The sequence below is a fragment of the Treponema sp. JC4 genome, from assembly GCF_000260795.1.
Taxonomy (GTDB): Bacteria; Spirochaetota; Spirochaetia; order Treponematales; family Treponemataceae; genus Treponema_D.
This window is the reverse complement of the sequence record NZ_AJGU01000007.1, coordinates 1-91461: the sequence shown is the minus strand read 5'-3', so window position 1 is coordinate 91461 and position 91461 is coordinate 1. Positions and strand designations below refer to the sequence as shown.

The 91461-nt window shown below is 41.3% G+C and carries 68 protein-coding genes and 7 tRNA genes; 46 read left to right on the top strand and 29 right to left on the bottom strand.

Translation table 11 applies throughout. The features are described 5' to 3' along the window. The 12 genes from MSI_RS05285 to miaA form a co-directional block, all read left to right on the top strand. Window positions 1-220, top strand: a 220-nt coding sequence (locus tag MSI_RS05285) for an FtsW/RodA/SpoVE family cell cycle protein (protein ID WP_192807737.1), incomplete at its 5' end; no start/stop codon positions are given. Between the two features lie 44 nt (window positions 221-264). Next, a complete protein-coding gene (locus tag MSI_RS15130; RefSeq protein WP_009104442.1) occupies window positions 265-387 on the top strand; it encodes a hypothetical protein in 123 nt (40 codons plus the stop codon). Next, entirely contained in the window at window positions 350-1126 is a 777-nt protein-coding gene (locus tag MSI_RS05280; protein ID WP_009104441.1) for a cell division protein FtsQ/DivIB, read from the top strand. Before MSI_RS15130 ends, MSI_RS05280 begins: the two co-directional genes overlap by 38 nt. Before the next feature lie 9 nt (window positions 1127-1135). Beyond that, window positions 1136-2407 (top strand): cell division protein FtsA, encoded by a 1272-nt coding sequence (ftsA, locus tag MSI_RS05275; RefSeq protein ID WP_009104440.1) that lies wholly within the window; start codon window positions 1136-1138, stop codon window positions 2405-2407. A gap of 56 nt (window positions 2408-2463) precedes the next feature. Then, window positions 2464-3888: a cell division protein FtsZ gene (gene ftsZ, locus MSI_RS05270; RefSeq protein WP_009104438.1), complete on the top strand. Its 1425-nt coding sequence runs from the start codon at window positions 2464-2466 to the stop codon at window positions 3886-3888. A gap of 6 nt (window positions 3889-3894) precedes the next feature. Further along, window positions 3895-4776: a tyrosine recombinase gene (locus MSI_RS05265; RefSeq protein WP_009104436.1), complete on the top strand. Its 882-nt coding sequence runs from the start codon at window positions 3895-3897 to the stop codon at window positions 4774-4776. A 27-nt stretch (window positions 4777-4803) separates the two neighbouring features. Continuing rightward, the gene (locus MSI_RS05260; RefSeq protein ID WP_009104434.1) at window positions 4804-5526 is read left to right on the top strand and encodes a tetratricopeptide repeat protein; all 723 of its coding nucleotides are present in this window, start codon (window positions 4804-4806) and stop codon (window positions 5524-5526) included. A gap of 133 nt (window positions 5527-5659) precedes the next feature. Continuing rightward, window positions 5660-6550 (top strand): DNA-processing protein DprA, encoded by an 891-nt coding sequence (locus MSI_RS05255; protein ID WP_192807736.1) that lies wholly within the window; start codon window positions 5660-5662, stop codon window positions 6548-6550. A gap of 21 nt (window positions 6551-6571) precedes the next feature. Further along, entirely contained in the window at window positions 6572-8707 is a 2136-nt protein-coding gene (gene topA, locus MSI_RS05250; RefSeq protein ID WP_009104432.1) for a type I DNA topoisomerase, read from the top strand. 21 nt (window positions 8708-8728) lie between these two features. Then, the gene (locus tag MSI_RS05245; RefSeq protein ID WP_009104431.1) at window positions 8729-9313 is read left to right on the top strand and encodes an HAD family phosphatase; all 585 of its coding nucleotides are present in this window, start codon (window positions 8729-8731) and stop codon (window positions 9311-9313) included. A gap of 36 nt (window positions 9314-9349) precedes the next feature. Beyond that, window positions 9350-10603, top strand: coding sequence for a class I SAM-dependent rRNA methyltransferase (locus MSI_RS05240; protein ID WP_009104430.1), 1254 nt, complete (start codon window positions 9350-9352; stop codon window positions 10601-10603). 20 nt (window positions 10604-10623) lie between these two features. Next, window positions 10624-11565 carry a tRNA (adenosine(37)-N6)-dimethylallyltransferase MiaA gene (miaA, locus tag MSI_RS05235; protein WP_009104429.1) on the top strand — a complete coding sequence of 314 codons (942 nt, stop codon included), beginning with the start codon at window positions 10624-10626 and terminating at the stop codon, window positions 11563-11565. Between the two features lie 74 nt (window positions 11566-11639). Here the strand turns inward: miaA and MSI_RS05230 are convergent, their stop codons facing one another. Beyond that, window positions 11640-11852, bottom strand: coding sequence for a hypothetical protein (locus tag MSI_RS05230; protein WP_009104428.1), 213 nt, complete (start codon window positions 11850-11852; stop codon window positions 11640-11642). Window positions 11853-11985: 133 nt separating this feature from the next. Here MSI_RS05230 and MSI_RS05225 point away from each other — a divergent pair, with 133 nt between their 5' ends. Continuing rightward, the gene (locus MSI_RS05225) at window positions 11986-12804 is read left to right on the top strand and encodes a TatD family hydrolase (protein WP_009104426.1); all 819 of its coding nucleotides are present in this window, start codon (window positions 11986-11988) and stop codon (window positions 12802-12804) included. On the opposite strand, the gene MSI_RS05220 is transcribed toward MSI_RS05225, so the two are convergent. The 3 genes from MSI_RS05220 to ptsP all read right to left on the bottom strand — a co-directional run bounded on the left by MSI_RS05220 (window position 12801) and on the right by ptsP (window position 16735). Further along, complete coding sequence (locus MSI_RS05220; RefSeq protein WP_155815486.1) at window positions 12801-14567, bottom strand: hypothetical protein; 1767 nt, start codon at window positions 14565-14567, stop codon at window positions 12801-12803. The genes MSI_RS05225 and MSI_RS05220 overlap by 4 nt on opposite strands. 256 nt (window positions 14568-14823) lie before the next feature. Beyond that, on the bottom strand, window positions 14824-15081 hold the full coding sequence (locus MSI_RS05215) for an HPr family phosphocarrier protein (protein WP_009104421.1): 258 nt from the start codon (window positions 15079-15081) through the stop codon (window positions 14824-14826). 40 nt (window positions 15082-15121) lie between these two features. Then, complete coding sequence (gene ptsP, locus MSI_RS05210) at window positions 15122-16735, bottom strand: phosphoenolpyruvate--protein phosphotransferase (RefSeq protein WP_009104418.1); 1614 nt, start codon at window positions 16733-16735, stop codon at window positions 15122-15124. A gap of 341 nt (window positions 16736-17076) precedes the next feature. On the opposite strand from ptsP, the gene MSI_RS05205 reads away from it, so the two are divergent. From MSI_RS05205 to secA, 6 genes are all read left to right on the top strand, one after another. Further along, on the top strand, window positions 17077-18993 hold the full coding sequence (locus MSI_RS05205) for a glucose PTS transporter subunit IIA (protein ID WP_009104416.1): 1917 nt from the start codon (window positions 17077-17079) through the stop codon (window positions 18991-18993). A 36-nt stretch (window positions 18994-19029) separates the two neighbouring features. Continuing rightward, entirely contained in the window at window positions 19030-20466 is a 1437-nt protein-coding gene (locus tag MSI_RS05200; RefSeq protein WP_009104414.1) for a 6-phospho-beta-glucosidase, read from the top strand. Between the two features lie 170 nt (window positions 20467-20636). Further along, complete coding sequence (locus MSI_RS05195) at window positions 20637-21443, top strand: Cof-type HAD-IIB family hydrolase (RefSeq protein WP_009104412.1); 807 nt, start codon at window positions 20637-20639, stop codon at window positions 21441-21443. A 21-nt stretch (window positions 21444-21464) separates the two neighbouring features. Then, complete coding sequence (licT, locus tag MSI_RS05190; RefSeq protein WP_009104410.1) at window positions 21465-22307, top strand: BglG family transcription antiterminator LicT; 843 nt, start codon at window positions 21465-21467, stop codon at window positions 22305-22307. Then, entirely contained in the window at window positions 22304-22570 is a 267-nt protein-coding gene (locus MSI_RS05185; protein WP_009104408.1) for a PTS transporter subunit EIIB, read from the top strand. Before licT ends, MSI_RS05185 begins: the two co-directional genes overlap by 4 nt. A gap of 64 nt (window positions 22571-22634) precedes the next feature. Then, complete coding sequence (secA, locus tag MSI_RS05180; RefSeq protein ID WP_009104406.1) at window positions 22635-25457, top strand: preprotein translocase subunit SecA; 2823 nt, start codon at window positions 22635-22637, stop codon at window positions 25455-25457. A gap of 172 nt (window positions 25458-25629) precedes the next feature. On the opposite strand, the gene lepB is transcribed toward secA, so the two are convergent. Further along, window positions 25630-27360, bottom strand: coding sequence for a signal peptidase I (gene lepB / locus MSI_RS05175; RefSeq protein ID WP_009104403.1), 1731 nt, complete (start codon window positions 27358-27360; stop codon window positions 25630-25632). 63 nt (window positions 27361-27423) lie between these two features. Between lepB and MSI_RS05170 the strand changes: the two genes are divergently transcribed. The 10 genes from MSI_RS05170 (at window position 27424) to MSI_RS05125 (ending at window position 40089) form a co-directional block, all read left to right on the top strand. Next, window positions 27424-28644, top strand: a complete 1221-nt coding sequence (locus tag MSI_RS05170) for a hypothetical protein (RefSeq protein WP_009104401.1) — start codon at window positions 27424-27426, stop codon at window positions 28642-28644. Between the two features lie 12 nt (window positions 28645-28656). Further along, on the top strand, window positions 28657-29211 hold the full coding sequence (locus tag MSI_RS05165) for a hypothetical protein (protein WP_009104399.1): 555 nt from the start codon (window positions 28657-28659) through the stop codon (window positions 29209-29211). A 2-nt stretch (window positions 29212-29213) separates the two neighbouring features. Beyond that, complete coding sequence (locus MSI_RS05160) at window positions 29214-29612, top strand: (deoxy)nucleoside triphosphate pyrophosphohydrolase (RefSeq protein ID WP_009104396.1); 399 nt, start codon at window positions 29214-29216, stop codon at window positions 29610-29612. 386 nt (window positions 29613-29998) lie between these two features. Next, window positions 29999-31117, top strand: a complete 1119-nt coding sequence (locus MSI_RS05155; RefSeq protein ID WP_009104395.1) for an N-acetylneuraminate synthase family protein — start codon at window positions 29999-30001, stop codon at window positions 31115-31117. A gap of 27 nt (window positions 31118-31144) precedes the next feature. Further along, the gene (locus MSI_RS05150) at window positions 31145-32368 is read left to right on the top strand and encodes a HisS family protein (RefSeq protein WP_009104394.1); all 1224 of its coding nucleotides are present in this window, start codon (window positions 31145-31147) and stop codon (window positions 32366-32368) included. Window positions 32369-32642: 274 nt separating this feature from the next. Then, on the top strand, window positions 32643-33884 hold the full coding sequence (locus tag MSI_RS13870; RefSeq protein WP_009104393.1) for a TetR/AcrR family transcriptional regulator: 1242 nt from the start codon (window positions 32643-32645) through the stop codon (window positions 33882-33884). After that, window positions 33884-35341 carry a TolC family protein gene (locus MSI_RS05140; protein WP_009104392.1) on the top strand — a complete coding sequence of 486 codons (1458 nt, stop codon included), beginning with the start codon at window positions 33884-33886 and terminating at the stop codon, window positions 35339-35341. The genes MSI_RS13870 and MSI_RS05140 overlap by 1 nt, the downstream gene beginning before the upstream one ends. A gap of 38 nt (window positions 35342-35379) precedes the next feature. Further along, window positions 35380-36276, top strand: coding sequence for an efflux RND transporter periplasmic adaptor subunit (locus MSI_RS05135; RefSeq protein ID WP_237706486.1), 897 nt, complete (start codon window positions 35380-35382; stop codon window positions 36274-36276). 10 nt (window positions 36277-36286) lie between these two features. Continuing rightward, a complete protein-coding gene (locus MSI_RS05130) occupies window positions 36287-39778 on the top strand; it encodes an efflux RND transporter permease subunit (protein ID WP_009104387.1) in 3492 nt (1163 codons plus the stop codon). A 14-nt stretch (window positions 39779-39792) separates the two neighbouring features. Next, window positions 39793-40089, top strand: a complete 297-nt coding sequence (locus tag MSI_RS05125; RefSeq protein ID WP_009104385.1) for a PG0541 family transporter-associated protein — start codon at window positions 39793-39795, stop codon at window positions 40087-40089. Here the strand turns inward: MSI_RS05125 and MSI_RS05120 are convergent. After that, window positions 40086-42242, bottom strand: coding sequence for an EAL domain-containing protein (locus tag MSI_RS05120; RefSeq protein WP_009104383.1), 2157 nt, complete (start codon window positions 42240-42242; stop codon window positions 40086-40088). The genes MSI_RS05125 and MSI_RS05120 overlap by 4 nt on opposite strands. Window positions 42243-42450: 208 nt before the next feature. Here MSI_RS05120 and MSI_RS05115 point away from each other — a divergent pair, with 208 nt between their 5' ends. Beyond that, window positions 42451-44091 carry a DEAD/DEAH box helicase gene (locus MSI_RS05115; RefSeq protein ID WP_009104381.1) on the top strand — a complete coding sequence of 547 codons (1641 nt, stop codon included), beginning with the start codon at window positions 42451-42453 and terminating at the stop codon, window positions 44089-44091. Here MSI_RS05115 and MSI_RS05110 read toward each other — a convergent pair. Genes MSI_RS05110 through MSI_RS05100 form a run of 3 tightly spaced genes read right to left on the bottom strand, consistent with a single transcriptional unit; the run spans window position 44088 to window position 47434 of the window. Next, window positions 44088-44654 carry an ANTAR domain-containing response regulator gene (locus tag MSI_RS05110; RefSeq protein ID WP_009104379.1) on the bottom strand — a complete coding sequence of 189 codons (567 nt, stop codon included), beginning with the start codon at window positions 44652-44654 and terminating at the stop codon, window positions 44088-44090. The two genes, MSI_RS05115 and MSI_RS05110, sit on opposite strands and share 4 nt — an antisense overlap. A gap of 2 nt (window positions 44655-44656) precedes the next feature. After that, a complete protein-coding gene (locus tag MSI_RS05105) occupies window positions 44657-45823 on the bottom strand; it encodes a glutamine synthetase family protein (protein ID WP_009104378.1) in 1167 nt (388 codons plus the stop codon). Window positions 45824-45841: 18 nt separating this feature from the next. Further along, complete coding sequence (locus tag MSI_RS05100) at window positions 45842-47434, bottom strand: CTP synthase (RefSeq protein ID WP_039924324.1); 1593 nt, start codon at window positions 47432-47434, stop codon at window positions 45842-45844. A gap of 362 nt (window positions 47435-47796) precedes the next feature. On the opposite strand from MSI_RS05100, the gene MSI_RS05095 reads away from it, so the two are divergent. From MSI_RS05095 to asnB, 4 genes are all read left to right on the top strand, one after another. After that, entirely contained in the window at window positions 47797-49902 is a 2106-nt protein-coding gene (locus MSI_RS05095; protein WP_009104376.1) for a glutamine synthetase III, read from the top strand. A 134-nt stretch (window positions 49903-50036) separates the two neighbouring features. Beyond that, a complete protein-coding gene (locus MSI_RS05090; RefSeq protein ID WP_009104375.1) occupies window positions 50037-51734 on the top strand; it encodes an ammonium transporter in 1698 nt (565 codons plus the stop codon). Window positions 51735-52001: 267 nt separating this feature from the next. Continuing rightward, on the top strand, window positions 52002-53399 hold the full coding sequence (locus MSI_RS05085) for a sodium-dependent transporter (RefSeq protein WP_009104374.1): 1398 nt from the start codon (window positions 52002-52004) through the stop codon (window positions 53397-53399). Between the two features lie 291 nt (window positions 53400-53690). Beyond that, window positions 53691-55445, top strand: a complete 1755-nt coding sequence (asnB, locus tag MSI_RS05080; RefSeq protein WP_009104373.1) for an asparagine synthase B — start codon at window positions 53691-53693, stop codon at window positions 55443-55445. An 83-nt stretch (window positions 55446-55528) separates the two neighbouring features. Here asnB and MSI_RS05075 read toward each other — a convergent pair whose 3' ends face one another. Then, window positions 55529-56812, bottom strand: coding sequence for an O-acetylhomoserine aminocarboxypropyltransferase/cysteine synthase family protein (locus MSI_RS05075; protein WP_009104372.1), 1284 nt, complete (start codon window positions 56810-56812; stop codon window positions 55529-55531). Between the two features lie 276 nt (window positions 56813-57088). Here MSI_RS05075 and gltB point away from each other — a divergent pair, with 276 nt between their 5' ends. The 8 genes from gltB to truB all read left to right on the top strand — a co-directional run bounded on the left by gltB (window position 57089) and on the right by truB (window position 71475). Beyond that, window positions 57089-61627, top strand: coding sequence for a glutamate synthase large subunit (gltB, locus tag MSI_RS05070; RefSeq protein WP_009104371.1), 4539 nt, complete (start codon window positions 57089-57091; stop codon window positions 61625-61627). Between the two features lie 112 nt (window positions 61628-61739). Beyond that, window positions 61740-63335: a glutamate synthase subunit beta gene (locus tag MSI_RS05065; protein ID WP_009104369.1), complete on the top strand. Its 1596-nt coding sequence runs from the start codon at window positions 61740-61742 to the stop codon at window positions 63333-63335. Window positions 63336-63564: 229 nt separating this feature from the next. After that, window positions 63565-65217, top strand: a complete 1653-nt coding sequence (locus tag MSI_RS05060) for an ABC-F family ATP-binding cassette domain-containing protein (RefSeq protein WP_009104367.1) — start codon at window positions 63565-63567, stop codon at window positions 65215-65217. 141 nt (window positions 65218-65358) lie between these two features. Further along, window positions 65359-65847: a ribosome assembly cofactor RimP gene (locus tag MSI_RS05055; RefSeq protein WP_009104365.1), complete on the top strand. Its 489-nt coding sequence runs from the start codon at window positions 65359-65361 to the stop codon at window positions 65845-65847. Window position 65848: 1 nt separating this feature from the next. Further along, a complete protein-coding gene (gene nusA / locus MSI_RS05050; protein WP_009104362.1) occupies window positions 65849-67333 on the top strand; it encodes a transcription termination factor NusA in 1485 nt (494 codons plus the stop codon). A gap of 17 nt (window positions 67334-67350) precedes the next feature. Further along, entirely contained in the window at window positions 67351-70047 is a 2697-nt protein-coding gene (infB, locus tag MSI_RS05045) for a translation initiation factor IF-2 (protein WP_009104360.1), read from the top strand. Beyond that, window positions 70047-70439: a 30S ribosome-binding factor RbfA gene (gene rbfA, locus MSI_RS05040; RefSeq protein WP_009104359.1), complete on the top strand. Its 393-nt coding sequence runs from the start codon at window positions 70047-70049 to the stop codon at window positions 70437-70439. Before infB ends, rbfA begins: the two co-directional genes overlap by 1 nt. After that, a complete protein-coding gene (truB, locus tag MSI_RS13865) occupies window positions 70426-71475 on the top strand; it encodes a tRNA pseudouridine(55) synthase TruB (RefSeq protein ID WP_009104357.1) in 1050 nt (349 codons plus the stop codon). Before rbfA ends, truB begins: the two co-directional genes overlap by 14 nt. Here the strand turns inward: truB and MSI_RS05030 are convergent. Both MSI_RS05030 and MSI_RS05025 read right to left on the bottom strand, forming a co-directional pair. Continuing rightward, window positions 71472-73082: a GGDEF domain-containing protein gene (locus MSI_RS05030; RefSeq protein WP_155815484.1), complete on the bottom strand. Its 1611-nt coding sequence runs from the start codon at window positions 73080-73082 to the stop codon at window positions 71472-71474. The two genes, truB and MSI_RS05030, sit on opposite strands and share 4 nt — an antisense overlap. Window positions 73083-73268: 186 nt before the next feature. Then, window positions 73269-73342: transfer RNA gene (locus MSI_RS05025), tRNA-Val, on the bottom strand. Between the two features lie 165 nt (window positions 73343-73507). On the opposite strand from MSI_RS05025, the gene MSI_RS05020 reads away from it, so the two are divergent. Continuing rightward, on the top strand, window positions 73508-74215 hold the full coding sequence (locus tag MSI_RS05020; RefSeq protein WP_009104353.1) for a hypothetical protein: 708 nt from the start codon (window positions 73508-73510) through the stop codon (window positions 74213-74215). Further along, window positions 74208-75146, top strand: coding sequence for a hypothetical protein (locus MSI_RS05015; protein ID WP_009104352.1), 939 nt, complete (start codon window positions 74208-74210; stop codon window positions 75144-75146). The genes MSI_RS05020 and MSI_RS05015 overlap by 8 nt, the downstream gene beginning before the upstream one ends. Window positions 75147-75155: 9 nt before the next feature. On the opposite strand, the gene MSI_RS05010 is transcribed toward MSI_RS05015, so the two are convergent. The 7 genes from MSI_RS05010 to MSI_RS04980 form a co-directional block, all read right to left on the bottom strand. Then, on the bottom strand, window positions 75156-76229 hold the full coding sequence (locus tag MSI_RS05010; protein WP_009104350.1) for an AI-2E family transporter: 1074 nt from the start codon (window positions 76227-76229) through the stop codon (window positions 75156-75158). Window positions 76230-76271: 42 nt separating this feature from the next. Continuing rightward, window positions 76272-77552 carry a serine--tRNA ligase gene (gene serS / locus MSI_RS05005; protein ID WP_009104348.1) on the bottom strand — a complete coding sequence of 427 codons (1281 nt, stop codon included), beginning with the start codon at window positions 77550-77552 and terminating at the stop codon, window positions 76272-76274. Between the two features lie 32 nt (window positions 77553-77584). Next, window positions 77585-78277 (bottom strand): SIMPL domain-containing protein, encoded by a 693-nt coding sequence (locus MSI_RS05000; RefSeq protein WP_009104346.1) that lies wholly within the window; start codon window positions 78275-78277, stop codon window positions 77585-77587. Between the two features lie 11 nt (window positions 78278-78288). Continuing rightward, entirely contained in the window at window positions 78289-79800 is a 1512-nt protein-coding gene (gene bamD / locus MSI_RS04995) for an outer membrane protein assembly factor BamD (RefSeq protein WP_009104344.1), read from the bottom strand. Beyond that, the gene (locus MSI_RS04990; protein WP_009104342.1) at window positions 79797-80216 is read right to left on the bottom strand and encodes a hypothetical protein; all 420 of its coding nucleotides are present in this window, start codon (window positions 80214-80216) and stop codon (window positions 79797-79799) included. The genes bamD and MSI_RS04990 overlap by 4 nt, the downstream gene beginning before the upstream one ends. Before the next feature lie 5 nt (window positions 80217-80221). Next, window positions 80222-83128, bottom strand: a complete 2907-nt coding sequence (locus tag MSI_RS04985) for a chromosome segregation SMC family protein (RefSeq protein WP_009104340.1) — start codon at window positions 83126-83128, stop codon at window positions 80222-80224. A 211-nt stretch (window positions 83129-83339) separates the two neighbouring features. Continuing rightward, entirely contained in the window at window positions 83340-84461 is a 1122-nt protein-coding gene (locus tag MSI_RS04980) for a glycosyltransferase family 1 protein (protein WP_009104339.1), read from the bottom strand. Window positions 84462-84508: 47 nt separating this feature from the next. Here MSI_RS04980 and MSI_RS04975 point away from each other — a divergent pair, with 47 nt between their 5' ends. Next, window positions 84509-85636, top strand: coding sequence for a DEAD/DEAH box helicase (locus MSI_RS04975; RefSeq protein ID WP_155815483.1), 1128 nt, complete (start codon window positions 84509-84511; stop codon window positions 85634-85636). A 127-nt stretch (window positions 85637-85763) separates the two neighbouring features. Here MSI_RS04975 and clpX read toward each other — a convergent pair whose 3' ends face one another. The 10 genes from clpX to MSI_RS04925 all read right to left on the bottom strand — a co-directional run bounded on the left by clpX (window position 85764) and on the right by MSI_RS04925 (window position 90822). Continuing rightward, window positions 85764-87038 (bottom strand): ATP-dependent Clp protease ATP-binding subunit ClpX, encoded by a 1275-nt coding sequence (clpX, locus tag MSI_RS04970; protein ID WP_009104334.1) that lies wholly within the window; start codon window positions 87036-87038, stop codon window positions 85764-85766. A 23-nt stretch (window positions 87039-87061) separates the two neighbouring features. Further along, the gene (gene clpP, locus MSI_RS04965; RefSeq protein WP_009104331.1) at window positions 87062-87661 is read right to left on the bottom strand and encodes an ATP-dependent Clp endopeptidase proteolytic subunit ClpP; all 600 of its coding nucleotides are present in this window, start codon (window positions 87659-87661) and stop codon (window positions 87062-87064) included. Between the two features lie 159 nt (window positions 87662-87820). Beyond that, window positions 87821-89170, bottom strand: a complete 1350-nt coding sequence (tig, locus tag MSI_RS04960; protein WP_009104328.1) for a trigger factor — start codon at window positions 89168-89170, stop codon at window positions 87821-87823. 107 nt (window positions 89171-89277) lie between these two features. Next, window positions 89278-89349, bottom strand: a tRNA-Gly gene (locus MSI_RS04955). 35 nt (window positions 89350-89384) lie between these two features. Further along, window positions 89385-89456: transfer RNA gene (locus tag MSI_RS04950), tRNA-Gly, on the bottom strand. A 38-nt stretch (window positions 89457-89494) separates the two neighbouring features. Beyond that, window positions 89495-89574, bottom strand: a tRNA-Leu gene (locus MSI_RS04945). Window positions 89575-89602: 28 nt separating this feature from the next. Beyond that, a tRNA-Lys gene (locus MSI_RS04940) sits at window positions 89603-89675 on the bottom strand. A gap of 235 nt (window positions 89676-89910) precedes the next feature. Continuing rightward, a tRNA-Arg gene (locus MSI_RS04935) sits at window positions 89911-89985 on the bottom strand. Between the two features lie 53 nt (window positions 89986-90038). Further along, window positions 90039-90110, bottom strand: a tRNA-His gene (locus MSI_RS04930). A 118-nt stretch (window positions 90111-90228) separates the two neighbouring features. Continuing rightward, complete coding sequence (locus MSI_RS04925) at window positions 90229-90822, bottom strand: hypothetical protein (RefSeq protein ID WP_009104326.1); 594 nt, start codon at window positions 90820-90822, stop codon at window positions 90229-90231. Between the two features lie 198 nt (window positions 90823-91020). On the opposite strand from MSI_RS04925, the gene MSI_RS04920 reads away from it, so the two are divergent. Beyond that, on the top strand, window positions 91021-91449 hold the full coding sequence (locus MSI_RS04920) for a hypothetical protein (protein ID WP_009104324.1): 429 nt from the start codon (window positions 91021-91023) through the stop codon (window positions 91447-91449). Window positions 91450-91461: the final 12 nt, after the last annotated feature.

The following is a 91461-nucleotide window of genomic DNA, read 5'->3' as shown; positions in this document are numbered from 1 at the left end:
AATTATCTTTATTCAGTCGATAATTAACTGCATGGTTGTGTGCGGACTTTTACCTTCAACAGGTATTCCGCTGCCATTTTTCAGTCTTGGTGGTTCATCAATAATTGTAACGCTTGCTATGTGCGGCTTTATTTTGAATGCTTCCAGGGCGGATGAAGGAATTGTAAAGGAAAAAAAATATGAAGAAGTAAGCTTAAATACTTTTTCGGTTTTAAAATAGGGAGTTAGGGGGAGTAAGGCAGATTTCTGCTAGAAAAAAAAGTTATGAGTGATTTAAGTTTGATGCTTGACGATTATCTTGATGATGACAAGGCTGATTTGAATGAGTATTTTTCTGAGGAAAAGACAGATGAGGCTCAGGAGGATTCTGCTGATAAAAAAAATTAAGGCAATAAAAATCATTTTTGCAATTCTTTGCTTTCTTCTTGTCGGGGAACTTATTGTTTATAAATATATCCTTCCAAGCTTTTCAAGTCCTAAGATTTCTGTTACAGGCTTGTCTTCTTATACTCCTGAGGATTTTGCAGAAAAACTGGCACCTTTTTCTAATGCTAACTGGTTTGATTTTGATGTTGATCAGGCTGCCGCAGTAATTTCTAATGATGCAGGAATTGACTCTGTTGTTGTTGAAAAACACTTCCCTGATAAAATTTTAATCAAGGTTGAAGAAAGAAAGCCTGTTGCAATGATTTTCTTAATGGATAACGGAATCTCTTCTGCCCTTGAAATTGATAAAAACGGCGTAATTTTCCCACAACGTGCAGCAGAAGTAAATGACAATTCATATATGCCTATTATTTCAGGACTTCCTGTTGAATACATGGCACAGGGAATGCGTATTCCTTTGAAATACCGCCCTCTTATTGATCAGATTGCAAGAATTAAGTCACTCCCTCAGCAGTATTTTGCATCTGTTTCAGAAATCTGTGTACTTCCAAAAGACACAGGAAATTACGAGCTGGCACTTATTCCTGCTCAGGCAAAAGTTAAAGTTCTTACCGACCGCTCATTGAATGAAGAGGCGTTAAAGTATATGATGATAGTACTTGACGTTGTGAATCAGCTTGGTTCAAATGTTACTGAAGTTGATTTGCGATACGGTTCGGTTTCTTATAAAACAAGGTAGGATTTTTTAATGGCTGAAAATAGAATTGCAGTTGGATTGGACATAGGAACCAGTGAAATCAGGGTAGCAATCGGTGAGTATGACGAGAACGGAAAGATTCAGATTGCCGGAACTGCCTCTAAAAAATCTGCAGGTCTTAGAAACGGTGTAATTGTTAATATTGAAGATGCTAAATCAGTTATTGAAGAAGCTATAAGTGCTGCAGAAATGAATGCCGGAATTGATGTTGATTCAGTTATTACGGCTATTGGCGGCTCTCAGATTGAAAGTGCCACCCACAAAGGCGGCGTTGCCGTAAATCCTAACGGCAGAAATAATAAAGAAATTACAAATGATGATGTAGAACGTGTAATTGCAAATGCAACTGCTGTTCCGGTTCCTGAAGACCGGGAAAAACTTCACGTAATTCCACGCGATTATATTGTAGACGGAATTCACGGAATTTCAGATCCAATTCACAGAATTGGTACCCGTCTGGAAGTTGAAGTTCACATTGTAACTGCAGCCCGTACAATCATTCAGAATATGCGGTCTACAATTTCCCGTGCAGGTTATATTCTTGACGGCGTAATGCTGAAAACTCTAGCCCAGACTTTTTCTGTATGTCATGAAGATGAAATGGAGCTTGGTTCAATTTTAATTGACCTGGGTGCGGGTACAACAGACGTAATTGTACTTGTAGGTGGCGCTCCTGTAAGTACGGCAAGTGTTCCAGTAGGTGGAAATCTTGTAACAAACGATATTTCAATTGTAACTGGTATTTCATCAGCTACTGCAGAAGAAAAGAAAATTGAAGCCGGTTGCTGCTGGCTTCCTTTGATAAATGAACAGAATGACCGCGAGGTAGTTTTGCCAGGTGTTGGTGGACGTGCTCCGGAAGTTATTATGAAAAGTCAGCTTTGCCAGATTATTCAGGCCCGCATGGAGCAGATTTTTACAATGGTAAAGGCTACAATCATAAAAAATACAGACGAGTCAATTAAAAAGCTTTCGGGAAATATCATCCTTACCGGTGGCGGTGCCCAAATGGAAGGTGTTATTGAGCTTGCTCAGAACGTTTTCAGAACTTCATCTGTTCGTCTTGGCTGTCCGGAAAATCTTGGCGGTATAGAAGAAGATTACAGAAATCCGGCTTTTGCTACTGTAATCGGACTTGTGCTTGCAAGTAAAAATATGCCTGCCGGTAAAGAGTCTCGCAAAAAACACAGAGGTTTATCTGACAGAAAAGAAAAAAAAGATGGCGAAGGTGTGCTTAAAAAGATTTTCAAATCGCTGTTTTAGTATATAATGGTTATTGGGGAAATGTGTTAGGGGAAAAACACAGGGAGGAATAAAAAGTGGGAAATTTAAACATTTCAATATTGGATGAAGAGTCTAATTTTAACGAAGCTTATGCAGAATCAAGCCCGACTGTAATCAAGGTTGTGGGCTGTGGTGGCGGCGGTTCAAATGCAGTAAACCGTATGATCAGTCACCAACTTAGTAACGTTGATTTTATTGTTTTAAATACTGACTTACAGGCTTTGGGCCGTTCAAATGCGCCTACAAAGCTTCCAATCGGACAGAAAGTAACTAAAGGTCTAGGGGCTGGTGGCCGCCCTGAAGTTGGTGAACAGGCTGCCGAAGAAGATAAGGAACTGATTACAAACGTACTTCGCGGTGCAGATATGGTATTCATTACTGCCGGAATGGGTGGTGGAACAGGTACTGGTTCTGCTCCTGTTGTTGCCCGCATTGCCAAGGAACTTGGCTGTCTTACAGTAGCCGTTGTTACAACTCCTTTTGTTTTTGAAGGTAATGTCCGCATGAGACAGGCCCGCGAAGGTCTTAAAAAGCTTCATTCTATGGTTGACTCAATGATTGTCATTCCAAACGAGCAGCTTTTCAACACAATCGATAAAAATACAACTGTAAAAGAATCTTTCCGCCGTGCAGATGAGATTCTCTGTCAGGGTGTAGAAGGTATTTCTAATATCATTACAAACCCTGGTGATGTAAATACTGACTTTGCTGACGTTCGTAATGCTATGAGCGGTCAGGGAAATGCTATTTTTGGTATTGGTATTGCAGAAGGTGAAAACCGAGCCGCAGATGCTGCTTATGCTGCTATCAACAATCCTATGCTTGAAGATTCTCATATTGATGGGGCTAAGAATATTCTTGTTAATATCTGTGCTTCTGAAGAAATTTCTCTGGCTGAAGTTGGTGAAATCTGTAAGATTGTAACTGCTTCTGCTGATAAAGATTACAATATGTTCTGGGGACAGGTTACACAGCCTGATCTTGGTGGAAAAATCAGCGTAACTGTAATTGCAACTGGTTTTGAACAGCCTGAAAATGAAATTGAAGAGCCTGAAGTAGAAGAAAAGGCAGTTGAAAAAGCTCCTGTTCAGTATTCTGAAAATGTTATGCGCTCTTCTGAATTGAACGGAATTCTTCATCCTACAAATAAACTTGGCGGCGATTTTGTTTCAAGAAAAGAATTTGCTGCTATGTCATCTGCTAAACCTGCTGCTCAGGCTGCTCAGAGACCTATGGGAGCTGCCGGTGCTGTAAGTACAGAAACTGCTAAAAAAGCTGAAGAAAAACAGAACGGAAGCCTTGGACGCTCACTTTTTGAAGATACAGAGCCTTCAATTGCAAGCCGTGCTGTTATGAATCGTTTTTCTCCTCCAGAAGGATATAAGGGGGGAAACGACATTAATCAGCCTGCAATCTGGTCAAGCTTGAACTTTGGTCGTGGAATTAACCTGTCTGACTAAATAATTATGACAATTGAAGGGCTTTTGAATCAGTTTTATTCAGATTTGATTCTTGTAAAGCGTGACGCGCAAAAAACTGCCGAAACCTATAAAATTTCGGCAGAAGCCTTTTTAAATTGGCTTGTAGAAGAAAGAATCAAGCTTGCTGATGTAACGCCTCAGAATATTACATATTTTCTGGTCAAGCGAAAAACTCAAGGCTGTAACGAATTAACAATTGCAAAATATATTTCCGGTATCAGGGCTCTTGGTGATTTTCTTGAGCGCAAGGATTACTGGAAAGAAAATAAAGCCCTGCTCCTGGAACGTCCTAAAACTGTGCATGCCCTTCCAAAAGTTTTGACAGAAGAGCAGGTTGACGCCCTTTTGGAAAGCATAGATACTTCGGATAATGTCGGGAAGCGGGATGATGCCCTTTTTGAACTGATTTATTCCTGCGGCCTTCGTATCAGTGAAGCCTGCGATTTAAAAGTTGCAAATGTTCATATGGACGAGCAGATTATTCTTGTTCATGGAAAAGGGGATAAGGAACGCATTGTTCCCTTTGGAAAGCGAGCCTATGATAAGCTGAAATATTATCTGGAAGAAGTACGCCCTCTTCTTACAAAAGGAAAAAATGTTCCTGAAGTTTTTGTTAATTATAAGGGAGAAGGTATTTCCAGAAAAGGCGTATGGAAGCGTTTTAAGGAACTTGAAACTCTTTCCGGGGTGCAGGCAAAGGTTCATACCCTGCGTCATTCCTTTGCAACGCATTTATTAAAGGGCGGTGCAGATTTAAGGGCTGTACAGGAGCTTTTAGGTCACAGTGATCTGGCAACCACTCAGATTTATACACATGTAACTAACGAGCAGTTAGAAGACGCTCATAAAAAATATTTTACACGTTAATAACAGAAGCAAAAAGCGGAGGATAATATGAAAAAGATTTTATTTGGATTAGTTTTTTCAATCTCAGTACTGGCACTTTTTACAGGATGTCCAAAATCAAATAAAACAATTATCCGCTATCAGAAAATGGAAGAAAAAGTAGATCATCCTACTTCGATAGAAGAGCTGAAAGAAGCAATTGCAAAATATGAAAACCGCGTTGCAGATATTCAGCTTGCAAACCAGCAGATTGCAATCTGGTATAAAATGCTGGGAACCCGCTACGTTGATGCAAAAATGTATGGAGAAGCCTTGAAGTGCTTTCAGAAAGCTCTGGAGTTCTATCCTAACAATCAGAATCTTTATTACTGGGTTGGCGTTTGTGCCGGCTATATGTCTCATGCTGCAATGGATTTCAGCGGAACAGGTTCAACACAGCTTCGTATGAACTATTTAAAGCTTGCAGAAGATGCTTATTCCCGAGCAATTCAGATTGATGACCGTTTTGTCCGCGCACTTTACGGGCTTTCTGTAATTTATGTTTTTGAGCTGGGAGAAAGTCAGAAGGCAATTCCTTTACTCGAAAAGGTTATGGAAATTGAAACAAAAGATTTTAATGCCATGTTTGTACTTGCCCGCGCTTATTATGAAAATTATGAATTTGACAAAGCCGTTAAAATATATGATAAAATAATGTCATTAACAAAAGCGGCTGATATTGTAAATGCTGCTCAAGACCTCAAGAAACAGGTTTTAGATGCTTCATACTGATGACGAATTAATATTTCATATTTCTCTTGCCCGAATAACATTTTTAAAGTTCTCTGAGAAAGTTTTTTTATCAAAAAACATTGACAATTCTAATACTCTATCATTACTATCTATAGAAGAGATTGAAGCATTTTTGGAGCGTAAGCTTCAGAAAAAGGTAATCTGGAATGGAAAGAAAAACCTTGAATTTGCAAGAAAGGCTTTTCAATTCTGCAAGGCTTACGGCATAAAATGTCTTTTGCATGAAGACAGGGATTACCCTGAGCTTTTGAGGCAGATTTCTGATCCTCCCTATATGCTTTTTTGCAGGGGTGATGAAAGGCTGCTTACAGGGCCTTCTGTTTCTGTAGTTGGAACAAGAAGACTTAGTCCTGAAGGAAAAAAAGCTGCAAGGGAATTTTCCTATGCGGCAGTGACGGACGGCTGTAATGTGGTGTCCGGTCTTGCAAACGGGGCTGACGGCTATGCTCATCAGGGAGCGGTAGACGCCTTCTTTGATTATCAAGAGAAGGGGCTTGATACTGCAGGGCTTGGAAAAACTGTTGCGGTACTTCCAAGTTCAATTGATGAAGTAATTCCTTATTCTCACAAAAGACTTGCAGCTCAGATTTTGCAGTCAGGCGGGCTTTTGGTGAGTGAGTACGAGCCGGGAAGGGATATGGAAAAGTGGCATTATGTAGCCAGAAACCGCATAATTGCAGGCTTGTCTCCGGCAACGGTAGTGGTTGAAGCACCTGCCGGAAGCGGTTCCCTTATTACTGCGGATTTTGCCCTTGAAAACGGGCGCGACGTGATGTTTCATAAGGCAACCTTTGGTGAGCTTGCAAAAAAGATAGCTGATGCTTCTAATGCTGAGCTTGAAAGACAGCATGCAGACGGAAAGGTCAGCAGATATAAAATAGAAAATCGTCCTGAAAAATTTCTGGAGGCTGGGGCCCCGGTTATCAGTGACTATAAGGATTATTTAAAATGCCTTGCCGAAGCACCGGGAGCAAGACTTCCTCTGCAAGGTCAATTATTCTGAAAAATAAGGATAGGAAAGATTATGGCAACAAAGAAGACAAAAGAAAAAACTCCACAGACCCTGGTGATTGTAGAGTCTCCTGCAAAGGCTCATACAATTGAAAAATATCTGGGGCCTGGCTATGTGGTTAAGGCTTCTATGGGACATTTGATTGACCTGCCTAAATCGCGCATGGCAATTGATATTGAAAATAACTTTCAGCCGGAATATATCACAGTCCGCGGACGCGCAAAACTTCTTAAGGAACTTCAGAAAGATGCAAAAAAATCAGATTTTGTACTTCTTGCATCCGATAACGACCGCGAAGGAGAGGCAATTGCCTGGCATTTGAACAATGCTCTTAAAGACAAAACTGACGCAAAAATCAGCCGAATTGTATTCAATGAAATTACTCCGGTTGCAATTACAGAGGCCGTAAAACATCCCGGCGAAATTGTTGAAGCAAAGGTTAATGCCCAGAAGGCCCGCCGTGTTCTTGACCGCCTTGTAGGTTATAACCTTAGTCCTCTTTTGTGGGCAAAGGTAAAGAACGGACTTTCTGCCGGACGCGTTCAGTCGGTTGCTTTGCGCCTTATTTGTGAGCGCGAAAAGGAAGTAGAAGATTTTATTCCGGAAGAATACTGGAGCCTTGATGCAGATTTTTCTAAGGGAAAATCAAATTTTACAGCCCAGCTTGTAAAATATAAGGGGGAAAATCCTGAGCTTAAAAGCGAGGATATGGTTAATAAAATCATCGAGGAAATTAAAAACTCTCCTTGCACAGTAAGCTCTGTAAAGAAAACTGATAAAACTGTTCGTCCAAAGCCTCCTTTTACAACTTCAAAATTGCAGCAGGCAGCGGCAAACCGCTTTAATTTTACTTCACGTAAAACTATGCAGATTGCCCAGATGCTTTACGAAGGTATTCAGATTGGCGAAAACCGTGTGGGTCTTATTACTTACATGCGAACAGACTCTGTCCGCATTTCTGATACAGCTTTGGCTGATGTACGCGGCTGGCTTTCTAAAAACTATCCTGATACACTTCCTGCTGAACCAATTCATTATTCTGTTGGTAAGGCAGCTCAGGACGCCCATGAAGGTATTCGTCCTACCTATACAACTTACACTCCTGAAAGTGTAAAAGAATATCTTACAAACGATCAGTTTAAGCTTTATTCAATCATCTGGGAGCGCTTTGTTTCTTCTCAGATGAATAATGCAAAAATGACTACAACCTCTGTTGAAATTACAAGCGGAGATGCAGTTTTCAGAACTGCCGCAAGTAAAATCAGCGAAAAAGGTTTTTACAGTGTAATCAAGCTGCTTTCAAGTAAGGAAGAAAAATCATCTTCTTTACCAAGCCTGAAGGAAGGGGAAACTCTGGAAACCGGAAAATTCCATCCTGAACAGCACTTTACACAGGGACCTGCCCGCTATACCGATGCTTCAATCGTTCGTATGCTGGAAGAAAAGGGAATCGGACGTCCTTCAACTTATGCACCGATTATCTCTGTATTGCTTGACCGCTACTATGTAACAAGAAGCAATAAACAACTGGTTCCGACTCAGCTTGGAAAAGTAATTTCAAAAATTCTTGTAGAAAGCTTCCCTGATGTAATCAACGAGCAGTTTACAGCCGAAGTCGAAAATACTCTTGATAAGGTTGAAGCTGACGAGCTTGTCTGGAATGATATGATAAGCGACTTCTACGGACCTTTTAAAAAGCGCGTAGAAGAAGTTACCTCAACAACTGAAAGCATTAAGGGCTTCCTGGATGAAGAAACAGACAAAGTCTGCGACCTTTGCGGAAAGCCTATGATAAAAAAGCTTGGAAAATTCGGCTTCTTCCTTGCATGTTCAGGCTTCCCAGAGTGCCACAATACAAAATCAATTCCTCTGGCTAAGTGTCCGGTTCCGGGCTGTAACGGAGAAATTGTTGAGCGCAAGCAGAAGGGAAGGGGCAAATCCTTCTTTGGTTGTACAAATTATCCTAAGTGTACCTTTATCAGCCACTTTAAGCCGATTGATTCTTACTGTCCTAAGTGCGGCTGGTTCCTGGTTGAAAAGTTTGACAAAAAGAACGGAAGCTATAAATCTTGTATCAATCCTGACTGTGATTATCTGCATTCAGCTGATGACGAGCCTATGGTTATGCCGGAAGCCGGCGAAGAGTAGGTTGTCACCACAGGGGATATTATGCTTTTTATTTTTGATATGGGGGGCGTTGTTACAACGACCTTCCCGCTGGACGTTTTAACAGAAAAACTGGGGCTCTATAAAAATGAGTTTTTGAAAATTTGTAAGGAAAATGGAGATATCTGGAACCGTCTGGAAAAAGGTTTTATTGATACAAGGGATTTCTGGGATGCCTTCAATAAGGTTTCAGTTTCTCAGAAGCTTCCTTTTGTAAAGAATGATCTTTTCCGCCTTTATTTTCATCCGACCCTTCAGACCCGAACCGCAGAGCTGATTACAGCCCTTCGGAAAAAGCACCGCGTTGTCTGCGGAACAAACACAATTCAGAGCCACTGGGAAAATCACATGGAAAGGGGTGATTACGCCTTTTTTGACCAGACCTATGCCAGTAATAAAATCGGAGAGGCAAAGCCGGATCCTCACTTTTTTGAAGTGATTTTAGAGGCTGAAGGCTATAAGGCAGAAGAAGCTTTTTTTACTGATGATAAAATTGAAAACTGCCAGGCTGCAGAAAGTCTTGGAATAAAGACTGTGCATTTTGAAAGCCCGGAAAAACTCTGGGAAGAGTGGGGAAAGTATATCTAAACTGCCGGAAGGCAGATTTTATTTTTAGGATGTTTTATGTTTGCAAAAGTATTTTTGAACGCAAAAGAAGAGAGAGAAATTTTACAGGGTTTTCCCTGGGTATTTGATAACGAGATTTCGCATTTTAAGCACCGCGCTGATGAAAAATCGGAATGGAAGAATGAGACCTTAGCTGAATGTACAGTGCCTGACGGTTCCGCCGTTGAAGTATGCACAAAAGCAGGCGGATTTTTAGGAAGCGGAATCCTAAATAAAAAATCAAAGATTGCGGTTCGCCTGATTTCTACAGAACATGTCGACAAGGTTTTTGAAGATATTTCTGATTTCTGGGAAAAACGCATTCTTGCGGCTTACAATCACAGAAAGCTTTATTATTCTGACACAGATTCTTACCGCCTTGTTTTTGGTGAGGCAGATTTGATTCCGGGCTTTATCTGCGAGCGTTTCTGCAGTGAAGATGGGAAAGTTTTCCTTGTTGTTCAGTTCCTGGCAATGGCCTGCGAAGTATTCCGAGAAGAAATCTTAAAGGCTCTTAAAAAGGTCTGCAAGCCGGACGGTATTTTTGAAAAGGATGATGAAGCTGTCCGTGAAAAGGAAGGACTTCCCCTTACAAGCGGCTGGCTTGACGGTAAAAACTTTGACACAAAAATTACGATTATTGAAAACGAGGTTCGTCTTTGCGTTGACGTTGAGGGCGGACAGAAAACAGGCTACTTCCTTGACCAGAAGTTCAACCGCGAGCAGATTAAACGCTTCTGCCACGGAAAAAAGGTTCTTGATACCTTTACCCACACTGGCGCATTCGGACTCAATGCCTTTAAGGCAGGGGCCCGCGAAGTAACTTCTGTTGATATTTCTGAAGAAGCCGTAGAAATGGTAAACAATAACATTAAGCTCAATAAGGCAGAAAAGGTTATGAAGGCTGTCTGCGCTGATGTTTTTGACCTTCTTAAGAAATATGAAGCTGATGGAGAAAAGTTTGATGTAATCATTCTTGACCCACCTGCCTTTACAAAATCTGCAAAGAATATTCAGAAGGCTTACGGTGGATATAAAGAAATCAACCTTCGTGCCATGAGGCTTTTGAACGAAGGCGGAATACTTATTACCTGTTCATGTTCACACTTCTTTGATTCAACAACCTTCTACGACATGATTATGCACGCTGCAATGGATAGCCATAAAAAAGTTCAGATTCTGGATAAACGAGGTGCGGGCCCTGATCATCCGCTGCTGGCCGGTTATCCTAAGTCTGAATATTTGAAGTGCGCAATCTGTGTAGTTCGCTAGGAAGCTTTTTGGCGGGATTTATGGCAGGAAATAAAAGTTACAATTGTATAATCGTTTTAGGCCCGACGGCGGTTGGAAAAACTTCTATTGGAGTTGCCCTTGCCGGTACTTTTAATGGAGAAATTATTTCTGCAGATTCCCGCCAGACTTACCGTCATCTTGATATTGGTTCCGGTAAAGACCTGGACGAATATATCTGGGAAGGTCAGCCAGTTCCTTATCATCTGATCGATATTGCCCAGCTGCCAGACGAATACAATGTTTACAATTATCAGAAAGATTTTTATGCCGCCTTTAAGGGTATTTCTTCCCGTGGAAAATTACCTGTAGTGGTTGGCGGAACAGGAATGTACCTGGATGCAGTTGTACGCGACTATGAAATGGTAATTCTGCCGGAAAATCCCCAGCTTCACGCAGAGCTGGAAGCAAAATCACTTGAAGAACTGGGAGAAATGCTTCTTCACGAGCAGCCTGACTTACACGTAAAGGCTGACCTTAAGGAAAAAGAGCGCGTAATCAAGGCTCTGGAAATTATTGAAGCAAAAAAACAGGGAATTGAATCGACTTCGGTTGAGCGCCCTGATATAAGGCCTTTTATAATCGGAACGACTTTGCCCCGTCCTGAACTATGGAAAAATATTTCTATCCGACTTCGGGAACGCCTGGACGGCGGCATGATTGAAGAAGTTGAAAATATCCATAAAAGCGGAATTACCTTTGAACGCCTTGAAAAGCTGGGACTTGAATACCGCTTCTGTTCTGAGTTTTTGCAGGGCAAATACAAAAGCCGCGATGAAATGGAAGAAAAGCTTTTTATCGCTATCCGCCAGTTTGCAAAAAGGCAGGAAACCTGGTTCCGTATGATGGAAAGAAAAGGTGTTGAAATCCACTGGTTGGGTCAGGGCAGTAAGGCTAGTAGAATTGAAGAAGCAATTTCCCTTGTAAAAGAAAAACTTGGTTAAAAACAAAAAACGCTCCGACGGAGCGTTTTTTTTACAAGGCTAATTTGAATAATATTTGGAACTTCAAGTCCACTTTATGCTGTTACGGCAACCTTCTCTTTGATTTCTGTAAGATAGCCGGTACGGATGCAGCTGTCGAAGAGTTCGCGGCTGATGTAGTCAGTTTTTACGTCTTCGTAACCGTCGAGGTCGCGAACGATTTTTACAACAAATCCATCTTCCATTTCACGAAGAATTGTCATGTAGTCTGAAGTTTTTCCTATGCTTTTTAATGTGTAACTTTTCATTATTGCCTCCCGCAATCTGAATTGTTTTTAAGCACATCTATGAAGTAAGATTTTTAGTCAAAATTATCGCGAAACTCAAGTTTCGCATGGAAAACACGTTCCCATACTTTTATATTCGGTTATAATAAAAAAAATGTTAGAAAAAATTGAAAAAAACTTGGAATTTTCTCTAAAAAAAAGTGACTTTTGCGATGCTCATTTTCATTATGCGGTCTGTAAAGAACATGAATCGGAGCTTAATGTTAGCTGGACTGCCTGTTCCTGTGCCCATAGTTTTGATGAGTGGGAGCTTCAAAAAACTGCCCCATCCAATGTAATAAAAGCTTTTGGTCTGCATCCGCAGTTGTGTAGTGACCCGGCTTTTAATTTGGACACATATACTGACTTTTTGGAAGGGCTACTTGATGAGCGGAATACGGCATTAGAAAAAAGAGAAGACCCCTTATTAAAGGCTATCGGAGAAGCAGGCTTTGATTATTTTACGCCTGCATTAAAAGAAAAACGGGTCTTACAGGAAGAAATGTGGAATATACAGCTGGAACTGGCAGAAGAGTATAAAATGCCCCTTGTGGTTCACTGCCGAAAGGCTAACGAAAAGCTTTTTGAATATGCTCCGCGACTTAAAAAACTTCCGGCGGTGCTTTTTCATTCTTTTATGGGAAGCGTAGTTGAAGCTAACTCTTTGATTGAACGGGGAATAAACTGCTGCTTCAGTTTTGGAAAGCAGATGCTGAACGGAAATAAAAAAGTAATTGAGTGTGTGAAGGAATTACCACTTGAAAACCTGCTGCTTGAGACGGATGCTCCTTTTCAGACTTTGAAGGGGGAAGCTTTTACAAGGGCTTGTGAAATTGAACGGGTTTATGAGGCGGCGGAAAAAATAAGGGGCATAAGCCTTGACCAGCTTATACCCCTTATGAAAAGAAATTTTAATTCTTTATTTGGGAATTAGAAGGTTAATTCAAAGGAATCTACCTTATCTCCTGTTTGTGCATTTTGGATTATAAATTTGACATTTCCTTCAAATCCACGAGCTTTAAGAACATTCTGGTTCGTCCTGATTGTCTTTTCTACACTGGAGAAGTGATATTTCGCAAGTTCATTATGTCTTTTAAAGTCCCATGTATCTTTGTTTTTGTTATATGTATCGCAGAATCCATAGTATCTTACATTACTTCCCCATTCTGGAAAATAATCCTTTACGATTCTATGGTAAAGATCTTTTCTTTCTGGTGATATATTAGTTGTGTCACAGAACATTATGTAGTCGCAGTATGAATTACATGGTTTTCTTACATAGTCTGTAAAGGAAGATGTTCTGGTATTACCGAATTCCTGCCAGTGTAAGTTGAGTCCTGCATTTGTAAGCCAGCCAGTAAGCATATAGATAGTAACTTTACCAGTAGACTTAAGAGGAACTTTTTCTTGATTCCAATAATAATTGCTAGGCATTGTATAAAGAGCATAAGTATCAAATATAGCTGCATTTGTCTGAATGCCTTTTGCTCCGTCGCATTTAGTTGTAAACCAGTCCCAGTAAGGTATTATATCCGGTGTTGAAAAACGCCAGTTTACTGATTTTTCGTCTGTTGCTGGATTTACTTTAATTGAAATATCTGGAATAGACTGTGTTCTTGATTCGCTTATAGAAAAACCTGTAGAAATACCACCTGTTGGGCCATTTGTATTAAAGCCCGCATTTCCGCCAAAATTGAAACTTGTACCACTTGTAAAACTTTGACTTCCTTGGGTTGTTTTCGGTGAACATTCAGATGATTTTAATATTGCATGTCCATCACCCAAAGCAGATGTGATTTCACAGGAACCCATATATGGACTGATGTATTTATCTGGAGACCAGTCATTGCTGTATTTTAGCTGCTGGTTATTACATACTGCAGAAGTTCTTACAAGATAGTAATCTGTATTGGTATCTATGCTGCATGCTGTCCATACATCAACATAAAGCTGTACGTTTTCACTTCTGCCGTTATATCTTCCATCATAATGTTCATGACTGCGATTAAATGTAACTGTAAAGTTATGTACGAAAGACTGTGCTTTTTTTGCATCATCAATTGCAGATCTTGCTGTCCTCTGGCTTTTTGATTCTTCTGATGCTGCTTCATTTATCCAGTCAGCAAAGGCCTGAATTGAAGAATTTTTCAAGGCTCCCCAGTCTATTTCTACACCATTTTCAGGATCTGCCAGGACAGTATAATTTTTTTCATTTCCATCTTCTTTAGATTCTGTTTCTGGACATTTTGCAGAACCTTCTGTTTCCATACTAATGTCTAATTCATCTGCATCAACTGTCTCATTAATATCATGAACAAAATAAACCTGATCTTTTCTCATTGCAATTGCTTCAAAGGCCTTTGTTTCCCATGTATCTACTCCTGTATTGGTCAAGTCGTCATAAAACTGGTCTAGAAGGTTTGCTATGGAATAAGGACTAACCTCTGTCATGTCATTGAAATATTCATTCTCAGTTTTGTCTAGAACAGCTATTAGTTTCTCGCAAAAGTTGACTACTTGATCATAGGTTGGTGTATCTATAATAAAAGTCTGACCTTCAAGACATGTTTTTACTGCAAGAAGAATCTGTTCTTCAGAAAGATCTGATAATCTGCTTCCGTGAACAATGTAAACTTCTGGAACGGTTTTGGTACTTGATGTGATTTTACCATCAGTTTCTTTGAGTGTGCTTTGCATGTATGGCGAGAGATGAGAAAAGGCTACATAAGTATTTTTACTAACTGGCTCTGAACCTGAATCACTTGATCCATTTGAACAGGAGAGCGCAAATAAAGCTGTTGCAGCAATCAACGCATACAGAAATGATTTTCTTCTTTTCATAAAAAATCCCCCTTAATTATAAATTGTCGTTATAACAACTTTAAGTCAGGGGGAGTTAATCGTCAAGAAAAATATATAGTCTTTCTTAAGATTTCTTTAGCAGACTTTAATTTTACAAATTTGCTTTGAAGAAAGTTTCCATAGCTGCTGAGGCTGCTTCTTCGTCGTCGCCTTCTACGCTAACGTTTACTGCGTGGCCTTGTTTTGCGCCAAGGCTCATAACTGCAATAAGGCGTTTTGCGTCGGCTGTTTTTCCGTTGCAGGCAAGGGTGATTTTTGAAGTAAAAGGTTTTGCAACTTTTACAAGTTCTCCGCCCGGACGAGCGTGAATTCCAAGTGAATCTGTGATTGTGTAATCGAATGTTTTCATAGTGACTCCTGTGTAAGGCGGCAGTTTAAGCCGCCGGTCTTTATTTAATATTTCTAATTCTGTCGCGCAATGCAAGTATATGTGACGGCGAAACTGAAAGTTCGTCAATTCCCATGTTTATAAAGGTTTCTGTGAGTTCAAGGTCTGCGCCAAGTTCTCCGCAGATGCCCACCCAGCAGCCGTGTTTGTGACCGTTTTCTATTGTCATCTGGATTTCGCGCAAAACTGCCGGATGGTGAGCGTCGTAAAAGTTTTCAAGACGTGAGTTCTGGCGGTCGATGGCAAGGGTATACTGGGTAAGGTCATTTGTTCCGATAGAAAAGAAATCAACTTCCTGGGCAAGTTCTTCGCTCATCATAACTGCGGCCGGGGTTTCTATCATAATTCCCTGTTCAACGTTTCCGTAGGGGATGTTTTCTTTGTTGAGGGAATAGCAGACATCCGAAGCAATTTTTTTAATGCGGTGAACTTCGTCCACGCTGATAATCATAGGGTACATGATCGCAAGGTTTCCAAAGGCGCTGGCACGGTAAATGGCACGAAGTTGAGTTTTAAAAAGTTCCGGGCGGTCAAGGCAGATGCGAATAGCGCGGAAGCCCATAGCAGGATTTTCTTCCTGGTCCAGCTTAAAATAATCAGCCTGCTTGTCAGCCCCGATATCCAGAGTTCTGATAATCACCTTTTTGCCGTTCATCTTTTTGGCTACATTTTTGTAGGCTACAAACTGTTCGTCTTCAGTCGGGTAGGAGTGGCGACCCAGGTAAAGAAATTCACTTCTGAAAAGACCGATTCCTTCGGCATCATTTTCCAGGGCTAAATCTGCATCTGCAACCGAGCCTATATTTGCATAAAGGTTGATTTTCTTTCCGCCCAGAGTGATGCTTTCTTTTCCTTTAAGATTCTGTAAAAGTTCCCGTTTGGAAAGGGCTTCCTTCTGAAGTTTTGTTTTTTCTGCAAGAGTTTCTTCATCCGGCTCTAAAATTACTTCCCCTGCAAAGCTGTCTACAACGCATTCTTTTCCGTTCCATTCTGAATCAATTACAACGCCTGTAATGGCTGGAATATTCATTGTGCGGGCAAGAATTGCTGTGTGCGACTGAGAAGAACCGAACTTTGTTACAAAAGCAAGGATTTTTGATTTATCAAGGGCTACGGTTTCTGCCGGTGTAAGGTCATCTGCATACAAAATGGCAGGGGCGTCGGAATCAACATTTTCATCTTCGCCTCCGCAAAGAACTGTAACTACCCGGCGGGCAATATCCTTAATATCTGCCGAGCGGGCCTTCATATATTCATCTTCCATTTCGGCAAAAATCTGACTGATAGTTTCGCCGCTCTGGAAAACTGCGTATTCTGCATTGGCTTTTTCGTCGCGGATTAACGAATAAACTGAATCTGTAAAATCATCATCGCCAATCAACATGGACTGCACGTCAAAAATGGCAGCGGCTTCTTCGCCGACTTCTGTTTTTGCTTTTTCGTAAATTGCCTGAAGCTGGGCTACTGCTGTGTCGCGGGCCTTATTATAGCGTTCAATTTCTGCTTCCGGATTTTCAATCGGGTGAAGTGATGTGTCGTAAACGACTTTCTTTAAGATTTTTACCGGGCCGATTGCAATGCCCTTGTAAATGGATTTTCCATTATACCTTTTCATACCGTCTGTGCTCCTGAATAAGAGGTGTATTTTTCCAGTTCTGCCCGGGGATTGATTTTCAACCGAGGTCACAGTCCGGTAATTTATGCGTCCTTACGCTTTTTTGTTATTTTAGCACGGGAAGATTTTGACTGCAAGATATTTTTTAAAATATTTGACGGACTTTGAATGATTTTGAAAGATTTTTGATAAAACAAAAAATTATTTGACAGATTTTGAAATGTGGGCAGATAATGAAAATATCAAAAGATTGTTACGGACAAAGCCGGCAAAACTTTTTACCAATTTTTTAATCGAAAAGGGTAATGGGTTTTGCCTTTTTCATTTCAGGAGGTTCTTAAATGAACAAATATGATGGACTTGCCCGTATCATCATTCAGAATGTTGGTGGAAAAGCTAATATTTCCAGTGTAACTCATTGTGTAACTCGTCTTCGCTTTAAGCTTAAGGATGAAAGCAAGGCGCAGACAGAAATCCTTAAGGATACTGACGGTATTGTTAATATCCTTAAAGCCGGCGGACAGTATCAGGTTGTAATCGGTCAGCATGTAGCTGATGTTTATGATGCTGTAATTTCTGTAGGTCATCTTGAAAATCTTGCAGAGATCCAGAGTGAAGGTCCTGCAGAAAAACAGAATGCCTTCAATGCTTTTGTTGGAATTGTAACCGGCGTATTTACACCCTTCCTTGGCGTTCTTTCTGCCTGTGGTATTATTAAGGGTATTCTTGCCTTGTGTTCTGCAACCGGCTGGCTCAATCCTGCAGGGGGAACCTATAATTTCCTTATGGCAATCGGCGATTCTGCCTTCCTCTTTATGCCCGTTGTTCTTGGTTTTACAGCTGCAAAGAAGTTTAAGCTTCCTGAACTTGAAGGAATTGCCCTTGGTTTAATTCTTACTTATCCTGAATTAAAGTTCCTGGCTCCTGCTGGTGCACTGGCTAAAGATGCCCTCAGTCTTTTTAACATTCCTGTTTTGTGGCCTGCTGCAGGATATACAAGCTCTGTAATTCCAATCATTTGTGCCGTTGCCTTCGCTGCCTGGTTTGAAAGACTTTTCAAAGACCACGTGCCTAATGCCTGCAAGATTTTCGCAGTGCCTCTTATCACTTTGATTGTAACAAGCTGTCTTACTTTCTGGGTAATAGGCCCGGTTTCATCACTTCTTTCTACAATTCTTTCAAAGTTCTTTACAACAATTTCTGCAATCAGCCCTGTTTTGACAGGACTTTTGATTGGTTTCTTCTGGCAGATTTTAGTAATGTTCGGACTTCACTGGTCACTTGTTCCTCTTGCAATTCTGAACTTTACAATGCTCAATGCCGGACAGGGACCTGGAGATACAATCGTTGTTGCTATGTTCGGAACAACTTTTGCTCAGACTGGTGCTGTAATCGGTATCATGCTTAAGACAAAAGATCAGAAACTTAAATCACTTTGTCCTCCAGCAATCATTTCTGGTATTGCCGGTGTAACTGAACCTGCAATTTACGGTGTTACTTTGCCTAAAAAAGCTCCATTCTTCCGCACCTGTGGTATTGCCGCTGTTGCCGGTGCTGTTTTGTGTGCTCTTGGCGTTGTTGGAACTGGTATGGCCGGAATGGGCGTATTCGGATATCCTGCTTACATCGGAACTGCCGCTTCTGCAAAATATGGTCTTGCAGAAGGAAGTATTTCAAAAATGGTTATTGCAATCATTGTTTCTTTGATTTGTGTTGTTGTCGGAATGATTTCTGAATTGATTTTCTATAAAGACGGTGCTCCTGCAAAAAAACAGGCTGTAAAGGCTGATACTTCAAGTGTAAACGTAGATTCACCTTTGAGCGGAAAAGTTGTAGAACTTACTTCTGTAAAGGATGAAGCTTTTTCAAGCCAGACTTTAGGAAAGGGCTGCGCTATTGTACCGACTGTGGGCGTAGTAAAAGCTCCTTGTGATGGAACTGTTTCTGTACTTCCTGACACAAAGCACGCAATCGGCCTTACAACTGCCGGCGGCGTTGATATTCTGATTCACGTTGGAATGAACACTGTTGAACTTGGTGGCAAGAACTTTACTGCAAAAGTAAGCGAAGGCCAGAAGGTAAGCAAGGGTGATGAACTTTTAGTATTTGACCTTGAAGCAATTAAAGCCGCCGGCTACGATATCACAACCCCGGTAATCATCAGCAACGCCGACGACTATGCTAACGTAGATGTCCTGGCTGAGGTTGGTTCAACTGTAGGCATTGGAGATGCTTTAATAGCAGCGTCTAACATGTAGCAATTTTTATGTTGTACAATTTTAGGAGATTCGTATATGAAAGGATATAAAATGCCGGAAGGCTTTTTGTGGGGCGGCGCTACTGCCGCTAACCAGTGCGAAGGTGCCTGGCAGGAAGACGGACGGGGTCTTGCAAACGTAGACCTTATCCCTTATGGAAAAGACCGTTTCCCTGTAATGGCAGGAAAAATGCGCATGCTCGAATGTGATAATGAACATCTCTATCCGAGTCACGAAGCAATTGATATGTACCACCATTATAAAGAAGATATTAAACTTTTTGCCGAAATGGGCTTTAAGTGCTATCGACTTTCAATTGCCTGGACCCGTATTTTCCCAAACGGTGATGAAAAAGAGCCTAATGAAGCAGGCTTAAAATTCTATGATGACCTTTTTGATGAGTGCCATAAATACGGAATTGAGCCTCTTGTAACTTTAGTTCACTTTGACGCTCCTGTGGGACTTATCAAAAAGTTTGGAAGCTGGAAAAACCGCGAAATGGTAAACTGTTTTGAGCGTTATGCCAGAACCGTTCTTACCCGCTATAAGGATAAGGTAAAATACTGGCTTACCTTTAATGAAATCAATATGCTGCTTCATCTTCCATTTATGGGAGCGGGAATCCTTTTTGAAGAAGGTGAGAACGAAGAGCAGGTAAAATACACAGCTGCTCATCACGAGCTTTTGGCAAGTGCCCTTGCGGTAAAAATTGCCCATGAAGTAAATCCAAAAATGAAGGTTGGCTGTATGCTGGCTGCCGGTCAGTTCTATCCATATTCCTGCCGTCCGGAAGACGTGTGGGCTGGAATATGCGATGACCGCAAAAACTACTTTTTTATTGATGTTCAGAGCCGGGGCGAATACCCATGCTATGCAAAAAAAGAGCTTGAGCGAAAGGGAATTAAGCTTCCTCTTCTTGAAGGCGATGAAAAAATCCTCAAGGAAGGAACTGTTGATTTTATCAGCTTCAGCTATTACGCAAGCCGTGTAAGTGCCCATCCGGATACTCCTGCAGACCGCACGACTGGAAATGCAATCATCATTGGAATTAAAAATCCTCATCTTAAGGCAAGTGACTGGGGCTGGTTGATTGACCCTCAGGGCTTAAGAATCACAATGAACGTGCTTTACGACCGCTATCAGAAGCCGCTTTTCATCGTAGAAAACGGACTTGGAACAAATGATAAGGTAGAAGCTGATGGTTCTGTAAAGGATGATGACCGCGTTGCCTATATGGCAGCCCACATTCTGGAAATGGAAAAAGCTGTCGTAGAAGATGGCATTCCTCTTATGGGCTATACAATGTGGGGTCCAATCGACATTGTAAGTGCAAGTACCGGCGAAATGAAAAAACGCTACGGCTTTATCCGCGTAAACAAAGACGACCAGGGCAACGGCGATTTGTCACGCTCTAAGAAGAAGTCCTTTGACTGGTATAAGAAAGTAATTGAAACAAATGGTGAAATATTATAATAGTAAGGAGCCGTAAAAATGGCGTGAACGGAGCGGGACTGAAAAGTCATTTGTAAGCTGGAAGGGCGAAGCCCTTATAATAATTTCCTATCAGCTTACACCCATGACTTTTCAGGAACGCGCAGTGGAAGCCATTTTTACGGAACTTACACTTATAGGACTTTATTTTTATGAAACTAATTTTCTTAGATATAGACGGCACCCTTATTCCTTTCGGCGGTTACATGCCTCCTGATTCTGCAATCAGGGCAATTGAGCTTGCCCGTAAAAAGGGAAATAAAGTTTTTATTAATACGGGACGCTGCCGCTGCGAAGTGCATAAGGAACTTTTGCAGATTGGCTTTGACGGTGTAATCTGTTCAAATTCCCTCTATATCGAAGAAAATAATCAGTGTTTGCTGCAAAAAGACATTCCGGAAGAAGGTGTAAAAAAACTTTCGGAATGGCTTCTGGCAGAAGAAGTGGGCTTTTTCTTTGAAGGTCAGCAGTCTGTAAAAGCGGTAAAGCTTTATTTTGAACAGATGGCTAAGAAATTCGGAGAAAAAGCCTTGAGCGACCTTAAAAAAGGTTTTCCTTCAATTAAAGAATCTGACCTTACCTATGACGGGGTTGCAAAAATCAATTTTGTTACAAAACCCGGAATCTATGAAAAAATAAAAAATCACTTTGGAAATGAATATCAGATAAACGAATGGTCATTTTTAGGTGATGATAAGGGAATGGGAGAAATTACCCTCAAAGAAGCAAGAAAGGCTGACGGCGTTCGTTTTATGACTGAACGGCTTGGTGTAAATATAGAAGATACCTATTCCTTTGGAGATACCCGCGGTGATATTTCTATGATTAAATATTGCGGAACAGGCGTTGCAATGGGTAATGCCGAAAAGGAATTAAAGGAAGTTGCAGATTTTGTCGCAGATACTATAGAAAACGACGGTTTATATAAAGCTTTTGAAAAATTCGGCTTGATAGATTAAAATAAATTTGCAGGGTGTAAAATGAAAATTTTAAAAGTATTAAACAATAATGCAGTTGTCTGTGCCGGAGAAGATGGAAAAGAAACTATCGCAATGGGGCGGGGAATAGCTTTTCAGCAGAAAGCGGGCAGCGAACTTGACCAGGCAAAAATAGAAAAGACTTTCGTTCTTCAGACTGAAGAAAAAAGCAGCCGTTTTCAGAAATTTATCAAAGATATTCCCATGGAAGATGTTTTCCTTGCAGAAAAAATCATCTCTCATGCTCAAGTTTCTGCCACAAAAGAATTTGATGACAGCATTTATATCACCCTTACAGATCATTTAAGCAGTGCCCTTGAAAGAATGCGCTGTAATATTTCTGTTACAAATCCCCTTACAGCGTCAATTAAAACTTTTTATCCTAATGAATTTCAGATGGGAAGTGACGCTGTAAAAATTATTAAGGAAGAAACAGGCATTCAGCTTCCTCCTGATGAAGCGGCCTTTTTTACCATGCACTTTGTCACCGCAGAACTTGGCAATTCCGAAATGGAATTCAGCGGGGTTCTTAATTTTGTTCAGGAAATCAGTAATATTGCAAAAGAGTCTCTTTTAAATCCTGTAGGAGAGGCTTCTGTTTCATGGCAGAGATTTTTAACTCATCTGTCTTTTTTTGCCCAGCGTCTTCTGACTGGTAAGGAAAGCGAGGATAAGGATTCTCCGCTTTATGATTCGGTTTCTAATGCCTATCCAAAAGCCCGTTCCTGTGTCGAAAAAATCTGCCGCTGGGTTTTAGATAAATATAACCACAATGTAAACCGCGAAGAAAGGACTTATCTTATGATTCACGTAAACCGCCTTCACGAAGAATGCGGGGCTAAATGATGTGGTCTTCCGCTGTCTGCCTTACCACGGGAATGCTTGTGGGTGGCACAAAAAACATTGTCCGCATAATTAACTGCTTTACCAGAGTTCACATTCAGGTTATCAATCTTGAAAAAATTACAGAAGAAGCACAGGCGCGATTAAAGAAACTGCCGGGGGTCAAGGGACTTTTGATTCGCGGGGATGAAATTCAGCTGATAATCGGGGTAGAAGCAGTAGAGATTTCTAAAGATTTAAATAAACATCTGGGATTTTTACAATGACAAAAATCTGTTTATATAGTAAAATGTTATACCTATATATTGAAAACAGAATAAGGATCAAAAAATGTTATTGGATAAAATTCTTACTGCAATCTTCGGCTCTCAGAATGACCGTGATGTAAAAGCCCTGCGCCCTATACTGGCGGCTGTAAACGCAAAAGAGGAATGGGCTAAAAGTCTTAAGCCGGAGGAATTCCCAGAACAGACTAAGAAATTTAAAGAGCGTCTTGCTAAGGGCGAGACCCTTGATGATATTCTTCCAGAGGCCTTTGCCCTTGTTCGCGAAGCTGCCTTCCGTATCCGCGGAGAACGAGCTTTTGACGTTCAGGTAATGGGTTCTATCAATCTTCATCAGGGTAAAATTACAGAAATGAAGACTGGTGAAGGTAAAACTCTTGTTGCCGTTGCCCCAGCTTATTTGAACTCCCTTGAAGGAAAAGGCGTTCACGTTGTAACAGTAAACGATTACCTTGCAGAACGTGATGCTAACACAATGCGTCCTGTATTCAGCTATCTTGGTCAGACAGTCGGCGCCATCCTTTCTAATATGGATACAGAAGCCCGCAAGGCTGCTTATGCCTGTGATATCACTTACGGTACAAACAACGAGTTTGGTTTTGACTACCTTCGTGATAACATGAAAATTGACCTTAAGGATAAGGTTCAGCGTGGCTTCAACTACTGTATCGTCGACGAAATCGACTCTATCTTGATTGATGAAGCCAGAACTCCTCTTATTATTTCCGGGGCAGGCGAAGACGATACTTACAAATTCCACGAAGTTGATAAATATGTAGGCGAACTTAAGGAAGTAGAAAAAGACCCTAAAACCGGTGAATATCCTGATGAAACTCAGATGGAACCGGAAGAGCGTGCAAAAATCGAAGGTGACTATACTCTTGATGAAAAATCTAAGCGCGTATCATTTACAGACAAGGGTATGCTTCATATCAACGAAATCCTTCACAAGCACAATCTGATTACAGGTGCTCTTGAGGATGAAGAAAACTTTGAGTACACACATTACTTTACTCAGGCATTGCGTGCCCATCTTTTGTTCCACAATAACGTTGATTACATTGTAAAAGACGGACAGGTGCAGATTGTAGATGAATTTACTGGTCGTGTTCTTGAAGGCCGCCGCTATTCAGACGGATTGCATCAGGCTATCGAAGCAAAAGAACATATCAGAATTGCCCAGCGTAACCGCACAATGGCTACAATCACTTTCCAGAACTTCTTCCGTATGTATACAAAACTTTCCGGAATGACTGGTACAGCCGCAACTGAAGCAGTTGAATTTAATAACATCTATCATCTTGATGTAGTTGCAATTCCAACAAACAAGCCTGTTGCCCGCGTTGATGAAAACGACCTTGTTTACCTGAACGAAGAAGATAAATGGGAAGCAATTGCTAAAGAAATTTCTGAAGCTCACGCAAAAGGTCAGCCAATTCTTGTTGGTACAGTTTCTGTAGAAAAATCTGAACACCTTTCTGCTTTGCTTACCCGCAAAGGTGTACGTCACGAAGTTTTGAATGCTAAAAACCATGCCCGCGAAGCTATGATTATTGCAGAAGCCGGTGCAAAAGGCGCAGTAACAATCGCTACTAACATGGCCGGTCGTGGTACTGATATTAAACTTGGTGGTAGCCCGGAGTTCCGTGCAAGAAAGCGTGTTGGAACAAATGCTACAGAAGAGCAGTACAAAGAGGCTCTTGCAATTGAAAGAGAAAACTGGAAAAAAGATTATGAAGAAGTAAAGGCTCTTGGTGGTCTTTATGTAATCGGTTCTGAACGCCATGAATCACGCCGTATTGATAACCAGTTGCGCGGTCGTTCTGGTCGTCAGGGTGACCCTGGACGTTCTCGCTTCTTCATTTCTATGGATGACGATTTGATGCGTCTCTTTGGCGGTGAACGCATGAAGGTTATGATGCAGAGAATCGGTATGGAACCAGGAGAACCAATCGATCATCCATGGCTCAACAAAGGTATTGAAAAGGCACAGTCTAAAGTAGAAGACCGCAACTTTGAAATCCGTAAACACCTTCTTGATTATGATGATGTTTTGAACGAGCAGAGAAGTGTAATCTACCTGCAGCGTGATGACATCCTTGCAGACGACAATCTTTCTGAGCGCGTAATGAACAACGCAAAAGATGTTGTTGAAGATTTGTTCGATGAATTTGAAGATGCAAAGAAACATGATAAGCATTCAAATGCACCTCTTAATGCTTTGAACGAAAAGCTTCGCAATTACTTTGGCTTCCAGCTTCCAAATGAACGTGTAACAAAAGATGCTGTAATTGCAGCTTTGCAGAACGATATTACAGAAAAAGAAACTCTTGCTGGTAAAGAAAACTTAAATATGTTTATCCGTTACCAGTATGTTCAGATTATTGATAAAAAATGGCTTGACCAGCTTGAAACTCTGGAAGGTCTCCGCGAGGCTGTATCGCTTCGTGCATACGGTTCTAAGAACCCTCTTACAGAATATAAGAACGACGGATTTGATATTTTCTACGAAATGCTGGATTCTATCCGCAATATGGTAATGAGCCGCGTATTCAAAGTACGCATTCAGCTTTCACCGGAAGCTGCAGAACAGCGTCGTCGTATGGCAGAAGCACAGGCAAGAGCCGCTAATGCCCAGCACAATGAAGCCCAGAGCATGGGAAGTCAGGCTGCTCAGGCACAGGCTGCAAGTTCAGCCCGTCAGAACTTCAGTGGAGCTCAGGCACGCGCACAGGCAGCTGGAAGTGCAACTAATGCCCGCTCACAGGGTGACAACGTAACAGTTCGCCGCACAATGCCAAAGGTAGGACGTAACGATCCTTGTCCTTGCGGAAGCGGTAAAAAGTTTAAGAACTGCCACGGACGCTAGAATAGTTTAAAAAATGCTTACACAAAGAACCGTATTTTGCTCCGCCGAGAACGCGGAAAGGTATTGATTATACATGCAAGCCTGCTTACAGCAGTCTTGCGCTTCCCGCGTTCAATGCTCCGCAAAACACGAACCTTTGTTCCGCATTTTTATACAATTCTGTCTCCAGTGGTTAAACTTTTCCACGTCTGGTTGCCGGCCAGAATCTATACACCGGTTTTCCTATAATATAGCGTTTGTTAACATACTGAGGTGCCATCATCGAATAATAGGTGATGGCATTTTTGTCATCTGGTGTAAGAGGCTTTTCAGTCTGCTCGTATGAGTGTCGCAAATCAAGGGAATTAAAGCGGTTATCACCCATCATAAAGTAGCAGTTGTTAGGAATGTACTGAGGATTTCCATTTTCATCATTTGCAGGAAAGACCGGCATATTTCGTTCATCAAGAAGGCTCTGAATATACCAGTTAAGCTTCTGTGCAAGTTCATAATTTTCTGAAAGTACGCTGTCTTTTGACCAGCTTTCTTTTCCGGCCTTGCTGAGCTGCAGTTCTGCAGTGCGTAAAACAATGTTTCCAAAGGCAATTTTTGCCATTACGTTCAGTCTGTAATTTGATTCTGCGTAAAGGTCTCGCTCCTTATTTTTTGAAGCTGTCCAGGAAGTCATAAAATCACTGAACCATTTAAGGCCGTCTTTTTTTGTGATGATATTATAGGCGGTCTCACTTGCAGTTGAAAAAAGTGTGTATTCAAAAAGCGAAGGAGCCTTAAAGCTTTCTGAAGATTTAATTTTAGCTGCTGTTTCTCCACTGGTAATAAGCTGCAGGTTTCTTACAATTTCTTTTGCACGGAATTCAGCCACAGTTAAATCGTAATTGCGGCGGTATTCCTCAAAAGAAACCATCTGTTCATATTCGGAAGCAGAAAGAGGGAAGGTCTGAACCTTCTTTTTGATTCCCTGCTGTAAGTCATTCAGATTCCAGCTTGCGAATTTATTATCAAGGATAACTTCCTCAAAATCATGATTTTTTGTGCGGGCATAAAGTTTTCCGTCCTGCATTACAAGCTGTTCGCCGGGAACTCCGCAGATTCGTTTTACAAGAGGGTCAGCCTTAAGTTCTCCATCTGCATCCCTGTTAAGGTTTACTGTCATAAAGGTGAGCATGTAAATCAGCTGGCTTGTAACGGTTTTTACTTCACTTTTGCGGTCAAGGCTGTAGTGAGGGTTTCTCAAGACTATTGTCTGGCCTCTCTTGTATTTTCTGAAGTCAGGAAGTCCGATATTTGTAAGCGGGAATTTTGGTCCGCAGTCAATTTTTGAAACAATTACGCGGTCTTTTATTAAAAAAGTTGGAACCATTGATTCAGAAGGGATTTCGTAAAGCTGGAAAACAAAAATCTGAAAGAGCATTACGGTAAAAATTGCCCAGATAAGGGCATCAAGCCAGTCAATAACTTCGTAGGCAATGCGGCCGGCTCCCTTTGGCTTTTTGAATTCCGGTTTAATAGTCCAGCCTTCTGTAAGCTTTTTGATATGCTTTTCGTTCATTTTGTTAGAAAGCATTAAACTTGTAACAAAAATTACAGCCCATAAAAGCACTGTAACTAAATCCAGAAAGTATGGTGTTCCGTTTTTACCTGCTCTACGCAGAATAAAGCAGATTAAAAGAAAATATGGCAGATATTGAATCAGCTTTAATACTGCCATTGCCTTACTTCCATCAGTTTCTTTAAAAATCTTATTATATAGAAGAAATGCAAGAATTCCTGAAAAGGCCAGAGCCAGAGGGAAGGCAAGCATGGAAATATCAAGTGAAAAATTAATCAAAAGAAGGGTAAAAAGTGCAGAGCAGGCAAGCTGAATGCAGGATAGTTTTTTAAATGATTCAAATTCTTTGTTCATGTAAAAACTATATCACAAAACTCTGCATTGAAAAATCCCCAAAATTCGTAGATAATATTTGTTATGAAAAAGAGTTTTGCTGTTTTTGTAAGTCTTCTTGCCGCTGCTTTTACTTTTACAGGCTGTTTCCGCTCAGAAAGTATTGAATCGATTAATGAAAATCAGCTTTTTACAATTCCTTATGGTAATTTTGAAGAACAGCTTGGAATCAGAGATTTGAACGGTGTGGGCGGCCTTCGTTACGGCGTTTTTATGAGGGACGGTTTTTTCTATATCAGTAACGGCGACGCAAAAAAGGTGATGGAACTGAACTCTTACGGCGATTTGCTTACCCTTTATTATAATGAAGATTCTGAAATCAGCGCACTCTTGAAAAATACAAAACGCGATGCAAAAAGCATTCATTATGAAATTTCTTATCCCTTTGATTATGAAGGACTTATTGCAGTAGATTCACAGAAAAATATTTTTGTAGTATGTTCAATGCCCCGCGACCGTCAGGAACAGAGTGATGATGGAACCATGCTTTACAGTCAGACAGTTTTAAGGATTGCCCGTAACGGTTCTTCTGTTGAATATCTTGGTCAGCAGGGACCGGGTGGAATTCCCTTTCCTCATATAAAAAATATTTACATTACAGATAAGGATGAGCTTGTTGTTGTAAGTAATTCTTCTGACGGCGTTGTGGTTTACTGGTTTGCTACAGATGGATTTTTAAAGTATAAAATTCCAATTTCAGAAAAATCAATTCCAAAACTTTCTGATTCAGAAGAAAGTCTTGAATATTTTATTACGATTGACAATGTAATTCCTGATCTTTCCTCATATTTTCTTTATGTTAAAACAGATTACTATTCAAATTATATAGATGAAGAATCTAAGGTACAGTCTGGAATTAATTATGTTCAGACCCTGCTTTTCCCTCTTGATATAGAGCAGAGTAAAATTGGGGATCCGGTTTCAATTCCGCCTTACGAAGAATCAGTTGTTGCAGACTACAGCCGTCTTACCTATAAAATTCCTTATGATTTCTTAGGTGTAACAAAATCAGGCTGGAAATTCTTTATCATAAAGAATGATGACGGTTTTACAATTCAGATGGTTCAGAGTGAAAATCAGAAGATTTTACGCCGTCACTTTACAGCTGACCATAATTCAATCCTTTATGATTCCCTTACTCTTTCTCCAACCGGAATTATTACCGCCCTTTACCTTGAAAAAGAAAATGCCCGCGTTGTCTGGTACAGAACTGACAGTTTGATTGAATCTATTTTGAAAAACTAGCGGGGGCGGGCTTTGTTCGAAGACGTAAAGGAAATAGTTGATCCCCAGCGGGAAAAAAACGAATATCATTTTTTTTATAACCGCGATGAGCGCATAAAAAATGCACCTCAGATTGTTCAGGATTATTATGCGGGTAAAATGAAGCCTTTGCGTGGTTTTCAGGCGCTTTATAAAAAAAAGTCAAATCTTTATGTCCTTCTGGCCCTTGTTTTTTTTGTAGGCGCTGCCTGGATTTACACAGGTTTTAACCGCTTCAGAAATTATGCCAAAATTAACGAACTTGACTGCCAGCTTACTGCTTTTTGTTATGCTGATGAAATTTATGCCAGCTGCAAATTTTCCAGAAATCCAAAATCAAAAAAAACTGATACGGCAGAGGTAAAAATTAACTATCAGGCGATAAATGCTGATATGCAGGTTGCCTGGGAAAGCAGTGATTTTGCAGACTTTTCTGGCGGGGAACTTTTTTTACGCACAAAACTCACGGATTATGATATTATAAGAATTGACGCACTTGTGTCGGTTGACGGAGAAGAAAAGGAACTTTCAACTCCTGTAAAGAGGTAAGCATGAGCAGATCTATTGCATGTATTGATATTAGAGATGGAAAGGTTTTTCTTGCAAAACGCCAGAATACCGGTGATATGGGTGGCCGATGGGAATTCCCGGGCGGAAAAATTGATGCCGGAGAAGATTTTGTAACTGCCATTAAGCGGGAAATGAATGAAGAGTTCGGCGTAGAAGTTGAGGTTTTTGAAAAACTCTGCGAAGTAAGCTTTGAACATAAGGGAAAAGAGTGCTTTGTAGATGCCTTTCGCGTTCATTTTGCAGAAGACGGGCTTAGCCGCCGCTTTACCCTTACAGAACACACTGACTACAAATGGGAAGATTTTAATAAAATCCCTGAATTGAATTTTGTAGATTCTGATTTGAAAATTTATGCTAAGCTCAAAGAGATGGGGCTATAATTTATGAAAAGGTATCTTATCCTTCTTTTTTGCGCTGGCCTTTTAATTTGCTTTTCCGGCTGTAAAAAAATGATGATAAAATTGAAACTGTAGATTTTGATAATTCTTATCCTTTTGCAATTGCTCCGGATGTAGACTGGGCTGTTGTTTCAGAGCCTTATGTTGGTTTCAGACAAGAGCCTTCCAGGGATTCGGCAACAAATTCTTACTGCCGTAAAGATGAAATTTTACAGGTTACGGGTTTTGCGATTAATAAGGAAGGGGAGCAGTGGTATCTTTTTGAGAACGGCTGGATTCCTTCTTCATGCATTGTAATTTATTCAAACCGCTATAAGGCTGAAGCGGCAGTAAAGCAGGCTGCAAAAAAGTAGAGCAAAGGTTTTAAGATGCTGATTATTGCAGAAATCGGGACAAGTCACGAAGGTTCAAAAGAAAAAGCATTCCGTCTTATTGATGCTGCGGCAGAAAACGGGGCAGACGCAATTAAATTTCAGTGGGTTTATGCTGATGAGATTCTTCACCCGCTTACAGGTTTTGTAGATTTACCGACCGGCCGTATTCCCTTGTATGAGCGCTTCCGCCAGTTGGAATGTGATAAAGCTTTTTATAAGGAACTTCTGGATTATACACATTCTAAGGGATGCAGGTTCTGCTGTTCTCCTTTCGGGCTGAAGAGTCTTAAAGAGCTTTTGGAAATTGAGCCGGACATCGTAAAAATTGCTTCGCCGGAATTAAATCATTATAAAATGCTGGAAGCCCTGCGGGATTACCGCACGGATCAGAAGGCGGCGGGAAAATCTCCTGTGCCTGTTATTATTTCTTCCGGGGTTTCAAAGCTCTGTGATATTGAGCGTGCTTTTGAGCTTTTGGGTACTGAAGGCGTTAGCTTTTTACACTGTGTTACAAGTTATCCTGCTCCTGAAGCTGATTATAAGCTTGGTGTAATGGCTTCGCTTGGAAAAATATTTGGCGTTGAATACGGCGTAAGTGACCACAGCCTGGATCCTATGCTGGTGCCTTCTTTAAGTGCGGCTCTTGGTGGCAGTATAATAGAAAAGCATTTTACGCTCAGTAAAAAAACAAGCGGACTTGATGATCCTGTGGCGCTGGAACCTGAACAGTTTGCCCTTATGGTTCACGCTGTCCATCAGACTCAGGCCCTGATGAAGCGTTACGGGCGGGAGCATGGACTTGAAGAAGTTATAAAGCAGTTTTCAGAAAACTTTTCGAAGGCGCAGCTTGAAGCTATGCTTTTTGACTGCAAGAAGGAACTTGCGCCTTCAGAAACTTCAAACTACGGACGAACAAACAGAAGCCTTCATTTTATGCGGGATATGAAAAAAGGTGAAAAAATAGGTCAGGGGGATATTGCAATTTTGCGTACAGAAAAAGTGCTTACCCCGGGAATAAATCCTATGTTTTATGATATGATGATTGGCGCTGAACTTGCCTGCGATGCTAAAAACGGCGAAGGACTGCAGTTCAGTCATGTAATAAAAAAGTAAATAAATTTTTAGAGGAAAAATAAATATATGAAAACAAATGCATTAAAAGGAATGAGAGATATTTTGCCGGAAGAACAGAAGCTCCGTGACTATGTTCAGGGAAAGATTCTGGAAACTTACCGCGCTGCAGGTTTTGAGCGTATTTCAACACCAATTCTTGAAGATTCAGAAAATCTTGATAAATCTGACGGTGGAGACAACCTCAACCTGATTTTTAAGGTTTTGAAACGCGGAGAAAAACTTGACGCCGCTCTGGCTGCTAACCCTGATGCAAAAACTTTGAGCGATATGGGATTGCGCTATGACCTGACTCTTCCTTTGAGCCGTTTTTATGCTGCAAACAAGGATAATCTTCAGACTCCTTTTAAGGTAATTCAGACAGACCGCGTTTACCGTGCAGAACGCCCTCAGAAAGGCCGCCTCCGCGAGTTTGTTCAGTGTGATATTGATATTCTTGGCGATTCTTCTCCTAATGCAGAAGTTGAACTTATTGACGTAACAGCCCGAGCTATGCTTGCAATCGGTTTTAAGGATTTTTCTATTAATATCAATGACCGCCGCATCCTTCGCAATATGCTGGAAAACTTCGGCTTTGCTGCAGATACTTTGGATTCTGTCTGCATTTCTTTTGATAAGCTTGATAAAATCGGGGCAGATGGCGTAAAGGCTGAACTTACAGAAAAAGCCTTCCCAGAGGCAGCTGTAAATGCCCTTTATGATTTTATTACAGGTGCCGGAGATGGAATTACTCTTGAACAGGTTGCTTCAAAATGTGCAGATCCTGCCATTGCAGATGACCTTAAATACATAATTGAAACTGCTTCAAAAATTGCAGACGGCCGTTATAAAATCACTTACTGTCCAAACCTTGTTCGCGGACAGGGCTATTACACTGGTGTTGTTTTTGAAATTGCCTGTCCTCAGTTCAGCGGTGCAGTTGGCGGCGGCGGACGCTACGATAATATGATTGGAAAATTCATAGGACAGAATGTTCCGGCTGTTGGTTTTTCAATCGGTTTTGAACGCATCTGCGGAATCCTCTTTGACCAGAAATATCAGATTCCGGATGCAAAAGAAAAGTGCGCCCTCTTGTACGAAGACGGCGTAGACTTCTGCGAGGTTATGAAAAAATCAGAAGAGCTGCGCAAGGATTACACTGTTGCAATCTTTAAGATGAATAAAAAGCCGGGCCCACAGTTTGCAATGCTTGAAAAGTGCGGCTATACCAATTTTGAAAAGATGAAGAAATAGCCACAGATTGACACAGATAAGGTGGATTAAAAAAAAACGCGAGAAGGAGAGATTCAGATTTCAAAAACATTCTATTTTTGTCTGCCGCGCTAGCGGCGCGTTCAATAGTTTCATTACAAAAATAGCATGTAGCGCCTTATGGCGCGGTTTTGAAAGCTGAAGCTCGACTGGAAGCGTTTTTTTTTTGTACATAATTGACATTATTCATTCATATTTGTATATTTGTTACCGAACAATCGGTAACGTTACCGATTGTTCGGTAACCTGTAGAAAAATGAGTGAAGAAGAAGTTTCGACAAAAGAAAAAATCATTCAAGCGACCTTTTCTCTTTTAAAATCGAATTCTCTAAGTTCGATTTCGCTTTCCAGTATTGCAAAGGAAGTTAATATTTCCAAGACGGCCATTTACCGTCATTTTAAAAGCAAGGAAGATTTAGAGGCTGCCGTTCAGCAGCGAATTTTTGAAACAATTTATTCTAATATGAAGGAAATTGACCTTCTTTATCGTGAAAAAAAATATAAAGAATGTATTGTTTCAGCCCTTCGCTTTTTAAAAGTTCATCCCGAAATCATAAATTACGGACTTTTTTCTTCACCTGATGTAGGTGAGGATAAACGGCTTTACCGATACTGCGACGAAGGTGTCAGCCTTTTTTCACTATTTTATGACGAAAATCACAAGATTAAAGATTACGATCTTTATTCAAGAGGACTTTATGTTGCCGTAACGATGATTGATTTTCTTCTGGGCTGGTTCAGGGTTTCTGAAACAAAGGAAAATCTTTATGAAAACTTTGAAGAAAATATTTTAAAAATCATCTATGGCGGACTCCAGGCTCCAAAAGACTTTCTTTCTCCTGCTGACTTTGCCCATCTTGATACAATCTGTCTGAACTCTCTTGCTGCTCTTCCTCAGCTTGATAAAAAGCTTGTTGCTCTTTCATCTGTTGTTGCAAAGGTTGGTTTTCCTAACGTAACTGTTGAAGCAGTTGCTACAGAACTTGGAATGGTAAAAAGCAGCCTCTACACCTGGTTCAGAGATAAACAGCAGATGCTTACTTCTTTGATTGCGCCGGAAATTAATATGATGCTTTCTACTGTCCTTCAGAATATGAGACAGGTTGACAGCCCTCTTGAAAAGCTTTATCTGCTTTTAAAAACTGAAACCATCTATTTTAATACAAGAAAAAAGATGCTTACTGCCTGCAAGTGGATTCAGCTTGAAGGAAACTATAATACAGAACGCTTTGAAACAATTGTAAATGAAAAGATTTCTCTGGGGCTTGCTGAAGAGCTTGGAAAATCAGTTACAAAAGAAGTAAAGGAAAGGTATTCCTGCTTTGATCCTCATCTTGTTGCCGGATGGATTTTTTCTTTCCCGGTATTCCTGGTTGTAAATGCAATTCATCATGAATTCTCAGAAATAGAACTAAATGATTCTTTAAGGAGTTTGTTTAATATGATAGCCGGTGGACTTACATTGGATAAATATTTAAAAAAGGGAGGTAATGTTTAATGAAAACAATTACTAAATTATTTGCAGCATCAATCTGTTGTTTTTGCTGCCTTTTTTCACTGCAGGCGCAGGAAAGCTCAGAAGCCTCAGATGGAAAAATGAAATTAACTATTGAACAGGCGGTAAATTACGCTCTTGAAAACAGCAAGTCGCTTAAAAGTGCTGCAATTGACCTTGAAATGAAAAAGAGGGCAGACAGATATTCCTGGAATACTCTTTTACCAAGTGCAAGCCTTAGCGGAACTCTGGCCCGCAGCAATTCTCTTGATTACATAAAAAGCCAGATGACAACCACTGCTGTTCTTATGGGAATGGTTCAGAATATGGATGCTGCTACAGCTTATGCAAATAAAGATAAAATCATTGATTCTATGATTACAGATAAAGAAGCTGTTCTCTGGCATCCTGTTGCAAGCCTTTCTTTTCAGTGGAACTTTAACCTTGCAATGGTCGGACAGATGATTATTTCAAGAAAACAGTATGAAGCCGGAAAAATCAGCTGGGAAAAGACCTGTAACGAAACAGAACTTCAGATCCGCCAGCTTTTTTACGGAATTCTTGTTATGCAGGAAAAACTAAATATTGATGAAGAGTCTCTTGCAAATGCAGAAGCCCGCATGAAGCAGGCAGAAATCAACTATCGTAACGGTCAGGTGCCGGAGCTTTCTCTTTTGAATGCCCGCGTTACTTATCTTAATAAAAAGCCTGAAGTTGAATGGGAACGCCAGCAGGTTTCTCAGCAGCTTGATTTGTTTGCCTTTCTCTTAGGCCTTCCTTACGGACAGGAAATTGAACTTAACGGTTCTATTGATGCTGATTATCAGTCTATAAGAGCAGTGCTTTCTGATTTGAATGCAGACGAGCTTTATTCAAAGTATGTTGATCAGAATCCTGAAGTTATGAACCTTAAAAAGACAATTCAGGTGCTTAAAAGCGGAATTAATGCTGCTAACGTAAAAACTTTTACTCCTTCTCTTTCTGTAGGCTGGGGACTTTCTCCAAGTGTTACAGATATAAAAACAAACTGGCTTGATAAGGATAACCGTAATGAAACAGGTTCTCTGACAATTACTCTGGTTTATTCAAATCTCTTTGATATGCTTCCTTTCAGCGCTAACATGCAGAAAATCAAAGATACAAAACAGCAGCTGGCACAGACAGAACTTGGACTTGAACAGCTTTATCAGAATACAGAAATGACAATTCACAATTCTGTAGCGGATATCAATAAGAGTATCGACAATATCAATTCTATGAACCGAAATATTGAAGTTGCCCAGGCTGCCTATACTTCAACCCTGCGCGGTTACAATAACGGTTCTCAGGAAGAACTTGCCGTTCGTGATGCAGAAAATTCTCTCAAGCAGGCAAAACTTGGTTTGATGAATGAAAAATTCACCTTCATCAAGACTGTGCTTAAGCTTGAAAATGATTTGAATACAAAACTTACAAAATAGGAAAAAGGGAGATTATATATGAAAAAATTATATTAACTTTGACAGCAGCTGCTCTTTTGATGACTGTATTTACAGGCTGCGGAAAAAAGGCTGCAAAAGCTGCAGAAAAAGAAAGTGAAGAAATTCTGTATGCCGTAACTGCGAAAAAGGTAAGTGCCGGAACACTGGACGACTATCTTGAATTCGGAGGTGACGTAGACTCTGTTTCTTCTGTAAGCGTAATGCCGGATATGGCAGGAAAGCTTTCGGCAGTAAAAGTTTCTGTCGGTGACAATGTTGTAAAAAATCAGATAATTGCTTATGTGGACGCAAGCCGTCCGGGATACAATTATTCGGAAAGCCCTGTTAAAGCACCGGCTGCAGGCCGTATCATCTCTCTTGTTACAAATATCGGTACGACTGTAAGCCAGGCAATGCCGGTTGCAAAAATCAGTAATACTGAAGAAATGGAAATTAAAATAAATGTTCCGGAGCGCTTTATCAGCCGTGTAAAGGAAGGTCAGAGAGTAGAACTTACTTTTGACGCTTATCCAGGAGAAGTTTTTGGAGCAAAGGTTTCGGAAGTAAGCCCTGTTCTTGATAACTCAAGCCGTACAATGCTTACAAAGGTTCGCATCGTTCAGCGCAACAATAAAATCAAAATCGGTATGTATGCCCGCGTAAAACTGATTACTGAATCTCACAATAATACAATCGTTTTGCCTTCAACTGCCATTGTAACCCGCGATGGAAATCCTTTTGTATTTGTAATTTCTGACAGTGTAGATGAAAACGGAAAACCTTTAGTTCATCAGCAGGCTGTAAAAACCGGCCTTACAATTGATGACAAAACTGAAATTGTAGAAGGACTTCTTTCCGGTCAGTCTGTTGTTACAAAAGGTCAGACCCTTCTTAGCGAAGGCGCAAAAGTAAATGTAGTTTCTCTTACAGAGTAGGTGGAAGTTTATGACATTTGTAGAAAAATTTGTAAAAAAGCCGGTAACAACGCTGCTTGTCTTTATAGTGCTTGTTGCCCTTGGTTTATACTGTACCTTCAGTCTTCCTCTGGATTTGTATCCTGATATGGATTTGCCATACATGATTGTTTACACTCAGTATGGTAATGCTGGTCCTGAAGAGGTAGAGCAGAGCCTTACCAGAACTCTGGAAGGATCACTTTCTGGTGTAACTGGTCTTAAAAAATTACAGTCCCGCTCAATGACTGGTATGAGCCTTGTAATCATGGAGTTCAATTACGGAACTAACCTTGATGCGGCGGCAAATGATATCCGCGATAAGATTGACCTTGTCCGAAGTTATCTGCCGACTGATGCAAAAACTCCTATTACAATCCGAATGGACCCTTCGATGATGCCTATTATGATGCTCACCGTAAAAGGTCCACGTACTCCTGAGGAAATCCGTACTCTTTCTGAAGATACCCTTAAGCCTCGCCTTGAACAGCTTGATGGTGTTGCTTCTATTAATGTAGTCGGAGGTCGTGAGCGTTCAATCAACGTTGATATTCCCCGCGACCGTCTTGAAGCTTACGGTCTTAGCGTAAGTACAATTGCCCAGATGATTGGCGCTCAGAACGTTCAGTCTTCGGGTGGTTCCATCGAAAGTGATGAAATTAACTATTCCATTAAGACAAACGGTAAGTACACAAGTCTTGAAGATTTGAAGAACACTGTAATTTCCTATAAAACCACTGCAAGCGACGGTTCATCTGCTCCTTCTGTTGTAAAGCTGCGCCTTCGTGATATTGCTGACGTTTACGAAGGTTATAAAAATCAGTCTACTCTTGCTTTCCTTGATTCAGAGCCTTCTGTAATGCTTATGGTAACCAAGCAGAGCGGTAAAAACTCTGTTGCGGCTGCAAAAAAAGTCCGCAAGGCAGTTGAAAAGCTCAATAAGGAAATTCCTTCTGACCTCAGCATTGTAGAAACCTACAATACAACTGATATTATTGAGCAGACTGTACATGAGGTTGTAAAATCTGTAATTATCGGAGCTTTGCTGGCCATCATCATCCTCTTTGTTTTCCTCCGCTCCTTTAAGACAACCTTTATCATCGGTCTTTCCATTCCGATTTCAGTTTTCATTACCCTTATGCTCATGTACTTTAAGGGTATTTCCATCAACATGATTTCTATGGGCGGTCTGCTTCTTGGAATCGGTATGCTTGTAGATAACTCAATCGTAGTTTTGGAAAATATCTTTGCCTACCGCCAGACAGATGCAAAGCCTACTGTTTCTGCAATTCTTGGTTCACAGGAAATGGTTTCTTCTATTACCTCAAGTACCCTTACTTCGGTTTGTATCTTCCTTCCAATGGTAATGTTCCAGAAGCAGCTTGGTATGATGGGACAGATGTTCAACAACCTTGCCTTTACAATCATCTTCTCCCTGCTTTGTTCGCTTTTTGTTGCGGTAGCCCTGGTTCCTGTTTTGTGTTCAACCTATCTTCCTCTGGACAAAATGTCAGAAAAAGAGCACAAGGGATTAAGCTACGGAATTAACCGCGCCTTTGACCGCTTCTTTATCAACCTGGGAAATGCTTACGGACGCGGAGTAAAATGGGTTCTGCACCACAGAAAGCTCTTTATTTTCAGTCTTCTTGGCCTTCTTATTTTCTCATTTGTTTCCATTAAATGGATTGGATTTGTATTCATGCCGGAAGAATCAGAGAATACAATCAGCCTTGATGTTACACTTCCAAAAGGTTCTACTCTGGACGCTACTTCTGAAGTTGTTGCAGAAATGCAGCAGAAATGCTGGGGCGTTCTTAAAGGTGTAAAATATACTTCTACAACAGTAGGCGGAAGCTCTTTCCTTTCTTCCAGTGCAACCACCAATGAGGCTACAATCCGCTTTACCTTCTATGAAGCAAAGGAAAGAAAGCCTGGCTGGGATAATGATAAGTCTGCAAAGAAAAAGGTTCAGGAATTCTTTAACGACTTCCCGGGAACTCAGGTTAAGTTCTCTCAGAATATGAACAGTGTTGGTTCTGGCGGTACTGTAATTGAAATCCGCTGTGATGACCTTAATCTTCTGCGCCAGACTGCAACTGATGTTCAGAAGGCTCTTGAAACTTACGGAAGCGACTTTATTACCTCTGTAACAAGTGATCTTGAAGACGGTCTTCCTCAGGCAGAAATTGTCGTTGACCGCGACCGTATGTATGAACTTGGTCTGAATGTTTACAGCGTAGGTTCAGAAATTTCTGCCGCAATCAACGGTACAACAGCCAGCCGCTACACAAAGAACGGTAATGATATTGATGTTGTTGTAAAGCTTGCAGAAAAAGACCGCAAAAAGCTTAAGGACTTGGATTCAATTTTTGTAATGAACAGCTTTGGTTCTAGAATTCCACTTTCAAGCTTTGCCCATGTTGAACAGACAACTTCTCCGGTAACAATTTACCGCCAGAACCAGTCGCGAATTATTAAGGTAACCGCAAAAACTGTAAGCGGAGTTTCCCTTGATATCATTCAGTCAAAAATTAATAAGATTATTAACGACAACATTCCAAAGGATGATGCCGTATCAATTACTATCAGCGGTGACTTTGCTGATATGATGGAAGCCGTTGTTAAATTCGGCGCTATCATCATCATGGCGGCTATTCTGGTATTCGTTGTTATGGCCAGCCAGTTTGAATCTCTTGTGGATCCTTTTATCGTATTGTTTACAATTCCGCTTTCCTTTATTGGTGTAATTGCAATTTACGCTATTACAGGAACAAAGCTCAACGTAATCACGATTATGGGTGTGCTGGTTCTTGTCGGAACTATCGTAAATAACGGTATCGTACTTGTAGACTACACAAACCTTCTTCGTAAACGAGGTTATGCCCTTGAAGAAGCTTGTATTCAGGCAGCCAGCAACCGTCTCCGCCCGATTTTGATGAGTACTTTGACAACTGTAATTTCCCTGGCTCCTATGGCCTTCTTCCCTGGAGAAGGAAATACTTCAATGCAGCCGATTTCTCTTACAGTATTCGGTGGTATGACCTTTGGTTCTTTGATGACCCTTTTCTTAATGCCTACAATTTACTTTATCGTAAACTCTAAGCGTATGAAAAAGGCTGAAAAGAAGGCTGCTAAAAAGGCTCTTAAGGAACGCAAGAAGCTTGAAGAGCGCGGCTTTACTCAGGAAGATATCGACCACATGGAAGGATATTCAGAAAATATTGTTGCAAGAACTGCCGCATCAAAAGATGTTTTTGAAGCAGCAAAACTTGAAAAGACAGAAAAGTCTGAAAATCCTGCTCCTGTAAAAGCCTTTGTTTCTCCTATCGCCGAAACTTCTGATGAAGCCAAAGACGAAAAAGAAGAAAAGAAGAAAGGCAAGAAAAAGAAGGATAAAAAATCTTCTGAAAAGTCTAAAGAGGGTAAAAAAGAAAAGAAGAACAAGAAAGACAAAAAGCATAAGAAAGATAAGAATAAAGACTAGTCAGGAGATGTATTATGGAAAAGAAAGTTCGTGTTGAAATAATGTGCTCTCAGGCTCTTGAAGAAGACTTTACTGAAGAATTCAAAAAGCTTGGAGTAGGTCAGAAGTTTACAAAAATCAATCCTGTTATGGGAGCTGGCTTTAATAAACCTCACCTGGGAGACAACGTATGGCCACAGCTGAACCTTATGTACATTATTTACTGTTCAGAAGAAGAGGCTGAAAAAATTAAGCACCTTGTAACAAAATTCAGGAAACTTTTTATTACCGAAGGAATCGGCTGTTTTATTTCTTCGGGATATGAGTTCTAGCTTATATTAAGAACCACAACTACAAGGGCGACGATTTTAGAAAGAGGATTTTCTGCAATGCGCCCGAAGTAGAGGTGGAAAGTACTGCCGTCTGAATGTTTGATATCAATAATATGTGAATTGATTTCTGTCTTGCATTTCAGAACTGCATCTATAAAGTCGGAGACTCCTTTCTCCGGCTTTTTGTCTTTTTCAGCCAGTTCAAGAATCTTTTCTTTTAAATAAGGCGGGAAATAAGTTGTCAAAAAACTTCTGTAAGATTTATTTCCCCTTATGAATTTGATTTTTTCTTCATCAACTTCAAAAAGCCCCATAGGCAGGGTGTTAAAATAGTTTTTGTAGGATTCTCCTTCGTTATTTGTGATGACAGAAAGGTCGTACAAATTGATTTTTCCAAGGGCTGAAAAATAATCTGATTCGGCAGGATTTTCAAAACCAATCTGAGTGCCCTTGTCATAGCGTTCAAAAATCTGAATAAGAGGAATTGGTTTACAGAAGTGATAGCCCTGAAGTTTTGTACAGCCTACTTCGCAGAGGAATTCAACCTGTTCTTCAGTTTCAACGCCTTCTACAATCGTTTCAATTCCCAGGCTCATTGCCATACGGATAAGCTCTGTCAGGATAATCTTGCTTTTCTGGCTTGAAGCAAAATTCCTCATAAACTTCATGTCCAGCTTAATCAGGTCAAAGTGGAAATCCTGCAGAACATCGAGTGAAGAATAGCCGCTTCCAAAATCATCCATCCAGACTTTAAAGCCCAGGGACTGGAATCGTTCAACCTGAGTTTTCATGTATTCAAAATTACTTCCGATTACACTTTCAGTAATTTCAATGGTAAGCTTTTCGTGAGGAATGCCGCTCTGGTCAACCCGATTTGTAATTTCCTTTACAATATCACAGGTTTCAAAATCCGAACGTGAAAGGTTTACAGAGTTTGGAACAACGTAAAGTCCCTTATCAGCCTGAGCTTTCATTTTTTTAAGAATTTTTTCTGTAACGTAAAGGTCAAGCTTGTAAATGAGGTTAGATTCTTCAAGAATTGGAATAAAAGCATCCGGGCTTAGCATTCCGTGAATAGGATCAATCCAGCGGGAAAGGGCTTCTTCATCACAGACCCGACCGGTGGCAGCGCGAACAATAGGCTGGTAATAAACCTGAATCCATTCTTCCTTTAAGGCACGGTCAAAGTTTTCTATTATATAAAGCCTGTTCTGACTTTCCTTTAGCATGGACTCATCAAAATAAGTAAAGTGGGAAACATAGGCGTTTCTGGTTTTATCGCAGGCCATTTTTGCCCGGTCGCAGGCAAAGCAGGCTCTGATTTTCCCCATCTTGCTTGAATAAATTCCGGTTCTCACAGGAAGAGTCTTTCCGCCGTTCAGGTTTTCGCATTCGCCGAAAAGACTCCACAGCCTCTGCTCAAGATTGTCTTCACTTGTGTAAACGCAGAAGCGGTCCATTCCAAAGCGGGTACAGTTTTCATTTGAAAAATATTTTACCAGAAGTTTTGAAAAAGAACGGATAAGGTTATCACCCTCAGAAAGTCCGTATTTTACATTAAAATACTTCATTCCGTTTAAATCAAAAAAGAGCATTACAGGAGTTTGGCCTGCCTGAATCAGTTCCTCCATGCCTTTTTCTGCAATTTCAAAAAAGTAACCCATGTTAGGAAGGCCGGTAAGGTAATCGTAGGTTATTTTGTGGTATATACTGCTGATTTTAAGGGCATTTGTAATTGTGTGGGTAAGGTCATTTGAAATGGAAGAATCTTCTATATATTCTCCTTCATCAAAATACCAGACTGCAGCAAGCTTTATCCCGTTTTTGTAAAAATGTTCGCCGCGGGAATGAATGATTCTGTATCTGTTGTTTACTTTAGTTCGGAAAATAACGTCGTATTCGCCCTGGTCTTTTGCAAAGGTAACTGCGGCATCGGCAATGCGGGCCGTATCATCAGGGTGGCAGTCGCGGTACATATCATTTTCTGTCAGGAAGTATGCATCTTCTTTTGTTTTAAAGCCAAAGAGGTCGCAGAAGCCCTTAGACAGCGCAACTGTAACAACACGGTTGTCCAGGAACTGATAGACAGCTAATGGAACTGGAGTATTTTCTATAAGCGCAAATTCCTGCTCATCGTATCTGAACTTTTCCATTAAAACTTCCTTATAAATACCTGTATTTAATTTTAATTCACTTTTTCAGAAAGTCAAATTGATTTAATTTGCCGGAAAAGCCTGATTTCGCCATATAGTATAAAAACGTAAAATACTGTATTATTTTCAATAAGACTGTAAAATCAGCCCGAAGTATGCAAATTTTCTGCGGCAGGAGCCGCAATATCATATATATAAGGAAAAACAAATGGATTTTGTTGAATTTGGTCTTGATGAAAGACTATTGAAGGGAATTGAAGCCGCCGGTTATGTTAGCTGTACGCCGGTTCAGGAAGAGGTAATTAAGGCTTCACAGGACGGTTCTGATTTATATGTACAGTCACAGACAGGAACCGGAAAAACTGCTGCATATCTTGTTGCCGTTATCAACGAGATGATTACAAAAGAAGAAGCAAAGGGAAAGAAGCTTCTTGTATTAGTTCCAACCCGTGAGCTTGCCGTTCAGGTAGAAGAAGAAGCTAAGGTTCTTGTTGGAACTTCTGGTCTTAAGGCTTTCAGCGTTTACGGTGGTGTAGGCTATGAAAAACAGATTGCAACACTTAAAAAGGGAGTTGATATTGTAATCGGAACTCCTGGCCGCGTAATTGATTTGCAGGAAGGCGGAAACCTTGATTTGACCAATGCCGCTTTCTGTGTAATTGATGAAGCTGACCGCATGTTTGATATGGGCTTCTATCCTGATTTGCGCCAGATTCTTAAGTGCATTCCGGAGGCTGAAGACCGCCAGACAATGCTCTTTTCTGCAACCTTGAACTCTTATGTAAAGAATCTTGCATGGGAATATACCCGCGATCCAAAGGAAATCACAATTGAAGCTGAAAACATCACTGTAAGCGAAATCCAGCAGGAGCTTTTGCACGTTGCAAGCAGCGACAAAATGAAGCTTTTGATTGGTATTTTGAAAAAGGAAAATCCTGCCAGCGCAATTGTATTCTGTAATACAAAAAGAACCTGTGAGGTTGTTGCAAAACGTCTTCAGATTAATGAAATTAAGGCAGACTTCCTTATCGGCGATTTGCCACAGTCTAAACGCCTTAAGCTTTTGAACTCATTTAAGGCTGGCGAAGTTCCTGTTCTTGTTGCAACTGATGTTGCTGCCCGCGGAATTGACGTTGATGACCTTGCAATGGTAATCAACTACGACCTTCCTGTTGAGGCTGAAAACTATGTTCACCGCATTGGCCGTACAGCCCGTGCCGGTAAATCTGGAAAGGCATATACCTTCTGTTCAGAACAGGATGTTTACAACCTTCCTGCAATTGAGCGCTATGTAGAAATGACAATACCTTCTTCTGTTGCCTTTGAAGATCAGATGCTGGAAGATAAGTCTGCCGGAATGTACATTAAGACAGAAAACTGGCGTGATGATGACACTTATGATAACCGCGGCGGCTACAGAAAAGGGCGCGACGGAGACTTCCACAACAAGCGTGGTGGAAAGTCTGGCGGAAAAGGAAGAAACGGCGAAGGCTATAAGAAATCTTACGACGGTAAAAAATCTGACTACAAGAAAGACGGATACAAAAAAGATTACAAGAAGGATGATTTCAAAAAAGGCCCTTCAAAAGGCAAGAAATCTTATATCGATCCGGAAAAACTTGCAGGTCTTTCTTACGACGAGCGCATGAAGATGTACAAGGAACGCTATGGAAATGGCGTATCCGGAAAAGCTTCTGCAGGCTACAAGAAAACTGATTATAAGAAAAAGCCATATAACAAGACTGGAAAGAAGGGAAGTAATAGCGGACGCTATGCTAACAACAAAAAAGCTGCTCCTGCTCCTAAGAAGACCTTCTGGCAGAAAGTTAAGGCTTTCTTTGGCCGCTAGGCATAGGTTTTAACAACGTTTTCTGCAACCGAGGTCTTCTTTAGGCCTCGGTTCATTGCTTCTTTTTCTATATAATGGTGAGCTTCCTGCTCTGTCATATTCAGGTTCTGCATTAAAAGCATTTTTGCCCGGTTCACCAGCTTAATTTCTTCCATTTTATTCTTGAGTTTAGTAGTCTGACTTGAAAGAATCTGAACTTTGTACTGTACGGCAATTGCCGCTTTAATCATATTGTAAAAATAAAACTGGTCAAAAGGATTGGTGACAGAAATAATACCATAGCCTTCAACCCGGTAACTAACTTCTTCAAATATTGCAGGTGGGGTAAGTAGCAGGATTGTACTTAAGGAATCTGAGGCATCCAGGGCAAAATCAGAGCCTTCGCCGTCAGCGTAATCTGCAAGAATGATGTTATATACACGCTCTGAAACCCGGCGTCTTGCTTCGTTAAAGTCGCTGAGTATATCCACTTCAAAAAGAGGGGGCATAAGCATTACGCTTACAAGCTGAGACAGTTTTGGATCTTTTGTTACAAGTAAAACGCTGTGGCGGTCTTCGGTCATTTTTAGAATCCAAGAACATCCTTAATGAAGGAAGAGTTTTCTGCAATTTGACGTGCTGAATCCAGAGTGTCTGGTAAAGTTTCGCAAGAGCAGCTGTTTGTGAAAAGGTTTTCCTTTACTTCTGCAGGCGGCTCAAGCTTGTTTTTAATTCCGTCCAGAGCGGCATAAATCAAAAGGGTAAAAACAAGGTAAACATTACATTCACTGTCAGGAGTTCTTATTTCAAGCCGGCTTGCGTTATTGTTTGTAACGGCTGGAATGCGGATGAAAGTAGAACGGTTTTCGTAGCCCCAGGCAATGTATTTTGGAGCCTTGCAGGAACCAAGACGGTCATAGGAATTTTCACTGCAGTTCATGTAGTAGGTAAGTTCTGAAGCATGCTTTAAAATTCCTGCGAGTACGTTGTTCTTTTTTGAATCATCCGAGCAGGAAAGGTTGATATGGAAACCACTTCCAGCCTTATCTTCAAGAGGCTTTGGAGAAAAGTCTGCATACAGGCCTGCAGTAGCAGCTCTTGTGCGTACAATCCATTTGAAGGTTGAAGCGTTGTCTGCTGCGGTAAGGGCATCGGCATAGTGGAAGTCAATTTCGTTCTGACCAGGGCCTTCTTCATGATGGCTGGCTTCCGGCTGAATACCCATCTGCTCAAGGGTAAAACAGATTTCGCGGCGGATATTTTCGCCCTTATCTTCAGGCGCAATATCCATATAGCTTGCGTTATCAAAAGGAATCTTAGTTTTTTCTCCTTTTTCATCCAGCTTAAAAAGATAGAATTCAATTTCTGTACCAAAGCGGAATTCCACCCCGTATTCATCACGGGCCTTCTTTACTGCATTTGCAAGCAGGGTACGGCAGTCTTTTTTGTATGGGCTTCCGTCCGGGTGAGAAATTGTACAGAACATTCGTACAACTTTTCCGGTATTAGGGCGCCATGGAAGAATGGAAATAGTCGTAGGATCGGGATGAAGAAATAAATCTGATTTTTCTGGTGTTTCAAAACCGTAAATGGCAGAGGCGTCAAAGCTGACTCCGTTTTTAAAAGCTGATTCCAGCTGACTTGCCATAATCGAAATATTTTTCTGAACGCCGTGTAAATCAAAAAAAGCAAGACGTACAAATTTTACATCTTCTTCTTCAACATATTCCAAAATTTCTTCTTTTGTGTACATAAATTCCTCAACTCTATTTTATAAGCATGCCTTTAAGAATTCAACAAAGAGAGGGCCTGCATTGTTAGGACGGCTCTTAAATTCCGGATGGAACTGAACGCCAAGGTGGAAGTGGTCTTCAAGTTCAACAGCTTCTACAAGGGTATTGTCAGGAGAAGTTCCGCTTATTACAAGACCTGCATTTTCCATTTCTGCTCTGAAATCATTGTTAAATTCATAGCGGTGGCGGTGGCGTTCTGCAATATTAGAACTGCCGTAAGCTTTTTCCAGTCTTGTGCCCGCCTTTACGCTGCATGGATAAGAGCCAAGACGCATTGTTCCGCCCTTGATAACTCCTTCCTGATCTTTCATAAGGTCAATTACTGTGTGTTCGCATAATTCATCAAATTCACGGGAATTGGCATCCTTGTAGCCAAGAACTGAACGGGCAAACTCAATTACTGCAATCTGCATTCCAAGACAGATTCCAAAATAAGGAACTTTATTAGTTCTGGCATAGCGGCAGGCACAGATCATTCCTTCAATTCCCCGGTGACCAAATCCGCCCGGAAGAATGATTCCCTGGCAGTCAGAGAAAATGTCAGCGGCAGTTTCATCAGTTACGCTGTCTGAATCTACCCATTTGATTTTTACGTTTTTACCTACAACAAAAGAAGCGTGGTTCAAAGATTCAATGATACTCAGATAAGAGTCGTGAAGCTTTACGTATTTTCCGACCAGGGCAATCTGAATCTCTCCCTGGCGGGCATGAATTGTATCAACCATTTTTGACCAGTCAGCAAGGGCAGGGTAATCTTTGCGGGTATCTTCAATTCCAAGATCTCGGCAAACAACATCATCCATGTTCTGGGCGTGAAGCATAAGAGGAACTTCATAAAGGCTGCGGCAGGTTGTGTTGTTGATAACGCAGTCTTCTCCTACGTTACAGAAAAGAGAAATCTTTTTGCGGATATCAAGAGGGATTTCTTTATCGCAGCGGGCAACAATAATATCCGGATGAATTCCAACTGCCATAAGCTCCTTTACCGAATGCTGGGTAGGCTTAGATTTATATTCGTCCGAACCGCTGATGTAAGGAACAAGGCAGACGTGAATAAAAAGACAGTTTCGTCTTCCTACTTCAAGTGCCAGCTGACGGATTGCTTCTAAGAAAGGCTGGCTTTCAATATCACCGATTGTACCACCGATTTCTACAATGCTTACATCAGCCTTGCTTACTTCGGCATTTTTCAAGATAAAGTCTTTGATTTCGTTAGTTACGTGGGGAATAATCTGAACTGTCTGTCCAAGATATTCTCCCTGGCGCTCTTTATTCAAAACATTCCAGTAAACACGGCCGCTTGTCAGATTTGAATATTTTGTAAGGTTTTCGTCAATAAAGCGTTCGTAGTGACCAAGGTCAAGGTCAGTTTCTGCTCCGTCATCGGTAACAAAAACTTCTCCGTGCTGGAAAGGGCTCATGGTACCCGGGTCAACGTTCATATATGGATCCAGCTTCTGTGATGCAATTTTTAGTCCACGGCATTTTAAAAGGCGTCCAAGTGACGCAGCTGTAATTCCTTTTCCAAGCCCCGATACAACTCCACCAGTTACAAAAATAAATTTACTCATAATAGTATTTTCTCCAAAATAAAAGGCGCTCATTCCACTTAGCGACAGTCTGCCGTTAAATCGAATGAGCGCCTTTGCTCTTCTTTTTTCATTAATATTTATAATGCTTTTGGCGGGGGACTGTCAATAAAATTTAAGAAAACTAAAAAAAATTACAAATACTGTTGACAAAAAAAAATCATATCGCTATAAATGCAATTGTTGATTGGCAATGAGGCCGCAGAAAGGATATTTCTGCGGCCTTTTTTGTTTTTTTTATATGTAAAGCTAAAAAATTGCTGCATCGCAATTTTTCTTAACGCTTTGCTATAAAACACCGGGCGCTCTGACCGGCGCCCTTACACAGGGGGTACATAAAAAGTATGGACGAAGTAACTAAAATCTTTGGTGAAAACGTTTTTAACGAAACGGTTATGAAAGCTAGGCTTCCAAAAGAAACCTATAAACAGTTGATGAAAACAATTGAGGGCGGCGAAAAGCTTGATCCTTCAGTTGCTACAGTTGTTGCTAACGCAATGAAAGACTGGGCTCTGGAAAAAGGTGCTACTCATTTTACACACTGGTTCCAGCCACTTACAGGAATCACTGCAGAAAAGCACGACAGCTTTATCAGCCCAATTGACGGCGGAAAAGTTATTATGGAATTCAGCGGAAAAGAACTTGTTCAGGGAGAACCTGATGCTTCTTCTTTCCCAAGCGGAGGAATTCGTGCAACTTTCGAAGCCCGCGGTTACACTGCCTGGGACCCTACATCATTTGCTTTCATTAAAGACGGTACTCTCTGTATTCCTACAGCTTTCTGTTCTTATACAGGTGAAGCTCTGGATAAAAAGACACCGCTTCTTCGTTCTATGCAGGCAATCAGCAAGCAGGCTGTTCGCGTTTTGAAATTGTTCGAAGGAAACGAAGCTGTTACAAGCGTAAAAACAACAGTAGGTCCTGAACAGGAATACTTCCTTGTAGACAAATCTGTTTACGACAAGCGCGAAGACCTTATTTACACTGGCCGTACACTTTTTGGTGCAAAGGCTCCAAAAGGTCAGGAACTTGAAGATCACTACTTTGGTATGATTAAGCCTCGCGTTCAGGAATTCATGAAGGATTTGAACAAGGAACTTTGGAAGCTTGGAATTCTTGCTAAAACTGAACACAACGAAGTTGCTCCTGCTCAGCATGAACTTGCTCCAATCTTCACAACAACAAATATCGCCTGCGACCATAACCAGCTTATGATGGAGATGATGCGCAAGGTTGCAAGCCGCCACGGAATGGTTTGTCTTCTTCACGAAAAGCCATTTGCCGGCGTAAACGGAAGCGGTAAACATAACAACTGGTCAATTTCTACAAACACAGGAAAGAACCTGCTTGATCCTGGTGCTACTCCGGATCAGAATGCTCAGTTCCTTTTGTTCCTTTGTGCAATCATCAAGGCTGTTGATGAATACCAGGATTTGCTCCGTATTTCTGTTGCTTCTGCCGGAAACGATCATCGTCTTGGAGCTAACGAGGCGCCTCCAGCAATTATTTCTATCTTCCTTGGTGACGAACTTTCTGCAATTCTTGACAGCATCGAAAAGGGCGTTCCATACGGAAAACATGAAAAAGAAAAGATGAAGATTGGCGTTACAGTTCTTCCTGAATTCAACAAGGATGCAACAGACCGTAACCGTACATCTCCATTTGCCTTCACAGGAAACAAATTTGAGTTCCGTATGCTTGGTTCAAACGAATCAATAGCCTGCGCAAACGTATTCCTCAACACTGTTGTTGCAGAAGAACTTTCTCAGTTTGCAGACCTGCTTGAAAAATCAAAGGATTTCAAGGCTGATCTTCATGCTTTGATTTTGAAGACAATTAAAGAACACAAAAGAATTATCTTCAACGGAAACGGTTACGATGATTCTTGGGTTAAGGAAGCTGAAAAACGCGGACTTTACAACCTTAAATCTACACCAGAAGCTTTGCCACACATTCTTGATGAAAAGAACGTTAAGGTTTTTGAAAAGTTCGGAGTTTACTCAAAGGTTGAGCTTACAAGCCGCTACGAGATTCACAACGAAAACTACTCAAAAATCATCAATATTGAAGCTGAAACAATGCTTGAAATGGCAAAGAAGAATATTCTTCCAGCTGCCAGCAAATATGCAAACAAACTTGCTGAAACAATCGGCTTGAAAAAATCAGTTTGCTCAGAATGTGATGCAAGCTACGAATCAGAAATGCTGAAAAAAGTTTCTGCACTTACCACTTCAATTTTTGCAAAAACAGGAACTCTTGAAGCCGCTGTTTCAGAAGCAAAAGAAGTTGCAGACAAGGGCGATTCTGGAAAAACAGCTCTCTTCTTCCGCGAAAAAGTTTTTGCCGCTATGGGCGAACTTCGTGCGGTTGCAGATGAACTTGAAGTAATTACACCAAAAGAGCTCTGGCCATTCCCAAGCTACGGTGATTTGCTTTACAGCGTTCGCTAACGCTGAAATATAGTAGAAAAAAGTTATAAATAAAAAGTAAAAAATGGCAATGGCGCCGCAGAAAGTAACTCCCGCTGAGGAGTTATTGGCTGCGGCGTTTTTATATTAACATCATTTGATAAGGAGATTTGATTATGTCTGAAGTTTGGGGCGTTTGGTTCCTGATTGGTGCGGCACTGGTATTCTTTATGCAGTGTGGCTTTGCGATGGTTGAAACTGGATTTACACGTGCAAAAAACGCTGGAAATATCATTATGAAAAACCTTATGGATTTTTGTATCGGTACTCCAATGTTTATGCTTCTTGGTTTTGGTCTGATGATGAGTGAAAATTATCTGTTTGGTTTTATTGGAAAACCTCATTTGCAGCTCTTTACAAACTTTGCTGAACTTGACTGGTCGGCATTTGTATTCAACCTTGTATTCTGCGCTACAGCCGCAACAATTGTTTCGGGCGCAATGGCAGAAAGAACAAAATTTAGCGCTTACTGTATTTATTCTGCAATCATCAGTGCTATTGTATATCCTATTGAAGCTGGCTGGGTTTGGAACTCTCAGGGCTGGCTTGTACAGCTTGGTTTCGTAGACTTTGCAGGTTCTGCTGCAATTCACTCAGTTGGTGGTACAGCCGCTTTGATTGGTGCAATTTTCCTTGGTCCTCGTATCGGAAAGTATGATTATGATAAGGACGGAAAGGTAACAAAAGTTCACGCTATTCCAGGTCACTCTTTGACTTTGGGTGCTCTCGGAACATTCATCCTCTGGTTCGGATGGTACGGATTCAACGGTGCTGCATGTACTCAGCTTCTTGGTGTTGGTGGTCTTGCTGCAGTATTTACAACAACAACAATCGCTCCTGCTGTAGCTGCTGTTACAACAATGCTTTTCACATGGTTCAAAAACGGTAAGCCTGATGTTTCTATGACTTTGAACGCTTCTCTTGCAGGTCTTGTTGCAATCACAGCTCCTTGTGCTACTGTAGATGCTCTTGGTGCAAGCATCATCGGTATTGTTGCAGGTATTATCGTAGTAGTTGTTGTTGAAGGCCTTGATATGAAGCTTCATATTGATGACCCGGTTGGTGCTGTAGGCGTTCACCTTGCAAACGGTATCTGGGGTACAATTGCAGATGGTCTTTTCAACGTAGAATCTGGTGTATTCTATGGCGGCGGATTCAGCCACCTTGGAGTTCAGACTCTTGGTGAAGTTGCAATCGTTGCCTGGACAACAGTCTGTATGGTAATCGTATTCACACTTATTAAGAAGTTCCACGGACTTCGCGCAAGCCGCGAAGAAGAAGTAATTGGTCTTGATAAGCTTGAACACGGTATTGCTTCAAGTTACGCTGGCTTTATCATGGCTCCTCAGGTTATGACAGAAGGCGAAGCTGGAGTAGGCGGATTGAGCGCTGCCGCTGCTGCAAGTGCCGAGGTGCCTGTAGAAAAGGCTGTGCCTGTTACAAAGGGAACAAGCCGTCCTGATGCAAAGTTCCACATGGTTACAATCATTACCCGCCCAAGCAAGTTTGACGAGCTTAAGCATGCAATGAACGACATCAACGTAACTGGTATGACAGTTGCAAACGTAATGGGCTGTGGTCAGCAGCACGGAAATACAGAAAAGTACCGCGGTGTTCCAATTGAAATGACACTTCTTCCAAAGATTAAGGTTGATATCGTGGTAAGTGAAGTTCCTGTAGACCTGGTTGTTACAGCCGCTAAGGAAGTTCTCTACACCGGCCACATCGGTGATGGTAAGATCTTCGTTTACGACGTTCAGAACGTAGTAAAGGTAAGAACCGGCGAAGAAGGGTATGAAGCACTTCAAGACTAAGTAATAGAATGTAGGCAAAGCCGACGCGAGGGAGTGGTTCGTGGTGCAAAAACACTCTGATTGTTGCGACCGCGAGAGCGGTCAAAACTATAGTTTCTTTGCAACAATCAGCGTGTAGCGCATTATTGCGCGGTTTTGCACCATGAACCGCGACCGGGAGCCGTCATTTTAGATATTTTTTCCTTTGTTCTGATAGCAGCACTATCATCAAACCTCAAAAATCATTATACTTATAAAGTTACAAAAAATGATTTTTGAGGTTTTTTCATGGACACACAACTTAAACAGCGCAACTCATTCTCAGGTTCTTTAGGCTTTGTCCTTGCTTCGGCAGGCAGCGCAGTAGGACTTGGAAACATCTGGCGCTTCCCTTATCTAGCAGCGAAAGACGGCGGCGGCCTCTTCCTCCTGGTTTATCTTATTCTGGCAGTAACCTTTGGTTTTGCCCTTCTTATCACAGAAATTGCAATCGGACGCAAAACTCAGGAAAGTCCGCTTACAGCTTACAAGAAAATTAATCCTAAATGGGGATTTTTAGGCTGTTTTTCTTTTATCGTTCCTTTCCTTATTTATCCATATTACTGTGTAATCGGTGGCTGGGTTCTTAAGTACGCATTTTCTTACCTTGCCTTCCAGGGCAGCGTTACAGTAGAAAACGGCTTCTTCACAGGCTTTATCACCTCCCAGTGGCAGCCTATTTTCTACACAGTTATTTTTGCCTTCCTTACTTTTATCATCGTTTACAAAGGTGTTGAGCGCGGTATTGAACGCTATTCAAAAATTCTCATGCCGGTGCTTGTTTTAATTGTTGTTTTCATCGCTTTCTATTCACTTTTTATTTCTCATACAGATGATAATGGCGTTACCAGAACCGGACTTCAGGGAGCTGCAGTTTATTTTATTCCAAATTTTGAAGGCCTTACCTTCAAGGGATTCTTGAGAGTCTGTCTTACTGCTATGGGACAGCTTTTCTATTCTCTTTCTATCGCTATGGGAATCATGATTGCTTACGGTTCTTACATGAAAAAGAGCGGAAATCTTGGAAAAGCAGTTAATCACATTGAAATTTTTGATACAGGAATTGCAATCCTTGCCGGTATGATGATTGTTCCTGCTGTTTACGTTTTCTCTGGAAAAGAGGGTATGTCTGCAGGACCTGGACTTATGTTCATCACTCTGCCAAAGGTTTTTAATTCTCTTGGAAATATCGGAGAGTTCATTGGTCTTATCTTCTTTGTAATGGTATTGTTCGCAGCCCTTACATCTGCCGTTTCTATTCTGGAAGCAATTACTTCAAGTATGATTGATAAATTCAACTGGAGCCGTCGCCGTGCAGCTGTAGTTATGGCAGGCGCAACCTTCATAGTTTCTGTAATCGTTTGTCTTGGTTACAACGTATTCTATTTTGAACAGAAACTTCCAAACGGCTCTACAGGTCAGATTCTTGATATTCTTGATTACTTCAGCAATATCATCCTTATGCCTATTACAAGTTTACTTACCTGTATTCTTATCGGCTGGGTTACTAAGCCAAAATTCCTTATTGATGAAATTACCCGAAACCGCGAAAAGTTTGGCCGCAAGGGACTTTATATTGTTATGATAAAGTTTGTAGCGCCGGTTCTTTTGTTTGTAATTCTGCTTGCAGGAATGGGAGTATTTTAACGGATATATTGCCATAAGAATATAAAAGCGGTAATATAGAACTAACGGCAAAGAGGTCGTAGATTTTACACTGGGATTGTCCCCGGCGGAAAGTCTACGGCCTCTTTTTTATTTTACAGAGGAGGAATAGATACCGAAAAATTGTAACAAGGTAAATCCTAAAAATTGCTGCGCACTGCTCGCAATTTTCTTAACGGATTTCCTATTCACCGCTTTGAACGTTTGCAGGTAGAAACCTAAAATCGCTTCACAGCGGTTCAGCGATTTTTTAACGGTTTCTGCTATTTGCGTATGTGCGGCTTTGTAGGTGCATTTGATTTAAGTTCAGGCGGTCAGCCTGTTGCGGAAGGTTTGAAAGAGGAGTTGCGCTCGCAGGTTCTGGAGATGAGTAAACGTATTCGTCACCGTGGACCGGACTGGAGCGGGGTTTATACTGGGGATAATGCGATTTTGAGTCATGAACGCCTTTCTATTGTTGACCCGCTTTCGGGTAAGCAGCCTCTTGTTAGTGATGATGAAAAAATCATCCTTGCGGCTAACGGTGAAATTTACAATCACAAGGAAATTCGCTCTTCTTTTGCCGGCAAATATAATTTCCGCACTGGTTCTGACTGCGAAGTTATCATTCCTTTGTATAAAAAATACCGCCAGAGCGGAAATTTTGCAGAAATGATTGAGCAGCTTTCCGGCATTTTTGCCTTTGCCCTTTACGACAGCGAGCACGACGTATATCTTATTGCCCGCGACGAAATTGGCGTTATTCCACTTTATCAGGGCTGGGATAAGGCTGGCCGTTACTATGTTGCAAGCGAACTTAAAGCCTTGGAAGGTGACTGCCAGACAATCGAAGAATTCCCTAACGGACATTATTTCTACTCAAAAGAGCAGAAGCCTGCCCGCTGGTACAAACGCGACTGGGAGACTTACGAGGCCGTTAAAAATTCAGCAAAAGCAACCGATGACAAAGGCGAAGTAATCAACCCGAGCGTAATTGAAAAAGTTCGCAACGGTCTTGAAGCTGCCGTAAAAGCCCAGCTTATGTCGGATGTTCCTTACGGTGTTCTCCTTTCAGGCGGGCTTGATTCTTCTATTATCGCAGCCATCACCCAGAAATACAGCAAAAAACGAATCGAAACAGACAGCAAGGAAGCAGCCTGGTGGCCACAGCTCCACTCATTTGCAGTCGGCCTTGAAGGTTCTCCAGACCTGATCGCTGCTCAGAAAGCGGCAGATTACATTGGTACTGTTCATCACGAAGTTCATTTTACAATTCAGGAGGCATTGGACGCCCTTCCTGATGTAATCTACCATATCGAAACTTACGACATCACAACAGTTCGTGCTTCAACTCCAATGTATCTTCTTGCCCGCGTAATTAAATCTATGGGAATTAAGATGGTTTTGAGCGGTGAAGGAAGTGACGAGCTCTTTGGTGGTTACCTCTACTTTCACAAGGCTCCAAATGCTCAGGAATTCCACGAAGAACTCGTTCGCAAAATGAGTAAACTTCACCTTTACGACTGCCTTCGCGCAAATAAATCTCTTATGGCCTGGGGCGTAGAAGGCCGCGTTCCTTTCCTTGATAAAGATTTTATTGATATTGCAATGGGACTCAACCCAAGCGACAAGATGAATATTAAACTTCCAGACGGCAAACAGCGCATGGAAAAATGGATCCTTCGCAAAGCCTTTGAAGATATGCTTCCGGAAAACATTGCATGGCGCCAGAAGGAACAGTTCTCTGACGGTGTAGGCTACAACTGGATTGATACCCTTAAAAAGATGACAGAAGAAAAGGTAAGCGACGCTGAGTTTGCCCGCCGCGAAAACCGCTTCCCGGTAAATCCTCCAAAAACAAAAGAGGAATATTACTACCGCGAAATCTACAGCCGACTCTTCCCAAGCGATTCTGCTGCCCGCTGTGTTCCACACGAAGCCGGCGTTGCCTGTTCAACTGCAAAAGCCCTTGAGTGGGATGCCGCATGGAAGAACATGGATGAGCCGTCAGGACGCGCTATTGCCGGCGTGCACGATAAGGCATATTAATTTAGGAAGATATAAAAAAAGGCGAGCAGTAATACCTGCTCGCCTTTTTATTTTACTTTTTTAATTTTGATTTGATTTTAATCCTACTTTAATGCAGCAAATCCGTTTTCCAAATCAGCTATGATGTCATCAATGTGCTCTGTACCGATTGAAAGGCGGATTGTGTTCTGGGCAATTCCCTGATCAGCAAGTTCTGCGTCGTTCAGCTGACTGTGAGTTGTAGAAGCCGGGTGAATTACAAGCGATTTTACATCTGCAACGTTTGCAAGAAGGCTGAAAATCTTGAGGTTATCAATGAACTTCCAGGCTTCTTCGCGGCCACCCTTGATGTTGAAGGTGAAAATGCTTGCGCCACCGTTAGGGAAGTATTTCTGATAAAGTTTGTGATCCGGATGATCAGCAAGAGAAGGATGATTTACCTTTTCTACAAGCGGATGCTTGCTCAGAAACTCAACAACTTTCTTAGTGTTTTCTGCATGGCGGTCAAGGCGAAGGCTCAAAGTTTCAACACCCTGCAAAAGAAGGAAGGCATTGAATGGGCTGATTGTTGCACCAGTATCGCGGAGCAAAATAGCACGGATGTAAGTAACAAAGGCAGCTGGTCCTACAGCGTCTGCAAAGCTTACGCCGTGGTAGCTTGGGTTAGGAGCTGCAATCTGAGGGTAGTTTCCGCTCTTTTTCCAGTCAAACTTACCACTTTCTACTATAATACCGCCCAAAGTTGTTCCGTGTCCGCCAATGAATTTTGTTGCAGAATGAACTACGATATCTGCTCCGTGCTCAAACGGACGGATAAGATATGGAGTTCCGAAAGTGTTATCAACTACAACTGGAAGACCGTGCTTGTGAGCGATTTCTGCAATTGCATCGATATCAGGAATATCTGAGTTTGGATTTCCCAAAGTTTCAAGGTAGATTGCGCGTGTGTTGTCTTTGATTGCGCCTTCAAGTTCCTTAAGGTTATGTGCGTCAACAAAAGTTGTTGTAATTCCGTACTGTGGAAGATTGTGAGCCAGAAGGTTATAGCTTCCGCCGTAAATTGTCTTCTGAGCAACAATGTGGCCGCCGTTAGCAGCCAGTGCTTCAATTGTATAAGTGATTGCTGCGGCACCCGATGCAAGGGCAAGGGCAGCTGAACCGCCTTCAAGGGCAGCAATTCTCTTTTCAAGAACATCCTGTGTTGAGTTTGTAAGACGTCCGTAGATGTTTCCGGCATCTGCAAGTCCAAAGCGGTCTGCAGCGTGCTTTGAGTTGTGGAATACATACGAAGTTGTCTGATAGATTGGTACTGCGCGAGCGTCTGTTGCCGGGTCTGCGCTTTCCTGTCCTACGTGTAACTGTAATGTTTCAAATTTGTAATTTGCCATAATTGTGCCCCCTGAAGTTATTTGTTTTTATTTTGCTACCTACTAGGTTAGTAGGATTTACTTTATGTCTTATTTATACAGGATATAACCTACTAGGTCAATAGGTTTTGTTAAAAAAAAACTGCATTTCTTCTATTTTTTTTCACTACTTGACTTATCCTAAAGTAATTCAGTATTATTTAAGAAAATTACGGCAAAGAGGTCGTAGATAATATTTTCAGGGAAAATTCGTCCCTGGTCTTATTGTCTACGGCCTCTTTTTTTTTGAGGTAAAGAATGAAGACACTGTATGAACCATCTTTTGAGCACGACGCCTGCGGTATTGGGGCTGTTGTGAATATTGACGGAAGTAAGTCGCATAAGATTGTTGATAATGCGCTTAGCATTGTTGAAAAACTTGAACACCGCGCTGGTAAAGATGCCAGCGGAAAAACTGGTGATGGTGTCGGAATCCTTTTGCAGATAAGCCATGACTTTTTTAAGAAGGAAGCCGGCGATTTAATCGGCAGTCTTAACGAGCGAGATTACGGTATTGCCCAGATTTTCTTCCCTGGAAATGATGCCGAATGTAAATCAGAAAAAGCTGATTTTGAAAAGGCTGTAAAAGAGGGTGGATTAAAACTTCTTGGCTGGCGTCAGGTTCCTGTTAATCCTGAAGTTCTTGGTGATAAAGCCCGCGACTGCATGCCTTCTATCTGGCAGGCTTTTATTGCCCGCCCTGAAAAATGCGAAAAAGGCCTTGAGTTTGATAAACTTCTATATAAAGTACGCCTTTCTTTTGAAAAAAAAGATAATCACAAAACCTACATCTGTTCTTTAAGCAGCCGTACAATTGTTTACAAGGGAATGTTCCTTGTTCACGAACTCAGAACCTTCTATAAGGATTTGCAGTCAGAGGAATACCTTTCGGCACTTGCCCTTGTTCATTCACGCTTTTCTACAAACACAAATCCAAGCTGGCAGCGCGCTCATCCAAACCGCTTTATAGCTCATAACGGCGAAATTAATACAATCCGCGGAAACGTAGACCGAATGCTTGCCCGCGACGGCGAAGTTGATACAACCGGTTCTGATTCTGCAATGCTGGATAATAGCCTTGAATATTTTGTAATGAACGGAATGCCTCTTCCGCTTGCAGTTATGGTTTGTATCCCGGAGCCTTGGAAGCACGATGACAGCCTGACTCAGGAAAAACGCGACTTCTACCATTACTGGGCAACTATGATGGAGCCTTGGGATGGTCCTGCAGCAATCTTGTATTCCGACGGTGATGTTCTTGGTGCAACCCTTGACCGTAACGGACTCCGCCCAAGCCGCTATTTTATTACAAAAGACAATATGCTGGTTCTTTCCAGTGAAGTCGGTGTTCTTGATATTCCTGAAAGTCAGATTGTAGAAAAATCCCGCCTTATGCCAGGCCGCATGCTTCTTGTTGATACAACTCAGAAACGTCTTATTACAGATAAAGAGCTTAAGGAAACTTACGCTACAAAAAATCCTTACGGTGAATGGCTGGATCAGAATCTTATTCACCTTGCTGACCTTAAAATCCCTAATAAAAAAATCCCTGTAAGTACACAGGAAGAACGCAACCGCCTTTACCGCGCCTTTGCATGGAACTACGAAGACCTTAATGAGATGGTTCTTCCAATGGCACGTAACGGTGTTGAACCAACTGGTGCTATGGGTGTGGATACTCCGCTTGCCTGTCTTTCGGACAAGCATCCTCCGCTTTACAGCTACTTCAAACAGCTTTTTGCCCAGGTTACAAACCCTCCAATCGACAGTTTGCGGGAAAAAATCGTAACAGATACAACAGTTTACGTTGGTACAGACGGCGACCTTCTTCATACAAAAGGCGCTAACTGCCGTGTGCTCGAAATCAATAATCCTATTTTGACAGGAACCGACCTTGTAAAAATTGCCGCATTAAATCAGCCTGGTTTGCGTGCTACAAGTCTTTCTCTTTTAATGGATATGGATAAGCTTACCCTTGAATCTGCTTTGGAAAACCTCTTTAAGCAGATTGATGCTGCTTACGCAGAAGGCTACAACATCATCATCCTAAGTGACCGTGGCGTAGACGAAAAGCATGCAGCAATTCCTTCTTTGCTTGCAGTAAGCTCTGTTGAACAGTACCTTATCCGTACTAAAAAACGTACAAAAATTTCTATCATTCTTGAAAGTGGTGAAGTTCGTGATGTTCATCAGGCTGCAATGTGTATGGGCTACGGTGCCCGTGCAATCAATCCTTATCTTGCGCATGAAGCAATTGCAGAACTCATCGACCAGAAGCTTTTGGACAAGGATTATCACACTGCAATTGACGATTACAATAAGGCAATTATCGGCGGTATTGTAAAAATCGCTGCAAAAATGGGAATTTCTGCCGTTCAGTCTTATCAGTCTGCCCAGATTTTTGAAGCAGTTGGTATTGCCCAGAACGTAATCGAAAAATACTTTACAAATACAGTAAGCCGCGTTGGTGGTATTGGTCTTAAAGAAATTAAAGAAGACATTCTTTATCATCATAAACAGGCATGGAACGACAAGGGACTTACAGTTAATACTCACCTTGATTCTGTGGGCTTCCATAAATTCCGCCGCGGTCCTAATGCAGAAGACCATCTTTATAATCCTGAAACAATTATTGCCCTTCAGGAAGCAACCCGTAACGGCGACTACTCACGCTTTAAGGAATATACAGCCCTTGTTGATGATAATTCCCGTCCTCACACTCTGCGTGCAATGCTGGACTTTAATTTTGAAAAGGCCGGAAAGGGCATTTCAATTGACGAAGTAGAAGGCGTAGATTCAATCGTACAGCGCTTTAAGACTGGTGCCATGTCTTATGGTTCTATTTCTGAAGAAGCTCATAAATGTATGGCAGCAGCAATGAATCACCTTCATGGAAAATCTAACTCTGGTGAAGGCGGCGAAAAGCCTGAGCGTCTTGGAACTGAATATAACTCTGCAATCAAGCAGGTTGCTTCCGGCCGCTTTGGTGTTACAGAAGAATATCTTTTGAGTGCCCGAGAGATTCAGATTAAAATGGCTCAGGGAGCAAAGCCTGGAGAAGGCGGCCATCTTCCTGGAAAAAAAGTTTATCCATGGATTGCAAAGACACGCTACGCAACCCCTGGTGTATCTTTGATTTCGCCACCTCCTCATCACGATATTTATTCTATTGAAGACCTTGCTCAGCTGATTTACGACTTGAAAAACGCAAACCGCGCTGCCAGAATTTCTGTAAAGCTTGTAAGTGAAGCAGGGGTTGGTACAATTGCTGCCGGTGTTGCAAAAGCCGGTGCTCAGGTAATTTTGATTTCCGGTCACGACGGTGGTACTGGTGCGGCACCTATCAGTTCTATTCACCATGCGGGACTTCCTTGGGAACTTGGACTTTCTGAAGCTCATCAGACTTTGATTCAGAATGGCCTGCGCGGACGTGTAATTATTGAAACAGACGGTAAACTTATGAGCGGCCGTGATGTTGCAATTGCCTGTCTGCTTGGTGCGGAAGAGTTTGGTTTTGCAACAGCGCCTCTTATCACAATGGGCTGTGCAATGATGCGTGTCTGCAATCTTGATACCTGTCCATTTGGTGTTGCAACTCAGAACGAAAAACTCCGCGAGCGCTTCCCTGGAAAGCCTGAATACGTAGAAAACTTTATGAAGTTCATTGCTCAGGAACTTCGCGAATATATGGCAAAACTTGGAGTTCGCTCTATTGATGAAATGTGCGGACGAACAGACCTTCTTAAGATGAAGGAAAAACAGGGCTTTAAGCGTGCCGGTCTTATTGATTTGTCCCGCGTTCTTGCGGGTGGAGAAAATGAAGGCTGGAAAAAGACCCGCGATACATTCAATTTTGAACTGGAAAAGAAACTTGACCTTACAACTTTTGTGCCGGCTTTTGAAAAATTGCCACACGGATTGGAAACGACTAACGTCGTTTCTGACAAAAAGAAAAAGGATTTTGCGTTAGCAAAATCGAATCCGTGTGGCAATCCTATCGCTATACAATCAACGGACAGAACTTTCGGTACAATTCTGGGCAGCGAAATCCAGAAGAAGTTCAGCGGCAAGCTTGAAGATGATGCTTACGTTGTAAACTGCCGCGGTGGGGCAGGTCAGAGTTTTGGTGCCTTCATTCCAAAGGGACTTACTCTTCGTCTTACCGGCGATGCCAACGATGCCTTTGGTAAAGGTTTGAGCGGCGGAAAGCTTGTCGTAACAAAGCCTGCTGATTTTGCCGGCGATGCAGACAGCAATATTATTGTAGGAAACGTTGCCTTGTTCGGTGCAACAAGCGGTAATGCTTATATCAACGGTGTTGCAGGTGAGCGCTTTTGCGTTCGTAATTCCGGGGCAACAGTTGTTGCAGAAGGCTGCGGAGACCACGGTTTGGAATACATGACTGGCGGAACTGCCGTAATCCTTGGACGTACTGGACGCAACCTCTGTGCCGGTATGAGCGGTGGTCTTGCTTACATTCTTGATGAAAAGCACGATCTTTACAAACGCCTTAATCACGAACTTGTAAAGAGCTACGACCTTGATGATGAAATTTCTACTTTGCGCGGAACAAGTGATGAAGAACGTCTTCACAGTCTTATTGAAGAGCATGCAAAAGAAACAGGTTCTGAAAAGGCAAAAGCAATTCTTGCTGACTGGGAACATTATAAGACCTGCTTCAAAAAGATTATCCCTAACGATTATCTGAAGATTATGACAGAAATTGCCAGCGAAGAGTCTAAAGGTCTTGCTCATGATGATGCAGTTCTTGCGGCTTTTAAGAAGGCGACTGCATAAGGGGGCGTTGCGGGGGTAAGCAAAGCGCCCCCCGCTAGAAGGGGTAGCCCGCAATGAAATGCGGGCGCAGGGGAAGGCTTTCCCCTCCTAAAAACATCACAGGAGAACTAATATGGCAAAACCAACTGGATTTATGGATTATAAACGAATTGAAAACGGAAGTTTTGAGCCGCTTGATCGTATAAAGAATTTTAAGGAATTTCATCCCGTAATGGAGGATGCAAAGCGACGCGAGCAGGCTGCCCGCTGTATGAACTGCGGTGTTCCAATGTGCCAGAGCGCTATCCGCCTTGCCGGAATGGTAACAGGCTGTCCTCTTCACAATTACATTCCTGAATGGAACGACGCGCTTTACAAAGGTCAGTATGATATGGCTGCCTGGAGACTTTTGAAAACTTCAAGCTTCCCTGAATTTACAGGCCGAGTTTGTCCTGCCTTGTGCGAAAAAGCCTGCAATTGCGGAAATCCTGTCTGCGGTGACGGGGCAGTTACTGTTCACGAAAATGAGCTTTATATAATAGAAAAAGCTTTTGAATCAGGCTACATGAAGCCTGAAATCCCAGCGGTTCGCAGCGGAAAAAAGATTGCTGTAATTGGTGCGGGACCTGCAGGATTAGCTGCTGCGGACTGGCTTAATCGACGCGGGCACAGCGTTACGGTTTACGAGCGTGAAGACAAGGCCGGCGGACTTTTGATGTACGGTATTCCGAATATGAAGCTGGACAAAAAAATTGTTGAGCGCCGTATTGAGCTTATGAAGGAAGAAGGCGTTGAATTTGTATTTAATGCCGATGTCGGAAAAAATATTTCTGCAGAGCATATCCTGAAGAACTTTGATGCAGTTGCCCTCTGCTGCGGTGCAAAAAAAGCCCGCGCCCTTACATCGGCTGGAATTTCTGAACTTAAAACTGGCCGCCATGGGGCTGACGGCGGAATGATGTTCGCTGTGGATTTTCTTAAAGCTGTTACAAAGTGTGTAATTGCAACTACAGGCGCCCTCGAAAAAATCGGAATCCTTCCTGCAAACAAACAGATTGATCAGATGCTTCTTCAGGATTCTGGAATTGAAGTTGAAGGAAAGCACGTTGTAATTGTCGGTGGTGGTGATACAGGTAACGACTGCTGCGGAACTTCAATCAGACTTGGTGCTGCTAGTGTTACCCAGATTGAAATGATGCCTTGTCCTCCAAAAGAGCGGGCTGCAAATAACCCATGGCCACAGTGGCCAAAAGTGCTCAAAACTGATTACGGTGCAGAAGAATCAATTGCAGTTTTCGGTCACGATCCTCGTGTCTACGAAACAACTGTAAAAGAAGTAATCAGTAAAGACGGTCATATTACAGCCGTTCGCACTGTAGAAGTTGAATTCCAGATGGTTGACGGAAAACGCCAGCTTGTGGAGCGTGCAGGAACAGAAAAAACTCTTCCTTGTGATCTTCTGCTTGTTGCCGCAGGCTTTACCGGCTGTGAAGAATATACCGCACAGTCATTCGGTGTTGAACTGGGAGCTCGAGGAACTGTTGCAACTTCCCTTATAGCAGGAGAGCAGAAAGCAGAAACTTCTTTCAGCTCAGATACAGGCTATGCAACTTCAGTTTCTAAAGTTTTTACCGCCGGCGACATGCACAGAGGCCAGTCCCTGGTTGTATGGGCCATTGCTGAAGGCCGAGAATGCGCCCAGGAGATAGATGCATTCTTATTGAAATAGAATAAATAAGAAAAATAGCGCAAGGGAACAGAGTATGCTTCAAAAACATTCTGTTTGTGATGGTCGCGAAAGCGACCAGTTCAATAGTTTCTTTACCACAAACAGCATGTAGCGCGATATCGCGCGGTTTTGAAGCATACTCTGCGACCGGAAGCAATTTTTATTTCTAAGTTGTAATATTCCTGATAAAAAGCTAAAATATCATCAAATTTATTTTTGAGGGATATTAATGATTACAGTAAGCGATGTAAGCGTTTCATTCAGCGAAAAACCGCTTTTTAAAGACGTAAACCTTAAGTTTAACAAAGGAAACTGTTACGGAATCACTGGTGCCAACGGTGCCGGTAAATCAACCTTTTTGAAACTCCTTTCCGGCGAGCTTGAACGCGATTCCGGTGATATTTTTATGACTCCGGGCGAGCGAATGGCCGTATTAAAGCAGGACCACTTTGCCTACGACGAATATTCAGTAAAAGACACAGTTATGATGGGCTTCCCAAAACTTTACGAAGTTTCAAAAGCCCGTGATGAAATCTACGCAAAGGCAGAGTTCACAGAAGAAGACGGAATTAAGTCTGCAGAACTTGAAGCAGAATTCGGAGAGCTTGGCGGCTACGAAGCAGAAAATCAGATTGAACAGATGCTTTCTGGTCTTGGTCTTGAAGAAGAGTTCCACGACAAAATGATGAGCGAGCTTGATGAATCTCAGAAAGTCCGCGTTCTTCTTGCCCAGGCAATCTACGGTAACCCTGATGCCCTGATTCTCGATGAACCTACTAACGGTCTGGACATTGAATCAATCACCTGGCTTGAAAACTTCCTTCTGGATTTTGAAAACACTGTAATTGTCGTATCGCATGACCGTCACTTTTTGAACACTGTATGTACTTACATCTGCGATATCGACTTTGGAAAAATCACACAGTTCAGCGGAAACTACGACTTCTGGTATCAGATGACCCAGATTATGCAGCGTCAGGCTCACGAGCAGCAGAAAAAGACTGAAGATAAGATGAAGGACTTGAAGGAATTCATCCTCCGCTTCTCTTCTAACGCTTCTAAGGCTAAACAGGCTACATCCCGCAAAAAGATTTACGACAAACTTGCCGATTCTCTTGAAGAAATCCCTGTTTCTACCCGTAAATTCCCTTATGTAAGCTTTAAGTCAGACCGCGAAATCGGAAACAACGTTCTTGATATCAAAGGTCTCAACTATAAAGATGCAGACGGCGTTCAGCTTCTTAAAGATTTCTCTTTGAGTGTTGGCCGTAACGATAAAATCGCTTTTGTTGGTATTGAACACAACTCAAAAACAGCTTTGTTCGATATCATCAACGAAGTAAAAAAGCCAGATTCAGGTGAATACTACTGGGGACAGACAACTTCTCACACCTATCTTCCACGCGATACTTCATCATACTTTGACAACAACCTCAACATCACAGAATGGCTCAAACAGTATTCAAAAGAACAGGACGACGCTTATGTACGCGGCTTCCTTGGCCGAATGCTCTTTAGCGGTGACGAATCTTTGAAGAAAGTAAAGGTTCTTTCCGGTGGTGAAAAAGTTCGCTGTATGCTTTCAAAACTTATGCTTTCCGGTGCAAATGTTTTGTGTATGGATGATCCTACAAACCATCTTGACCTTGAAGCAATTCAGTCTTTGAACGAAGGTTTGATTGCCTTCCCTGGTGTAGTGCTCTTTACATCACACGACCATGAATTCATTCAGTCTATTGCAAACCGTATCATCGAAATCACTCCAAACGGAATCATTGACCGCATGATGAGTTTTGATGACTACATCAAAGACGAAAGCGTTGCCGAACTTCGCAAAAAGCTTTACGAAGGTACTGGTAAAAAACTCAAGTATAGAGTGTAAAACTTGACAATCAGGCACTTTTCCTCTATATTATATATGTCAGTTTAATATTAGTATTAAAAAGACTCGTGCAAAAACACGGGTCTTTTTTATTAGTGCCCCGGGGTGAACGGAACTGCTAACTGACACTTAAAACCGGATATGGAATATACATCATATAAATCAATTAAATACTATCCTGAGTGCGCTGCTCTTGTAGAAGAACTGGGCTACAAGCTTGTGGATCTTAAGATTGTTCCTGCAAAGACAATCACTAAGATTTCTGCAATTGTCTGCACTAAGGAGCCAGACGGAAACATGGGCGTAAATGACTGCGCTAAAGTTCACCGCGTTCTTCTTCCAAAGCTTGAAGAGCTGCTTGGAACAGAAGAAACCAGTATGGAACTTACAAGCCCTGGCATTGAGCACAATCTTAAAAATGCGGCTGAGTTTGCGCTTTTTGTTGGCCGAACAGTACGCATCTGGGATAAAACCGTCACAGACTGGGTCAGCGGAAAAATTCTTTCTGCTGATGAAAAATCGGTTACAATACAAAAGGACGAGGGTACAGAGTATACCCAGACTTTTGAAAATATAGCGAAGGCAAAATTTATTTCTGCCTCAAATAATAACAATAAAGAGGAGGCTTAAAATGTCAGAAATGGCAGAAGCTATCCGTCGTTTGATTGAAGAAAAAGGTTATTCTGAAGAATCAGTACGACAGACTATCGAAAAGGCACTTAAAGCTGCTTATAAAAAGAGATATGGAACAGACGAGAACGCAATCGTAAAATTTGCAGACGATATGTCGGATGTGTCGCTTTTCTCAAGAAAAGTTGTAATTGACGGTGTTTATGACCCAACAATGGAAATTGAACTTGAAGAAGCACGCGCACTTGCAGGTGATGAGATTGAAGAGGGTGATGAAATTGATATTCTTGAAGACCCTAAATCTTATGAGCGCTCAGAAGTTTCTACTGGAAAGCAGACTGCTCACCAGGGACTCAACGAAACTTACAAGACATCTCTTTATAACGAATATAAAGACAAAGTTGGCGAAATCATCATTGGTTACTACCAGCGCGAACGCAACGGAAACATCTATGTTGACCTTGGTAATGCAGGCCGTCTTGAAGGTGTTCTTCCAGTTAAATATCAGTCTAAGCTTGAATTCTACGACAAGAATGACCGCATTAAGGCTCTCATCGTAGATATTAAACCTACAAATTCAGGTATTCAGCTTATCCTTTCCCGCAGCGACCCTAAACTTGTTTGCTCTATTCTGGAAAAAGAAGTTCCTGAAATTGCAGACGGCACTGTAGAAATTGTTAAGGCTGTACGTGATGCAGGCTACCGCACAAAGATTGCTGTAAGCACAAAACGCGAAGAAGTAGATCCAGTTGGAGCTTGTGTTGGTCTTAAGGGTGTTCGTATCCAGAACGTTATCCGCGAACTTTTGAACGAAAAAATCGATGTTCTTAAGTACGAATCTGATCCTGCTGAGTTCATTAAAAATGCACTTTCTCCAGCTCAGGTTAACCGCGTAGTTATCATGGATGCAGAAAAACGCCAGGCTCTTGCAATCGTTGATGAAAGCCAGTTCTCTCTTGCAATCGGTCGTCAGGGACAGAACGTTCGCCTTGCTAACCGCCTTTGTGACTGGAACATTGACGTTAAGACAGAAGAGCAGGCAGCAGACATTGACTTCTCTAATGTTAATACAGTTCAGAATGCACGCGCTCTCTTCAATGATGAGGCTGCAGAAGAAGAAAATTATGATGAAATTACTACTGTGGCAGAGTTGCCTGGTGTAAATAAAGAGGTTGCCGAACTTCTTAAGGCAAATGGAATTGAGCAGATTCAGGACTTTGTTGAAGCTTACGACTCAGATAAGATTCAGATTGAAGGTGTTACAAAAGAAGCACTTGATGAAATCAACAATCTTATTAATGAAAACGTTGAGTTCGTAGAAGACGAAGCTGAAACTGAAGAGGCTCCGGCTCAGGCTGAAAGCACAGAAAAAGCTGAAGAAGAGGAAGAATACTTCTGTCCTGAATGTGGAGCTAAGATCACACTCGATATGACTCACTGTCCAAAATGTGGATGTGAATTTGAGTTTGCAGTGGATGAAGAATAGAGGTAAAGAATAGAAACATGGCAGAAGAATCAGAAAAAAAGCCAGGATTTGTAGTGCATAAAAAGGCACAGACTCAGCCAGCAGCTTCAGCTCCAGCCGCTCCAGAAAAGAAGCGCGTTGTTGTTGTAAGAAAGAACCCAGCTCAGAATGCGCCACAGGACCCTTCAAAAAATGACGGAGCTAAAAAAAGCCCTGTTAAGGTTGTCGTAAAGAAAGCTGAAGGTCAGGCACCTGCTCAGACAGAAAAGCCTGCAAAACCTCTTTCTCAGGCACCTGCAGCAGCTGCTGAGGCTCCAAAACCTGCAAATACACAGCAGGCTCAGCGTCCACGCACCTTTGAACTTAATCAGGCTCGTCCTAACGTAAAAGCCGGAAACCTTTCTGACCACGGACGTCAGAATAACCGCGGTGGATACAACCGTGGCGGTAACGGACAGGGCGGCTACAATAATTATAACCGCGGCCAGGGTGGTCAGGGTGGTTATAACCGCAATGGTGGTAACGGCGGCCAGGGCGGCTTTAATGGCGCACAGGCTCGTCAGAGCTACCAGAACCGCGAGCGCGATAACCGTGAAGGCGGACAGGGCTTTAACCGCGGCGGACAGGGCGGCTTCAACAGAGGCGGTCAGGGAGGTCAGGGTGGCTTTAATCGCGGCGGCCAGGGCGGTTTCAACCGACCAGGTCAGGGTGGTCAGGGAGGCTTCAGACCTCGTCCAATGGGCGGTGGAATGGCACCTGCTTCTCCAATCCCAGAGCAGAGAACTCAGGGTAAAAAGGCTGCTTACAAAGGTAAAAAACAGGTTTATAACCGCAAGGACGAAGAGCAGTATGATGATAACCTCTTTGAACAGAAGAAGAAGGTTGAAACTCCTGCAAGCGTAGTTCCAAAAGAAATTGAAATTATGGAAACAGTTTCGGTTTCTGACCTTGCACGCAAAATGAACCTTAAAGCAAGCGAAGTTATCGGAAAACTCATGGGAATGGGTGTAATGGTTACTATTACCCAGTCAATTGACCACGAGACCGCAGAACTTTTGGCTAGCGAATATGGCTGCGAGGTAAAACTTGTAAGCCTTTATGATGAAACTGTAATCGAAAGTGATAAGGATGACGGTGTAGAACTTCTTCCTCGTCCTCCAATCGTTACTGTAATGGGACACGTTGACCACGGTAAGACAAAGACATTGGATGCAATCCGTCACGCAAACGTTGCGGCAGGCGAAGCCGGTGGTATTACCCAGTCAATTGGTGCTTATTCAGTTACAACAGAAAAAGGTAAGATTACTTTCCTTGATACACCAGGTCACGAAGCCTTTACAATGATGCGTGCCCGCGGTGCTCAGGTAACAGATATCGTAGTTCTGGTAGTAGCTGCAGATGATGGTGTTATGCCTCAGACTCTTGAAGCTATTGCTCACGCTAAGGACGCTAAGGTTCCTATCATCGTTGCCGTAAACAAGGTTGATAAGCCTGAAGCTAATCCAGACCGCGTTAAGACTCAGCTTTCTGAACTTGGTCTCACTCCAGAAGAATGGGGTGGAGATACTCAGTATGTTCATATTTCTGCCCTTAAGAAAGAAGGTATTGATGATTTGCTTGATGCAATCCTCCTGCAGGCAGAAATGCTTGAGCTTAAGGCAAACTTTGAATGTCGCGCAGAAGGTAAGATTCTTGAATCCCGCGTAGATCAGGGACGTGGTGTTGTTTCAACAGTAATCGTACAGCGTGGTTCCCTCAAACAGGGTGACCCATTTGTTGCCGGAATCTATTCTGGTCGTGTACGTGCCATGTTTGATGACCGCGGTAAGCGTATTCAGGAAGCAGGTCCATCTATTCCTGTTGAAGTTCTTGGTATGGAAGAAATGCCAAATGCCGGCGATCCATTCCAGGTTACAGAAAGCGAAAAAGATGCACGTGCTATTTCTGCTAAACGTCAGGAACTTAAACGCTTTGAAGCTGCTAAGGCAGTTAAAAAGACTACACTTGATACTCTTTACAAGGATATTGAAAACAGCGAAGTTAAAGAACTCAAAGTTATCATTAAGGCTGATTTGCAGGGTTCTGCAGAAGCTCTTAAGGCATCTTTGGAAAAACTTTCAACACGCGAAATCCGTCTTTCAGTTATCCATTCAAGTGCCGGTGCAATCAACGAATCGGATGTTACCCTTGCATCTGCTGATGAAAACGCAATCATCATCGGCTTTAATGTTCGTCCTACTCCAAAGGCAAAAACTCTTGCAGAGCAGGAACAGGTTGAAATCCGTAAGTACAATATCATCTACAAGTGTGTCGAAGAAATTCAGGCCGCTATGGAAGGTATGTTGCAGCCGGATACAAAAGAAGAAGTTATCGGTATGGTTGAAGTTCGCAACACATTCCGCGTTCCAAAGGTCGGCGTAATTGCCGGTTGTATGGTTTCAGAAGGTGTGGTTAAGCGTACTGCAAGCGTTCACCTTGTTCGTGACGGTATTGTTAAGTTTACAGGTAAGATTACTTCCCTCAAACGCTTTAAGGATGACGCAAAAGAAGTCAGCACAGGCTATGAGTGTGGTATCGGTCTTGAAAACTGGCAGGATATCATGGTTGGCGATAAACTCGAAGTATTCGAAATTGTAGAAGTTGCTAAAAAACTTGGAAAGACTCTTGCCGAAGAAGAGGCTGAGCTTGAAAAGAAAGGCGGCGCTGATACAGATAAAGAAGGAGAAAATTCATAATGGGACAGTATCGTTTACAGCGATTGAACGACCAGCTCCGTGATGAAATTTCCACATTGATTTTGCGCGGAGAAATAAAAGATCCCCGCGTAAATACTTTCCTCAGCATAAACAGGGTTGAAGTAACAAACGACCTTGCTTATGCAAAGGTTTACGTTTCTACATTTTTACCGGACGGTCAGCTCAAAAAAGGAGTTGACGGTCTGAATTCTGCCGCAGGATTTATCCAGCGCGTAATTGCCGGAAAACTCAGAATCCGCCAGTTTCCTCATCTTCAGTTTATTGTTGACCAGGGAATGAAGGCTGGTTTTAAGATGGTTCAGAAATTGAATCAGCTTGAAGCTGAATCTAAGGCGCTGGAAGAACAGCAGGCTGCAGATGCAGACAAATGACGGAATTGTACTCCTGGCAAAAAAGCCGGGAGTAACATCTTTTTCATCCCTTAATAACGTAAAAAAATCTCTTCACACTACTAAGGTTGGTCACACAGGAACCCTTGACTCTTTTGCTCAGGGGCTCCTTGTTGTTTGTACCGGCAGAATGACAAAGCTTGTAAGCCACATCACAGAATTTGATAAATCTTATTCTGCAGTGATTAAATTCGGGGCAGAAACTGATACCCTTGAATTTACAGGTCAGGTAGTAAAGGACGCGCCTCTTCCAACTTTGCAGGCTCTTAAAGCAGCTCTAACTCAGTTTACAGGAGAACTTTTACAGGCTCCACCGGCTTACAGTGCAATTCACGTAGACGGTCAGCGTGCCAGTGATCTTGCCCGTAAAGGCATTCAGGTAGCAATTCCCAAGCGTAAAATTACTGTATTCAGCGCAGATCTTGCCGAATACCAGCTTGAAAAAGACTCAGACAGGGTTGTATTTGCCCGTGTTGATTTTACCGTATCCAAGGGTACTTATATCCGCTGTTTAGCCCGTGATATTGCAAAATCTTGCGGCTCAGCAGGTCATCTTGTAGGCTTACTTCGCACAAAGGTTGGAAACTTTAAGCTTTCTGATGCAGCAGGTCTTTCTTTGCTGGAAGATTTTTCTATTGCTTCAGCAAAAAAGAATGCAGAAGATTTTCTTATTAAGCAAACGGTAGAAGCAGAAAAAGAAGTTGAAACTAATGCAAAAGTAAGAAAGCCTTATGTTCCTACAGAAGAGGATCTTCTTATCCAGACTGAAATACAAGAAAAAATCCAGAACTTTTCAGAAGAAACTTCTATCTTGTGCGGCTTTGAAAATATCCATTTAAAATCTGAAGAAAGACTGGCAGACTTTAAAAACGGAAAAAAACTTTTTTATTCAGATTTTGAAGAAAATATTAATCCCGCTTGTGCTAAGCCTCTTGCGGTTTTTTATAAAGAATTATTCTGCGGACTTTTGGAAATCGGCGCTAATAAAAAACTTTATTACAAATTTGTAATTGCCTAATCTTTTCTTCTTTCGGCATCAGTTTTTTCATAATACTCATTTTTCATCTTATACATGAATTCATCAGCCTTAGAAATAAGTCCTTCAAAAGTAGGATTATCATAATCTGCTGCGGAACAGTAGCCATATGAAACTGAAATATTTTTGATTTTATCATTATGCCAGTTTTCAATTAAGGAATCAAAATAGAAAAGGCGTTTATTCAAAACTTCTTTATTTGCCTTAAGAACAACAAGGAATTCATCACCACCCATACGGCAGCGTAAAAGGGCATCATAAAAGACTTTTTTAAGTATATCCGTTACACCAATAATATACTGATCGCCTGCTGCATGTCCCAGTTTATCATTAATGCCTTTAAGGCCGTTTAAGTCAAAGTAAATAACATTAAAATCATCTGTAAGTTCTGTATTTCCAAGATGCTTTTTGAAAATAGAGTAGGCGCGTCTGTTATCCATTTTTGTAAGCTGATCGGTAAAGGCATATTTTTCAGCTTCACGAAGGGCTGCCTGCTTTTTAATCATCTTAACAAAACGAACGATGGAAACGGAAATCTGCATTACACAGTAAATAATAAAGGCTGTAACTGAGAATTTATAATAATCACCATCGCGGTTGTGGTTGTACATTAAAATTACAACAAAAACAATTACGGCAAAAAGAATGTTTCCAATATTAAGGAAGAGTTTTTCAGAGCTTTCATATTTGTAAAGATTCTTTATGCTGACAGTTATAACATAAATAATTTCTACTATATAAATAAAGTGGGTAAAGACAATAATTTCACTGATGTCTTTTAATCCCAATACAAAAATTAAAAACTGAATTACTACATTAAGTTCAGAAATAACAGTGATTATTTTTATAATTTTATTTTCACCATAAAGGGCATTCAGGTAGCAGGCAAAGGCAACGGCAAGAAGAAGCAGGGCTGCATGAGATAAAATTCCATCTACAAGTACCTTATCTGTAAAAAGTGAAATGATATGAGAATCACAAAGATTCCATATGGATGTTAAAATTGAAATTACAGCAAGATAAAAAAGGCTTCTTGAAAGTGAGGTAAAACGCTGTTTGTTTCCAAAGTAACTTAACAAGAAGAAAACAAAGGAACCAAAACTACAGACTATAAGAAGTACCGCAGAAATAAAAATCAGAAGATTTTCCCTCAGGTATTGAATCATGTAGGTATTTCTTGAAGAGAGTATAATTTCTGTAAGAGAAGATTTTGAAACCTTTGAATCCTGAAGCTGAATTGAAATTTCTATCTGTTTATTGCTGAATTCTTTTCCAAGCGGAATATTACATTGACTTTTTCCTATGCTTGTTTTAATTCCTGCAATTGTTGCAATATCAGAAGCATAAATATAATTTCCGTCAATTTTTGCAGTCAGAGTTTCGTATCTGCATTTGAGGATAAGTATAGAAGTTGAATTTAAATCCGGTAAAGTTGTTGTGATTGTAAAATCATTTAAGGATTTTTTTGAAGTATAGGGGAGAACAAGCGTCTGGTTAGAATATTCAGCCGAAGAAATTTTCCATTCCAGATACTGGGTTTCGTTTACAAAATCATTTTTTGTAAAGGTATTATCCTTTATTTGAAACAAAGACAGAATTACCAGCAAGGAAAAGATGCCTAAAAAAACACGCCAGGCAATTTTTGAGATTTTGGGTAATACTAGAAAATAAAATTTCAAAAATGGATTCACAGTTAAATAATATCACATTTTTAGAGATACGGAAATAATTTTTAAATAAAAAAAAAAGACACTCAAAATTGAGTGCTTTTGAAGTGGGCAGTGAGAGGATCGAACTCCCGACATTCTGGGTGTAAACCAGACGCTCGTACCAGCTGAGCTAACTGCCCGATTTGTTTTTGTAAGCTGCTGTATTGCTGCTTGATGTTTATATATTATACAATCGCAGAAATTTAGTCAAGATGTTTTAGAAAAAAAATTGAAAAATTTTTAAATTTTTGATTTTTCGTTAATGACTATCAAAATAAACTGTGTTAAAATATTTTACTGTCAAAATGAAAAAGTGCCTTTTCGGACTTACAATATTTTCTCTTCTCTTTTATATGTCCTGTTCAAATGATGCTGATGAAAATATAAACGCAGCAGACCTTCAGACAATAAAAAGCCTTGTAACAAAAATTGAAGATGAAACTGTATGGTCTGTTGAGCTTGAAAAAGAAAGGCTTTCAAAAAATCTTGCTTCAGATTCAGAAAACCTGGCAGGCTCCCTTGTTTTGACAAAAGATAACTCCCGTATATTAAAGGCCTATAGGGAAGCCGTATATCCCTCTTTTTCAGATTTCGGCTCTCTTAATATTTCTTCCATGGAATATAAAAATCTTTCCAGCGCAGAGAAAATATGCTCTTCTCTTTGTAATCTGGATGAAGATAAACTCTTTTCTTATTTTTCTTCAAATTACCGTTATAATTACATTTTTTTTGCCCGGGAACTTAAAAAGGGCTGGAAGGATAATTTTGGTAAAGCTTTCCCGGAAGCAAAAGCAACAGAAGCCAGCGAGACTGCTGAAAATGAAGAAAAGACAATAATAAAGCTTTTTGACCATTATATTATGGGAGAAGCCTTTTACAGCAATAATCTTATTCAGATTCCAGCCAGATTTTATTGTAATATGGGATTTGTTGATGTAACATTATATATGAATCCAAGTCAGGAAAAATCTGTTTTTAATATGAAAATCGTAAGGTGGGAGAAAAATGGCTGATTCAACATTGACCGGAATTGAGCGCGAGCTTGTAGTTCAGTATCTGATTGACGGAAACGTTCCTGTTACAATTACTCCTCTTGATGATAATATCTCTGATTCTGAAGAAGAAATTCGCCCTGTAAATTCCCAGATTTTTCCTGTTGCCATAAAAGGCGAAAATATCACTGTAAAAAAGAACGGAACCATAATCCTTGAAAATCCCGGGGCTTCCGTTAAAGAATTTTTAAATAAGGCTGTAAAGGTTGAGTTTTATTTCAACCGGGTAGGGCTTTATTTTAATTCAAAGGTTACCGCAAAAAAGGATGTATATTCTGTTTCAATTCCGAACGTAATTTACCGCATTCAGGATGTTATAGAACAGAGAAATTATGACTTCTCAGCCCTTTTATACTATGAATGCAAGACTGGACGTGAACTAAATATGCTCTGCCTGCCCTGGGAAAATACAGAGCTCTTAACCCGTCCTGTATGGAAGTCTATTCCGCTTGAAAATCAGAAAAAGGCAAAATCCCTGCTGGAAAATTATGTTGCTCAGGCCAAGCTTGAAAAAAATGCCGGAAACGGAATCCAGCTTATTCCTGTATGCAATTATCTTACTTTTGAAAATCCTGTAAAAATTGAATCCCTTCAGGATAGAATTAAGCCTCTGAACATTCTTTATGTGGATCACCAGCGTCTTGTGCTTGGACTGGACTCTATAAATTACACTTTTATTCAGAATGATGAATACGGTATAAAACTGTCCTTTTCCCTTAAATCAGGTCCTATTATGACCCGCGATATTTTTGTAACGGCTGTAGTAAATAAGATTTACCGCTCAGAAATACAGGGCGACAACAGAATCTGTGTAGACTGCCGCTATACAACAATTCAGGAAGAAGATATCCGCTTTATTTACGAAAAAGCAACAAAAACCCTCTTTATTTAAGTCCAGATTTTACTGAAAGTCCCGTTTTGTCTGTTTAGGGTCATTTCCCAGAAGAATTGCAAAGGGATGAAGATAAGAAATATTTTCGCAGATAATTTTGATGATTACAGTCATTGGAATAGCTATAATCATTCCTACTGTTCCCCAGATATAGGCCCAGAGAGTTAAGCTTACGATAATCACAAAAGGTGAAAGTCCCAGGTTTTTTCCCTGAACGCGAGGCTCAATAATATTTCCCAGCATAAAATTAATAAGAATTATCAGGGTGAAAATTGCAAAAACCTTAGGGTAGTTAGGGTAGAACTGCACCAGGGCAAAAAGAGTTGTTATTGAGCATGAAAAAATCGAGCCGAAAGTCGGGATAAAGTTCATGGTGAAGGCTAAAAAGCCCCACAAAATGGCAAAATCCATTCCAAAGCAGAGGGCAACTAAAAATACCAGAAAGCCTGTTGCCAGGGAAATTGCAGTTTTAATAGAAAGATAATGTACAATTTCCTGAATAATGCGGCGGATAACGCGTAAAATCTTTCCTTTTGCCCGGTCTGCAAAGGCATAACTGATTTTTCGGTTTGTCATGCGGTATTCAATCAGGATAAAGAGAGAAAAAATCAAAACAAGAAAGATGTTTTTTCCCGAAGAAACAAGGCCGGTAGAAAGGGTAACTACAATTCCCTGAATGTATTCGCGAACCTTTAAGTGCTGCCAGATATTGCCGGCCAGGCTCATGTCTTCATCAAAGCGAAGGTCAAAGCTGTTTGCAAGAATTTTATAAATATGAAGGAATTTGCTTTCGTATTTAGGATATTCTGAAACAATTGAGGTAACGCTGGAAATTAAAAGGGAAGAAACGCCCAGAATTATGAAAAAGAGGAAAACTGTAATAAGAACAGCAAGAATTGTCCAGGGAATCTTAAACTTGTAATTGATTTTCTGGATAATCGGGGCAAAAACACAGGCAAGCAGGGCTGCAGTAATTACAGGCAGAAATACGGAAGCAAGGATTTTAAAAAGAAAACCTGTTAAAATTGCAAAGCTTGCAAGGAGAATATAATAGATTTTTCTCTGATAATCGCTTTCTTCCATATTTCCCTTTATTAAAGTGCGGGGGAGTTTCGCCCCCTTTATTTATTTTTTAGCAGGCATAATCTTGTCGAATCCACAGAATGGTACAAGTACTTCTGGGATTGAAACAGAACCGTCTGCATTCTGGTAGTTTTCAAGAATTGCAAGCATTGCACGTCCTACAGCAATTGCAGTTCCGTTCAATGTATGTACATACTTGTTCTTTCCGTCATCATCCTTGTATTTGATGTTAAGGCGGCGAGCCTGGTAGTCTGTACAGTTAGAAGTAGAAGTAACTTCACCATATTCACCACCATTGCGTCCAGGCATCCATGCTTCCAGGTCCCACTTGCGGTAAGCAGGAGCTCCAAGGTCACCTGTACAGGTATCAACAACGTGGAATGGAATGCCAAGACCTTCAAAAATCTCCTCTTCAATCTGGCGGAGTTTTTCGTGGAGTTCGTCACTCTGCTCTGGAGTTGAGTAAACAAACATTTCTACCTTGTCGAACTGGTGAACGCGGTAAAGTCCCTTAGAGAACTGACCTGCAGCACCTGCTTCGCGGCGGAAACAGTGAGAAAGTCCACCGTAAAGGAGAGGAAGAGAAGCCTTATCCAAAATCTCGTCTTTGTGGTAACCGCCAAGAGTAATTTCTGCAGTTGCAACAAGACAGGTTCCTTCTTCTTCAATAGAGTAAACGTTAGATTCGTTTCCGCGTGGATTAAATCCGATTCCCTTCAAAACTTCTTCTTTTGCAACATCCGGAGTGATGAAAAGCTTAAAGCCATGTTTGCGGAGAATGTTCAAGGCATACATAATCAAAGCCTGCTCAAGGAATACAGCGTCGTTTTTAAGGTAGTAGAATTTAGGACCAGAAACCTTTGTTCCGCGGTCAAAATCGATGATATCAAGCTCTTCACCAAGCTGAACGTGGTCTTTTGGTTCAAAGTCAAACTTGCGTGGAGTTCCAACCTTTTTAACTTCAAGGTTTTCTGTATCAAGCTTTCCAACTGGAGCATCAGGGTGAACCATGTTAGGAAGCTGGCGTGCAGCCTCTTCAAGTTTTTCTTCAATAGCCTTGCTTTCGCTTTCTACGTCTGCAATTTCAGCCTTGATCTGCTTTCCGGCTTCAATAAGTTTTGCACGCTCGTCAGCCTCAAGCTTCTGCTTCATAGCCTGAGCATTTTCGTTACGTTTCTGCTGCAAAGCCTGAAGTTTTGTTACAAGGGCAGTGCGCTTGTCATAAAGTTCAACTACGATGTCTGCCTCAGCCTTCATATTGCGGTTGATGATGTTCTGTTTTACAGCTTCAAGATTGTCTTTAATAAATTTATAGTCTAGCATTTCTTTTATCCTCGCGGGCCTAAGCCCTATTCTTATTCAATAGTATACTTAATTGTTACGTTTGAAGTAATATCCAGTTTTCCCGGTTCAATAGTTGTTTCTGTATTTGCCTTTGCAGCCTTTGCAAGCATTACGCCGTCATTTCTTGAAGTAGAAGTGTAGTTTTCGTAAATTTCAAGAACATTTCCAACCTTGCAGCCGCTTGCTCCTGCCAGAAGGTTTGCTGCATCCTGAGCATCCTTAATTGCAAGAGTGCGGGCCTGACGCAAAGCTGTAGAGCGGTCAGAAACCATATATTCAAAATCAGTTACACCGTTAGCACCTGTATTCTGTTTTACAGCAGCATCAATAACCTTTCCTGTAAGATCAGGATTTCTTACGATTACAGAAATTGTATTGCGTACAGTGTACTGACCAGGGTAAGCCTGAGAATTATCCTGAGTAATTTTATAATCGCTTGTAAAAATATCATCATCTGCAACGCCTGCACCCTTAATTGCCTCAATTGCGTTGTTTGTGTTGATAGCATTGCGTTCAGCAGTCTGAGAAACATTCCAGCCCGACGAGCGTACAATGAATTTTACCGAAACTAAATCCGGGCTAACCGAAACGGTTCCACTTCCGGAAACTGTTATGTAGCGAGGTGTTTCTGCCGGTTTGTTGAAAGTACAGGATGTAAGCGAAAGTGCCAGCACCGCAGAAGCTGCTAAAACGATTTTTTTCATAATCTAACCCCTTATCTTCCCTGAAGATAAAATCTTTGTAAATATATAATGCGCTTATTTGCCTTATCCCAGAATTTACTTGCCGGGTAGTTTTTTGTAAGCGTTGTGTACGAATTAATTGCGCCGCTGATATCCTGAAGGTCAGACTTTGCTTCTAAAATCTGTCCCTGAAGATAGAGGGCCTCATCGCGGCTGTCGCTTGATGCGCCAAGGTATTCATTTATATTTTTTAAGGCCTCTGAATATTTTTTTTCTGTAAACTGAGTCTTCGCAAGCGTTAAAAGCTGGCTCAGATCTTTCTGGCTTTTTTCGTTAGAAGATAGAGTTGCGTCTGCTGCTGCGGCATTTTCTGACGCGGAAAGTAATGCTTCCCGGCTTGCTTTTGCAAGGCTGTTACCATTCTCTGTCTTAGGGCTAGAAGTATCAGCTGCGTTATTTTTCTGCGCTGCCACCTGGGCATTGGCAGAAGTCTTATTGCTGGTCTTGTTTTCTACAGTCTTTTCTTCTGGAGCTGCAATCAGTTCTACATCATCGTTTGAATCGTCGTATTCTACAGCTGCAGTTTCAACTGTATTTTCTGCAGTCTTTCTAACCGGACGCTTTGCCTTTAATGGCATTTTGAATGCCGGTGCTTCAATATGAGTTGTAGCGCTTCCCCGTTCTGTTTCAACAATTACTTCTATATAATCATCTATAATCTGACCACTTACAGCGTCGTTTTTATAAAAATGTAGTATTTTCCTTCCCGGCTGGCGGGCCTGCAAAGAAAAGTTTGTATTTTCTGTTCCAAGCTGTCTTCCAAAGTAGGTAATGTTCTTTGAATTGTCTGTAGCACCCATGTAAATCCAGCCCTTTCCAGGATAGCTTACGTCCAGGTATTCTGTAACCTTCATTGTTACAGAACGCGATGGAGTAATCTGATTTTCATTAGATGCTGAGTTTTCTTCTTCAAGGTTATCTGCATCGGCATCAAGAAGGTCAGCGTCATCTTCTCTGCCATCTTCATTATCAGCATTTTCGTCTGCAGTGGACAGGGCAGCTTCTCCGGCTGCACTTATTCCTGCAGATGCAGCTGTTCCTGTGTCAATTCCGTTTGCAGCACCCGCATTTACGCCAGTGCTATTTGCCCCTTCCGATTGAGTTCCTGCTTCTGCGTCTGCCAGGCCGTTTTCTGCATTAATTCCGTCAACGTTTTCTCCGTCCGCATTCAGCAGGGAGTCTGAATCATTTTCATTTTCAACGTCGCTTACATCTTCATCATCAAGTTCCGGAAGCTGGTCAAGCTGGTCTGGCTCCAGGAATTCAAGGTCATCTTCATCAAGATTGTCTTCATCCGGCGGAAGATCTGTAATCTCTGGCTCTTCAATTTCAGAAAGCTCTGCTTCTGAAGAATCGTAAACCTTGTCGTTTAATTCAGTGTCAGGAGCCTTATTTTCTGTGTCGCCAGCGGCTTCTGGTTTTGAGGCACAAGAGAAAAATATCAGCGTAGAAAGAGCTGTTAAAGTTAGAAAAAGTTTTTTCATGGTGCTGCCTCCAGTATATCATTTACAATTTTGTCGTTAGAAAAACTAAGCCCTTCAATTTCCTTTTCTGTCGGAACTGTGAACCATTCTTCTGCTTCTTCTTTTGTCCAGCGGTCTCTGGCAGGGCGCGAAATATTATAGTCTTTTGGAAGTTTTGGTCCGTCAGGAATTACGGGATTTTCCGTTCCCATAACTGTAGTCTCTGGTATGCCGGTATTCTTTTCCTTTTTGCCTTTTCCGCTTGCAATAACGTAAATCAAAAGAATAAGGCAGATAAAAATTACAAAAATCATCCCGGCTATGGCGAAAAAGAGCGTCTTATTTGTTTCCATTAAGTCGCGGATTTTTTCGCTTAGGCTTTCTGTGAGCTCTGTAATTTTTTCTTTTACTGACTCAATTATTGAACCAAAATCCATATTAATTACTCTGCATTTTCTTCTTCATGGCGGTGTTTATCCGGGCGAGGTGGAAGTACAACTCCTTCCTCATCTGGAACTTCTTCGTCCACAAAGTTTTCGCTTGAACGGTCAATGTCGGCTCCTGTCTTAATGTCTTCATCAAGACGAAGCTGAATTGTCTTACTTACGCCGGATTCCTCCATTGTAATACCAAGCATTGTAGAAGCACCCATTACGGTCTTCTTGTTATGTGTAATTACGATGTACTGACTGATGTTTGCAAAGCTTTCAAGTGTTGTTACAAAGCTTGAAACGTTCTTGTCGTCCAAAGCGGCGTCAATCTCGTCCAGAAGACAGAATGGACTAGGGCGAACCTGATAGGTTGCAAAGAGCAGGGCAACCGCAGTCATTGTCTTTTCACCACCCGAAAGAAGGGCAATGTTTTCAAGGTTCTTTCCAGGCGGCTGGGCGTAAATATCAATACCAGAAGTAAGGATATTTGCGGGATCTGCCAGCTTAAGCTCTGCACGGCCACCGTTGAAGAGGCGGCGGAACATATTGTGGAAATTCTTTTTAATCTTGTTGTAAGTATCAAGGAACATTTCGGCAGATTTAGATTTAATTTCTTCCGAAACGATGATAAGGTTTTCCAAACTCTTTTTAGTATCGATGTAGTTTGAGTTCTGGCGCTCATAGCGGTCTTTTACTTCCGCAAACTCTTCCGGCGCCATAAGGTTTACAGTTCCAAGTGAGTTGAAAGCCTTTTTTGCTTCACTGAGTTTTTCGCGAAGGTCTGCTGCCGAAGCATTGATTTTATACATTCGCTCTTCGTAAGCCATTAGGTCGCGGCTGTACTGATCCTGGAAGTTCTGTTTTACGTTACGAATATCGTTATCTGCAGAGTTCAGACTCAAAGTAAGGCGTTCATACTGTTCCTGATAGCGGCGTTCATCTTCACGCTTTTTATCAAGAGTGCCTGTTTTACCGGAAACTGACTTATCGCACTTTGCAATTTCTTCGTCTAGGTTAGACATTTCTTTTGCAAGCTTTTCACCGCGGTATTCGATTTCGGCAAGTTCATCCTGAATGCCGTTGATTTTTTCGTTGAGTTCTTCCTGGCGTTTTGTTTCTGTAAAAATATCGTCTTCAACTTCGCGCAGGCGGTTTTTCTGCTCTGCAAAAGTGCGCTCAAGGTTGTTAATCTGGTTTTTAGCGGAGTTAATCTGCTCCTGCATCTGGATTTCGTTAATCTTGAGCTTATGAAGTGTATCTTCGTACTCGTTGATTTTTGCAACCAGTTCTGAGTTTTCAGAATGAAGGTCTGTAATCTGAGAATTAATTTTTTCTACGGCTGCTATATTTTCGTTGATTTTGTTATCAATGCCGCGTTTTTTAGTCATTACACCTTCAGGACTCAAAAATTCTGTGATGAAGGCTGGTGAAGCGTTTAAGTATTTAGAAAGGGCATCTTCCAGTGCTGCAATCTGACTTTCTGCCTCTGCAAAGGCGTCACTTGCTTCGCGTACAGTTTTAGAAGACTCTTCTGCACTGTGATTCTGATTTGCAAAGTCTGTAAATACATTTTTACGGCCTGTTACAAAAACCTTAAGCTTTCCAAGGGCTGTATCCAGTTCTTCCTTTGCATTTCTCATTGCGTTTTCGCTGAAACCAGCAGATTTAAGCTTTTCATCAAGCATTGTAACGATGTCTTCTGTAATGGAAGCAAGTTCGTTCTGCAAGTTTTTGCGTTCAGCTTCAAGAGAAGAAATCTTTTCTCGAAGTTCGTCAGCCTTCAGATCGTTTTCATTAATCTGTGTGCGGCTTTTTGTAATATTGTCTTCAAAAGATTTGATATTTGCTCGGGCATTTTCCAGCTGCTTTGTCTTTGAGTGAAGCTCTGCGTTCTGCTCGTCAATTTCTTCCTGAGTATTATCAAGCTGTTCGCTGATTGCGCGTTTACGGCCGTCAAGGTTATTGATTTTTTCCTTGATTTCGATAGCCTGCTTGTTGAAGTTAGAAATTAAGTCCAGCTTACCGTTCTTTTCTGTACCGATTTTGATAAGCTCTGCCTGCTTTGCATAAAGCTCTTCCTGAAGTGCCTTAGACTTTTCGCGGTTTTCAGAAATTGTATTGTTGATTTCGTCAATTTCTTTACGAACCAGGTCGCGTTTCTGTTCAACAACCTTGAGTTCATCCTGATGTCGTGCCTTATCCTGAACAAAGTTTTTAAGGCGGAGCAGGGTAATGTCGAGTTCGTAATCAAAAATCTCGTCCTTGTACTTTCGGTATTTGATTGTTTTTTCACTCTGGATTTTCAAAGAATCGTACTGACGCTTGATTTCTCCAAGTGCTATTTCAATCTGAGTAAGGTTCTGTCGTGTGCGTTCAAGCTCGCGTTCTGCTTCTGCAACTTCTGCCTTAGAACGGCTGATTCCGGCTGCCTCTTCAAAAAGATAGCGGCGGTCTTCCGGCTTACTTGAAAGAATCTGATCGATTTTACCCTGTTCCATGACAGAGTAGGCAGCTTTACCAACACCAGTATCCATAAAGAGGCGGCGGATTTCTGTTGGACCCGCAGGTCTCTTGTTAATAAAATATTCCTGATCGCCAGAGCGGTAAAGGCGGCGGGTAATTGCAATTTCGTCTTCATCAAGAGGGAGTAATCCCTTATCGTTACAGAGAGTTAAAGTTACTTCGGCAGCGTTAAGCTTCTGGCGGCGTTCTGTTCCGTTAAAAATAACGTCTTCCATTTTTTCTGCGCGAAGATTTTTTGAGCGGTTTTCTGCCAGTACCCATTTAATGGCATCTACTACGTTTGATTTTCCACAACCGTTAGGGCCAAGAAGGGCAGTAATACCTTCTGCAAAATCTATATGAGTTTTATCAGCAAAAGATTTAAAACCGTGAATATCAAGACTTTTTAAAAACACAAAATATTCCTTAAAAAATTAGTCTAATAATTATAGCGATTTATAGAGATTAGTTCTACAAATAACAAAAAAATGCTTTCGCGGGAACCGCCATTCGCTCTGCGGTGAGCTGGCAAGGATAAAAAAAATTGTCTTGGTTCAGTTTGTGTCTCTATCCTTGCCAAGCTCAATGCGTCGCGAATGTCGAACCCCGCTACGCATTTTATTCTTCCTAAGCGCTAATCTCTTTAATTACTTTTATTAGTTTTTCAACGGTGTCACTCCAGTTGTACTTACCGGCCTGCATGTTGCCTAGGTCGGTCATTTTGTCGCGTAAATCTTTGTCTTCTATGACTTTCTGCATTGCGGCAGCAATTTCGGCAGGGTTATTTGAATTGAAATACAAAGGCGCGTGGCCGCCTACTTCTTTCAGTGCACCGGCATTAGAACACAAAACCGGGATTCCGCAGGCCATGGCTTCAAGAACAGGAAGTCCTATTCCTTCATTTACGCTTGGGAAAATGCAGGCTTCGGCTCCGGCATAAAGGGTTGCAAAGCTTTCGTGAGGAAAAAAGCCTGTAAGAAAAATGTCCGAGGCATATTCACTTTCGAAAACTGCTTTATGAACTTCTTTGGCGTAATCTCCGTCTTCGCCTGCAAGTACCAGACGGTGGGGAAGACCTGTATTTTTTTTGAAGATTTCAAAAGCCTTAATCAGTTCAATGTGCTTTTTGTTCTTATCAGAAAGCTTTGAGCCATAAATAAAGTAGGGACGTTTGATGCTGAAAGGTGAAACCTCAACAGCCTCTTCATCACCAAGAACTTTTGGATAAAAAAGCTTATGGTCAATTCCGTTGTAAATAACACGGATTTTTTCTTCCGGGATTCCAAGCTTTACCAGATCTTTTTTGATGTAATTTGTTCCCGCAATAATAACTTTTACGTTTTTAAGTCCGTGTTTCAAAAGTTTTTTATGCAGAAAACTCATTTTCTCAATTGCAGCGGAAAGCACTGTGTTTACAATTGCAATTCCATTTTTAATGAAGGTAAAGGGAAATACCTTTGAAACGGCCGGATAAATAACTAAATCATAGTTATTTTTCATCACAAAAAACTTGATTCCGCTTCTGTGATGCCAGCTTCCTTCTGACTTGGGATTGTCCGCAAGTTGAACTGCCTGATATGGAAATCCATTATTTTCTGTAAAGGTAAAACGGTCTGTTTCTGAGCCAAAAAGTTCGAACTGAATGTCTTCATCATCAGACGGAAGATTTGAAGTCAAATAAAAAAGACAGGAACCAAGTCCCGATCTTCCGTGATCACAGCCGAACGTATCGATGCCAACTTTTATCATTCTTCTAATATATCATTTTTTGCGCCTGTATGCTATATTTTAGGTCTATGAAAAACGCATTCACCTTATTATCAGAAAATCTTAATCAGAAACTGACTGAACTTGGAATTAAAGAGCCGACTGCCGTTCAGAACGAAATTATTCCCCGTATTTTAGAAAAAAAGAATGTGATTTTTCAGTCAGAAACCGGAACTGGAAAAACCTTTGCATATCTTCTGCCTTTAATTCAGAATTATGGAGAAAATGATGATGTAACAGCTGACGCTGTTAAGATTCTTATCGTTGCTCCTACGTTTGAGCTGGCTTCTCAGATTAATCAGGCCGCTAAGCAGATTACAGAAAAGAAAACGGCTCTCTTTATTGGCGGAGCCCCGATTAAGCGCCAGATAGAAACTCTTAAAGAAAAGCCCTTCCTGGTAATTGGAACTCCTGCCCGTCTTGTTGAGCTTATCCGCCTTAAAAAACTTAAAATCAGCGGGCTCAAGGCAATTGTTTTTGATGAAACAGACCGTCTTGTGCGTAAGGAACTTTTTGAGGAATCTGATGCCCTGCGTCTTTTAGTTCCAAAGGAAAGTCAGGTGATTGCCTGTACCGCAACCTTAAACAAGCAGACAAAAATCTTTTTTGCTGGAATAGAAAACGTAGTACTTCCTGCAGAAGATGTTCTTCGCAAGCGGATTACCCACTGGGCAATTTATGCCGAAAACCGCGATAAAATTGAAACTTTAAGAAAATTCATCGCTGCCTGCGATTATCAAAAGATTTTGATTTTTACAAGCCGGGCTGACCAGGTAGAAAATATTTATACCAAATTGCGTTTCAAAAAAGTTGACTGTATGGCTTTACACGCCAAGGCAGACAAGCAGCTTCGTAAAGCCGCAATCGACAAATTCAGAAGCGGGAAGTGTAAAATTTTAATTACAAGTGACCTTGCTGCGCGAGGACTTGATATTGCAAATATTTCTCACGTAATTCAGATGGATTTACCGGAAGACGAAGATTTCTTTATTCACCGCAGCGGCCGTACAGCCCGCGCCGGAAAATCTGGAATAAATGTGGTAATCGGCGATGAATACGAAATGCGGAAATACGCCGCTCTGGAAAAGAAACTGGGCATTGTAGTTTACCCGAAAGAGGTATACAACGGAGAGATTGTAGCACCTGGGGAAAATTAGATTTTGCATAAAAACGCGCGAGCGAAGGGTGTGCTTTCAAACTGCATTGCAGGTGCGGGCGACAGCGAGTCAAATTTCAAAATATCCTGCACCCGCAGTTTGAAACCGCACCTTCGCTCGCGCATTTTTATGCAGATTCTATTTGTCCGCCCTGTCGCTGCACAAGTTTCATTACGTCTTTTTCTTTCTGCAAAACTACATCTTTTGTAATCTTTACAGATTTTTTGCCTTCAATATCCGGCACTTCAAACATAATGTCCATGAGCATCTTTTCTACAATTGTGCGAAGTCCTCGTGCACCGGTCTTCTGGCGGATAGCTTCAGCAGCAATTTCCTGGATAGCGTCGTCTTCAAAAGAAAGATCAACATCATCAATCTTAAAGCTTGCCTGGAATTGCTTTGTAATTGCGTTTTTAGGTTCTGTAAGAACAGAAACAAGGTCATCCTGTGTAAGCTCTTTGAGGGCACAGGTAATTGGCATACGACCAATAAGTTCTGGAATAAGACCGAACTTTACAAGGTCGTCCGGTGTTACCTGAGAAAGCAGCTTCATCTTCTGAGTTTCATCCATCTGTCCGATGTTTGAACCAAAGCCCATAGAATGAGCGTAAACACGCTGTTCAACAATCTTATCAAGACCAACAAAGGCACCACCCAAAATAAAGAGGATGTTTGTTGTATCAATCTGAAGCATTTCCTGATTAGGGTGCTTGCGGCCGCCCTGAGGAGGAACGCTTGCAACTGTACCTTCAATAATCTTCAAAAGTGCCTGCTGAACACCTTCACCGCTCACATCGCGGGTAATAGAGGTGTTTTCAGATTTGCGGGCAATCTTATCAATTTCATCAATAAAGATAATTCCGCGTTCTGCAGCTTCAATATTTCCGTCTGCGGCATTAATCAGTTTAAGAAGAACGTTTTCTACGTCTTCACCAACATAACCGGCTTCTGTAAGGGTAGTGGCATCTGCAATTGCAAAAGGAACCTTAAGCTTCTGAGCCAGTGTTTTTGCAAGAAGGGTTTTTCCGCTTCCTGTTGGTCCAATCAAAAGAACGTTTGATTTTTCAATTTTAACGGCATTTTCTTCTGTCTGAAGAGCCTGTGCCGAAGACATTCTTTTGTAGTGGTTGTATACGGCAACCGAAAGAACTTTTTTTGCATCATCCTGACCAACAACATACTGATCAAGGTAAGCTTTAAATTCTTTTGGTGTTGGAACGTTATCCAGTTCAATTGGAAGAACGTCTGCTGCCTGCTGTTCAAGAATACCTGAGCAGATTGCAACACACTTGTCACAGATAAATGAATTGCCAGATGGTCCGGAAATCAATTTTCTGTCTTTGCCGGCTGTGCTGCCGCAGAAAAAACAATATTTATCATTAGGTGAACTAAAAAGACCCATTGTTATCTCCAGTAATTGATAATTTATTTTCTAGAAGGCATTACGTGATCTACAATTCCGTATGCAAGCGCGTCCTGTGCTGACATGTAATAATCACGTTCCATATCTTTTGCTACTTCGTCGATTGATTTTTTTGTATGATGAGCAAAGTATTCAATCGAAAGTTTTTTAAGACGGATAATTTCCTTTGCCTGAATGGAAATGTCACTTTCCTGTCCCTGAACACCGCCCCAAGGCTGATGAATCATAACGCGGCTTGAAGGAAGTGCATAGCGTTTTCCTGCAGTTCCTCCTGCAAGAAGAATTGCACCCATTGAAGCAGCCTGTCCCATACAGATTGTCTGAATGTCACATTTTACGTACTGCATTGTATCGTAGATTGCAAGGCCTGCTGTAACGCTTCCACCAGGTGAGTTGATGTAAACGCTGATATCTTTATCTGGATTTTCTGATTCAAGGAAAAGAATCTGAGCAACTGCAAGGTCTGCAGAAGCATCGTTAATTTCGCCGTCAATGAAAACGATTCTGTCTTTTAAAAGACGAGAAAAAATATCGTATGTTCTCTCTCCATTTCCTGTTTTTTCTACAACGTAAGGTACAAGAGTATTCTGCTGTTCGTTCATAAAAATCATCCTGTTATGAAAATAAAAATTCGTACTTTATTAATATAATGAAAAAATGCAAAAAAGGGTAGTGATATTATAAAATCAGCAAAAAAAAATCCTTCGGGCGGTTTTGTGCAGCTCCGAAGGATTTTCTGGTGAAAGATAAACTTTCAGCTATTAGTTATTGAAAAGTTCTTTGAAAGAAAGTTTGTCGCCTTTTGCAACTTTAACTTCTTTGTAAAGTTCATCATAAAGCTTGTTTTCTTTTGTATCATCGATGAGGTATTCTTTTGCACGAGCGTCAGAATAGTGCTTTTTAACTTCTTCTACAGTCATTCCGCCTTCTTCTGCAATTTCTGCATAGCGTTTTTCGATTTCTTCTGGAGTTACGCTGATATTGCGCTCTTTAAGAAGTGCATCAACGATGATTCTAGATTTAAGCATTTTTTCAGAATCGCCAGTCCACTGAGTAAGCATAGCTTCTTTTGTCTGACCAGATGCTGAAACCATTTTTTCAAGCTGTTCTGGGCTTGTCTGGAACTGCTGAGCCATCATTCTCCAGCGGCCGTCAAGTTCTGCCTGAAGCATAGAAGCCGGGATGTCGAACTTGTTCTTTTCAACAAGCTGTTCAAGAAGTGAGTTGTTTTTCATTTCGCGAACACGGCGGTTCTTTGCAGCTTCCATATTCTTTGTGATGTCAGCTTTCATGTCTGCAAGAGTCTTGTATTTAGCGTTGCAGTCCTGAGCAAAGTCATCATCAAGAGCTGGAAGGTCGCGAACTTTTACAGCTGTAACAGTTACTGAAAGTTTTACTGTTTTTCCTGCAAGGTCAGAATCTTCGTAATCTTTCTTGAAAGATTTTGTGATTTCTTTAGTTTCGTCTTTCTTCATACCGATGATTTCGTCATCGATTTTGTAGAGGTTTTCACCTGTTCCTACTGTGAATACGTAATCCTGGCGTTTTGAACCAGCAATTTCTTTTCCGTCTTCACCAATTTCTGAGTAGTTGATTGTTACGATGTTGTCTTTTGCAACTACTCCGTCCTTCTTATCAACAACCATAGCGTTGCGTTCCTGCATAGCCTTGAGCTCGTCGTTCAAGTCTGCATCAGAAATTGTAACCTGTGGTTCTTTTACTGTGATTCCAGAGAAATCTTTTACAGATACTTTTGGGAATACATCGTAAGTTACTGTATATGTAAGGTCTTTTGTTACGTCCAATTCAGGAGCCTTGTCCATAACTGGCTGTGCGTATGGAAGAGGGCGGTTGTCTGTTTCGTTCTGGAAGATTTCATTCAATGAAGAATCAATGAGCTCTCCGAGTGCGTCAGCCTTAAGGGAATCACCATATTTGCGCTCAAGAACATTTGCCGGTACGTGACCTTTGCGGAAGCCAGGAATCTGTGCGTTTTTTACATACTTTGACAAAGTAGATTTGTAAGACTGCTCTACGTCAGCTTTTGCAATTGTTACTGTCAGTTTTACTGCAGATTTTTCCAAATTTGTGAATTCTTTTGTAAGTTTCACGGTGGTAACCCCTTAAATAAAATTAACTGCCGGCAGGGGCAGTAAAGTTCAAAATTATAAAAAAAAAGCGGTTCAGATTTATAACTGAATCGCTTTTTTTAATTTAGAGCGGAAAACGGGAGTCGGACCCGCGACATCCACCTTGGCAAGGTGGCGCTCTACCACTGAGCTATTTCCGCAAAGCTTTATGCGTTTTCAGGTCTCTGAAAAGTAGAGCGGAAAACGGGAGTCGGACCCGCGACATCCACCTTGGCAAGGTGGCGCTCTACCACTGAGCTATTTCCGCAAGATTTATTTCCTTTGCAAATGTCCAGGAAAGACAATTGCGAGAGGAGGGACTTGAACCCTCACGCCGAAGCACTAGATCCTAAGTCTAGCGTGTATGCCAATTTCACCACTCTCGCGTGATTTAAGGCCAAGCCTTTCTTTTGATGAGCGACCGGGGGATCGAACCCCGGACCCACAGATTAAGAGTCTGTTGCTCTACCAGCTGAGCTAGTCGCCCGAAGTGATTAGTAATATAACAAATCAGCGCATTTTGTTCAAGGGGTTGAATCTTGATTTTTCAAAAATTGTTGATTTTTTTTACAGCATGGTAAGTGCCGTTCTGCGTCTGAGAGGACTCGAACCTGCTTAAAATCGTTCGCGAAAGCGAACATCCTCTTAGCAGGGGGCAACGGGGACGGCGCTGAGTCCCCGTTAGGGCAACTGAAATTTTTAGTTGCCTTCCTTATTTTACGTGCGTCTGAGAGGACTCGAACCTCCTACCTTCGGTTTCGAAGACCGACGCTCTGATCCAGATGAGCTACAGGCGCATTGCAGAAAAATCTGCCTAAAAAAAACGAACAGATTAAGCTGTTCGTTTTAGGGTGCCTAGTCGGGATCGAACCGACGACAACCAGATCCACAATCTGGCGCTCTACCGCTGAACTATAGGCACCGTATTTGTCGTTAAGACTTTGAAAGTTTAACAGATTTTTGCTCTCAAAGTCAATGGCCTGCTGTGCAAATATTGGAAAATTTATGAAAAATTTACGCTTGCACTGCAAGTATTCCTGTTAGAAATTGTAAATTGCACCTGCGTTGAAGGAATATTTGAAAAGTCCGCCAAATGCAAAGTTATTTTCAGCAAGAACAGCCCAGTGTTCATCAAAAGCCCAGCGGCAGCCAAGCTGGAATTCACCGTCAAAATAAACTTTTGTTTCATTATATTTTTCATCAAGATATCTTGATTTCACTTCATAGAATGCAATAGGGATAGAGAAACCTGCTCCTGCATATGGAATCAGCTGATCCTGCCAGGTTCCTGTTTTTCCACTGAAGAATGAAATAGGAGGAGCCCATACTGCTCTTGCACCTGGTACAACCATAATAGACTGGAATTCTACAATTCCCCAGCTTTTGCCACCAAAATCCAGGTTACAGAAGCCTTCAATTCCAAAGTTAGGAAGAGGGAAAAGGTTTGTCAGCCCAAAGGCTGGTGCAAGTTCAAAGTGTGAAAAGTCCAGTTTATAGTCATTTTCAGAATAAGTAATAGTTGCATAACCGATAGTAAGTTTTCCATACATACCGATATCTTTCTTTTCAGCTGCAAAAACTGAGCCTGCAAGCATTGCCATTGCAAGGCAGATGGCAGTAACAATTTTTTTCATTTTTTAATCTCCTTATTAAATTGTTTTTTTAACTATAAGAAAGGGAAGATTACGGGTCAATATCCTTTCTATTAATAAAAGTAAAATTCACATTTTTAATAGAAATTTTTGATTTTTCCCTAAACCTTTTTTTTCAGATTCCGATGAATAACTGAAAGACCGAATCCGTATCAAAAGGATGGGGCTTGTGGAGATTATATGAACGAAGAATTCAAAATCATTCTTGAAGATGAAAACAATCTTCTTGATCACATTACTGAAGAACAGTCAGCTTTGCGTCTTGCCGTTGAAAAGAAGAACTGGAATGACCTTATGACAAGTATTTCAGAAATCAATCTTATGTCAGATGCTTTTAAGACTCTGGATACAAGACGGGAAAAACTTCAGAAATCAATTAATAGAGATGAACTTGCTTCGTACAGCGAAACTCTCTTGAATCTTCGTTCAAAACTTCTTAAATGCAAGGCAGAAAATAAAGCATTTGCAAGCTATGTAAGTATCAGCCGTTCTTTTATTCAGCAGGTTGTGGAAAAGGCGCTGCCTCAGTCACGCAATAAGAATTATTCACGAACCGGTCATATTGTTCAGCCTCAGCCACAGAGCGTAGTGGTAAATCAGTTGTTTTAATTAAGAAAGAGA

Coding starts and splice junctions, on each gene's coding strand:
- MSI_RS15130 (WP_009104442.1), top strand. CDS start 265: ATGAGTGATTTAAGTTTGATGCTTGACGATTATCTTGATGATGACAAG.
- MSI_RS05280 (WP_009104441.1), top strand. CDS start 350: ATGAGGCTCAGGAGGATTCTGCTGATAAAAAAAATTAAGGCAATAAAA.
- ftsA (WP_009104440.1), top strand. CDS start 1,136: ATGGCTGAAAATAGAATTGCAGTTGGATTGGACATAGGAACCAGTGAA.
- MSI_RS05265 (WP_009104436.1), top strand. CDS start 3,895: ATGACAATTGAAGGGCTTTTGAATCAGTTTTATTCAGATTTGATTCTT.
- MSI_RS05260 (WP_009104434.1), top strand. CDS start 4,804: ATGAAAAAGATTTTATTTGGATTAGTTTTTTCAATCTCAGTACTGGCA.
- topA (WP_009104432.1), top strand. CDS start 6,572: ATGGCAACAAAGAAGACAAAAGAAAAAACTCCACAGACCCTGGTGATT.
- MSI_RS05245 (WP_009104431.1), top strand. CDS start 8,729: ATGCTTTTTATTTTTGATATGGGGGGCGTTGTTACAACGACCTTCCCG.
- MSI_RS05240 (WP_009104430.1), top strand. CDS start 9,350: ATGTTTGCAAAAGTATTTTTGAACGCAAAAGAAGAGAGAGAAATTTTA.
- miaA (WP_009104429.1), top strand. CDS start 10,624: ATGGCAGGAAATAAAAGTTACAATTGTATAATCGTTTTAGGCCCGACG.
- MSI_RS05230 (WP_009104428.1), bottom strand. CDS start 11,852: ATGAAAAGTTACACATTAAAAAGCATAGGAAAAACTTCAGACTACATG.
- MSI_RS05225 (WP_009104426.1), top strand. CDS start 11,986: ATGTTAGAAAAAATTGAAAAAAACTTGGAATTTTCTCTAAAAAAAAGT.
- MSI_RS05220 (WP_155815486.1), bottom strand. CDS start 14,567: ATGCAAAGCACACTCAAAGAAACTGATGGTAAAATCACATCAAGTACC.
- MSI_RS05215 (WP_009104421.1), bottom strand. CDS start 15,081: ATGAAAACATTCGATTACACAATCACAGATTCACTTGGAATTCACGCT.
- ptsP (WP_009104418.1), bottom strand. CDS start 16,735: ATGAAAAGGTATAATGGAAAATCCATTTACAAGGGCATTGCAATCGGC.
- MSI_RS05205 (WP_009104416.1), top strand. CDS start 17,077: ATGAACAAATATGATGGACTTGCCCGTATCATCATTCAGAATGTTGGT.
- MSI_RS05200 (WP_009104414.1), top strand. CDS start 19,030: ATGAAAGGATATAAAATGCCGGAAGGCTTTTTGTGGGGCGGCGCTACT.
- MSI_RS05195 (WP_009104412.1), top strand. CDS start 20,637: ATGAAACTAATTTTCTTAGATATAGACGGCACCCTTATTCCTTTCGGC.
- licT (WP_009104410.1), top strand. CDS start 21,465: ATGAAAATTTTAAAAGTATTAAACAATAATGCAGTTGTCTGTGCCGGA.
- MSI_RS05185 (WP_009104408.1), top strand. CDS start 22,304: ATGATGTGGTCTTCCGCTGTCTGCCTTACCACGGGAATGCTTGTGGGT.
- secA (WP_009104406.1), top strand. CDS start 22,635: ATGTTATTGGATAAAATTCTTACTGCAATCTTCGGCTCTCAGAATGAC.
- lepB (WP_009104403.1), bottom strand. CDS start 27,360: ATGAACAAAGAATTTGAATCATTTAAAAAACTATCCTGCATTCAGCTT.
- MSI_RS05170 (WP_009104401.1), top strand. CDS start 27,424: ATGAAAAAGAGTTTTGCTGTTTTTGTAAGTCTTCTTGCCGCTGCTTTT.
- MSI_RS05160 (WP_009104396.1), top strand. CDS start 29,214: ATGAGCAGATCTATTGCATGTATTGATATTAGAGATGGAAAGGTTTTT.
- MSI_RS05155 (WP_009104395.1), top strand. CDS start 29,999: ATGCTGATTATTGCAGAAATCGGGACAAGTCACGAAGGTTCAAAAGAA.
- MSI_RS05150 (WP_009104394.1), top strand. CDS start 31,145: ATGAAAACAAATGCATTAAAAGGAATGAGAGATATTTTGCCGGAAGAA.
- MSI_RS13870 (WP_009104393.1), top strand. CDS start 32,643: ATGAGTGAAGAAGAAGTTTCGACAAAAGAAAAAATCATTCAAGCGACC.
- MSI_RS05140 (WP_009104392.1), top strand. CDS start 33,884: ATGAAAACAATTACTAAATTATTTGCAGCATCAATCTGTTGTTTTTGC.
- MSI_RS05130 (WP_009104387.1), top strand. CDS start 36,287: ATGACATTTGTAGAAAAATTTGTAAAAAAGCCGGTAACAACGCTGCTT.
- MSI_RS05125 (WP_009104385.1), top strand. CDS start 39,793: ATGGAAAAGAAAGTTCGTGTTGAAATAATGTGCTCTCAGGCTCTTGAA.
- MSI_RS05120 (WP_009104383.1), bottom strand. CDS start 42,242: ATGGAAAAGTTCAGATACGATGAGCAGGAATTTGCGCTTATAGAAAAT.
- MSI_RS05115 (WP_009104381.1), top strand. CDS start 42,451: ATGGATTTTGTTGAATTTGGTCTTGATGAAAGACTATTGAAGGGAATT.
- MSI_RS05110 (WP_009104379.1), bottom strand. CDS start 44,654: ATGACCGAAGACCGCCACAGCGTTTTACTTGTAACAAAAGATCCAAAA.
- MSI_RS05105 (WP_009104378.1), bottom strand. CDS start 45,823: ATGTACACAAAAGAAGAAATTTTGGAATATGTTGAAGAAGAAGATGTA.
- MSI_RS05100 (WP_039924324.1), bottom strand. CDS start 47,434: ATGAGTAAATTTATTTTTGTAACTGGTGGAGTTGTATCGGGGCTTGGA.
- MSI_RS05095 (WP_009104376.1), top strand. CDS start 47,797: ATGGACGAAGTAACTAAAATCTTTGGTGAAAACGTTTTTAACGAAACG.
- MSI_RS05090 (WP_009104375.1), top strand. CDS start 50,037: ATGTCTGAAGTTTGGGGCGTTTGGTTCCTGATTGGTGCGGCACTGGTA.
- MSI_RS05085 (WP_009104374.1), top strand. CDS start 52,002: ATGGACACACAACTTAAACAGCGCAACTCATTCTCAGGTTCTTTAGGC.
- asnB (WP_009104373.1), top strand. CDS start 53,691: ATGTGCGGCTTTGTAGGTGCATTTGATTTAAGTTCAGGCGGTCAGCCT.
- MSI_RS05075 (WP_009104372.1), bottom strand. CDS start 56,812: ATGGCAAATTACAAATTTGAAACATTACAGTTACACGTAGGACAGGAA.
- gltB (WP_009104371.1), top strand. CDS start 57,089: ATGAAGACACTGTATGAACCATCTTTTGAGCACGACGCCTGCGGTATT.
- MSI_RS05065 (WP_009104369.1), top strand. CDS start 61,740: ATGGCAAAACCAACTGGATTTATGGATTATAAACGAATTGAAAACGGA.
- MSI_RS05060 (WP_009104367.1), top strand. CDS start 63,565: ATGATTACAGTAAGCGATGTAAGCGTTTCATTCAGCGAAAAACCGCTT.
- MSI_RS05055 (WP_009104365.1), top strand. CDS start 65,359: ATGGAATATACATCATATAAATCAATTAAATACTATCCTGAGTGCGCT.
- nusA (WP_009104362.1), top strand. CDS start 65,849: ATGTCAGAAATGGCAGAAGCTATCCGTCGTTTGATTGAAGAAAAAGGT.
- infB (WP_009104360.1), top strand. CDS start 67,351: ATGGCAGAAGAATCAGAAAAAAAGCCAGGATTTGTAGTGCATAAAAAG.
- rbfA (WP_009104359.1), top strand. CDS start 70,047: ATGGGACAGTATCGTTTACAGCGATTGAACGACCAGCTCCGTGATGAA.
- truB (WP_009104357.1), top strand. CDS start 70,426: ATGCAGACAAATGACGGAATTGTACTCCTGGCAAAAAAGCCGGGAGTA.
- MSI_RS05020 (WP_009104353.1), top strand. CDS start 73,508: ATGAAAAAGTGCCTTTTCGGACTTACAATATTTTCTCTTCTCTTTTAT.
- MSI_RS05015 (WP_009104352.1), top strand. CDS start 74,208: ATGGCTGATTCAACATTGACCGGAATTGAGCGCGAGCTTGTAGTTCAG.
- MSI_RS05010 (WP_009104350.1), bottom strand. CDS start 76,229: ATGGAAGAAAGCGATTATCAGAGAAAAATCTATTATATTCTCCTTGCA.
- serS (WP_009104348.1), bottom strand. CDS start 77,552: ATGCTAGACTATAAATTTATTAAAGACAATCTTGAAGCTGTAAAACAG.
- MSI_RS05000 (WP_009104346.1), bottom strand. CDS start 78,277: ATGAAAAAAATCGTTTTAGCAGCTTCTGCGGTGCTGGCACTTTCGCTT.
- bamD (WP_009104344.1), bottom strand. CDS start 79,800: ATGAAAAAACTTTTTCTAACTTTAACAGCTCTTTCTACGCTGATATTT.
- MSI_RS04990 (WP_009104342.1), bottom strand. CDS start 80,216: ATGGATTTTGGTTCAATAATTGAGTCAGTAAAAGAAAAAATTACAGAG.
- MSI_RS04980 (WP_009104339.1), bottom strand. CDS start 84,461: ATGATAAAAGTTGGCATCGATACGTTCGGCTGTGATCACGGAAGATCG.
- MSI_RS04975 (WP_155815483.1), top strand. CDS start 84,509: ATGAAAAACGCATTCACCTTATTATCAGAAAATCTTAATCAGAAACTG.
- clpX (WP_009104334.1), bottom strand. CDS start 87,038: ATGGGTCTTTTTAGTTCACCTAATGATAAATATTGTTTTTTCTGCGGC.
- clpP (WP_009104331.1), bottom strand. CDS start 87,661: ATGAACGAACAGCAGAATACTCTTGTACCTTACGTTGTAGAAAAAACA.
- MSI_RS04925 (WP_009104326.1), bottom strand. CDS start 90,822: ATGAAAAAAATTGTTACTGCCATCTGCCTTGCAATGGCAATGCTTGCA.
- MSI_RS04920 (WP_009104324.1), top strand. CDS start 91,021: ATGAACGAAGAATTCAAAATCATTCTTGAAGATGAAAACAATCTTCTT.